Raw genomic sequence first — 115,343 nt, forward strand, 5'->3', positions numbered from 1 at the left:
AGTGATGTGGATTTCCTGTTGCCGGTCGTAGACTTTCAGTCGGCATTTCCGTATGCTTGAACGATCACGCCAAGGAGCGCGCCCTGATTTGAAAGCCCACGCCCCACCCCATCACCTTCTGGCCGCCGCGCGCCACTGGTTGCGCGCGGCCATCGTCACGCTGGCCGCCTGGCTGGCGGTCTGCGGCCCCGCCCTTGCGGGCAACGGGCGCTGGGACAATCTCGCCACGCCGCTGTTCGAACACCTCGGCGTGGAACAGGGCATGCCGCACGCCGCCGGCATGGCGCTGGCGCAGGATGGCGACGGCTATATCTGGGTCGGCACGCAGGGTGGCTTGGCGCGCTGGGACGGTTACCGGGTGCGCAAATATCACTACAACGCCGCCGATCCGGCCAGCGTGCCGGGCGACTTTATCCAGGTGCTGCATGTCGATGTCGCCGGCCGCCTGTGGATAGGCACCGCCGCCGGCGGCCTGGCCATGTACGACAAACATACCGAGCACTTTGTGCGCCCCGTCGATGAACTGACGCGCGGCCAGGTCAGCGCCATCGCCAGCGACGGCAAGGGCAATCTGTGGATCGGCACCGCCGACGGCCTGAAATTCTACGACCCCGTCAACCGCACCATCCGCCGCTACAGCCACGAAGACACGCCCGGTCTGGCCGACAACCAGATCCGAGCCTTGCTGATGGACCGTGGCGGCACGCTGTGGATCGGCACCGCCACCGGCCTGTCGCGCATGCGTCCGGGCGCCGCCATCGCCGCCGTTCCGGTGCTCGGCGGTGGCCCTGGCGGCTGGCGCGACAGCGTGCTGGCGCTGGGCGAAAACAGCCGCGGACAGATCGCCTTCGGCACGCTGAGGAGCGGCATCGGCATCGTCGATAGCGGCGCCGCCACCGGCCGTATCGCCGCGCTGCACGGCGTCACCGACGTCGAGGCCAACATGGTGCTAGCGGTAGTGGAAACCGCGCCCGGCGTCTGGTGGGCCACCACCTACGGCGGCGGCATCATCGAATACCGCGCCGAGCCCGGCCGGAGCGCCCGTATCCAGCACCAGCCGGCGGTATCGTTCAGCCTCAGTCACGACCGCGCCGCCGCACTGCTGCGCGACCGCAGCGGCATGATCTGGGTCACCACCGAGCGCGGCGTCGATATCTACGATCCGCACACCGAGGCGATCGACTCCGTGTTCGGCGCCGTCGGCGCGCTGGAAGCCGGCGTCTCCACGCTGATGACCGACAGCCGAGGCGACGTCTGGATCGGTCTTGCCGACCAGGGTATCGACATCGTTAAGCCGGACGGCGCGCGCCGCGCCGCGCTGCGTCCCGATCCGCACAAGCCGGACAACGCCCTGCCCAAGCGCGTGATCCTGACGCTGGCCGAAGCCAGCCCCGGAGAAGCCTGGATCGGCACCCAACTGGGACTGTATCGGACCAACCGCAACGGCCACGCCGTGCAGCGCGTGCCGCTGCCGCAGGGGAATCCATATCCACGGGTCGGCACCATCCTGGCACGCCAGGGCGAGCTATGGCTGGGCACTTTCGAGGGTCTGCTGCGCTACAACCCCGCCACCGGCACGGTGGTGCGCTACGTCCAGGGGCCGCAGGAAAGCGGCGGCCTGACGGACAGCCGCATCCACGCGGTGGTGGCGGACGGCGACGGCGCCTTGTGGGTTGCCACCCGCAACGGCTTGAACCGGCTCGATCCGGACAGCGGCAAGACGGAACAGATCAAGGCCAACCCCGCCAAGCCGGACGCGCTGTCGGAGGCGATGGTCAGCTCACTGGAGATCGACCGGCGCGGACGGCTGTGGGTCGGCACCAACGGCGGCGGCATCTGCGTGATGACCGGACGCGACACGCTGGGCGAGCCGGTATTTGAACGGATCGGCGTCGCCTCGGGCCTGGGCACGAACACCATCATGGCGCTGCAATCGGACGCCGCGGGGCGCATCTGGGCGGCCACCTCGGAGAGCATCTCGGTAATCGACTCGGTGACCTTGCGCGCCCGCGCGCTGAGCCGCGCCGACGGCCTGCCCTTCCGCACCTTCTTCATCGGCGCCAGCACGGTGAGCCCGGAAGGCGATCTGATTTTCGGCTCCACCTCCGGCATGGCGGTGGTGTATGCGGAGCGCGTGATCGACTGGACCTATCGTCCGCCACTGGTCATCAGCGAGGTCAGGCTGGACCAGCGACGCATCACGCCGGCCGAGCTTACCAGCAAGGACGGGCCGACGCTGGTGATACCACCGGAGAGCCTGAGCCTGGAAGTGGAACTGGCGGCGCTCGACTATTCGGCGCCGCAGCGCAACCGCTACGCCTATCTGCTGGAAGGCTTCGACCAGCGCTGGGTCGAAACCGACGCCACCCGCCGCATCGCCACCTACACCCACCTGCCGCCCGGACATTATGTGCTGCGCATGCGCGGCAGTAACCGCGACGGCCTGTGGAACGCCGACGAACTGACGTTGCGCGTGGTCGTGCTGCCGGCCTGGCACCAGACCTGGTGGGCGCGGCTGGGTTACGCGGTCATCTTCTGCGCGCTGACCTGGGCGCTGATCCGCTGGCGCGTGCAGCGCCTGCAACGCGAGCAGGAAGCCTTGCAGGCGCTGGTCTACTCGCGCACCCGGCACCTGGAAAAGCTCAACGCCATCGTCAAATCGATCAACGAACAGGTGGACTTCGACGCCCTGCTGCACACCATGCTGCAAGAGTCGACCGCGATCAAGGGGATCGACTCGGCGCTGGCGCTGGTGCGGGATTACGGCACCGACACCTTCACCCTGCGCGCGGCCTGGGGGCGCATCGACGCCAGCGCCGACGCCTACCATATCGAACTGCGCCAGGCGGAGCAGTGCTACGCGCCGGCCGACGGCATGATCGCGCCGGACATCTTCGAAGTGCACCATCCGCACTCGCTGCCGGGCGACGTCTGCGCGCTGCTGTCGGTGCGGGTGGTGATCGACGGCCAGGTCGAAGGCTACCTGATTTTCGAGAACTACCAGTACCAGACCGCCTTCGACCCAAGCGACCTGGATCTGCTCAAGGCCCTGAAGGAGCCGTTCACCTCCGCCTACCTGAAGGCGCGCGCCATCCGCATGATCGAAAAGGCGCGCGAGAACGCGGAGGCGGCCACGCTGGCGAAGAGCGAATTCCTGGCCAACATCAGCCACGAAATCCGCACCCCGATGAACGCCATCCTCGGCTTCGCCGGCCTGGGTACGCACCTTGACCTGCCGCCGCAGCCGCTGGACTACTTCCGCAAAATCAGCCGCGCCGGCCAAAGCCTGCTACAGATCATCAACGACGTGCTGGACTTCTCCAAGATCGAATCGGGCAAGCTGGAACTGGAAGCGCTGCCCTTCGACCTGCCGGATACGCTGGACCAGGTCGCCGACCTGTTCGCATGGCGCGCCGCCGAACGCGGACTGGAACTGGTGATCGGCGCGACGCCGGAGGTGCCATGCAACCTGCTGGGCGACCCGCTGCGGCTGGGGCAAATCCTGGTCAACCTGATGGGCAACGCGCTCAAATTCACCGCCCGCGGCCACATCGAACTGCGGGTGGAGGTGGACGCCTCCAGCCCGGCCATCACGCCGGGCGGACCGCTGGTGCTGCGCTTCACGGTGGAGGACACGGGCCTGGGCATCAGCGCAGAACAGCAGGCGCGCCTGTTCCAGGCGTTCGCCCAGGCCGACGCCAGCACCACGCGGCTGTACGGCGGCACGGGCCTCGGTCTCGCCATCTCGCAGCAACTGGTGCGCAAGATGGGCGGCGAGATCCAGGTCGACAGCGAACCGGGGGTCGGCAGCAGCTTCAGTTTCACGGTGCAGCTGCAGGCGGCGGCCGAGCAGTCGCCGCGCGTGCTACCGGTGCCGGCGACCGTGCAAGGCAAGCGTATCCTGGTGGTGGACGACAGCGACGCCACGCGCCATATGCTGAAAATCCAGCTCGGCATGCTGGGCTTGAAAGCGCGCGCCGTACCCTCGGGTGCGGCGGCGGTGGCGGCGATGCAGCTCGATCCCTACGACGTGCTGCTGATCGACGCCGACATGCCCGATGTCGACGGCATCGACACCCTGCGCCGCATCGCCACCGACGCCGAACTGGCGTCCGTGCCTGCGGTGCTGATGGTGACCGCCTACGCACGCGAGCATCATACTGAAGTCATCGAGCAGACCCGCGTCACCCCCTTCATCGACAAGCCGGCCAGTCCGCAGCAACTGCGTAACGTCGTCCTGACGGCGCTCGGGCTGGAGACGGCGCAGCAGAGCGCCACGCTGATCACGACACCATCGCTAGCGATCCAGCGCATCCGCGGCGCCCGGGTGCTGGTGGTCGACGACAACACGATCAACCAGCAAGTGGCCAGCGATATCCTGCAACGGGCCGGCGTGCACGCCGACGTCGCCAGCAGCGGCGAACAAGCCGCGCGCGCGGTCGACGCCAACCACTACGACGCGGTGCTGATGGACATCCAGATGCCGGACATGGACGGCTACCAGGCCACGGCGCTGATCCGCAACAACGAACGGCACGCCGCGCTGCCGATCATCGCCATGACCGCGCACGCGGTGGCCGGCTACCGCGAGCGCTGTCTCAACATGGGCATGAACGACTACGTGACCAAGCCGATCGACCCGGACACGCTGTACGCGGTGCTGGCGACGTGGGTGCTGGCGGACGCCGGCCGCGCGGCGACAGCCGACGCCATCGACGCCCAAACGGCCAGCGCCCGCGCCGCCGCCAACAGCGGCGCGCCGGTCAAGCCCCGCGCCGGCATCGACACCCAGGCCGCGATCGACCGGCTGGGCGGCCACGACGCGCTGCTGTCACAGCTACTCAACCTGTTCGCGCAGGACTTCGCAGCGACCCTGCCGCGGATTCAGGACGCCATCAACGCCGGCGATCTGCCGCAAGCGGCCGAGCTGGTGCACAAGATCCGCGGCGCGGCGGGCAACCTCTGCGCCAACGAGCTGCTGCGCGCCGCCACCGCGCTGGAAGAGCGCCTGCGGGCGGAGCCGCAGGCGCTGGCCGACCTGCTGCAAGCGTTCGCGCACGAATTCAACATCGTCATGACCAGCGCCCGCACAGAACCCCGGTGTCAGGTCTGACATTCGCACACGGGCTCAACTGCGTAGCAGTTGAGCCCGTGTGCGAATGTCAGACCTGACACCGTTTTTTACTTGACCCGCTGCTTCTCCAGCTTGCGCGCCAGCGTGCGGCGGTGCATGCCGAGGCGGCGCGCCGCTTCGGAAATGTTGAAGTCGGTCTCGGCCAGCACCGCGTGGATGTGCTCCCACTCCAGCGTCTTCACCGACGTCGCGCGCCCGGTCAGCTCCAGCTCGGCCGCGCCGGCCACGTGCTCGAACGCCGCTTCGATGTCGTCCGTATTGGACGGTTTGGCCAGGTATTGGCACGCGCCCAGCTTGATCGCTTCCACCGCCGTGTTGATGCTGGCGAATCCGGTCAGCACCACGATCAGCATCTCGGGATCGTGCTCGTGCAGCATCTGCACGCACGCCAGCCCGGATGAGTTGCCTTTGAGTTTCAGGTCCACCACCGCGTAGCCGGGTGCGTTGTCAACCAGCAGCGCGCTGGCGTCGTCGACGTTTTCCGCCAGCAGCACCTGGTAGCCCCTGCGCTCGAAAGAACGCCCCAGGGTGCGGGCAAAGGCGGCGTCGTCTTCGACCAGCAGCAGTACTCGCTCTTCTATTGTCATTGTGATTCCGATTTGATTTCGATGGCCGACAACGGCAGCGTCAGGCGCACCATCGCCCCGCCCTTTCCCAGGTTGGTCGGCGTGACTTCGCCACCCAGCGTGCGCGCCACGTTCACCACCAGGAACAAGCCGAGTCCACCACCGGCGCGGCCTTTGCTGGAGTTGTAGGGCTTGCCGAATTCCGCCAGTATACCGGGCGCGAAGCCAGGTCCGTTGTCCGTTACCTGTAGCACCAGCGTGCCGCCTTCGATGCTGGCCTCCATCCGCAACCATTGCGGCGACGCTTCCAGCGCGTTGTCGAGCACATTGCAGATCATTTGCTTGAGCGTGGAATCGGACACCACGGGCAAGTCCAGCGTGATGCGGTTGTCAAACTCAAACCGCACCACCGGCCGCCCGATGCGCCATTCCGCCACCACTTCGTCAAGGAAGGTGTTGATGGTGGTGGCGGCCGACGATTCGCCGCGCGCCTCGCCGGCCGACATCAAGATGCCGCTGACGATGCTCTTGCAGCGCTGTAGCTGCGTCTGCATTTCGGCGATTTCTTCCAGCAGCACCGGGTTGCCCTTGAATTCGGGCATGCGCTTCCAGTCGCCGAGGATCACCGCCAGCGTCGCCAGCGGCGTGCCCAGCTCATGCGCCGCGCCCGACGCCAGCAAGCCCATGCGCACGATGTGTTCCTCCTCGGCCGCCCGCTGCCGCAGATCCGACAGCGCCGCCGCGCTGCTGCGCATGTTCTGCATGATGCGCGTGATGAAAATCACCAGCAGCGCCGCGTCCAGGATGAAGCACACCAGCATCCCCTGCACATACAGGCTGAAGATCCCGAGCGCGTGGTCCTGCGGCAGCGGCAGCGGTTCGGAGAACAGCGCCAGGCCGGCGATACAGGCGCCGGTGACGATCACGATGGTCCACGTCGACCAGCGCTCCAGCAGCACCGCGCCCAGAATCACGTGCAGCAGGTATAAAAAGACAAACGGATTGGTGGCGCCGCCGGTCAGGTACAGCTGCGCCGTCAGGATGGCGATGTCCACCGTCAACGCCAGCAGCAGCTCGCTGTTGGAGACTTCCTGATTTTCCTGCCAGCGCAAAATGCTGGCGACGTTGAAGGCGATCAGGCAGGCCAGCATATTGAGCATGGCCGGCATCGGCAGTTGCACGCCCAGCAGGATGGACGCGGTGGCGATGGTGGTGATCTGCCCGATCACGGCGATCCAGCGCAGCTGGATCAGCTGCTGCATGTTCTTGTGGCCGACCGCGTGGGTGATGGTGCTGGCGGAAGCGTTCGCCGACGCCAGCGGTTCGACCACCGGCAGCCGCACGCGGCCGCCGTCGTCGGCATTAGGATGTTTGTTTGCGCGCATCTCGGATGACCCATACCGTCGCGGCGGCCACCATCAGGGCCAGCGCGTACCAGGTGATAGCATAAACCAAATGGTTGTTGACGAAGGAAATGACCGTCAATCCGCCCGTCGGCTGCTCACCCGCCACCGGTCCCGCGGCCCGCGCCGTGGGCGCGTCGGCGTCGACAAAGTATGGCGCCACCTTCGCTTGGCCGAGGCCACGCGCCTGCGCGATCGCCTGCACGTCGCGCGTGTACCAGTAGTTGCGCGCCGGTTCGTTCTGGCGCAAGCGGCCCGCAACCTCGGTCATGCGCAGCAGGCCGCTGACGCGGACCACCGGACCGGACGCGGTAGCGCCCGCACACGCGTCGGCCGTCATGGCGGCCGGCGCCGGCTGCGGTTTCCAGCCGCTGACACCGGCCGGAATGAAGCCGCGGTTGATCATGACGATGCCGCCGTCCGGCGTGCACAGCGGCGTCACCACCCAGTAGCCGATGCCGCGTTCCAGCGAGGCCAGCACCTGCGTGGTGGCGCCGTCCAGCAGCACGCCACGCAGTTCGACACGCCGATAATCGTCGTTCTCCGCGCTCAGTTGCGGCCATTGTGCCACCGGCGGCGCCGGCAGCGGCGCGCCGTGCACGCGCTGGTCGACCCGTTCGATCAGCGCCAGTTTCCATTGCAACCGCAAGACTTGCCACGTTCCTAAAGCAAAAAACCCCGCGAACATCACCCCGGCCGCGAGGGCCAGGATGACGCGCAGGGCGCGGGAACGGTGGCGCTTAAGTGCGCCGTCCGTCATTGCATGTCTTGCATGTTATGAACATCGTTGCCCATCGACGGCATCATGTTCTTGTTCATGTGGTACATGACCCAGATCGAACCGGCCAGCACGATGACCAGCAGCACGACGGTGAACACGGTCGACAGCATCGACCAGCCGCCTTCGACCTTGTTGTTCATGTGCAGGAAGTAGACCATGTGGACCACGACCTGTACCGCCGCGAAGGCCAGCACAACGATGGCGGTGGTGCTCGACTTGTCGAATACCTTGGCCATCACCAGCCAGAACGGGATCGCGGTCAGAATCACCGACAGGATGAAACCGATGGCGTAATCCTTCAGGCTGCCGTGGTTTTCATCGTCGTGGCCATGGCCGTGGTGATCATGCTCAGAGTGGTTGTGTGGTGCGCTCATGGCAGGACTCCCATCAGATAGACAAAGGTAAAGACGCCGATCCAGATCACGTCCAGGAAGTGCCAGAACATCGACAGGCACATCATGCGACGCTTGTTCTCAGGGGTCAGGCCGTGTTTCTTCAGCTGGAACACCAGGGTCACCAGCCAGATGGTACCGAAGGTCACGTGCAGACCGTGGGTGCCGACCAGCGCGAAGAACGAGCTCAGGAACGCGCTGCGCTGCGGACCGGCGCCTTCGTGGATCAGGTGCAGGAACTCGTACATCTCCAGATACAGGAACGCCAGGCCGAACACGCCGGTGACCAGCAGCCAGCCGATGGTCGCCTTCAGGTTCTTGCGCTGCGAGGCGATCATGGCGAAGCCATAGGTGATCGACGACAGCAGCAGGAAGCCGGTGTTGATGGCCACCAGGCTGAGGTCGAACAGTTCCGCGCCCGACGGGCCGCCCGCATAGCTGCGGCCCAGGACTGCGTAAGTAGCGAACAGGCCGGCGAACAGCAGGCAGTCGCTCATCAGGTAGATCCAGAAGCCCAGCAGCGTGCCGTTTTCCGGATGATGGTCACGCACGTAGTAACGCGCGCTTGGGTCGGCGCTCAGGGCGCCGTTTGCGTTAATTTCAGACATGGCTTTCCAGGAAACGAGTATGCGCGTCTTCGGTACGAGTCACTTCATCGGCTTTGATGTAGTAATCGCGCTTGTAGTTAAAGGTGTGAACGATGATCGCACCAATCATGACCGCGAAGGCCACGGCGGCCGGGATCCACATCTGCCAGACCATGGCGAAGCCGAACACGAACGACAGCGCCGAGATGACGAAGCCGGCACCGGTGTTTTTCGGCATGTGGATGTCGACGAAGCCTTTCAGCGGACGCTGGTACTGGTTGGCTTTCATGTCCGCCCAGCTGTCGCTGTCGTGCACCACCGGGGTGAACGCGAAGTTGTAGTCCGGCGGTGGCGACGAGGTGGCCCACTCCAGCGTGCGGCCTTCCCATGGGTCGCCGGTGACGTCGCGCAGTTTCTCGCGGTCTTTCCAGCTCAGGAACAGCTGCAGGATGAAGGCGCCGATACCGCCGGCGATAATCACCGCGCCGATGGCGGCGACCACGAAGTAGATCTGCAGCGATGGATCATCGAAGTGGTTCATGCGACGGGTCACGCCCATGAAGCCCATGATGTACAGCGGGGTGAACGCCACCCAGAAGCCCACCAGCCAGCACCAGAACGACACCTTACCCCAGAACTCGTTCAGCTTGTAGCCGAAGGCTTTCGGGAACCAGTAATTGATACCGGCGAACAGACCGAACACCACGCCACCGATAATCACGTTGTGGAAGTGGGCGATCAGGAACAGCGAGTTGTGCAGCACGAAGTCGGCTGGCGGCACGGCCAGCATCACGCCGGTCATACCGCCGATGACGAAGGTCAGCATGAAGCCCACGGTCCACATCATCGGCACGGTGAAGCGAATGCGGCCTTTGTACATGGTGAACAGCCAGTTGAAGATCTTGGCGCCGGTCGGGATCGAGATGATCATCGTGGTGATGCCGAAGAACGAGTTGACGCTGGCGCCGGAACCCATGGTGAAGAAGTGGTGCAGCCATACCAGGTAGGACAGCACGGTGATCACGACGGTCGCGTACACCATCGAGGTGTAGCCGAACAGACGCTTGCCCGAGAAGGTCGAAACGATTTCCGAGAACACGCCGAACACCGGCAGGATCAGGATGTAGACCTCTGGGTGGCCCCAGATCCAGATCAGGTTGACGTACAACATCGGGTTACCACCCAGTTCGGTGGTGAAGAAGTTGAAGCCGGCGATACGGTCCAGCGACAGCAGCGCCAGCGTGATGGTCAGGATCGGGAAGGTGGCGACGATCAGCGCGTTGGTGCACAGCGCGGTCCAGGTGAAGACCGGCATCTTCATCATCGACATGCCAGGCGCGCGCATCTTGACGATGGTGGCGATCAGGTTGACACCGGACAGCGTGGTGCCCACCCCGGCCACCTGCAGCGACCAGATGTAGTAGTCCACCCCGACATCCGGCGAGGCCGCGATACCCGACAGCGGCGGGAACGCCAGCCAGCCGGTCTTGCCGAATTCGCCGACGAACAGCGACACCATGGTCAGCATCGCGCCGAAGGTGGTCATCCAGAACGAGAAGTTGTTCAGGAACGGGAACGACACGTCGCGCGCGCCGATTTGCAGCGGCACCACGTAGTTCATCAGACCGGTCACCAGCGGCATGGCCACGAAGAAAATCATGATCGTGCCGTGGGCGGTGAACACCTGGTCGTAGTGGTGCGGCGGCAGGAAGCCAGGGTTGTCGCCGAAAGCGATGGCCTGCTGCGCGCGCATCATCAGCGCGTCGGCGAAGCCGCGCAGCAGCATGATGATACCGAGCACCATGTACATGATGCCGATTTTCTTGTGGTCGATGGAGGTGATCCAGTCGCGCCACAACGGGCCCCACAAGCGGAATTTAAACATGACGGCCAGCAGCGCGAGGCCGCCGATCGCCACCATGGCGAAGGTACCGATCAGGATAGGCTCGTGGTATGGAATTGCTTCCAGCGACAGCCGTCCGAAGATCAGATTGGTCAGGTTCAGATCAGACATGGTCATTCTTTACGGGTAGGTTGAGCGGTTGCGGCGACCTCGGTCGGCTCGCACACCTCGTCTTTAGGCAGCTTCTGCGTGGCCACCGCAGCCTTGATGCGGTTGGCATCCTGGTGCATCTGGACATTCATGCAGACTTTGCCGTCGGCGACGCAACGGTTCAGGATGCGGCTGTACAGGTCGGCATCGACGGTACCGAAGTGCATGATCGGGTGCTTGATGGTCGGCTTGTCCAGCGCCAGGAACTCAGTGCGGTCCAGCTTGGCGGTGGAGGCCTTGGTCTTGGCGACCCAGGCGTCGAAGTCGCCCTGCGACACGCCGTGGTACTTGAAGCGCATCTGCGAGAAACCAGCGCCGCTGTAGTTGGCCGAGAAGCCGTCGTACACGCCCACCTTGTTCATCACCGCGTTCAGCTGCGTTTCCATGCTAGGCATGGTGTAGACCATACCGGCCAGCGCCGGAATGTAGAACGCGTTCATCACGGTCGTCGAGGTCATGTGGAAGCGCACCGGCACATCGATCGGCGTCACCAGCTCATTGACGGTGGCGATGCCCTGCTCCGGATAAATGAACATCCATTTCCAGTCCATCGATACCACTTGCACTTCCAGCGGCTTGACGTGCGGCGCCAGCGGACGATTTTCATCGATGCGGCTCAGCGGACGGTAAGGATCGAGCAAGTGGGTGTAAATCCACGTGATCAGGCCCAGCACGATGATGATCAGCAGCGGCGCGCCCCAGATCAACAGTTCGAGCTTGGTCGAGTGGTCCCAGTCCGGCTTGTATTCGGCGGCGGTATTTGACTTTCTATAGCGCCAAGCGAACAGACAGATCAGGAACATGACGGGTACGATGATCAACAGCATCAACAACGTTGACACAACTACAAGATGTGCCTGTTGCGCTGCGATATCTCCGGACGGATTCAGCACGACCGTATCGCAGCCAGCGAGCCACAGTAACGGTGCGAGGAGCAATCCACGACGAACGATAGGAGGAATCATGCGGTAATTTAGATTACAGATTATTGGGAACATGCTACTGTACTCACGACGGACTGTTCTTGCCATTGGACACTTTGTCCTACCCGCCTGGACACCCCCGTGATAACAATCAATTAACACGAGACAAAGAGACTATGGCTAATACGACTTCTATCAATGATGTCCAGGCCGCTCAGGCTGGCGTCCACGCACATCAACATCAAACGAGCCCAGGCGCACGCAGCATCAATGCCAGGGATGGGCATATCTCCCCCGGAGAAATCGCGATCGGTGTGGTTATCGGTCGCGCCTCCGAGTACTTCGACTTCTTTGTCTACGCGATTGCATCAGCCTTGGTGTTCCCGTCGGTATTCTTTCCTTACGACAGCAGGCTTGACGGCACACTATACGCCTTTGCGATTTTCGCGCTTGCGTTTATTGCGCGACCGATCGGAACTGTCGCATTTATGGCAATTCAACATCGCTTCACGCGTGAAACCAAGCTGACGCTGGCGCTGATGATCATGGGGGTTTCCACCGCCGGCATCGCCTTCCTTCCGGACTATGCCAGTTTGGGGACCACGTCGATTGTGTTCCTGGCTCTATTGCGGGTCGGACAGGGTATCGCCCAAGGGGGCTCCTGGGACGGCCTGCCGTCGCTGCTGGCGCTGAACGCGCCCGAGCACAAGCGCGGCTGGTACGCCATGCTGGGCCAGTTGGGCGCGCCGATCGGCTTCGTCATCGCCGCCGGCCTGTTCTCCTACCTGATGGCCAACCTGAACTCGCTGGACTTCCTTGAGTGGGGCTGGCGCTTCCCGTTCTACGTGGCCTTCGCCATCAACGTGGTGGCGCTGTTCGCCCGCCTGCGCCTGGTGACCACGCATGAATACTCGCACCTGCTGGACGAACACCAGCTCGATCCGGTGCCGGTCGGTGAACTGCTCAGCTCGCAGACGCGCAACATCATCATCGGCGCGCTCGCCGCGCTGGCCAGCTACGCGCTGTTCCACCTGGTGACGGTGTTCCCGCTGTCATGGATCACGCTGACCTCGCAGCGCTCGATCGCCGGCTTCCTGCAGGTGCAGATGGTGGGCGTGACGCTGATGGCGATTGCCATCATCATCTCCGGCTACCTGGCGGACCGCGTCGGCCGCCGCCACACGCTGGGCACGCTGGCGACACTGATCGGCATCTTCAGCCTGTTCGTGCCGTTCCTGATTGGCAACGGCGAAACCAGCCAGGACGCCTTCATCCTGATCGGCTTCACGCTGCTGGGCCTGTCCTACGGCCAGGCCTCGGGCGCGGTGACGGCGCAGTTCCCGCAGCGTTTCCGCTACACCGGCGCGGCGCTGACCAGCGATGTGGCGTGGCTGATCGGCGCCGGGTTCGCGCCGCTGGTCGCCCTGGGCCTGTCGTCGCACTTCGGTCTGGCGTATGCCGGCGTGTATCTGCTGTCCGGCGCCGTCGCCTCGCTGGCCGCGCTGAGCATCAACCGCGCGTGGAATATTCGCGATAACTAAACCGCTCTACCGCCCCGGCCGCGCAACGCCGCCGGGGCGTTTTTAGCAAATGTGGCATGGCCACAACAGCCTCCCCCGACCTTGTCCGGGCCGACTCAAGGCCGATGGGCTTGTGTGCAGGTGCATCATGAATCGACCTCCCTCGCCCCAATTCAGAACGCTTGCCAGCCATCGGCGCCAACCGCTTTGGCGCTGGCGACACCGACCGCTAGCCGCTTGACGCCCGCACGCGAGGCTGACGGCTTCGATACTGGCGCCGGCCGCGTCGCCGCGCCATCCGCCAGCTTGAACACATCGACCGCCCGCGCCAGATGCAGCGCCTGCTGCTGCATGGACTCGGCCGCCGCCGCCGACTGCTCGACCAACGCCGCGTTCTGCTGCGTCACCTGATCCATCTGGGCGATCGCCTGGTTGATCTGCTCGATGCCGACGTTCTGCTCCTGGCTGGCCAGCGCGATCTCGGTCATGATATCGGTCACGCGCCTGACGCTATCGACGATCTCGCCCATGGTGGTCCCGGCCTGATCCACCAGCTTGGCGCCGGCGTCCACCTTAACCACCGAGTCGTCGATCAGCGCCTTGATTTCCTTGGCGGCCGCCGCCGAACGCTGCGCCAGCGTGCGCACCTCCGAAGCCACCACCGCGAAGCCGCGCCCCTGTTCGCCGGCGCGCGCCGCCTCGACCGCCGCGTTGAGCGCCAGAATATTGGTCTGGAACGCGATGCCGTCGATCACGCTGATGATGTCGACAATCCGGCGTGACGAGTCGTTAATCGAGCCCATCGTCTCCACCACCTGCGACACCACGTGGCCGCCGCGCAGCGCCACCTCGGACGCCGACTGCGCCAGCCCATTCGCCTGGCGCGCGTTGTCCGCGCTCTGCTTGACGGTCGAGGTCAGCTCTTCCATCGACGAGGCGGTCTCTTCCAGCGAACTGGCCTGTTCCTCGGTGCGCGACGACAAATCCTGGTTGCCGCTGGCGATCTCGCGCGAGGCGGTACCGATGGTGTCGGTGCCGGCCCGCACCTGGCCGACGATCGCCGCCAGACTGGTCGTCATCGTCTGCAACGCGGTCAGCAATTGACTGGCCTCGTCGCGCCCGTGCACCGCGACGTGACGCGTCAGGTCGCCCGCCGCCACCGCCTGCGCCACCATGACAGCGTTATCAATCGGCTGGGTGATCGAGCGGGTGATCAACACGGCCAGCGTGGCCGCCAGCGCGGCGGCGAGCAGCGTGGCGCCGATCAGGAAACGCACGGCGAACGCATAGTCGTCATGAATTTCGTTCACCATCTCGGCGTTCTGCTTTTCCTGCAGGGCAATCAGCTCATTCACCAATGCAAACGTGCCATCCTGCTGCTTTTGTACCGAACTGAGCAGGAAGGCGGGCGCGTCGGCAGCCTTGCCGTCATTGACCAGCACTTGCACCTGGCCGAGCAGGCGCAGCGTTTCCGGCGCCAGCGTCTGCAACTGTCCATACAGCTGCTTGCCTTGTTGGTCGCCGATCAGCGCGCCGAGGCGCTCCATGCTGGCGTTGAAATTCTTTTGCGCGCCATCGATGCGGCGCTGCATCTTGCCCCGCATCTCCGGGTCGGGATACAGAATGTAGTTGCGTACCGAACGGGCGACCAGATTCAGCTCCGACTGCAGTGTGTTGGACAGCTTGATCTTGGCATTGTTTTCATTGACCACCACATCCATGCGCAACCGGGCCTCGGCCAATGCCGACCAGCCGATATAAGCAATCACCAACAACAACGCCAACATCGCGCCGAACGCCAACCGCAGGCGGACGCCTATTTTTAAGTTATTCATTAGCCTGCACCCGAGCAAAGAGAGCAAGTTTAATTACATTAATAAACATTAACAAGCCTCAATTACTATTGCCGTTGCGCAAATGCAGCAAAATCCAGTCATCAGGCGGTCACAATTGATCGGTACAGTCGACTTCCATTTTTATAGCATCGCCGCGCCCTTTCTTTTGACCTCAGGAATCCCATGCAATTAAACCAACACGACCTGCTGGAGCGCGTACAGCGCGAGCTGACCGACAGCTACGACGAAGAACTGGAGATGGAGCTGGAAGACCGCGAAATCGACCCGCTGACCCAGCAAGTTGTCGAGCGCGAGCGCAGTGCCGAGGCCAAGGAGGAGCGCCGCCTGTACTTCCGCGAGCTGTTCCGCCTGCAGGCCGAGCTGGTCAAGCTGCAGGACTGGGTGGTGCACACCGGCCACAAAGTGGTCATCATCTTTGAAGGCCGCGACGCCGCCGGCAAGGGCGGCGTGATCAAGCGCATCGTCCAGCGGCTGAATCCGCGCGTGTGCCGCGTGGCCGCGCTGCCGGCGCCGAACAACCGCGAACGCACGCAGTGGTATTTCCAGCGCTATGTCTCGCACCTGCCGGCGGCCGGCGAAATCGTGCTGTTCGACCGCAGCTGGTACAACCGCGCCGGCGTCGAGCGTGTCATGGGCTTCTGCTCCGACGAGCAATACGAAGAGTTCTTCCAGACCGTGCCCGAGTTCGAGCGCATGCTGGCGCGTTCCGGCATTCAGGTCATCAAATACTGGTTCTCGATCTCCGACGAAGAACAGAACGCGCGCTTCCTCGGCCGCATCCACGATCCGCTGAAGCAGTGGAAACTGAGCCCGATGGACCTGGAATCGCGCCGCCGCTGGGAGGAATACACACGCGCCAAGGAAGTCATGCTGGAACGCACCCACATTCCGGAAGCGCCATGGTGGGTGGTACAAGGCGTGGACAAGAAAAAGGCCAGGCTCAACTGCATCCACCACCTGCTGGGACAGATGCCCTACGAGGAAATCCCGCACCCGGCCATCGAACTGCCGGAGCGCGAATATCACGACGACTATGTGCGTCGTCCGGTGCCACAGGAAATCATCGTGCCGGAAGTGTATTAATCGGCAATTTACTGCTAAGCTACCAACCTTGCCAACTTAAAAACAAGGTTAGTCTTGAATCTGCTTTGCCTCCGCGGCCTTGCGACGCTGCTCATCAATATTGCGTGGCTGGCGCCAAGCCATGCCGGCGTGCGCGAGACCGCCGACATCAACCGCATCCTCCGCTCAGTCAGCGACGGCCGCTGCGACGAAGCGATCCCGTACCTCGCCGAGCGGCTGCAATCGAAACAACCCGAGCTGCAACTGCTGGCTGGCAGCATGTATGACCAAGGCAGTTGCGTGGAACGCAACTGGGAAAAAGCCACGCAGCTTTACCAACAGGCTGCGCTGGGCGGGATGAGCGACGACGCGTTGCCACGCCTGGTGTCGATCGACGCCGTCGGCTATCGCGACCCGGCCGCCGCGCTGTGGTGGGCAGCACAGCGCCCAGCCATGCACCGTCCTCCCGACAGCAGGGAAATCGATATGAGCACCGCGCCGTCAGAGGACGAAGACCCGTTCCTGCGCTATCTGTGGGCTACCGGTGTGATAGTGTTGAAGGAATTTGGCGCGCCGCCGGCGCAGATCCCGTCATGGGATACAAAAAATACCATCCATATCGCGCGCGCCATCTATTCGCCGAATATGTTGGAATTCATCACCGTTTCCCCTTAAGTTTAGGCACCGATGAACATTGACGATAGCCAGAGCGGCACGAGAAAAGCCATCGGATTGGGCGCCATCACGCCCATCCTGCGCTGTTTCGACGAGGCCAAGACGCGCGAGTTCTTCCTCGACTTTCTGGGGTTCCAGGTGGACTGGGAACACCGCTTCGAGGACGGACTGCCGCTGTACATGCAGGTCTCCAGGGATGGCTGTGTGCTGCATCTGTCGGAGCACCACGGCGACTGCTCGCCCGGCGCCGCCCTCCGCATCACCACCAGCGACGTCGACGCCTATCAGCGGGAGCTGATCGCCAAGCAATATAAAAACGCCCGCCCCGGCGTTGAAGAAGTGCCGTGGGGCGGACGCGAGATGACCGTCAGAGATCCATCCGGCAACCGGCTGGTGTTCGTCAACCGCCAGCCGGAAATTCCCGACTGATCAAAACAGAGGAAAGCAGACTGCGTACAGTCATCTTGGTGGCTCCATGGGTAGCATCGGCAGAGGCTCCACCTTAGGCCATTTGCCGGCGCTCTTCTGTTGGGCAGGGCATATAGGACAACCATTAACCCATAAGGGGAGATTCTGTTGCGCCACAATTGGACTAGGATGGTGTCACCAATCACTCAACCGGAAAGGACTATCATGCTCATCGATCTGACAGGTAAAACCGCCATCGTCACCGGCTCCACGCGCGGCATCGGCTACGCCATCGCGGCCGGGCTGGCCGGCGCCGGCGCCACCGTGGTCATCACCGGCCGCCAGCAGGCGGACGTCGACCGCGCGCTGACCAGGCTGCGCGACAGCATCCCCGGCGCGCAAGTGCGCGGCGTGGCGGCGGATCTGGGCAATGCCGAAGGCTTCGCCGTCCTGACCAAGGCCGAACCGGTGGCGGACATTCTGATCAACAACGTCGGCATCTTCCAGCTGCAACCCTTTGCCGAGATTCCGGACGAGGAATGGACCCGCTTCTTCGAGGTCAACATCATGTCCGGCGTGCGCGCCAGCCGCGCCTACCTGCCCGGCATGCAGCACAAGAACTGGGGCCGCATCGTCTTCATCTCGTCCGAATCCGGGCTGAATATTCCGGCGGACATGATCCACTACGGCTTCACCAAGACCGGCTACCTGGCCATCTCGCGCGGCCTCGCCAAGAGCCTGGCCGGCACTGGCATCACGGTCAACGCGGTATTGCCCGGCCCCACCTTGTCGGAAGGCGTGCAGCATCTGGTGGCGCCGGATGGCGATCACGCGGCGGCCGAGCGCGAGGCCAATGCCTTCGTCAGGCAGCACCGCGCCACCTCCATCATCCAGCGCGTGGCAACGCCGGAGGAAGTGGCGAGCATGGTGGTCTACGTCTGTTCGCCGCAGGCGTCGGCCACCACCGGCGCCGCCCTGCGCGTCGATGGCGGCGTGGTCGACACCATCGCCTGAACGGTTCAGGACTCCCAGAAGCCGCGCTTGAGCGCAATTGTGACCGCGTGCGTGCGGTCGCGGGCACGCAGCTTGGCGAGTATGCTTTTCATGTAGGACTTGATGGTGTCCTCCTTCAGGCCCAGCTCGCCGGCGGCGCGCTGATTTGAGTGGCCGGTCGCCACCAGCTTCAGCACATCGACCTCGCGCCGGGTCAACGGCTCCATCGTCAACACCGTGGGCAGATTGCGCGACACGTCCGCCGGCAGGCGGCTGTCACCACGGTGCACGCTCAACACATAATCCAGCAGTTCCGTGCGCGCCATGTTTTTCAGCAGATACCCGCCGGCCCCGGCCTTCAGGCCACGGTAGATGTGCGCGTCGCCGCTGAAGGTGGTGAGGATGATGATGCGCGCCCGCGGGTTGATGCGGCGGATCGCGCTGATCGCCTCGATCCCGCCCAGGCCCGGCATTTGCAAATCCATCAGCGTGATGTCCGGCTGGTGCTGACGGAACAGCGCCACCGCCGTGTCGCCATCACCCGCTTCGGCCACGACGGCAATGCGCGGACTGTGCGACAGCACCGCCGCGATGCCGCTGCGCATCAAAGGATGATCGTCAGCGATCATTACCGTAATCAATCCCGTACTTTGGTCGGACATCTTGCCCCTCCTTAAGCCACGCGGCCAGTGTAGCACCGCCTGTCGCCGGCGCAGCCACCCTATCGGGTGTAGTGCGTCGCCCCACCCTCTCCTACGATGGCGGCACGAACCCTTCAAGGAGATGTGAGATGAAAATTTCGTTTATCAGAACCCTGTGCAGCGGCCTTCTGATCCTGCTGACACTGCACGCGCCGGCCCGTGCGCAGGCGCCGAAGAGCGACTTCGCCGACGTCAATGGCGTGCGCCTGCACTACCTGTCGGCCGGCAAGGGCGACCCGGTCATCCTGCTGCACGGCTACACCCAGTCCAGCCACATGTGGCTGCCGCTGATCGCTGCGCTGGCCAAGGACCATCTGGTGATCGCGCCGGATCTGCGCGGCTTTGGTCAGTCCGCCACGCCGGCCGGCCCGTACACCAAGTCGGTGATGGCGCAGGATGTGCACGCGCTGGCGACCGGCCTGGGCATCAAGTCGGCCAAGGTGGTCGGGCACGACATCGGCCTGATGGTGGCCTACGCCTACGCCGCCCAGTATCCACAAGAGGTGAACCGGATCGCGCTGCTGGACGCCTTCCTGCCCGGCGTTGGCAACTGGCGCGCTGTATGGCTGCTGCGCGACCTGTGGCACTTCCACTTCTACGGCGAAACGCCGCTGGCGCTGGTGGCGGGGCGCGAGCGCATCTACTTTGAACATTTCTGGAACGACTTCGCCGCCGACAAAACCAAGTCGCTCAGCGAGGCCGACCGCCAGTTCTACACAGCCGAATATGCCCGCCCCGGCCACATGCGCGCCGGCTTCGAAGTGTTCCGCGCATTCGAGAAGGACGCCGCCGAATTCGCTGTCTACGCGCAACGGCCGCTGGACATTCCGATGCTGGTGCTCACCGGCGAGAAGGCTTCGGGCACGGTGCTGATCGACCAGGCTAAGCTGGTCGACACCAAGGTCGAAGGCGTCGTCATCCAAGGCAAAGGCCACTGGCTGATGGAAGAAGCCACCGCCGACGTCGTGCCCAAGCTCGTGCAATTTCTACAATAAACCGCGCGACTGGCGATAGAATGTGTGGGTTCCCACCACACATTCTGAATCATGGCGGCAGGTCGTTTCCTTCTCAAATTGCTGCTGTTGATCGGCGTCGCGCCGGCCTACGCCGTGCCTGTGCCCGCACCCGCGCCGATCACGATGCACCACACCAGCTGGACGGCCCGCGAGGGCGCGCCCCAGATGGTGATCGCCATGGCGCAGACGCCCGATGGCTGGCTATGGCTGGGCAGTAACAATGGACTGTTCCGCTTCGATGGTGTGCGCTTCGAGCGTTACGCCGAGCCGGGCCGCCAACTGGCCGCCAGCGGCATCGCCACGCTGACCGCCTTCGCCGATGGCGCGCTCTGGATCGGCTACCGCTACGGCGGCGTCAGCGTGCTGACCGATCAAACCCTACGTCACTACGGCGACACCGAAGGCCTGCCGGCCAGCGGCGCCGTCTGGGGCCTGGAGCGCGACGGCGACAACCGGCTGTGGGCCGCCACCGCCAATGGCTTGTTCCATCTCGACGGCCAGCGCTGGCGCGAAGCGAGCCAGACGTTTTCGGTGCCGATGACCTCCTATAAAACGCTGATGCGCGACCGCACCGGCAACCTCTGGGCGCAAGGCAATCAAGGCGTGTTCCGGCTGGCGCCGGGGGCACATCACTTTCGCAAAATGAGCCGCGACAGCGGCAATGGCGTGGTGGCGCAAACGCCGGATGGCAGCGTCTGGAGTTGGGACGCGCCGCAGGGGCGGCTGCTACGCCTCACCACCCCGGCCAACGGCGCGGCGCCGCCCAGCTGGCGGGTCCAGGGCGATGCGGCCAGCCTGCTGTTCGACAGCCGGGGCGACATTTGGGTCGGCCGCATGGGTGGCGTCGAACACCATACACCACGGGGCGTGCAGCAAAGCGGCCCGGCGCAGGGACTCAGCGGGCGCTGGGTGGCCGCGATCTTCGAGGACCGCGAAGGCAGCATCTGGACTTCCACCGCCACCGGCATCGACCGATTCCGCCGCAAGCGTGTTGCCGCCGTGCCGCTGGCGGTGGAAACCGACGTCAATCCGCTGGCCGCCGACGACGCCGGCGTGTGGGTCGGCCGCTTCCACTACACCCGCTCGCGCGATGGCGGCTTCAGCGCGCAACCAGCATGGCACGCCACCGCGGCCGGCTGGAGCACCGATCCGATCGGCGTTTATCGCGATCCGGCCGGCCCGCTATGGTGGTCCGCTTACGGCGAACTATGGCGAAAACACGGCCCGCGGCTGCGCCGCTTCGCCCTGCCCTCCAAGAACGACATGATCGGCAGCATGGCCAGCGACAGCGCCGGCCATCTGTGGGCAAGCATGCTGGAGCGCGGACTGTACCGGCTGAACACCGACGGCGTCTGGGAATCCATGGACACGGTGGTCGGCATGCCGGCGGACACACCGCGCGTGTTGGCCAGTTCGCCGCAACAAGGCCTGTGGCTGGGCTATCCGCGTAACCGCGCGGTGCAGTGGCTGGATGGCCGCTGGCGCCACTACGGCCCGGCCGATGGGTTGAAGGTCGGCATGATCGAGGCCGTGCATCTGCACGGCGAGCATGTGTGGGTTGGCGGTGAAAACGGCGTCGCGCTGCGCCGCGACGGCAAGTTCGTCAGTGTCGGCGGCATCGACGGCGTGGCGTTCGAGGGGGTGTCCGGCATGGTGGAGCTGAGTAACGGCGACCTGTGGCTCAATGCCGCCAACGGCATGTTTCACATTCCGGCGACGGAAATCGCGCGGCTGGCCGACACGCCGGGCTATCGCGTGCGCTACGAGCGCCTCGACAGCCTGGACGGTCTGGTGGGCAATGCCCCGGTACGCATGCCGGTGCCCTCGATGATCCAGGCCGCCGACGGCGAGTTGTGGCTGGCCACCACCACCGGCGTGTTCCGGCTGGACCCGTCACGGCAGCACAAGTTCGGGCCGGCGCCGGCGGTGCAGATCCGCGCCGCCGGCCAGCCCGGCCAACTGATGCCGGCGGTGAACGGCTTGCGCTTGCCGGAAGGCAGCACCACCCTGCAGATCGATTACACCGCATTGGCGCTGGCCATGCCGGAACGCGTCGCCTTCCGCTACCGGCTCAATGGCGTCGACACGCAATGGCAGCACGTCGGCGCGCGACGCACCGCCTATTACAACAACCTCGGGCCGGGCGACTACCGCTTCAGCGTGCAGGCGACCAACTACAATGGCGAATGGAGCGCGCAGGCGAGCACGCTGACTTTCAGCATCGCGCCGTCCGTCGTGCAAAGCCGCTGGTTCAAGGCCTTGTGCGCGCTGGCGCCGCTGAGCGCTTGCTGGCTGCTGTATCGCTGGCGCTTGCGCAATTACGCGACGCAGGTCTCGGCGCGGCTACAGGAGCGCACCAGGGAGCGCGAGCGCATCGCGCGCGAGCTGCACGACACGGTGCTGCAGTCGGTGCAGGGCATGATCCTGCAGGTGCATGCGGCGGTGCTCGGCCTGTCGTCGCGCGAGCCGGCGCGGGTGCGGATCGAAGCGGCGCTGCAGCAGGCCGACGATGCGCTGCTGGAGGGCCGCGATCGCGTGCGCGACCTGCGCACCGGCGAGGCGGATGAACAAGACCTGGCTGCCGCGCTGCGCAGCGCGGGCGCCAAGTTGCGCGTGCCGGACGCCGCGCCCATCGACGTGCAACTCACCGGCCAGCCACGCCGACTGCATACACTGATTTACGACGAGCTGCTGGCGATTGCGACGGAGGCCATCGCCAACGCCTGCCGCCACGCGCAGGCGGACCACATCACCGCCCGGCTGCACTACGACGCGCGCGAGCTTCGGCTCAGCATACGCGATGACGGCGGCGGCATCCCGACCGACGTGCAGGCCGCCGGAGGACGCCACAATCACTGGGGCATCCGCGGCATGCACGAACGGGCGGAGCGGATCAAGGCACGCCTCAAGCTGCACAGCAACGCCGGCGCCGGCACCGAATGGCGCCTGACCTTGGCCTATCAATACGCGGTGTGCGAATAAGAATAGTATGGCCGCTAAGCCTCGCCGTTGACCAGGTACCCGGAAATCACCTCGGTCAGGTGCGCGGCCTTCTTCAAATTGGCCTTGTTGGACACCATCAGGGACACCACCAGCGCCTCGATCACCGCCACGGCGGCCACGCCGCTGCTCGACAAGACCATGTGGGCGCTGCTGGCGTACAGCACATGGTCCGCCATGCCCGCCATCGGCGCCGACGGCGTATCGGTGATCGCCACCACGCCGGTGCCGCGGTTGCGTGCCAACTGCGCCAGGCGCATCACGTCGGCCGCATAGCGCGGGAACGAGAACGTCACCAGCACATCGCCTCGCCCCATGTGCACCAGGTGGCCGGCGGCGACGCCGGTGCCGCCCGCCCCGGCCATCACCACCACATGCTGGCAAAACGGTTGCAGATGCATCGCCAGCATCGCCGCGTAGGTGGAGGACAGGCCCATTCCCAGCACGTAGACGGTGCGCGCGCGGGTGATCTTGCGCGCCACCGCGTCCAGCTCCTGCTGCGTCAGCGCGCCGCGGGTGGCCGCCAGGTTGACGCGCGCGGACTCCAAGCAGGCGTCGCCCGGCGCCACAGCGCCCTTTCGTTGGGTGATGGAGTTGCGCAGCTTCTCCACTGGCTGCATGGCGGTGTGCATGGTCTCGGCCAGCGCGCTGCGCATGCTGCCGTAGCTGGCGAAACCGATGTCGCGCGCGAAGCGGCTGATGGTGGCGGTGGAGACTTTGCAGCCTTCCGCCATCTCTTCGATCTTCAAGGCGGTGCCGCGCATCGGGTTGCGCATCAGGTATTCGGCGATGCTGCGATGCGAGGCCGAGCCGCCGGCGCGCACGCCGGCGAGCACCTGCCCCAGTGCGGATTCAACAAATGCGACGTCCGCCGCCAGCGCTTTTCCAGATGTCATGCCGCACTCGTTTTTTATTGATACCAGGGGCGCGTGATCTTCAGCGGGCGCACGTCCATGCGCAGATTGAGGATGGTGTAGGCGTCGGCGGTGGCCGATTCGTAGCCGACACTCTCGGCATCGCGGGTCAGCTTGAATTCAAAGCCCAGGTCTTCGCGCGGATCGCCCGGTGCCGCCGTGGCGATGCCAATCGCCGTGTCGCGCGCGTTGTTGATCAGCTTTTCCATCATCACCAGCACCGTGTTGTGGCCCAGCATATCGGCCGAATACACCTGTTCATTGAGGAACGGACTGGCCGGGTCGAGCTTGCCACCGGCCTTGTCGGCGGACGGCGTGTACTGGCGCGTCAACAGGTTGTAACGGTCGCCGTGATCGAGATAGCTGATGCGCGCGTTCGACAGGTTGAAGTCCTTCTCCTGGCTATTGGTACTGGCCAGCGACAGGTCCAGCAACAGCGCGCCCTGATAGCCGACCACTTCCACCTCACGCTTGCCGTTGACGATAATCGCCGTATTCTCATCGATGCCAAGCCCCTGCTTGTAACCCTTCTTCAGCATCGCCGGCAGCATGCGCGCGAAGCGGCCCCGCGCCAGCAGGTGCTGGTCGACGAACAAGTCCTTGCCAACGAAGCCCAGCCCCGGCGCCAGCTCCTGGCCATCGTTGACGCCGACACTCAGGGTGCCCAGCACCGTCTTGGCTTCGTAATACATGGTGCTGCTCATGATGGCCGCGCCGGCGCTGCTGCCGCCGATCACCCCACCCTTTTGATACACATCCCAGATCGCTTGCAGCACGGCGGTGCGGCTGCCGTCCGGGCGCACCAGCGCCTTGGTGATCAGGCCCTGGTCACCGCCCGAGAAATAGACGCCGCCCGCCTCGCGGATGGATTTGGCCAGCGTTTCATCTTCCGCGTCGCGCGTGTAATCGCGGCCCTTAAGGCGTACCGCCACCGGCACGGCGAAGGCTTGCGCGCCGTATTTGTTCAGGATCGCGACCAGGTTGGTGCCGGAGCGCTGCGGGTTGCCGGCGGCGCTGGGCATGACGGCGATGCGGGCGCCCTTGCCGCCGGCCAGTTCGACCAGCCGTCCCCACACGTCGGCGTTGTCGGCCCGCACCGCGCCGCCGGCGATCAGCAGATTACCCTTGGGGGGCGCCTCGGCCGCGTGTGAAACCAGCACCACGAACGACACCAACGATGCGCACAACACGCGCATGGCTTTTGCAAAACTCGTCATACGATATCCCTGTCTTTGATAAGGGCCGCCCTGATTCGCGGCGGCGCAACTGTTCCCCGCCATTATAAATCCTGAGGCCGCATGCCAGCGGCGCATCGCGCAGATTATAATTTATGCGATTCTGACAAGGAGGCCGCATGACCGACCGCCGCATCTTCCTCCACCGCGCCGCCGCCAGCCCGCGCGACCGGCGCCCGCTGATCATCGACGCCTTGGGCGGCATCGACAATATGAATCTGCCGTCAAGCCGGCGTGAGGATGTGGCCAACGACTTCGGCATCGACACCCGCTCGATGTCCGACGCCAAGGCCTCCGGCCTGACCGCCTTCAACATGCGTGCGCATTATCCAGTTGACCTACAACGCGCCGAACCAGTTGGGCGACGGCGCCATGGTGCCCACCAACCGGGGCCTGACGCCGTTCGGCCATGACGTGGTGGCGGAGCTGAACCGCCACCGTGTCGTGGTGGACTTGAGTCACAGCGGCGAGCAAATCTGCCTCGACGCCACGGCCGCCTCCAAGGCGCCGGTCATGATCACCCACACCGGATGCCGGGCCGTCACCGACCTGCCGCGCAACAAGAGCGACAAGGAACTGCGGCGCGTGGCGGACCAAGGCGGCTTTGTCGGCATCTACTTCATGCCCTTCCTCGCCACCGGGCGCCAGCCGACGGCGGAGGACCTGATCCGCCACATCGAACACGCCATCGACATCTGCGGTGAAGACCATGTGGGCATCGGCACCGATGGCAGCGTGACGCAGATCGACCACATGGCCGACTACCTGAAAGAGCTGGAAGACGAAGTGCGCCAGCGCCGCGCCGCCGGCATCAGCGCGCCGGGAGAGCGGCCGGATATCGTGCCCTTCCTGCCAGACCTGATGGGCGTGGACAAATTCCGGCGGCTGGCCGACCTGCTGGCCCGGCGTGGCCACAACAGCGGCCGGATCGAAAAAATCCTCGGCACGAACTTCCTGCGCGTGGCCGATTCAGTATGGGCATAAAAGAAGTTGAAGCCTGCCCACAAGTTTGTGCGAAAATTAATTTTTCCAATCTCACACAGGGAAGCAGATGAGTGAGCTTAAGCGCGGCCTGAAAAGCCGGCACATTCAGTTGATCGCGCTGGGCGGCGCCATCGGCACCGGCCTGTTCCTCGGCATCGCGCAGACGATCCAGATGGCCGGACCGTCGGTGTTGCTGGGCTACGGCGTGGCCGGCCTGATCGCCTTTTTCATCATGCGCCAGCTGGGCGAGATGGTGGTGGACGAGCCGGTGGCCGGCTCCTTCAGCCACTTCGCCGACAAATACTGCGGGCACTGGGCCGGCTTCATGGCGGGCTGGAATTACTGGGTGCTGTATGTGCTGGTCAGCATGGCCGAGCTGTCGGCGGTCGGCATCTACGTCCAGTACTGGTGGCCGGCGGTACCGACCTGGGTGTCGGCGCTGGTGTTCTTCGCCATCATCAACGCCATCAGCCTGTTCAACGTCAAGGCCTTCGGCGAGATGGAATTCTGGTTCGCCATCATTAAAGTGCTGGCCATTGTCGGCATGATCCTGTTCGGCGCCTACCTGCTGGTGTCCGGCGACGCCGGCCCGCAAGCCAGCGTCGCCAACCTGTGGCGGCACGGCGGTTTCTTCCCCAACGGCGTCGGCGGCCTGGTGATGGCGATGGCGGTGATCATGTTCTCCTTTGGCGGACTGGAACTGATCGGCATCACCGCCGCCGAGGCGGACAACCCGTCGCAGTCCATCCCCAAGGCCACCAACCAGGCCATCTACCGCATTCTGCTCTTCTACATCGGCGCGCTGGCCATCCTGCTGTCGCTGTACCCATGGCAGAAGGTGGTCACCAGCGGCAGCCCGTTCGTGCTGATCTTCCATGCGCTGAACAGCAATATGGTGGCGCACGCGCTCAACCTGGTGGTGCTGACGGCCGCGCTGTCGGTTTACAACAGCGGCGTGTACTCCAACACGCGCATGCTGTACGGCCTGGCCAAACAAGGCAACGCGCCGAAGGCGCTGCTGAAGGTCAACGCGCGCGGCGTGCCGTTGACGGCGCTCGGCGTGTCGGCGCTGGCCACCGGCGTCTGCGTGGCGGTCAACTACTTCATGCCGGCCAGAGCGTTCGGCTTTTTGATGGGGCTCGTGGTGTCGGCGCTGATCATCAACTGGGGCTTGATCAGCTGGATACACCTGCGCTTCCGCGCGCAGAAAAAGGCCAACGGCCAGGCCACGCAATTCCGCAGCCTGGGCTACCCGCTGACCAACTACCTGTGCCTGATCTTCCTGGCCGCCATTCTGGTGGTGATGTACCTGACGCCCGATCTGCAACTGTCGGTGTACCTGATCCCGGTCTGGCTGGCGGTGCTGGCCATCGGCTACAAGCTGGGCGTCAGGCGCTAGGCTGATTGCTGCGCGTGGCGGCGCGGATCAGTTCCAGCGACACCTTGGGCTGACGGTACGCCGTCAGCAGGCCGTTGGTTTCCTGGAAGGTGTCGGCGACCGCGATGCGGAAAGCCGTGCAGCGTCAGGATGCGGCCACCGGGGGACGGCGCTCATCGTCGAAGGCGAAGTCCCAGCCACCGTTCAGGGACTGCCATGCGTCGCGCACCAGCTGCGGACGCGGCTATTCACCTGGCTCATGCGTTACCTCACTTTGGGCGATTCCATGCCCGCGCATGGTAGCAAGTGCGGCGGCATGGCGCCGCTCAATTCCGAGCGGCATTGAACTGGAAAGCTGGCCGATCATGGGGGCACTATAATTCGGACCATGCCCACCCGACGTGGACTGGCGTACAGACGCGCCGCGCATCTGCCGTTATCATCATGCTGCCCCACGTTTCCGAGGACTTTGCCATGCCGACGCACGCAACCACAACACCCCGGCCCTTGCGGCTGCCCGCATTAGCTGGCTGGCTGGTGCTGACTTTTCTCTTTGCCGCCATCGGCGCGTTCGCCTCGTCGCAGGCCGCCGGGTTTTATCAACAGCTGAACCGTCCCGAATGGGCGCCGCCGCCCTGGCTGTTCGGGCCGGCGTGGACGGTGCTCTATCTGCTAATGGCGGTCGCCGCATGGCGCGTGCAGCGCGCCGCGCCGCCAACCGGCGCGCGCCCTGAGCTAACGCTGTATGTGGTGCAGCTGGTGGCCAACGCGCTGTGGACCTGGCTGTTCTTCGGCTGGCATCTGGGCGCGGTGGCGTTTGTCGAAATCCTGGTGCTGTGGCTATTGATCGCCGCCACCACCCGCGCCTTCTGGCGGCGTGATCGCTGGGCCGGACTAATCTTGGTGCCCTACATCGCCTGGGTCAGTTTCGCCACCTGTCTTTGCTACAGCATCTGGCAACGCAATCCCGGGCTGCTGTGAAGCCTCAAGCGATGCGGCGCACGGCGAAGTGCTCCACCTTCTGGCGTGACTGCGTGGTGCGGAACCCGAAGTAACCGCCGCCCAGCAGCGGGCCGGGAGCGTTGAAAAACTCCTTGTCGTCCACAAACAAGCGGGTGCCACGCGCATCGACCACAATGCGGACCCGATACGCGTGGCCGGCTTTCAGCAGGTACTCAGGCGCCGTGTAATCCTGCAGCAGATTCCGCGCACCGCTACCGTCGTAATAGCGGAAGCGCGAAGTGCTGTTGGTGTTGCCGCCGATGCCGGCGTAGAAAAGTTTGAGCTTGTCATACGCTTCCAGTTTGCCGGACTGCGTGAAACCCTGTGGCAGCTGCGCCTCCCAGAAGAAGTTCAGATCCGACAGGCGGCCGTCCGCCAGCACCGTGCGGGTGAAGCTGATTTCGTAGTGGCCGAGCAGTTGTTGGCGCAGCCACACCGTCAAACCACGATCCGCATGCAGCACCAGCGCGCCGCGCTCCACATACGCCGCCGTGGTGTTGCCGGCTTCCGCCTCCACCGCCCAAGTCTGCGGATCGAAGCGCTGAAAATCGTCCCGCGCCAGCACGGCGTTGCCAGCCTGCGCTTCCAGCGCCAGCATGCCCATCGCACCGAGTCCCCATTGGGCGACGGCGTTGGTGGATAGCGTCGGCGCCTCTTCGACCTCGTTCAGCACCAGCGGCGGTTTTACGCGGCGCGATGCCAGGTCCTTGTCTTTCAGCCCCGCGCGGCCTTCATGAAACTGCGCCCATGCACGTTTCAGCATGGCGTTGTCTTGCTGCTGCACGGCGGCGTAAGCCAGCAGGCGGGCGTGCCCCTGGCCCAGATTGAGCTTGCCCAGATCCTTGCCCAGTTCCGCTTTCTGTTCTTCGGCGCTCGCGCTGTACAGCCGGCAGTAGCGCAACCACGCCTCGCGGAAAGCCGCTTGCGGCACCGTGCGTATCAATTCGCTGGCGATTTCCGGCAGGCCGAAAACGGCGCTCAGATGCGAGACGCTGACCTTTTTATCCGGATCGGGCAGGAAGACGCCGGTACGCAAGTCCATCACGCCGCCACCGGCGAGGAAACCCAATGGTCGCGCGGCGATGCTGGCCATGCTGTTTAGCAGTTTGTCACGATACTTCGGCTGCCCGCCGCGCTCCCATTCGGTGAACCAGGCCGCCGCCACCGCGCCCCAGTCGGTGCCGAAGCCCACGCTGGCATGGTGTTCCGGGTCCTGCTCCGGCGCTTGCTGGCCGATCTTGCGGGCCGGGAGAATGGTGCGCAGTCGCTCGACCGCGTCCACCTGCTCGCGCAGCAGATCGCCGGTGCGCTCGTCGGCGCTCAAGTAGTAGAAGAAGCGGCGGTTGATGGCGGTGGAGACGCGCAACTGCTTGGCGCTGTCGCCCCAGTGCTGGACGCCGTGGCGCGTGCCGAGCGGACTGAATGGCCCGATATGATGTACATCGACCTCGCCGGTGTGACGGGTCATAGCCTCGGCGACGCGGAACGCATCGGCGCGTCCGCTGTGCAGGTAATAGTGCCACAGCCAGATCTCGGTGCTGAGTTCCGAGTTATCCCAGGCGAAGCCGCCAACATCGTAGCGCCAGACGTGACGCTGCTGGTCGTAGCTGTGCATCACATCGCCGTAATCCCAGAAGCCGTACCAGCGCCGGTCTTCGATCTGCTGGCGGTAGAAATCAAAGGCCCAGGCCAATTGTTGATCGAGCCTGGTCGGCTGAGAGGCGACTGGATGCCAGTATTCGCTGAACACTCCGGCGCTGTGCAATCGCTGCGGCGACGCGGTCAGCAGCGGCGGTGACTGCATGCGCTGGCTGATGGCCACCAGTTGTTCGTGCGTTGGCGTCGCGGGCAACAGCTGCAGTTCCAGTTCGCTGGTGCGGGCCACGCCGTATGGCGTGCCGAAGCCCGGCTCATAATCCTCGTAAGTGATATCGAGCGCGTCGCGCTGTTTGGCATGATCGGTTTCGCCCATGCCGTCGTGATAAAAGCGCAGATCCATGGCCTGAGCCTTCGGAGCCCAAAGCCAAAGCGTGACCGTGGCCTGGCTGGTTTCGGCGCCCTGAATGTCGATTTGTCCGGGATAGCTCTGCCAGAAATTACGGATACCGAACGCGATACCGCCCTCCGGCGCGCCGAGATAGCCGACACCGGCGGCGCGCTGGCCGCTGGCGGCATGAATCCAGCCGTGGCCTGGGCTGGTGCGCTTGTTGATGCTGTAGCCATCCGGATGCGATTGCAGCAGCGTGTAGCTGCCAAAGGCGGGAATGTAGCGCAGATTCTTGCTGACATTGGCCGGCATGCTGTCCGCCGTCACGGCGCGGCCTTGCAGTTGCGCTTCCGCCGCCGCACCGCCGTCACGGCGCAGACCGGTGAGGCCTTGCACCGCCTCCGCAAACACCCCGCCGTTGGCGCCGACGAAACGGATATAGCGATCATGCAGCGGCCCTGCCAACGGCACATTGAAACGCAGGCCGACGCCCCGGATGAAGGCTTGCCGCGGATCGGCGTCGTACACCAGCGTGTGCACCACGCGGATCGCGTCCGAGTTTTTGTAGAAGTACAGGCGCACGGTGAACGGCAGCAGCGTGCCGCCATCGGCATGCTTGTGCGTGCCGGTGACGCGCACCACGGCGCGCTGCGGTCCGTTCTGCTCCAGCGTGGCCGTGGCGATGGTGCTGTCGAACGCCTTTCGCCCGGCCGCGTTGTCCTCATCCTCCGCCGCACCCTCCACGAGCAGCACCAACCGCCCATCCTGCAACATCTGCTTGCCCGCCCGCTTCACGGCCGTCAACAAGATAGCGCCCTGCCGCACCACCGAGCATTGCAACGGCCCCGTATCGACAACAATCGCGCCGTCACGCTCCAGCGCCAGCATGCCGGCGGACGACGATGCGCCGTTGGGCACCGCGCGCCCGGTAGCGTCGAGCAGCGGATGCAGCGTGTAGCCATTCGCCGGCGCGACGCCACCGGCGTCAGGCGCCAGTGCGTGCGCCGACCACTTCAGCGAGCCATCCGGCCAATAGGCCAGCGGCCACGATTGCACCGCACGTCCATCCGGCCCCAGTTCGAACCTCGCGTCGCCGGGCACGCGCCCTTGCGGCCATGGCACACCCCAGGTCACCCCCTGAAAGCTGGCAGGCACGCCTTCCAGCCAGTGCAGCCCCGTCTCGCCTGGTCCCGCCGAAGACGCGGCCGAATCGCGCGTCGTCGCGGCGGCCGCCACGCCGGTGTCGCTCAGTCCCGCAGCGCCCCCCGTCAACAATGCCGCGAACTTGAAGAACTGCCGACGTTCAAGCGATGCACTCATGCTGCCAAGCTCCCTGGTAGTTGTACTGGACTGCCGACAGTACCATAGATGCAAAGCACCGCGTGCTCACAAAAATGAGCAATCAGCCGCCGTCACATCGATGCACTGACGGTCACGTGCCGCGCCAGGGTAGTGAACATCTGCTCCACGTCGATCGGCTTGGCGATGAAATCGTCCATGCCCGCCTCCGTGCACTGTTCGCGCTCGGAGGCCATCACGCCAGCCGTCATGGCAATCACCGGCAGCGCCAATCCCAGCTCGCCGCGAATGATGCGGGTGGCGCTGAAACCATCCATCACCGGCATCTGCACGTCCATCAGCACCACGTCGTAGCCGGCATCCGCGCGCAACAGGTTCACCGCCACCTGGCCATTGTCGGCCACCGTTACCGAGGCGCGCGCCTGTTCCAGTATGCCTTTGGCGACGTTCTGGTTGATCGGATTGTCTTCGACCAGCAGAATGCGCACGCCATCGAGCATCGGCGTTTGCGGCGCCTCGGGCACGCCGCCATCCTCACGGCCCGGCGCCAACGCGGTCTGCACCGCGTCGAACAGGCTGGAAGCGGTGACGGGTTTGGTGAGGAAGGCGGCGCCGGCTTCCGCCATGTTCTGTACCAGCTTGCCGCGACCGTAGGCGTTGACCATGCAGATCACCGGCACCGGCGCCAGTTGCTGGACCGCGCGCATGGTGGCCATGCCATCCATGCCCGGCATCCAACTATCGACCAGCACCACGTCGTACCGCGTGCCGGCGCGCAGCCGTTCAAGCGCTTCTTCGCCGGAGGCGGCGCAGTCGCTGGTCCAGTGCCAGGCGCGTATCGTCTTGCTGAGGAAGTTGCGGCTGGTGCGGTTATCGTCCACCACCAGCACGTGCAGCTTATTGCCGGAAGGTGTCTCGACCTCGCCGCCATCCTTGAACGCCAGCGTGAACTGGAACTCACTGCCCTTGCCTGGTTCGCTGGTCACCTGGATGGTCCCGCCCAGCATCTCGATCAGATTTTTGGAGATGGTCAGTCCCAGTCCGGTGCCGCCGAAGCGCCGGGTGAACGACAGGTCGCCCTGCATGAATGGCGAGAACAGGCGGGCCAGCTGCTTTTCATTCATGCCGATACCGGTGTCGCGGACGCAGAAGCGCAGCGTCAGCGGCTCGCCGCCAACGCGCTGCACCAGCACGGACACTTCGCCGCGCTCGGTGAACTTGATCGCATTGCCGGCCAGGTTGACCAGCACCTGCTGCAGCCGCAGCGCGTCGCCACACAGCACACGCGGCACATCGGGATCGACGCCGATGCACAGTTCCAGATCCTTCTCGCCGGCGCTGACGCTCATGATGCTCGCCAGCGAGTGCATCACATCATCGAGCTTGAAACGCACCGGATGCAGTTCCACTTTCCCCGCCTGCATCTTGGAAAAATCCAGAATGTCGTTCAGGATACCCAGCAGCGACTGGCCCGACGCGCGGATCATTTCCAGATAACGCTTCTGCTCCGGCGACAGCCTGGTGGTGCCCAGCAGGTGCGCCATGCCCAGCACCGCGTTCATCGGCGTGCGCAGCTCGTGGCTCATGTTGGCGACGAAGGCATCCTTGGCGGCATCCGCCAGTTCCACCGAACGGTTTAGCCGGCGCGCATACCCCCACGCCAGGCAGAAACCCGCCACCAGCAGTGTCGTCACGAACAGGCCGATCCACTTGACCGACGCCGCCATCTCGGACCAGACCACGCTGCGCGGCACGCCGATCACCACCGACCAGCCACTGGCTGGCGATCGGCTGTACATCGAATACACCGGCATCCCCTCCAGCGTCACCGCCTCCACTGCCGCCTCGTGGCGCGACGGCATCTGCGCCAACAGCGACGGTGCGGCTTTTTGGCCGACGTGCTTTTCAGGGTCCAGCGTGCGCGCCACGATCACGCCGCGCTGATCGAGGATGGCCGCGACACGGTCTGGCGGCAGCCGCTGCTCATTGAGCACATTGCCCATCTTTTCGGGCACGAAGCCGACCGAGATCACATACTTCACCTGATCGCCACGCAGCACCGGCGCGTGGATCGCCACCAGCGGACGTTTCAACGCGCCGCCGATGAACACATCGGAGACCACCGGTTTGCCGGTCTCAAAGACCTTGCGGATGCGATCCGCGCTACCGGGATCGGACAGCCGCTGGCCAAAGGGCCGAAGGGTATTCAGCAATTGGACCGAATGACGGTCGCTGAGCACAAAATTAATACCGGGGAATTCAGGTCGCAGGGACTTGTTGGCCTCCGCATAAAAGGCAGCGAAGTCGCCGCGGTCAAGACTGGGCGAATTGGCCAGCGCCAGCGCCACGGTGATGCCGGTGTTGAGATCGCGCTCCACCGCCTGGGCCGCGGCACGCGCCATGATCAGCGTATCGAGCTTGATCTGGTCACGCTCACGTTCAACGAAGTGCGCGGTCAGCAGCGCAAATCCCACCACGGCTGGCAAGGCGCAGACCCACACCAGACTATAGATTTGCACCTTGATCGACGGCCTGCCTCGCGCCATGAAAGTCATCCTCGTGCCTTTACATGGTAGATGACTTTATCACAACTTCAGCCGCGCGCCCAACTGTATTGTGGCGGCGATGTTGCGCGCCGCGCCACGCACGTTGACAGCGGCGGCGGCCAGCGCCTCCTCCACCGTGCAAGGACGGCTGACCGAGCCGAATACCGCATCGATGCCGTGTTCGTGCACCGCCGCCGCGTTGACGCCGAGCGCACCGCCGATGGCGATCACCGGCTTGCCGTGGCGCCGCGCCACACGCGCCACGCCGATCGGCGTTTTTCCGTTGACGGTCTGGCCGTCGATGCGGCCCTCGCCGGTGATCACCAGATCCGCGTCGGCCACGGCCGCATCCAGGCCGACAGCGTCGGCCACAATCTCGCTACCAGGACGCAAGCTGCCACCGAGGAAAACCAGCATGGCCGCGCCGATGCCGCCGCCGGCGCCGGCACCCGGCACGTCCGCCACCTGCTTGCCGAGGTCCCGCGCGATGACGTCGGCGTAGTGGCGCAGATTCTCATCCAGCCGCGCCACCATGTCCGGCGTGGCGCCTTTCTGCGGGCCGAAGATGGCGGAGGCGCCCTGCGGGCCGACCAGCGGGTTGTCGACATCACAGGCCACCTCGAACACGCAGTCGCCGATACGCGCGTCGAGGCCGGACAGCTCGATGCGGTCCAAATGATTCAGCGCACCGCCGCCGGGCGGCAGGTCGGCGCCGCCGGCGTCGAGCAAACGGCCACCCAGCGCGTGCAGCATGCCAGCGCCGCCGTCGTTGGTGGCGCTGCCGCCGATGCCCAGCACGAAGCGGCGCGCGCCGGCGTTCAGCGCGTTCATGATCAACTCACCCGTGCCGAAGCTGGTGGTGTGCAGCGGATTGCGCTGCGATGGCGGCACCAGTTCCAGGCCGCTGGCGGCGGCCATCTCGATCACCGCCGTCCGGCCATCGCCCATCAGCCCATAGAAAGCCGGCACCGGCGCGCCGAGCGGACCGGTGACACGCAGCGCCACCAGCTTGCCGCCGCTGGCGTCGATCATGGCCTGCACCGTACCCTCGCCGCCGTCCGCCACCGGCAGCTTGCGGTAGTCGGCATCGGGGAATATGTCGCGGAAACCGGCCTCGATCTGGTTGGCCACGGCCATCGCCGTCAGGCTCTCCTTGAACGAATCGGGTGCTATGACTATTTTCATCTGATGCTCTTAGCGGTTGACCAGTTTCGCGGGAATGCGCAATACCAGTATCGCACCAAGCAGCAGTACGCTGGACAAGATATACAAGGCGGCATCGGTGCTGTTGGTCGCGTCCTTGATCCAGCCGACCAGGAACGGGCTGACGAAGCCGGCGATCTGGCCCAGCGAATTAATCAGCGCCAGGCCGGCGGCAGCGGCGGCGCTGCCGAGGAAGGCCGCGGGCAGAGACCAGAACTGCGACAAGGCCGCCAGCGCGCCCATGGTCGCCATGCTCAGGCCCACCATGACGATCAAGGCGTTGCTGGAGAAATTGGCCGCCATCAGCAAGCCAATCAGGCCCATGACCATCGGCAGCGAGACGTGCAGGCGGCGCTCATGATGCTGGTCCGCCGAACGGCCGGCCCACACCATGAACACGGCGGCCAGCAGATAAGGCACGGCGCTCAGCCAGCCCACCGTGACGGCGCTTTCAAAGCCCAGCGACTTGATAATCGACGGCAGCCAGAAGTTGATCGCGTAGACACCCATCTGGATGCAGAAGTAGATCACGCCCAGCATCCACACGCTGCCGTTGCGCAACACGGCGCCGAAGGAATCGCCGGTGGTGCTGACGGCGGCGCGCTGCTGCTCATCGGCCAGCAGCGCGGCCTGCATCGCCGATTTCTCTTCAGCGCTCAGCCATTTTGCTTCGGCGATGCCATCGTTCAGGTAGAAGTACACGCCCACGCCCAGCAGCACGGTCGGCAGGCCTTGCAGCAGGAACAGCCACTGCCAACCCATCATGCCGCCCTGGCCGGCGGAAAAGTGCGACAGCATCCAGCCGGACAGCGGGCCGCCGATCAAGCCGGAAATCGGAATCGCCGACATGAACAGCGCCATCACGTTGCCGCGCTTTTGGGTCGGGAACCAGTGAGTGAAGTACAGCACCATGCCAGGGAAGAAACCGGCTTCCGCCACGCCGGTGAAAAAGCGCAGCACATAGAACGACGTCGGCGTGGTCACGAACAGCATGCAGGCGGACAGCCCGCCCCACGCGATCATCATCACCGAAATCCAGCGGCGCGCGCCGATTTTATGCAGAATCAGGTTACTCGGCACACCGCTCAGCACATAGCCGATGAAGAAGATGCCGGCGCCTAAGCCGTAAACGGTATTGCTCAATTTGAGCGCGTCGAGCATCTCCAGCTTGGCAAAGCCGACGTTCACGCGGTCGAGATAATTGAACAGGTAGCAAACGAAGATGAACGGGATCAGGTGCCAACTGGCCTTTTTATAGGCGCCGTCGAGTATGGACATGCTTGTCTCCAGAGTTTTGTAGTGAATATCCGGGATTATCTGGAATGGGTCACAAAAAAGCATCGGCCGGACGCCAGAATATGGGCGTCTCGCGCCCTACTTTCTTGTGCAAATGCCCTAAAATAACGGATATGGACATTTTAAGCACGGCACTGGCGCAGGATATCGTTACCCGCACCATGCGCATCATCCCCTACAACGTCAACGTCATGGACGCCAACGGCAGCATCATCGCCAGCGGCAATGCCGCCCGGCTGGGCGAGCTGCACGCCGGCGCCCTGCTGGCGCTGGCCAAGAAACTGACGGTGGAAATCGACGAAGCCAGCGCGCGCAACCTGCACGGTGCGCAGCCCGGCATCAATCTGCCGCTGACCGTGCACGGCCGGTTGTGCGGTGCGGTAGGCCTGAGCGGCGCGCCCGCCGAAGTGCGCCAATTCGGTGAACTGGTACGCCTCACCGCAGAAATGATCCTTGAACAAGCACAGTTGGCCGGCGAGCTGCAACGCGATTCGCGCTACCGCGAAGCCTTTGTCCTGAACCTGATCAACGCCGATCATGCCGCCGACCAGGCGGACCTGAACGCATGGGCGCACCGGCTCGGCGTCAGCTTCACGCAGCCGCATAACGTGTATGTGCTGGAACTGGACGATGGCGACACCGCGCCAGCGCATCTGCAAGGCCTGCAACCGCGCCTGCAAGCCCGCCTGCCCTCGGCGCTGACTGCCGCCGCCGGCCCGCGGGAACTGGTGATCCTGGACTTTGAGGATCACCAACAGCACGCCCTCGCTACGCTGCTGCGCGAGACCTGCCCGCAGCCACACACGCTCACCATGGGCATCGCGCTGCAAGGCATCGCCGGCGTGGCCACCTCCTACCAGAGCGCCAGGACCGCCGCCCGCGTGGCCCGCGCGCGCGACGGCAAGCGTAGTGGTCAGCGCCTGTACAGTTACTACGACCACGCGTTGCCTGTACTGCTCTCCGGCCTGAACACCGGCTGGCAAGGCGCGCAGCTGCGCGCGCCCATCGAAAAACTCGGCAAGAACAAGGATATGCTGCAGCGCACACTGGAAGTCTGGTTCGCCCAAGACGGCCATCCCGCCGCCACGGCGGAAGCCTTGCACATCCACCGCAACACGCTGGATTACCGCCTGCGCCGCATCGGCGACATCACCGGCCTGGATCTGGCGCGGCTGGAAGACCGCTTTATGCTCTACATTTCCGTGCTCTTGTCCAGCCCCTGATCGTAGGCGGCACACATAAAACAACAAGTTCGGCATTGCTGAAAACATGCTGTATTATTCCCGCTTGCCCAAAAAGCAGCCCACCAGGCCCGCCTTGGGTTACACGATAAAACACAAAAAAGCACTGGAGCTATTTTGAGCCTTTTTAGAACGAAGAATCTGGATGACATGATCGCCAATGCCCGCAAGCCGGGCGGCCTGGCGAAGGTACTTGGTCCTTTCGACCTGATCTTGATGGGCATCGGCGCCATCGTCGGCACAGGCATCTTCGTGCTGACCGGTACCGGCGCCGTCACCGCCGGTCCGGCGCTGACGCTGTCCTTTGTCGTGGCGGCGCTGGCCTGCTGCTTCGCCGCGCTGTGCTACGCTGAATTCGCCTCCACCGTTCCGGTGGCCGGCTCCATCTACACCTACTCCTACGCCACGCTGGGCGAACTGGCCGCGTGGATGATCGGCTGGGACCTGCTGCTGGAATACGGCCTGGCCACATCGGCCGTATCGGTCGGCTGGTCCGGTTACTTCCAGTCGCTGCTGTCCGGCTTCGACTGGCATCTGCCGGTCGCGCTGACCGCCGCCCCCGGCGCCATGCCCGGTGTGGACACGCTGATCAACCTGCCGGCGCTGTGCATCATGCTGCTGCTGACCGCGATGCTGAGCATCGGCGTGCGCGAGTCGGCTCGCCTCAACAACGTCATGGTGGTCATCAAGATCGGCGTGGTGCTGCTCTTTATCGCCGTCGGCGCCCGCCACGTCACGCCGGCCAACTGGACGCCCTTCATGCCCTACGGGATCAACGGCATGCTGAGCGCCTCGGCGCTGGTGTTCTTCGCCTTCATCGGTTTCGACGCCGTGACCTCGGCGGCGGAAGAAGTCAAACGTCCGGAGCGCGATCTGCCGATCGGCATCATCGGCTCGCTGGCCGGCTGCACGGTGCTGTATGTGATCGTCTCGGCGATCATGACCGGCATCGTGCCGTACAAGGAATTCCTCGGCGTCGACCACCCGGTCACGCTGGCGCTGCAACGCGCCGGTGAAAACTGGTTCGCCGGCTTCGTCGACCTGGGCGCGATCCTCGGCATGACCACCGTGATCCTGGTGATGGCCTATGGCCAGACCCGCATCATCTACGCCATGTCGCGCGACGGCCTGCTGCCGCAACGCCTGTCGAAAGTGCATCCGCGCTTCCAGACGCCGTTCCTCGCCACCTGGATCGTTGGTATCGTGTTCGGCCTGATGGCCGCCTTCGTGCCGCTGAACATTCTGAGTGAACTGGTCAACATCGGCACGCTGGCCGCATTCACGCTGGTGTCGGTCGCCGTGGTCATCCTGCGCAAAAAGCGCCCGGACCTGCCGCGTGCCTTCCGTTGCCCTGGCGTGCCGGTGATTCCGGCGCTGGCGGTCATCTTCTGCGTCACGCTGATGGCTTACCTGAGCTGGCACACCTGGGTCGCCTTCGGCATCTGGATGGCGATCGGCCTGGTGATCTACTTCACCTACGCGCGCAAACGCTCGTTGCTGAACTGAGCGTCCGGCCCGCGTCACGCGGGCTGGAATTTCTTGCGGTACGCCGCCGGCAACAGTCCGACCCGCTGCTGAAACAGGCGGCGGAAAGAGTTGCTGTCGGCATAGCCGACTTTGAAGGTAATGCTGTCAAGGCTCATGCGGGTGGACTCCAACAAGTGCTTGGCCTTTTCCAGGCGCAGCGTTATCAGCTCCATGGCCGCGCTGGCGCCGCCGCTGGTCATCAGGCGATTGTCCTCACACAGGTTCTGACGCTCGTCCATGCGCACGTCGGGATAGCGCTTGCGGAACAGCTCTGCAAACGCCCAATGCGTGGTGGCGCTGGCGGCCGCACACTGGTCGGCAAACAGTAAAGTGATGTGCATGGCGGATTTCGCATGAAAAAAGTCATTTCCGCACCTACCTTAACAGAATCCTATCGTCTATAGTGGTGGCGATACTCTACTCACCAACACACAATGAATCTCTGGTTCCGACTGATCTGGATGCTGTTGAAGCGTCCATGGCGCAAGCCTGTGGACCCGTTTTCCACCACCGTCGTGCACATGCGCGTATGGCCGCTGGACCTGGACCTGAACCGCCACATCACCAACGGCCGCTATTTCACGCTGGCCGACATCGGCCGCATGGACTACGTACTGAAGACAGGCGCCTTCCGCATCGCGCTGCGTCGCAAGGCGGTTCCCATCGTCGGTGACGCCTGGGGCAAGTTCCGCCGCGAATTAAAACTGTTCGAGACGTTTGAAATCCACACCCGCATGCTGGGCTGGGACGAAAAATGGAGCTTCCTCGAACACCGCTTCATCAAGGATGGCCGCGTGGCCGGCGTGGTGTTGATGCGCGGCGTGTTCCGCTCGTCCACCGGCACGGTGCCGCCGGTCGACATCGTGCGCGACCTCGGTGTGCCGGAACAGTCGCCACCACTGCCCGCATGGCTGACGGCGTGGTCGCAGAGCTGCGACGGCATGAGCGCGCAGCTACGCGAAGAGGAAGCCCCAATCCTACGCTAAATTACGCTCAATCCGAGTTCGCGCAGGAAGCCGGCCGCTTGCGCATGGGAGATGGTGGCGCCCTTGAACACGCCGGCCTCCGTCAGCTTCACGCCTTCGATATCGGCCAAGCGCAGATCGGCGCCCTGGAACTTGGCCAGTTTCAGCACCGCGTTGCGCAGGCTGCCGCCTTCAAACACGGCATCCCGAAAATCACAGCCGGACAGATAGGCGTCTGAAAAATCCAGCGCCTTCAGCTCTGCCTTGCGGAACGAAAAACCGCGCAGGTCCGCGCCGATCAGCAGGCATTCTTCAAAATGAATCCCCAGATGGGCCACCTCTTCAAAGCCCGCGCCGGTCAGCTTGCAACCATGGAAGGCCGCCGACGCCAGCTTGGCGCGGCGCCATTTGGTGTTATTCAGATCGCAGCCATCGAAGCGCGCGTCCACCGCGTCGACCGATTCCAGATCGGCGCCGCCGGCGCGGCAGCGCAACCACTGCGAACGCGCCAGCTTGCAGGCGAACAGCGTGGTGCCGGCGAAGGTGCAGCGTTCAAACACCACGCCTTGCAAATCAAGGCGGGACAAATCCTCGTCATCAAAAGCACAGCTGTCAAAACGGCGCACGCCTTGCGCCACATGCTCTTCCAGCTCGGCACGCGACAGCGCCACCGAGGAAACGGCGTTGGTATTCACATCACTCATCGTTTCAGATTATCGTCGTAGTGCCGGCGAGTATAACCGGTCCAGGGTGCCCTACCCAACAGACTTCACGGACAAACTCTCGTAATCTGTGGCGCATGATGAAAAAATACCGCCCGCCGGAACGAGCCATCCCATGAGCGCCAACCAATGGTTCCTGCTGATTGGTCTGCTGATGCTGGCACGCGGCCTGGCCGCGAGCACCATTGCACGTTCGCCGTTCACCTCCGCCATCGTCTACCTCGGCGCGGGCCTGCTGATGGGGCCGAGCTGCCTCAACCTGTTCCACTTCGATCCCTTCAAGGCATCCGGCCCGCTGGAGATGCTGGCCGAGATCGCGCTGCTGATATCGCTGTTCTCCGCCGGGATCAAGATGCCGGTGCCGTTCTCGCTGTCGCGCTGGAACGCGCCGCTGCGCCTGGCCTGGCTGTCGATGGCGCTGACGGTGGGACTGGTCGCCCTCTTCTGTTACTACGTCCTGCATCTGCCGGCCGGCGCCGCCGTGCTGCTGGGCGGCATACTGGCGCCCACCGATCCGGTGCTGGCCACCGACGTGCAGGTGCGCCATGCCGGCGACAAGGATGAACTGCGCTTCAATCTGACCTGCGAAGCGGGCATGAACGACGGCAGCGCCTTTCCCTTCGTGCTGCTGGGCCTCGGCATGCTGCACATGGGCGAAGCCGGCGACCATTACTGGCGCTGGTTGCTGGTGGATGTGATCTGGGCCAGCGCCGCCGCCGTGGCGGTGGGCGTGGCGGCCGGCGCCGGCCTGGCGCGACTGGGCTGGCGCCTGCGCATACTGGCGACGCGCCACGAAATCATGGACGACTTGGTGGGACTGGGCCTGATCGCCGTGGTCTTCGGCGTGAGCAGCCTGATCAAGGCGTCCGGCTTCCTCGCCGTGTTTTTCGCCGCCGTGGCGCTGCGGCAGACGGAATTGCAACTGGCAGGCGCCCCCAAGGACCGCCAAGGCCTGCGCGAGCCGGAACTGTCCAAGTCGCAAGCGGCGCAAGCCAGCGAGAACAAGGACGTGCCGCTGGTGGTCAGCGCGGAAGCGCTGGTATTCAAGGAACACCTGGAGCGCCTGTCCGAGCTGACGCTGGTGCTGCTGTTGGGCGGTATGATCTCGCTGCGCGAACTGCCCTACGAAACCATCGGCGTGGCGGCCTTCCTGTTCGTCGTGGCGCGCCCGCTGTCGGTCTACGTAGGACTGATCGGCAGCGGCACAGGCAAGCGTATGCGGGCCATGATCGGCTGGTTCGGCGTGCGCGGCATCGGCTCGATCTTCTATCTGGTCTATGCTATCCAGGCCGGCCTGCCGCCAAACATGAGCAAGCAGTTGACCGGCATCGCGCTCGGCGTGATCATGCTATCGATACTGGTGCACGGCTTCAGTGTGAAGCCGCTGATCGACTCGCGATAAGCGCGACGATCGCCGTGCCGGCATCGGTGGTGCTGGCGGTGCCGCCCATGTCCGGCGTGCGCGGGCCGTCCACCAGGCAGTGCTCAATCGCGGCCACGACCGCGTCGTGCGCGTCGGCGTGACCGAGGAAGTCCAGCATCATCGCGCCGCACCAGATCATGGCGATCGGGTTGGCGATATTGCGGCCATAGATGTCAGGCGCCGAGCCGTGCACCGGTTCGAACAGCGACGGGAAGGTGCGCTCCGGATTCAGGTTGGCCGACGGCGCAATTCATGACTGCTCCCTTCATGGAAAGCCACAGCATAAACTCTTAGCCGTCGTTTATCATTCATCAGAATCGGAACAAATGCTGGGCGTGCGGCTGTTTCACCGCACCACACGGCGCGTCATCGTCAGCGAGGACGGCGAAAAAGTCTACGCCCACGCTATGACCATCCTGGAGAATCCCGACCGCCTGCTGCACGAGGTGGCGGAACGACGCGCGGTGCCGCGTGGCCTGCTGCGCATCAGCAGCAGTTTCGGCTTTGGCCGCAATGTGGTCGCGCCGGTGGCGGCGCGGCTGGTCGCCGCGCATCCGACGCTGCAAGTCCGCTTTGAGGTGTTCGACCGCCTGGTCGACATTGTGGCGGAAGGCTTCGACCTCGACGTGCGTATCGGCGACGAGATCGCGCCGCACCTGATCGCCCGCAAGCTGATGGCCAACCACCGCATGCTGTGCGCCTCGCCGGACTATCTGAAACAGCACGGCACACCACGCAGCCTGCAGGAACTGGCGGGCCACAACTGCCTGGTGATCAAGGAGCGCGACTTGCCGTTCGGCGTCTGGTCGCTGCGCGCCGGCGGCGGCAAGGAAGAATCGGTGAAGGTGACCGGATCGTTATCGTCCAATCACGGCGAGATCGCATTGCAATGGGCGGTGGCAGGCGCCGGCATCGTGCTGCGCTCGCACTGGGACGCCAAACCGCACCTGGACAGTGGCGACCTTGTACCGGTACTATCCCAATACACCCAGAGCGCCAACGTCTGGGCGGTCTACCCGCAACGGCTTGCGGGTTCGGCCAAGGTGCGTGTGTGTGTTGAATTCATGGAGCGGCAACTGGCTCAGAAATAGCGCACCCAGGCCATGCTGGTGCGGCGCTTGAAGTCGCCGAAGGCCCGGCACGGCCAGTACAATAGCGGAACCAGCACGGCGCTCATGACCCAGAGCTGCCACACATGGTCGAATTCATAGTGCTGGCCATAGTTCGGCCCAAACCAGGCCAGGGCCGCCGTCTTCAGGCCAAGCAGCACATACAGATGCAGCAGGTAATAGAACATCGGCGCGCCGCCAAAGGTAGCGCTGGCGCGCAGGAACCAGTTATCGTGCCGCTCCAGCCACGCCAGCAGTAGCAAGCAAACGCCCAGTGTCAACAACAGGAAAGCCAGAGACGGCGGGTACTTGGTGACGTTCAGGAACGACATCACGGTATGCAGCGCGTCGGCGCCACGCTGCCAGGGCAGGGTTTCGCCGTAGATGTTAAAGCCGCGCAGCACCGCCAGCAGCGCCAGTGCGATGACGCCGGTGCGTAGCAACAGCTTGCGGCGCTGCTCCGGCGCGGTGGCCGATGCGTACCACGGACCGATCGCATAGCCCAGCGCAATCACGCCGAACCACGGCAGCAGCGGGTAACTGCTGCGGATCTTCAAGCCTTCCACATCCAGGAAGCCGCGGTCATGCAGGATGGTCCAGGCGTTGTAGCCGAATTCACCCGGTTGGAACGAGATCGGCGTCAGCAGGTTATGACCGAAGACCACCAGCAAACCAAACGCGATCAGCACACCGCGCGGCAGCCGGTGCAGCACCGACAACACGATCATCGACATGCCGATGGCCCAGATCACCTGCAGATAAGTGATGGCCGGCGGTATCTGCCCGGCCCATGCCACGCCAACCACGCAAATCTCCAGAACGATCAGGAACAGCCCGCGTTTGAACAGAAAACCGGCCGGCGAACGCGGTCCCGATGATGGATGCGCGTACAGCCAGGCCGACAGGCCGGTCAGGAACACAAACACCGGCGCGCAAAAATGCGCCAGCACCCGGCCGAAGAACAACCCCGGCTCGGTTTCCGCCAAGTTCATCGGATCGTTGACCGGGAAGCGCATGAAGAACGATTCGCGCACATGGTCCAGCATCATGATCATCATCACCAGGCCGCGCATCACATCAATCGAGGCCACGCGCGCGCCGCGTGCACTCACTACGCTCATAACTTGTACTCGACTTTCAAGGTCACGCGGCGGTCTTCGCCGGGCGCCACCCAGACTTGCTGGTAAGAGCTGGCGTAGTACACCTTGTTGAACAGATTATCGATATCCAGCGAAATGCGCAGCTTCTTCGACGGCGAGTACGACGACACCAGCTTGGCCGTGGTGTACGCCGGCAGTTTGAAGGTGCTGCTGATCGCCACATCGCCATTGCGTTCGCCGACGTAGTTGGCGCCGCCGCCGAACGAGGCGCGCGCGCCGCCGTCCAGGCCAAACTCCTGCACCAGCATCACGTTCGCCGCCTGCTTAGGCACATTGGCCAGCCGGCCGCCGACGGCCAGCACGTTATCGCGCAGCACCTTGGCGTCGGTGTAGGCATACGAGAGCGACAGTTGCAGCTTGCGCGCGATCTCGCCCGCCACGTCCAGCTCCACGCCCTTGCTGCCGACTTCACCGGCGGCCAGCGAAAAGTTGGTGTCGAGCGGATTCAGTGTCAGCACGTTTTTCTTCTTGATCGAATACACGGCCAGCGTGCTGCTGACCTTCCCGTCAGCGCTATCGAACTTCACGCCCGCCTCGTAGGCGCGGCTGGTCTCGGCCGGGAACGATTCGTTATTGATGCCGATGCCGCTGTTCGGACGGAACGACTTGCCAGCCGACGCGTACAGCGACACCTGCTTGTCCGGCTGATAGACAATGCCCGCGCGCGGGCTGGTGGCCTCCAGCGTCTGATGATTCTGCTGGCCGGCGCGATTGTAGTTGGTGATGGTCTGACGATAGCCGTCGCGACGCACGCCCAGCAGCGCCTTCCAGTGCTCACTCAGATCGATCTGGTCCTGCGCGTAGACGGCGGTCTGCCACTGCTGCTCGCGGGTGTTGATCGACGCACCGAGCACGGTCGGCTGCGGGCCGCCATAGACCGGCGCATAGATGTCGATCGCATACGGCGCGGCAGCGTTGGGGCTCTTGCGCAGTTGCAGGCGGTCGTCGATGAAGCGGTAGCCGTCCACGCCCACCAGCACATGGTGCGCGCCTATCTTGCCCAACAACTCCACGCGCCCCGACCAGTCCTGCGCCGAAAAATCGCGATACCGGCGCTGGCGCCACAGCGTGCGGCCATCCGCCTGCAGCGTCGACGCCTCGGTCGAGAAGCCCACCATCTGGCTGTCGCGGTATGACAGGCCGCTTTGCAACGACCAGCCATTGCTGAAGTCATGTTGCAGGAACAGTTGATGCCCGGTCGACTTGACCTTCACCGGGCCGTCCGCAGGCTCGCCGAGGAAGCGCGAATTCGGTATCAATCCCAGCACGCTCTTGACCGCCACCACGCCGCGGTCGAAATACGCCTGCTGCTCGAACGCTTCCAGCTCATATGACAGCGTGGTGTTCTCCGCCAGCCGCCAGATCACCGACGGCGACACCATATGCCGCTTGGTCGACAGCGTATCGCGATAGCTGTCGCCCTTTTCATAGGCGGCGTTCAGGCGGTAGGCCACGGTGTCGCTCAAAGGCCCGGTCAGATCGGCCGTCGTGCGCCACGTATCGTGCGAGGACAGCGACTGACTCAAGGTATAGGAAGGCTGGAACAGCGGCTTCTTGGTGGTGATATTGATAATCCCCCCCGGCTCGCCACGACCGTACAGCGCCGCCGCCGGACCTTTCAGAATCTCGACGCTGCCGACATTGACGCTGTCGCGCAGACCATTGTAGCCACGGCTGGAGCTGAAGCCGTTGATCAGCAAATCGGAACCGTAATTGGGATCGCCGGTGAAGCCGCGCACCGCGTAGGCATCCCACACGCCGCCGAAATTGCTCTGCCGCGAAATGCCGCTGCCCATGTCCAGCGCGTCGGCGATGCGGTTCACGCCGGCGTCCTGCAGCATGTCGGCGGTCAGCACGCGGGCGCTTTGCGGCAGGTCTTTCAAGTCGGTCTCGGTCTTGGTCGCGCCGGTGGCGGACAAGCTGCGGTAAGGCTGGCGTGCGCCGACAATCTCGACGACATCGTCCGCCAGGGCCACCAAGGGATAAGCGGCGGCGATGCACACCGCCAGGCGCGAAAAACGTACTACCGACATGAATACTCCAATACTCTGTTAATAAATGCAAGTCGGCTGCATTATACACAAATGCAAGTCTATTGCATTATTTTATGGTGACCATGGCAGTCTTGGCCACTATGTGCGGCAACACACGGCGCGGCGACGCCATGGTACCGCGCGTTGAACACGCTGGCAAAAATACCGTACTATGGGCACTCAGGACGTAGCCAGCCCTTCGCCGCCACGCATTTCTCCGTCGTGCAACCGGCCGAAGGCGGCCGCAAAGGAATTCTCTCCATGACTCCCCCCGTAATCACCGCGCCAGCGCAACCGTCCGACGACAACATCAACGGCCAGCGCAGCGTGGCGGTGCGCCAGCACGGCCCGTGGTGGCGACGCTTCCTCAGCTTTATCGGCCCCGGCTACCTGGTCGCGGTCGGCTACATGGACCCCGGCAACTGGGCCACCGACCTGGCCGGCGGCGCCGCCCACGGTTACGCGCTGCTATGGATCATCGCCCTGTCCAGCTGCATGGCGATGCTGCTGCAAGTGCTGACCGCCCGTCTCGGCATCGTCGCCCAGGCCGACCTGGCGCAACTGTGCCGCCGCCACGCCTCGAAACGCTCGGCCTTTTGCCAGTGGCTGTTGTGCGAAATCGCCATCTGCGCCTGCGACCTGGCCGAAGTGATCGGCACGGCCATCGCGCTCAAGCTGCTGTTCGGCATTCCGCTGAGCTACGGCGTGATTCTGACCGCGCTCGACGTGTTCGCCATCCTGTGGCTGCAACAGCGCGGCTTCCGCTACCTGGAGGCCTTTGTCATCGCCCTGCTGGGCGTGATCTTCGTCTGCTTCGGCATCAACCTGGCGCTGGCGCAGCCAGAATGGCGCGCCGTGGCCGCCGGCCTGCTGCCATCGACGCAGACGGTGACCGATCCCGGCATGCTGTACCTCGCCATCGGCATCATCGGCGCCACCGTCATGCCGCACAATCTGTACCTGCACTCGTCCACCGTGCAGACGCGCCGCTTCAACACCAGCGACGAGGGCAAGCGCGAAGCCATCGCCTTCGCCACCGCCGACGTCGTCGGCGCGCTGGCGCTGGCCTGCCTGGTCAACGGCGCCATCCTGATCACCTCGGCGGCGGTGTTCCACAGCACCGGCAACGCCCATGTGGCCGAGCTGGAGGAAGCCTACCAGTTGCTCGGCCCGCTGACCGGCGCCGGCGTGGCCAGCATCCTGTTCGGCGTGGCGCTGCTGGCGGCCGGCCTCAGCTCGTCGGTGACGGCCACGCTGGCCGGACAGATTGTCATGCAGGGCTTCGTCCAGATCAATATGCCGCCATGGGCGCGGCGCCTGATCACCCGCTCGGTGGCCATCGTGCCGGCGCTGGCCGTCACGCTGATTTATGGCGACCGTGGCGTCACCAGCCTGCTCTTGTTGAGTCAGGTTATCCTCAGCATGCAGCTGCCGTTCGCCATGTGGCCGCTGATCCGCTACGCCAGCGACCGCACCATCATGGGCGGCTTCGCCACGCCGCGCGCCATCACCTGGCTGGCGTGGAGCATGATGGCGGTCATCGTCGCGCTGAACACGATCATGATCAGCCGCGCGCTGGCGGCGTGACGCCTGGCGCTGTCAACTAGCCAGCGCAATAATTTATCCGGAGAAATTTGATCCAGATCATAAAAATAGTTGAAGAGCTTTGATAGCCTGACATTGGACATCACAAGGAGCTCATCATGACTTATAAAACGATACTGGTTCATGCCGACCTCTCGCCGCACGCCGCGTCGCGCTACGCGCTGGCCTGCCAGGTCGCCCTTGCCCACGAGGCGCACCTGGTCGGCGCCGCCTTCACCGGGCTGGCGCAGGACGCCGCGCGCAACGCCGCCTTCGCCTACGGCGCGGTGCTGGCGGCGGTCGACATCGAGTCGGTCACCGCCGCCAGCCGCCAGGCGCTGGAACACTTCACCACCAAGGCCGACGCCGCCGGCGTCGCCGGCGAGCGCCGCCTCAGCGACGACGATTCCGAAACCGGCATGGTGCTGCAAGCGCGCTACGCCGACCTGCTGGTGTTGAGCCAGAGCGATCCCGAGCTGACCGGCCCGGACATCCTGTACAAGCTGCCGGAACACCTGGCGCTGCACAGCGGCCGGCCGGTGCTGCTGGTGCCCTACGCCGGCCGCTACGCCCACATCGACCAGCACGCGCTGGTGGCCTGGGACGGCAGCCGCGCCGCCACCCGCGCCGTCACCGACGCGCTGCCGCTGCTGCGCCGCACGCAACGCGTTACGCTGGCGGTGTTCAACGCCCAGACCCAATACGGCACCCACGGCGAAAATCCGGGCGCCGACATCGCGCTGTACCTGGCGCGCCATGGCGTCAAGGTCGAAGTCACCCAGCAGCACACGCCGGTCGGCCTGGACCTCGGCAACGCGCTGCTGTCGCTGGCGGCCGACATCGGCGCCGACCTGCTGGTGATGGGCGCCTACGGCCATCAACGCTGGCGCGAGATCGTGCTGGGCGGCGTGACGCGCACCGTGCTGCAGTCGATGACGCTGCCGGTGCTGATGGCGCATTGAGCGGGGTGGCATGGGGATCGATTCTTACCGCAGCAACTGCGAGCGCTGCATCCACACGCACTTGTGCGAAGGCACCGCCGCCAACGAGCAGATCGCCGGCCACCGGCTGCGCGTGCGCCGTCACGACAGCCTGTACCGGGTCGGCGAGTCGCCCGGCAACCGGATCTACTGCATCCGCTCCGGCAGCTTCAAGCTGGTGATGCAGCGTCCCGGCGACGCGGAGCAGGTGATCGCCTTCGCCATGGCGCCGGATTTTTTGGGACTCAACACGCTGGGCGCGGCCGGTCACACGGCCAGCGCGGTGGCGCTGGAGGATAGCGAAGTGTGCGTCATCGATTGGGATCGCCAGGCCTTTCGCGGCCGCCGGCAGCCGATGCAGCGCAACGGCCTGCACGCGCTGCTGGCCGGCGAGATCCGCCGCGCCCAGCAGGCCACGCTGCTGTTGCACCACACCCATTCGCGCCAGCGGATGGCCGATCTGGTGCTCAACCTGTCGCAGGCGTATCACAGCAACGGCTATTCGGCGCGCCGCTTCCGGCTGCCGATGTCGCGCTGCGATATCGCCAGCTACATCGGCGTCAGCGCCGAATGCGTCAGCCGCCTGATCGACCAGTTCCGCCGCAAGGGCATGCTGCAACTGCACCGGCGCGACCTCACTTTGCTGGACCCGGACGCGCTGCAACGCACCGCCGCCGGTGTGGAGAATTAATATGGCTAACCGACTTCGCCTGGTCACCGGCAGCGTGGCCGACCACATCCGCCGCTGCCAGGCCTGCCCCCTCAACGCGCTGTGCCTGGACGAGGCGCCACCCGGATCGCTGCCGCCGCAGCAACCGTGCCTGGAGCAGCGCTGCGTGCAATTGCACGGCGGCGAGCACCTGTTCCGCGTGTCGGACACGGTGGACCAGCAACTGCACATCCTCCGCAAGGGCGACATCAAGCTGTACCAGCACGGCCGCGAAGGCGGCCAGCACATCATCGAGTTCCTCGGACCGGGCGCCTGGATCGGCCTGGAGTCGCTGAACGAGGAGCGGCGCCATGCCGGCGCCGTGGCGCTGACCGATTGCGAAATCGCCAGCGTGCCGTATGCGATGCTGACCGCGCTGCTGGACCGGCAGCCGCGCAGCGCCGAGGCCTTCGGCCACCTGCTGAGCTGCACCATCGCCCGCCACCAACAGCACGCGGCCATGCTGCGCAGCACCTCGGCGGCGCAGCGGGTGGCGCAATTTCTGCTGCAACGGCTGGAGCAGGCGCACGGCTACGCCAAGGCGACGTTGCCGATGTCGCGCCAGGATATCGCCGACTATCTGGGATTGACCTCGTCCACCGTCAGCCGCTGCCTCAGCGCGTTGCGCCGCCGTGGATGGCTGAGCATGGGCCAGCGCGCCTTCACACTGCCCGGCCGCGCCGATGTCGAACGGGTGGCGGCGGGCGCGCCGCTGGCACTGGACGACGCGGTGACTAGCTGAGGTGGGGAATCGGCCGGCGGCGCGGCGTCAGGCGCGCCGCCGGCACATCGTCCTGACCGGCCGGCGCGCCCTGCGGCCGGCCGGCCATCTGCAAGGCGATCGCCAGCGCGGTGTCGGCGGTGGCCAGGTGCACCTGGAACCACGGCGAAATCAGCGCCGCCACCTTGCGCCCGGCCGCGATGTCGCCCGGCGCCAGACCGTGCAGCGTGGCCAGCACCCGCGCGTGCTGCTCGCGGTGGCTGCGGATGGCCGGATAGTCGATCGCCTCCATCAACTGCTCCTCGACCCGGAAATCGTCCTCCAGGCAGGAAACCAGCAGTGCCAGATTGTCTTCAAACTCCGCGTCCGGGCCGGCCAGCAGCACGTTGATCTGCTCGGCCAGCGCCTGGTGCGCCTCATCAAACAAGGGTATGCCGAGCACCATGTCGGCGCTCAATGCGTGGGTATCCATGACTCTCTCCTGTGTGCCATTGTGTGTCATTGTGTGTCATTGACTGGCATTAGCCACCTCTACTATGCCCATGCCTGATTGGCAAATCCTTGATCCAGGTCAAGCAGAAACCATTTGCCGCAGCGCCGCAAAAACCGCCGCGATTGGCGTATAGTGTGGGCTGCGAATCATTGCCGAGAACGTATCATGGACCTGCATTACCTTAGCCCGCTGTTTGCGCCGAAATCCATCGTGGTGTTTGCCGGTCCGCCGGACCAGCCCGAGCGCCAGACGGCCTACGGTCGCAGCGTCTGCGGCCAGTTGCGCGACGGCGGCTACGAAGGCGCCCTGACCTTCCTCGACGTCAGCATGACCGGCACCCTGGCCGACCTGGTGCAGTCGCGCGCCGACCTGGCGCTGATCGCCCTGCCGCACGACGAGCTGGCGTTCGCGCTGGAGGTGGCCGGCCGCATTCAGTGCAAATCGGCGTTGATCGTCTCCTCCGGCGTGTCACCGACGCTGGCGGAGGAACTGCAGTCGATCGCCCGCAAGCATGGCCTGCACCTGCTCGGCCCCAACAGCCTGGGCTTCCAGCGTCCGCGCCTCAATCTCAACGCCGGCGTCGCCGGCAAGCTGGCGCAAAGCGGCAGCCTGGCGCTGATCTCGCAGTCCGGCGCGCTGACCTCGGCCATTCTGGACTGGGCCGGCAGCAACTCGGTCGGCCTGTCGGCGGTGGTGTCGCTCGGCCCCAACACGGCGGTGGACCTGGCGCAGACACTGGACTTCCTGGCCACCGATCCGGCCACCGAAAGCATCGTCATCTACATGGAAGGCATCACCGACGCGCGCCGCTTCCTGTCGGCGCTGCGCGGCACGGCCAACACCAAGCCGGTGGTCATCATCAAGTCCGGCAACGCGGCGGCCTCGTCGCGCGCGGCCGCCACCCACTCCGGCATGCTGATCGGCAGCGACGAGGTGTTCGACGCCGCGCTGCGGCGCACCGGCGCGGTCCGCGTGTCGACTTTCGTGCAGCTGTTCTCGGCCGCCAAGTGCCTGGCCTCGCGCTATCGCCCGGTGGGTCCGCGGCTGGCCGTCATCAGCAACGGCGGCGGTCCCGGCGTGCTGGCGGCCGACTGGCTGGGCAAACTGGGGCTGCAACTGGCGCGCCCCGGCGACGACACCGCCAAAACACTGGGCAGCGAACTGCCGCCGCACGCCACGCTGACCGACCTGGTCGATCTGTCCGAGGAAGCCGGCGCCGCGCACTACGCCGCCGCCATCCGCGCGTGCGCCGCCGATCCGCAGGTGGACGGCCTGCTGGCGATCTACTCGCCCAAGCTGGACGGCGACCCGCTGGCGGTCGCGCAGGGTGTGACCGACGCCGCCAAGGGCCTCGGCAAGCCGCTGCTGGCGTGCTGGATGGGCGACGAGCGCGTGGCGCCGGCGCGCCACCTGATCGCCCAATCAGGTCTCGCCAACTTCCGCACGCCGGAGGCGGCGGTGGACGGCTTCGGCAACATCGCCGCGTTTTATCAGAACCAGCAGCTGATGCAGCAAACGCCGCCGCCGCTGTCGCAACTGGCCAAGCCCGACCTGGACGGCGCCCGCCGCTTGGTCGAAAGCGTGCTGGCCGAGCGCCGCAGCGTGCTGACCGAGATGGAATCGAAAGCGCTGCTGGCGGCCTTCCACATCCCGATCACGCCAACCATGCCGGCCCGCAGCGCCGCCGAGGCGCAGCTGATCGCCGCCCAGCTGGGTTACCCGGTGGCGCTGAAAATCGATTCGCCGGACATCGCCCACAAATCCGACGTGCAGGGCGTGGTGCTCAACGTCGCCGACGCCGGCGCCCTGAGCGCCGCCTATGGCGACATGCTGGTCAATGTGCGCCGCTTGCAACCGGCGGCGACCATCAACGGTGTCACCGTGCAGCGCATGGCGGGCAAGCGCAATGGCCGCGAGCTGTATATCGGCGTCGCCAGCGATCCGTTGTTTGGCCCGGTGATCGGCTTCGGCGCAGGCGGCACCATGGTCGAACTGCTGAATGACCGCGCGGTCGAACTGCCGCCGCTGAATCCCTTCCTGGCGCAGCGCCTGATCGACCGCGCGCGGGTCGCCGCCACGCTGGGCGAATGGCGCGGCGCGCCGGCGGTCGACCACCAGGCGATCGAACACATTCTGCTGCGGGTCTCGGAGATGGTGTGCGAACTGCCGCAGCTGCGCGAGCTGGACATCAACCCGCTGATCGTCGACCAGTTCGGCGTGCTGGCGGTCGATGCGCGCGTGGTGGTGGGCGTGGCGCCGCCGTCGGCGCAGCGCTACGACCAGTTGGCCATCATGCCGTACCCGGCCAACTACGCCAGCGTGTGGCCGATGCGCGGCGGCGGCGAGTACACGCTGCGACCGGTGCAGCCGACCGACGCCGACATGCTGCAGGCGCTGGTGCGCGGCCTGTCCGACCAGTCGCGCTACAACCGCTTCGCCTCGTCGCTGCGCGAACTGTCGGCGCCAATGCTGGCGCGCTATTCGCTGATCGACTACGACCGCGAAATGGCGCTGGTGGCCGTGCTGACCACCCGCAGCGCCGACGATGACGGCAGCTTCAGCGAAACCGAACAAATCATCGGCGTCTCGCGCTACATCGCCAACCCGGACCGCAGCAGCTGCGAGTTCTCGCTGCTGGTGGATGACAAGTTCAGCGGCCAGGGGCTGGGCACACGCCTGATGCTGGAAATCATGGACGTCGCCCGTGATCGCGGCCTGAGTGAAACCGTCGGCCTGGTGCTGCGCAAGAACCGCCCAATGCTGAAACTGATGGCCAGCCTGGGCTTCCAGATCCGGCCCTACGAAGACGCCCCCGAGTTCCAGCTGTGCAGCAAAGCCCTATAAACTAAGGCAGCATGCGGGTCAGCACATCATCCTTGCGCACGCGATGATGAAACAGCGCCGCCGCGATATGCAGCACCACCACGCCCCAGGCGATCCATTTGCCGACGAAGTGGTGCACCACATCGATCGGCGCCTCAAACGCCTCCCAGGTCAGGCCATAGTGCGAGGAGATCCACTCGAAGGCCGCCGTGTCACGGAAACTCGGAATGGAGAACAGTCCGAAATCGGTCGGCGCTCCGGTACCAATGTAGCCGGTCAGCGGCATCAGAATCAGCAGACCATACAGCCCCCAGTGCGCCGCATGCGCCAACCTGTGCTCCAGCGCCGAACCTGGCGGATCATCCGGCTGCACATCCAGCAAGCGCCACACCAATCGCGGCAGCACCAGCGCCCCGACCAGCACACCCAGCACCCAATGGATATTCAGCACCGGCAGCGCATCCGGCGACTCGTCATCCATAAACCAGATCACGTAGTACACCACGATATAGGCGCCGATAAAAGCGGCGGCGCTGGTCCAGTGAAAGAACTTGGCCAGCGCGCCAAAGCGTTGCGCGGAATTTTTCAGTTGCATCGTCGTTTCCAGTCATTGATGTTGATTCAGCGCGCCAGCAGCCCATCCAGCAGCTTGTCGAGCGCGTCCAGCGACACCGCCAGCCGCTCCGGCGGATCGCTATCCGGTTCGGCGATCCAGAACGACGCCTCCGTGACCGCGCCGTACAGCATGCGCGCCGCCACACCGGCGTGCACCGGCGCCACCGTGCCGTCTTCCATCAGCGCCCGCAACGCCGCCTCCAGCGAGGCCACGCCGGTGTCCTGATTCCGCTGTGGCACATCGCCAAACACGGCGCGGGCGTCCTGCAGGATGATGCGGCGGTTTTCCGGCACCAGCGCCAGCTCCAGATAGGCGCGGCAACGGCGGCGAAAGCCTTCCCACGGCGTCGGCGCGGCGTCGGCAATTTCCTGCAGGCGCCGCGCCAGTTCGCCTTCCATCTGATCGATGACGGCGACCAGCAATTTTTCCTTGCTGCCGAAATGGTGATACAAGGCGCCACGGGTCAGGCCAACAGAGCCGGTGATGTCATCCATCCAGGCATGGGCGTAGCCATGTTCGGCAAATGCCACGCGCGCGGCGGCAATCAGCTTGGCGCGGGTTTCTTCCACCATTTGGCTGCGGCTGCGGCGGGTCATCATTAGTCCTTTTTTTCACATACGCGGCGTATGTTAGTTAACTATATGAGCTCTGTCAATTTTCCGCCCTCTCCATAAAACCTACACATTTCCGCCACAAAACCTGCAAATCTGAACCGTAAGCTGCGGTTTTCTATGCTCGCGGGAAAGACTATGCAACTCAAGAACTGGCCTGTACTGCTGGCCGCACTGGCGCTGGCAGCCTGCTCCAAAGGACCGCAACCGGCCGAGGAGGACACCCCGCCGCCGGCAGTGACGGTGATCGCGCTCAAACCGGCGCCGGTAACGCTCAACGATGACCTGCCGGGCCGCGTCGCGGCCTACCGCACCGCCGATATCCGTCCGCAGGTCGGTGGCATTGTGCTGCGTCGCCTGTTCGAGCAAGGCACCGAGGTGCGCGCCGGGCAACCACTGTTCCAGTTGAATCCCGCGCCGCTGAAAGCGGAATTCGACACCGCCGCCGCCGCCCTGCAGCACGCGCAAGCGACCCACGTTCGCGCCAGCCGCCAGGCCGAACGCCTGCGACCACTGATCGACGCCGACGCCATCAGCCACCAGGCCTATGACGATGCCGTCTCCGACCGCGACCTGGCCGCCGCCAATGTCGCCCAGGCCAAGGCCACGCTGGAGCGCAAGCGCCTCGACCTGGCGTTTGCCACCGTGCAGGCGACGATCAGTGGCCGCATCGGCCAGGAGCTGGTGTCGGAGGGCGCCTTGGTCGGCCAGTCGGACGCCAACCCGATGGCGCGCATCCTGCAAATCGACAAGGTGTACGTGGACGTGCGCCAGCCGGCCTCGATGCTCGCCTCGCTGCATGCGGTGCGCCAACCAGGCAAGCAGCGGGCCGAGATTTTGTCGGCCGACGGCCAGCCGTACAAGCTGGACGCCAAGGTGCTGTTCGCCGACCTGAACGTCGATGCCGGCACCGGCGACGCCACCATCCGCATCCTGGTTGAGAACCCGGAACGGGCGCTGTTGCCGGGCATGTTCGTGCGCGCCCGCCTGGCCCGCGCCGCGCCGGACGACGCGCTGCTGGTGCCGCAACAGGCGGTGCAGCGCCGCCCCGATGGCCAGGCCAGCGTGTGGACGCTGGATAAAACCGGCAAGGCCAGCCAGCGCTCCGTCACCGTCGGTGACGTCATCAATCATCAATACCTGGTGCGCAGCGGTCTGGCCGCCGGCGACACGCTGGTGGTGGAAGGCCAGGAACGCCTGAAGGAAGGCCTGCACGCCAAACCGATGCCGTGGAAGACGCCGAGCCGGATGTCGGCCGCCGCAGGCCACGCCGCAAAATGATAAGGACTGTCTAGATGTCTCAATTTTTCATACGCCGCCCCGTGTTCGCGTGGGTGGTGGCGATCTTCATCATCCTGTTTGGACTGATCGCCTTGCCCAACCTGCCCATCGCGCGCTTCCCGTCGGTGGCGCCGCCGAGCGTGTCGATTTACGCCAGCTATCCGGGCGCCTCGCCGCAGACGATGAACGAGGCGGTGGTCAGCCTGATCGAGCGCGAGCTGTCGGGCGTGAAGAACCTGCTGTACTTTGAATCGTCGACCGACACTTCGGGTTCGGCCTCGGTCAGCGTCACCTTCAAGCCGGGCACCGATCCGGAAATGGCGCAGGTGGATGTGCAAAACCGCCTGAAGGCGATCGAACCGCGCCTGCCGCAAACGGTGCGCCAGAGCGGCGTGACGGTGGAGTCGTCGTCGTCCAGCTTCCTGATGATTATCAGCGTGAACTCGACCAAGGGCCACAGCGAGGAGGAACTGGGCGATTACCTGGCCCGCAACGTGGTGGAGGAACTGCGCCGCGTGCCCGGTGTCGGCCGCGTGCAGTTGTTCGGCGCCGAGCGGGCGATGCGGGTCTGGATCGATCCGGCCAAGCTGGTGGCGCACAATATTTCGATGGGCGACGTCACCAACGCCATCGCCCAGCAGAACGTGCAGATCGCGCCGGGCCGGGTCGGCGATACACCATCCGTCGCCGGCCAGCGCGTGACCACGCCGCTGACGGTGCAGGGCCAGTTGCGCTCGCCGGAGGAATTCGCCGCCATCGTGCTGCGCGCCGGACGCGATGGTTCCAGCGTCACGCTGGGCGACGTCGCCCGCGTGGAACTGGGCGCGCGCGACTACACCTTCAAGGCGCGGGAAAACGGCAAGACCACCTCGGGCGCGTCAATCTCGATGTCGCCGGGCGCCAACGCGGTGAAGACCGCGAAGCTGATCCGCGAACGCATGGACGAACTGGCGAAGTCGATGCCGCGCGGGATGGAGTACACCATCCCCTTCGATACCGCGCCGTTCGTGAAGGTCTCGATTGAAAAAGTGGTCAGCACGCTGATCGAGGCGATGGTGCTGGTGTTCCTGGTGATGTATCTGTTCCTGCAAAAGGTACGCTACACCGTGATTCCCGCCATCCTGGCGCCGATCGCGCTGCTGGGCACTTTTGCGGTGATGGCGGTGGCGGGATATTCGATCAACGTGCTGACCATGTTCGGCATGGTGCTGGCGATCGGCATCATCGTTGACGATGCGATTGTGGTGGTGGAGGCGGTTGAACGGCTGATGGCCACCGAAGGACTGTCGCCGAAAGCGGCCACGCAGCGCGCCATGCGCGAGATCAGCGGCGCGGTGATCGGCATCACCGTGGTGCTGACGGCGGTATTCATTCCGATGGCGCTGGCCTCCGGCTCGGTGGGCGTGATCTATCGCCAGTTCACGGTGGCGATGGCGGTGTCCATCCTGTTCTCGGCCTTCCTGGCGCTGACCTTGACACCGGCGCTGTGCGCGACGTTGCTGAAGCCTGTCGGCCCGGAGGATCATGAGAAGAAAGGCTTCTTCCGCTGGTTCGACCGCCAGTTCGACGCGCTGACCGCGCGCTACACGGCAAGCACCACCGCCCTGCTGAAGCGCGGCGGCCGCATGCTGGCGCTGTACGCGGTGATCGTGGCCGCCGTCGGCTATGGCATGTCGGTCTGGCCATCGTCCTTCATGCCGGAGGAGGATCAGGGCTACATCATGACCTCGTTCCAGCTGCCATCCGATGCGACCATGGAGCGCACGCTGGAGGTGATCAAGCAGTATGAGCAGCATGTGGCCAGCCGTCCGGGCATAGAGGTGAACCAATCGCTGATCGGCTGGAGTTTCTCCGGCTCCGGCCCGAACGCGGCCATGGCCTTCACCATGCTCAAGGACTGGGACCAGCGCAACGGCGCCACCGCGCAGGAGGAAGTGACCAAGGCGACGGAAGCCATGGCCAGCACCAAGGAAGGCACGATCATGGTCGTGATGCCGCCGGCGATCGATGAACTGGGCAGTTCGTCCGGCTTCTCGCTGCGCCTGCAGGATCGCGCCGGGCTCGGCATCGCCGCGCTGCAGGCGGCGCAGGACCAGTTGCTGACGCTGGCCGCCAAGAGCAAGCTGCTGGAAGGCGTGTATCCGGACGCTCTGCCGCCGGGGAACACCATCCGTCTGGAGATTGACCGCCGCAAGGCCGAGGCCTTGGGCGTGTCGTTCACGGCGGTCAGCGACATGCTGGTCGGCGCCACCGGCTCCAGCTATGTCAACGACTTCCCGAACCACGGCCGCATGCAGCAGGTGATCGTGCAGGCCGAGGCGTCGGCACGCATGCAGCTTGACGATGTGCTGGCGCTGCGCATCCGCAACAGCGCCGGTGGCATGGTGGCCCTGAGCGAGATTGTGCAACCGGTATGGCAGCAAACGCCATTGCAGCTGGTGCGCTACAACGGCTATCTGTCGGCGCGCATCAGCGGCAACGCGGCGGCGGGCGTGTCCAGCGGCGCGGCGATGCAGGAGATGGAGCGGCTGGTGGCGCAACTGCCGGCCGGCTTCGGCTTGGCATGGACCGGCCAGTCGCTGCAGGAACGCGCCTCGGCGGCGCAAGCGCCGATGTTGATGGCCCTGTCGATGCTGGTGGTGTTCCTGGTGCTGGCGGCGCTGTATGAAAGCTGGTCGATCCCGGTGTCGGTGATGCTGGTGGTGCCGCTTGGCCTGCTCGGCGCGCTGCTGGCGGTGATGGTGCGCGGCCTGCCGAACGATGTGTTCTTCAAGGTGGGCATGATCACGATTATCGGTCTGTCGGCCAAGAACGCGATTCTGATCGTCGAATATGCGCGGCAGCTGCATGACGAGGGCAAGGGGCTGGTGGAAGCGGCGATTGAGGCGGCGCGCCTGCGCTTGCGGCCGATTCTGATGACCTCCCTCGCCTTCACGCTGGGCGTGGTGCCGCTGATGCTGGCGTCGGGCGCGAGCGCGGAAACGCAGCACGCGATCGGCACCGGCGTGTTCGGCGGTATGGTCGCGGCGACGGTGTTGGCGATTTTCTTTGTGCCGGTGTTCTTCGTGGTCGTTGTCGGCGGCGCGGAACGGCTGGGCAAGTTACGTAAAGGAGCAAAACAATGCGAGCAATAATTGCGATGTCGGCCCTGCTGCTGGCCGGCTGCTCGTTGAATCCGCCGCTGAGCAAACCGGCCTTGCCGGTGCCGGCGGCATACCACGACGCAACCGGTGACAACAGCGCATCGGCCGCCACGCTGCCGGACTGGCGCCAGATGCTGGCCGATCCGGCTTTGCAACGCCTGGTCGAACTGGCGCTGGAGAACAACCGCGACCTGCGCGAGGCGGCGTTGAACGTGGCCGCCGTTCAGGCGCAGTATCGTATCCAGGACGCAGCCCGCCTGCCCGCGCTGGACGCCACCGGCGGCGGCACGCGCCAGCGCGCCTCGTCGGCCGACGCGCCGAACGGCGCCGTCACCCAGCAGACCAGCGCCGGACTGGCCGTCAACGCCTTCGAGCTGGACTTCTTCGGCCGCCTGCGCTCGCAGTCGGAGGCGGCGTTTGCCCGCTATCTGGCCTCGGTGGAAGGCCAGCGCACCGCGCGCCTGGCGTTGATCGCCGCCGTCGCCGACGCCTACCTCGAACTGCGTCTGGCCGAAGAACAGGCGGCGCTGACCGAACGCACATTGGCCGACTGGCGCCTGGCGCTGTCGTTGACGGAACGGCTGCACGGCGCCCGACAGCGCAACGGCCTGGATGTGGCCCAGGCCGCCGGCCAGGTCGCCACCGCCGAAGCCGACCTACACGCCCGCGACCGCGCGCGGCGCCTGGCCCGCAACAACCTCGAACTGCTGCTCGGCTTGCCGGTCCCGCAAGCGCTGCCCGCCGGCCTGCCGCTGGCGCAGCAACCGGTGATGACCACCCTGCCCGCCGGCCTGCCGTCCGAGCTGCTGACGCGGCGTCCGGACATCATGCAGGCCGAACAGGCGCTGGTCGCCGCCAACGCCGAAATCGGCGCCGCCCGCGCCGCCTTCTTCCCGCGCGTGTCGCTGACCGCGCAACTGGGCTTGGGCAGCGCCGAGATGGGTAGCCTCTTCCAGAGCGGCAACCGCAGCTGGTCGTTCGCGCCGCAGATCACGCAGCCGATCTTCCAGGGCGGCCGGCTGCGCGCAGAACTCAAACTGACCGAAGTCCGCAATCACCTCGCCGTGGTGCAGTACGAACGCGCGATCCAGACCGCGTTCCGCGAAGTCAACGACGCGCTGGCCAGCAACCAGACCTACCAGCGCCAGATCGTCGCCCAGCAGCGCGTGGTGGACGCCGCCGCGCTGCGCGAACGCCTGTCGAACCTGCGCTACGGCGCCGGCCAGGACAGCCGTCTGGAACTGCTGGACGCGCAGCGCCAGGCCTACGCCGCGCAAAGCGCGCTGCTGGACCTGCGCCGCGACCACTTCAAATCGGCGATCGCGCTGTACAAGGCGCTGGGCGGAGGCGTGAGCTGATGCAGTATCATGTCAACATGAATACCGAACTGCCCGCCAACGAGCAGGCCTTGGTGCTGGTGGCCGAAGACGAATCGGAAATCGCCCAGATCCTGATGGCCTATCTGTCGCGCGCCGGCCTGCGCGTGGCGCACGCGCCGGACGGCCGCCGCGCGCTGGAAATGCACCTCATGCTCAAGCCGGACCTGGTGCTGCTGGATGTGCAAATGCCGCAGCTGGACGGCTGGGCCGCGCTGTCGCAAATCCGCCAGCGCGGTAACACCGCCGTCATCATGCTGACCGCGATGGACCAGGACATCGACAAGCTGACCGGTCTGCGCATCGGCGCCGACGACTACGTGGTCAAACCCTTCAACCCGGCCGAGGTGGTGGCGCGGGTGCAAGCCGTGCTGCGCCGAACCGCCGGCCAGCAAGGCGCGCAGACCAGCAAGCAGTTGCGCGCCGAAGGCCTGGAGGTCGATCTGGAACACTACGAGGCCGCCGTCTGCATCGACGGCCAGCCACGCCAACTGCTATCGCTGACGCTGACCGAATTCCGCCTGCTGGCCCACATGCTGCGCGCGCCCAAGCGCGTGTTCAGCCGCGCCGAATTGCTGGCCGCCTGCCTGCCGGAAGGCGAAACGCTGGAACGCACGGTCGACAGCCACCTGAGCAAACTGCGCAAGAAAGTCGAAGCGGCCGGCCTCGCCGGGCTGCTGGAGAGCGTGCGCGGCGTCGGCTACCGGCTCGGGAGCGCGACATGAAACTGAACGCCGGCATCAGCCGCCAGATCTCGCTGTCGATGTCGCTGGTGGCGCTGGGCATCATCCTGCTGGTGCAGATCAGTTCCTATGCGCTGTACTCCTACCTGATCCGCAATTCACCGGAATTCATGGCCGGCGATCCGACGGACCTGACACCGACGCGCGAGGAAGTGATCTGGCTGGTCGTCACCACCTTTATCTCGGTGGTGATCGCGGTGCTGGCGGCCAGCAAGCTGTCGCGCCGTATTCTGGCGCCGCTCAACTCCGTGGCCGAAAGCCTGCGCCAGGTGGCGCAAGGCGACCTGACCGCGCGCGCCACCAAATACGACCACGCCATGGGCGAAGCGGCGCAACTGGTGGCCGACTTCAACCACATGGCCGAACGGCTGCAAAATATGGAGCAGGAGCGTGTGTTCTGGAACGCCGCCATCGCGCACGAGCTGCGCACGCCGGTGACCATTCTGCGCGGCCGCTTGCAGGGCATTACCGACGGCGTGTTCGTGCCCGACCAGGCGCAATTCCGCAATCTGCTGACCCATGTCGAAGGACTCGGGCGGCTGATCGAAGACCTGCGCATGGTGGCGCTGGCTGAAAGCGGCCACCTCGGCCTGCAGAAAGTGCGCGCCAGCCTGGCCGGTGAAATCGAAACCGTGGTGCAGTTGGCGGCGCCGTGGCTGCAGGTGGCCGGCTTCTCGCTGGAACTCGACCTGACGTCGCAAGCGGTGATGAGCGACCCGATGCGCATCCGCCAAGCGTTGCTGGCCTTGCTTGAGAACGTGCGCAAGCATGCCACGCCCGGTCTGGTGCGTGTCAGCAGCGTCGTGGCCGGCGGCGCCTACCGTCTGCGCGTCGAAGACCAGGGGCCGGGTATCGATCCCGCGATGGCAGACCGGGTGTTCGACGCCTTCCAGCGCGGCGGCCAGTCGCCGCAGTCGGGCAGCAGCGGCAGCGGGCTGGGTCTGGCGGTGGTCAGAGCGATCGCCGTCGCCCATGGTGGCGAGGCGTTGTGCCGTCAGTCCAAGCTGGGCGGCACGCTGTTTGAATTAAAGTTGCCGCTGGGCTGACGTCGCGCCCCGGCGCGGCATGGACCAGTGTCGATCCGAAAACAAGGGGACGCTGTACGGCGACTAAGCGATACCCCGTCGTTCCGACGAAAGTCGGAATGACGGGGAATGGGCTAGCGCGCCACCGGGGGCAGCTTGTAGCGCTGCTCGCGATATAGGATCGACGGCAACACCACGTGCGACATGGCTTTATCGACCTGCTCAGTGCTCGGCGCGCCGCCCGTGGTCAACACGCCGGTCGCCGCTTCATAATGCCCCAGCAACGGCGTCTGGTTCGGGCGCAGGATCGTCGCCGACGAGCCTTCCAGCCACGCAAAGTAATTGTCGAACTGAATCAGCGCCCGGCCCGGCGTTTGGCTATCCCTGGCCAGATCGCGACCGATCATCGGATGCTCGCTGGCGATCCCCATCAGCGACAGCAGCGTCGGGCCCAGATCCACCTGGCTGGCGATGGTCGGTATGCTTTTCGGCTGGATATCCGCCCCCAGAATCAAGCCCGGAATATGGAACTTCTTGATCGGCACCAGACTGTCGCCATACACGCGGTTGTCATGGTCGGCCACGATCAGGAACACCGTATCCTTCCAGTAAGCCTGCTTCTTGGCCTCGGCGATGAAACGGCCCAGCGCATAGTCGGCGTATTTGACCGCGTTGTTAACGGTCTGCTTCTCGGCGTCATGCAGCTCGATGCGGCCGTCCGGGAACTGGAAAGGCTCGTGGTTGGACGACGAGAAAATCAGGCTGAAGAACGGCTTACCCGAGTCATGCAGCATCTTCAGCCGCTCCAGCGACTTGTCGAACAAGTCCTCATCCGACGCGCCCCAACTGCCGACGAACTTCGGATTCGGCATGTCCTGGCGGTCCACCACTTTCTGGAAGCCATTGCCGGTGAAGAAGCCGCGCATATTGTCGAAGTGCGCCTCGCCGCCATAGACGAACTCCGTGTGATAGCCCTGCCGGCCCAAGCCCGCCGCCAGCGTATAGAAGTTCTGCTGCGACAGCGACAGCTTGACCACACTACGCGCCGGCGTGGGCGGATAACCGGCCACCACCGCCTCGATGCCGCGCACCGACCGCGTGCCGGTGGCGTACAGCTGCTCGAACCACCAGCCTTCCGACTTCAGCTTTTCCAGCTCCGGCGTCACCGGCAAACCGCCCAGCGATTTGACGAAGGTGGCGCCCAGGCTCTCCTCCAGCACAATGACCAGATTCAGCGGACGCGCGCGTTGCACCGCCGGCGTCTGCTTGTGCAGCGTCGGCAACTCCGCCGAGGTGAACTGCTGATCACGCAGCCACGGCGCGCTCTTCACCACCTCAAACACTTTTTCGCGCGGATACTTGCCATAGATTTCGGACGAATTGGCCTCGTGGCTCATGGCCGCCCACGCGTCGAGCACCGACCACGGCGAGTTGATGATCAGCGAATTGACCATCGCGTCGCCCGTCAGCGCGAACAGCGCCGGATTGGCCGGACGGTGCGCCAGCGTCGAGCGGATCTGCAACGCCACCAGCAATACCAGTACCGGCCACAGCAGCAACAACTTGACCGAACCGATGGCGCGGATCTCCACCGAGGCCGCCTTCAGCAGCTTGTAGATGCCGGTCCCCAGCAGCACGGTCGCCGCCACGCCCAGCAGCAACGCAATGCGGAAGCCGTTCCACAGCGTCGACATCACCTCTTGCGGATACGACAGGTACTCGATGAACAGGCGATTCGGCCGCACGTCGTACTGCATGATGAACTGCGGCGTCGACACTTCCATGAACACGATGAAGATCAGCGCAAACGTGCCCCACACGACATTGAAGCCCTTCCACAGCCCCAGGGTTTTCCGGTGGGCCAGGAACGGCGCCAGCAGCATCGGCACGGCGATCAGATAACCGAGCATGATCAGGTCGGCGCGCACGCCCTGCACCATGATCCGCAACGGGATGCCGGTGGCCGCCACGCGCTCCCACTGCCACAGCACCAGACCGGCGCGCGACAGCGAGAAAATCAGCACCCCTAGCAACAGCAATTGCAACAGACCGGCGAACGGACCGGCCCACAGGGTCAGCCCGGCCAGCCGGCCAGCGATCTTGCTCAACCCGCTTTCAGGGCGGCGGAACATCATTCAGCCCCGAAGCCTGGGTGGCTGGCGATATAGGCGCCGGCACCGGCGCCGGCGCTGAGCATCCAGCCGATCAGCAGCAGGAACATCAGCATCATGCAGAACAGCGTCGAGATGCGACGGCCATCGGCGTTGTTCTGGAACACCGGCGGCTTGCCGTAGTTGACGCCGAAGAAGTAGGCGGCCACCACCGTCACCAGATAGTGCACGGCGCCGAACACCTCGCCCAGTTCGCCCTTGCGCGGATGGTCGACCAGCAGGTGCGACAGCGCCACCACGGCGATGTAGATCAGCGAGGCCGACAGCGGCGGCAGATACAGGCCGAATTTCTCGACAAAGTCGCGGATGGCCGGACGTTTCTTGGCCAGCAGCGGCAGGATCACGTTATGGGTGATGCCAACAACCGCGATAATCTTCAGCAGCACCGCTTTATGCAGACTGCTCTTGCCCAGCGCCAGATTGTGCAGATTGGTCTCGCCCTGGCGGTTATTTTGCAGGAAGAACTCCGGCGGAATGATGTGCAGCACGCGCTGGAACCAGCTCACCTCTTCCATCGCCGCCAACCCCACCAGCGCGCTCAGGCCGACAAAGGCCAGCAGTTGCAGGTTGATCTTCGGCTCACGCTGCCATTGCTCCACGGCCAGGAAGGCCAGCAGACCGGACAAGAAGACGAAGCACAGGAACTGCATCCATTCCACGATACCATCCTCCACCAGCAGGCGCCACAGCGCGGCCTGGTCGTGGGCAAAGGCAATCGCCAGCACCAGCACAAAAACGTTGATGAAGACGCCGACCGCAATCACCGGATGGATGTACCACTTCTTCTCTAGCATGAATCACTCCCTTGTTTATGTGCTAATTATTTATATCGTTAAGTCACTCGATACCGCCGGCTCGCGGGCGCAGCAGTTCTGGCGCCGCGTTCAGGTCGTCGAGCGGGCGCGCCACGCTGCCGGCCTTGCGGCGCAAATACTGACGACGCGCGGCCACGACAACCGAGCCTAGCGCCCAGGCCCACAGCAGCGGATCGAGCAGCGCATCCCACAGGTTGCCGGTCGGCAGGCGCAGCAACGAGAACAGCAGCACGGCGGTCAGCAGCGCGGCGCCGCCGGCGCCAAAGCGCAGCCAGATCGCCGCCACGCCGGCCAGCGCCGCCGCAATGGCCAGCACGGCGGCGGCATCGGCGTCGAAGCCGCGGTAATACAGTCCCAGCGCCAGCACGCCGAACGCATCCAGATACAGCACCACGCCGAGCAGGCTCAGCAGCAAGGCGAAGGCCGGGTGCAGCAGGAAATCGACCGGTTTGGCGGTCCAGCGGGCGCACAGCGCCACCAGGCTATAGCCGGCCAGCAAGCCGCTCGGATACTGGAACACCAGCGTCAGCCAGTGGGCCGGCGAGGCAGCGCCCGGCAACACCATCACCAGCGCCACCGTGCCGGCGACGATCAGCTTGGTGCGCTGGGCCAGCGCCGGAAACAGCTTGGGCAACAGCGACGGCAGCACCGACAGCAGCATCGACGCCGCGATCAGCGTCCACGCCAGACGCGCGTATATGATCTGCAGAGACAGCTCGGGCAAACTCATGGCAAGTCCTTGACCGGTTGAATTTTCAGGCGGTGGTGGGCGATTGCCCGCCGCTGATAGGTGTAGGTGATATGCAGCTCGTCGCCCAGCTGATACATGGCCGGATACGAGAACTCGTCACCCGGCTGGCCGCTGACGATGTCTGTCATGTCTTTCCAGCGATGGCCGTCGAGCGACTGCGACAGCGACAGCGTGCTGCGCGCCGTTTCGCTGTTGGTACCATTGTTACGCAGCATCAGCAGGCTGCCACTGTCCAGTCGCAGCACCGCCAGCGACGTGCCCAGATTGCTGATCGAGGTCGGGCCCATATCCTCCCAAGTCACGCCGGAATCATGGCTGACCGCCTGCTGCACCATCGAACGGCTCTTGTTGGCATCGCGCATCCAGGCGCGGATTTCCGTGTTGGACACCGGCACCAGCGTCGGCTGCAGCGAGCGGGTGCGCTCGCCAATGCGGGTCAGGCGCTGCGGATCGCCATTGGCGTCGAAGGTCACCAGCATTGGATACTTGTGGCCGATCTCGAAATACACCGGTAACCACCAACCGCCGCCATCCAGCCCGACCGGCGACGACCGCACCAGCACGCTGGTATTGAACACCGGCGACATCGGCAACACGCGGCGCACCTTGAACGTCGCGCCCTCGTCGGTTGATTGCAGCTGCACCACGCGCGACGCCGCCCAGCCGCCCAGGCCGGTGGCCACGACATACAGATGGATCGTGCCATCGTCGCCGGTCCAGGCGACCGGATTGCCGATGCGGCGCACGCCATGGCCGAGCGCGGCGCCCAGCGACTCGCGGCTGGCCACCACCCAGTTATCGCTCCAGCGGCCATTCGACCAGCGTGACGCGTAGACCTGCACGTCCGGCCCGCTCTCGCGGCTGCCGGCCCACCAGAAAGAAATCAGATCGCCATGCGGCAATTCCGCCAGCGCGCTGGCGTGCGCCGACGGCACGCCCTTGGGCATCGGAATAATGGCGCGGGAGAGTTCGGTCAGCGTCACCGGCACCGGGGCGGCGGTGCTGACCGGGTCCGGTTTGGCGTGGTGCCGCGCCGCGCGCGACCAGCGCACGCCTTCGGCGGTCGCCACGGTGGCGACAATGGCAATACATGCCAGCACGACCAGTTTGGATGGTCGCTGTAAAAGTGGGCGAAAAACTCCCATTCCGTCTCCAGAAATCGGGACATGGAAGCCTGCTCGGTGATTCCCTTGCCCAAAAATTAAGTCACTCCCCAGTCGGCACACAGCTTGTGGCTGCTGCTGAGCACGGACGAAGTCGGTATCCTACAGTAAAAGCCGGGCAAAATGTAGGCGAGTTAGCGGGTACAACTATTGCGCTTGGCGCAATGGCATGCCAAGATGACATCCCACTTGTTTTCGTAATGACAGGCAAAGAGCGCATGTATCAGCAACCACCGGACGCCCCCGATCCGCGCAAACCGCCGCCGTACTCGCCGGGGCATAAAAATCATCTGGCAGACGACCGGGCTGTTGAAGAGACTTTCCGCCAGCCGGCGCGCGGATCGGTGTTGCTGTTGGCGGCGCTATTCGGCTGCGTCGCACTGGGGTTATTTATAACGCACGGCGTGTCGACATCGACGGCGGTCGTGGTGGCGTCCTTCGCCGCGATGCTGGCCATACCGGGATATTTCGCCACCCGAGACCGTAGCCTTCCGCCCAGCCGTACCGAGACAACAGCCGCAACCTGCTGGTTATGGTTCAGACGCGCGCTGTGCTGGGGACTGGCACTGGCGCTGCTTGTTGGCGCCGGTGTACCCGCCCTTTTCGCGGGCCATATTGGCAGGACGCTCGCCGTGTTGGTGTTCAGCGCCTTTCTTGCCTATGTCGGGTGGTTCGGCCGCGCCCACACCAACATCAGCTTCCGCGACGATATCAACGCCCACCACCGCAACAAAGAACGCTACAAATGGCGTTTATGAAACTGCGCTCTGTGGTGCCATCCAGACCAGTTTCCACCGGTGACCGTTCAGATCTTCAAAACTCTGATCTTGGCAATCCGGGCATCAACCCCTTGCGGCTCTCGCAAGCAAGGCAAATGATTACCTCGTTGCCTCCTTCGCCCGGACCTTCGATAATAATCCCCATCGCTTCTTGATTTGCGACATTTTTTTGCACGCACGCACAAGCTAGACTGGTTGCCGCGCGCGGCGCGCCTCTTGCATGCCGCCCCACCATAGGAAGCCCCGCATGCTTGCAGACCCCAGGGAGTTGGACCGTACCGCCGGCACCATGATGCCGGCGGCGGCAGACATCGAGCAGCGCCTGCTGTTTCTGGAGGTCACGCCGGACGACATCCGGCTGCTGCGCGAGATCCATCCGCTGCTGCTACCGCGCCTGCCCGAAGTCATCGCCGGCTTTTACCGCCATCTGCTGGCCATGCCGGTGCTGCGCCTGCTGCTGCGCGATCCGGTGGTGCTGGACCGGCTGCATCATCTGCAAGGCAAATACTTCCAGACGCTGACGGCCGGCGACTACGGCACCGAGTATGTGCGCCATCGATTGCGGGTCGGTCTGGCGCATCAGCGCATCGGCCTGGCGCCGGAGTGGTACATCGGCGCCTACCGCAAATATCTGGGCGACCTCGGCCCGGTCCTGCAGGAACTGCTGACAGACCGCCCCGCCCTGTTCCTGCCGACCTACAACGCGCTGATGAAAATCGCCAGCTTCGACATGGGCCTGGCGCTCGACACCTACATCCAGGCCAGCCGCCAGCAACTGCGTGACAGCGAGGCCCGCTTCCGCGCCGCGTTCGGTCAGGCGGCGGTCGGCCTGGCGCAGTTGTCGGCGGAAGGCCGCTGGCTGCGCGTCAACCGCAAGCTGCAGGATATTGTCGGCTACAGCGAGGAGGAACTGCGCGCCATGCATCTGTCGGACTTGACGGCGCCGGAAGATGGGCACACCGACGCGCCGCTGCTGCGCGCGCTGGCCGACGGCGAACTGGAAACCTCGTCCCGCGAGCGCCGCTACCTGCGCAAGGATGGCAAGCAGGTCTGGGTCAAGACCACTTTCACCAATATGCAGCCGGACGGCAGCGCCGCCGCGCTGGTGGCGGTCATCGAGGATATTTCCCAGCGCAAGCGCTTCGAGGAGGAGCTGATGCACCTGGCCCGGCACGACGCGCTGACCGGCCTGGCCAACCGCACCTTGTTGCTCGACCGGGTGTCGCAAGCCATCGCCCAGGCCCGCCGCAGCGGCAACCAGGTGGCGATGTTGTTTCTCGACCTGGACCGGTTCAAGACCATCAACGACAGTCTCGGCCACGACGCCGGCGACAGCGTGGTGGTGGAGGTCGGCCGCCGCCTCAAACAGGCGGTGCGCGACGCCGACACGGTGGCCCGCTTCGGCGGCGATGAGTTCGTCGTGCTGCTGCCCGAGCTGCCGCATGAACATATCGCCGCCGCGCTGGCGCAGAAAATCCTTACCGCGCTGTTCCAGCCGATGCTGATTCAGGGCCACGAGCTGGCGCCGGCCTGCAGCGTGGGCATCAGCCTGTTCCCGCGCGACGGCACCGACGGCAAGACGCTGCTGAGAAACGCCGACGCTGCGCTGTATCAGGCCAAGGCGCTGGGGCGAGGCAATTATCAGTTTTATTCCGAGGAGATGAACGCCCGCACGCTGGACCGGCTGACGCTGGAAAGCGGCCTGCGTCACGCGGTCGAGCGCGGCGAGCTGCAACTGAAGTATCAGCCGCAGATCGAACTGGCCAGCGGCCACATCGTCGGCGCCGAGGCGCTGCTGCGCTGGTATCCGGCGGGGCAAGACCTGGTGATGCCGGACGCCTTCATCACCATCGCCGAGGAAACCGGGCTAATCGTCCCCATCGGCGAATGGGTGCTGCGCACCGCCTGCGCGCAGCAGGTGGCGTGGCGCCGCGCCGGCCTGCCGGCCTTGCGCATGGCGGTCAACCTGTCGGCGCGCCAGTTCCGCCAGCCCGGACTGGACGCGATGGTGGCGCGCGTGCTGGCGGACACCGGCTGCCACGCCGACGCGCTGGAACTGGAGATCACCGAGTCGGTGCTGATGGACCGCGCCGACGCCGCCGCCGTCACGCTGCAACGGCTGAGCGACATGGGTGTGCAGTTGGCCATCGACGACTTCGGCACCGGTTATTCCAGCCTGTCCTATCTGAAGCGTTTCCCGATCAACGCGCTGAAGATCGACCGCTCCTTCGTCAGCGATATCTCATCCGACGCCGACGATGGCGCCATCGCCGGCGCCGTCATCGCGCTGGCCCACAGCATGGGCCTGACCGTGGTGGCCGAGGGCGTGGAGACACGCCAGCAACACGACTTCCTGCGCCAGCTCAATTGCGACCTGGCCCAGGGTTTTTACTTCAGCCAGCCGCTGCCGGCGGCCGCGCTGGAACACATACTTATTGATGGAGAAGCAAAGAGATGATGCTGCACATTCCCGGCGTGCTGACGCCCGAACAAGTGAGCCTGATGCGGCAACGGCTGCGCGACGCCGACTGGATCGACGGCCGCGCCACCGTCGGCGGCCAGGGCGTCAAGGTCAAGAGCAACCAGCAGTTGGCCGAAAATTCACCGCTGGCCAACGAGCTGGGCCAAGTGGTGCTGGACGCGCTGGCGCGCAATCCGCTGTTCTTCTCGGCGGCGCTGCCGCTGCGTACCTGCCCGCCGATGTTCAACCGCTATGCCGGCGGCGGCACCTACGGCAACCATGTCGACGGCGCGATGCGCCGCATGGCGCTCGACGGCCAGTGGATGCGCACCGACGTCTCGTCCACCCTGTTCCTGACCGATCCGGACGAGTACGAGGGCGGCGAGTTGGTGGTGGAAGACACCTACGGCACGCACGAGGTCAAGCTGCCGGCGGGCGACCTGATCGTCTATCCATCGACCAGCATCCACCGGGTGGAGCCGGTCACGCGCGGCGCCCGCGTCTGCTCGTTCTTCTGGACCCAGAGCATGATCCGCGACGACCAGCGACGCGGCATGCTGCTCGACCTCGACCGCAACATCCAGTCGCTGCGCGCCCGTCTCGGCGATTGCGAGGAGCTGGTCAACCTCACCGGCCACTACCACAACCTGCTGCGCCAATGGAGCGAGGCCTGAGCCACCCAGCGTCCGCAGCCCGCCAAGGGATAGCGCCGATGAAGCGGTTTTAGTACAGCACCACTGAGCGGATCGATTCGCCGCTCTTCATCAGGTCGAAGCCCTGGTTGATGTCTTCCAGCTTCAGGCGGTGGGTGATCAGGTCGTCGATGTTGAGCTTGCCTTCCATGTACCAGTCGACGATCTTCGGCACGTCGGTGCGGCCACGGGCGCCGCCGAACGCCGACCCCTTCCATTCGCGGCCGGTGACCAGCTGGAACGGCCGGGTCGAGATTTCCTGCCCCGCCGCCGCCACGCCGATGATGAACGACTGGCCCCAGCCCTTGTGCGTGCATTCCAGCGCCTCGCGCATCAGCTTGGTGTTGCCGACGCACTCGAAGCTGTAGTCGGCGCCGCCGTCGGTCAGCTGGACGATGGCGTCCACCACATTGTCCACCTCGTTGGGATTGATGAAGTGGGTCATGCCGAACTTGCGGCCCATCGCTTCACGCGCCGGATTGATGTCGATGCCGATGATCTTGTCGGCACCGACCATCCTGGCCGCCTGAATCACGTTCAGGCCGATGCCGCCCAGGCCGAACACCACCACATTGGCGCCCGCCTCCACCTTGGCCGAGAACAGCACCGCGCCCACGCCGGTGGTCACGCCGCAGCCGATGTAGCACACCTTGTCGAACGGCGCGTCCGAACGGATCTTGGCCAGCGCGATCTCCGGCACAACGATGTAGTTGGAGAAGGTCGAGGTGCCCATGTAGTGAAACAGCGGCTTGCCGTCGAGCGAGAAACGGCTGGTCGCGTCCGGCATCAGGCCGCGCCCCTGGGTCGAGCGGATCGCCTGGCACAGATTGGTCTTGCGCGACAGGCAGAACTTGCACTGGCGGCATTCCGGCGTGTACAGCGGAATGACGTGATCGTCCTTTTTCAGCGTGGTTACGCCGGGACCGACGTCCACCACCACACCGGCGCCCTCGTGGCCCAGAATGGCAGGGAACAGGCCTTCCGGATCGGCGCCGGACAGCGTGTAGTAATCGGTGTGACAAATGCCGGTGGCTTTCAGCTCGACCAGCACCTCGCCTTGGCGCGGGCCGGCCAGGTCGACTTCCTCAATGGTCAGCGGCGCGCCGGCGCGCCATGCTACTGCTGCTTTGGTTTTCATGCGTGCTCCCGTAACAAGATGGCGGCATTGTGCCGGCCGCCGCCCGGCGCGTGGGCGCCCGCGCATCAGAATGGCAGGAATTGGTACAATAATGACCGGATTTTCCTGACTGCCCTATGAACTTATCTGCACCCCAGCCGCCGATCACGGTCGATATCGTGGTCTATCCGGGCTTCAAAGCGATGGAGGCCATCGGACCGATGTCGGTCTTCGAGTACGCCAACCTGCACTTGCAACGGCGCGGCAAGACGGCCGGCTACGATGTCCGCATCGCCTCCCACAAAACCGGCCTGGTCCGTTCCGACACCCTGATGGCGCTGGAGGCGACCAAGGCGCTCAATCCACTGGCGCTGCCGGACAACGCGATCATCGTCGGCGCCCGCCATATCCGCCAGGCGATGGAGGACAGCGCCGCCATCACGGCCTGGGTGGCCGCCGTGGCGCCGCGCATCCAGCGGCTGACGGCGCTGTGCTCGGGCGCGTTTTTCCTCGCCGCCGCCGGTGTCTTGGACGGCAAGCGCGCCACCACCCACTGGAGCGTGGCCGAACGCCTGCAGGCCGAGTATCCGGCGATCGAGGTCGATGCCAACGCTATCTTCATCCGTGCCGACAATGTGTGGACCTCGGCCGGCGTCACCGCCGGCATCGACCTGGCGCTGGCGCTGGTGGAGGAAGACTTCGGACGCGATCTGGCGCTGGAAGTGGCCACCGAAATGGTGGTCTACCTGAAGCGTCCCGGCGGGCAGTCGCAATTCAGCGCGCATTTGCGCAGCGAGCGCACCGCGCGGCCGAATATCCGCGAACTGCAAAACTGGATACTGGACCATCTGCACGAACGCCTGTCGGTGTCGCAACTGGCGCAGAAAGCGATGATGAGCGAACGCCACTTCGCCCGCGTGTTCCAGCAGGAAGTGGGCCTGAGCGTGCAGGAATTCATCGAGATGTGCCGCTTCGAGCGGGCCACGCAATTGCTGGCCGACCTAGCGCTGGCGCTGAAGACGGTCGCCGCGCGCGCTTGCTTCACCGACGAGGCGCACATGCGCCGCGTCTTCATGAAAAAACTGGGCATTACGCCCAAAGTCTATCGCGAGCGCTTCGCCACCACCGGCGCTTAGCGCAGGCCGGCGACGCTCATCTCACTGGCCGGCGGATCGACGTAGCGCTGCTGGATCGCCGGCACCTCTTCCAGATTGGCCAGCAACGCATCGACGCAGGCCGGGTCGAACTGGCCGCCCTTCTGCTCCTGCAGGTAGGCGACGGCGCGTGCCAGCTCCCAGCCCTGCTTGTAGGGTCGGGACGAGGTCAACGCGTCGAACACGTCCGCCACCGCGACGATCCGGCCATACAGTGGAATCGCCTCGCCGGCCAGGCCGTTCGGATAACCGCCGCCGTCGTAACGCTCGTGGTGGCTGATGGCGATCGTGGCGCCGGCCTGCAGCAACGGCGACTCGCTGCCTTCGAGGATGGCGGCACCGATCCGAGGGTGGTGCTGCATGACCGCGCGTTCGCTGTCGGTCAGCGGTCCCGGCTTGAGCAGGATGGCGTCCGGAATGCCGACCTTGCCGATATCGTGCATCGGCGCGGCGTCGGCGATCAGGTCGCACTCGGCGGCGTCCAGCCCGAGCGTGGCGGCGATCAGCCGCGAGTAGGCCGCCATGCGCTGCAGATGGCTGCCGGTGTCGCTGTCGCGGAACTCGGCCGCGCGCGACAGCCGGTAAATCGCCTCGTGCTCGCGGGCGACGATGGCGGCGGTGGCCTTGGCGACCGCCTCGGCCAGCGTGTCGGCGCGCGCCGCCAGTTGCAGCTGCGCCTGACGCAGCGCCAGCAGATTGCCGATGCGGACGTTGAACTCGATGCTGTTGACCGGCTTGGTGAGAAAATCGTTGGCGCTCAGGCGCAGCGCCTCGTGCCGCACGCTGGACTCGGTGTCGCCGGTGACCATCACCACCGGCACGTCACGCGCGCCGGGCAGCGCGCGGAAGCGGCGCAGGAACTCTAACCCGTCAATGCCGGGCATCATGTAGTCCACCACCACCAGGTCAGGCATGCTGGTCTCGCACAACGCCAGCGCCGCGCCGACATCGGCCATGGGCAACGGCGTCGCTGTGTCCAGCATGCTCAGCATATGGCAGAACAGGTCCAGGTTCATCTGGGTGTCATCTACGACCAGCACGTTCATCACACTTCTCCGAGGGTCACCAAACAGTCATAGTCAGATTATGCCGCAAAACGGCCGCCGCCAACGGTGAGTGTTTCCTTTCGCCAATCCGACCGCCCGGTGCTACAAGCCCTGGAACGCCACCGTCAGCATGTGCCGCACGATGTCGTCGTCGCTCATCTTGCTGAACTTGCTCAGAAACTCGACCGCCGGATCGCAGGTGCGCGCGTAGTAACTGAACAGAATCACATCGCTCGGCAGGCTGGCGTTGAGCAAGCCCTCCTTCTGCCCCTGCTTGACCAGCGCCTCCAGCATGCGATTCAGCTTGACCACGCGCAGCATGTACTTGACGTTGCGCATCAGCATGTCCCGCACATGCGGGCTGGTCGACGGCAAGAACGGCAGGCCGCCGCCCAGCCGCACCCGCAGCGCCCAGGTCAGCAGCGCCGACAATTTCTGCACCGGCCCCAGCGACGCGTCCATCGCCGTCACCTGGTCGATCGCGCCGTCCAGCAGGCGGATCATGGCCTCGCCTACCAGCTCCTCCTTGGACTTGAAATGCTTGTAAAGGCTGGGCTTGGAGATGCCAACCGCGCCGGCCACATCGTCCATGGTCATCAGGTCATAGCCCTTACTGCTCAACACGGTCGTGGTGGCGTCGAGAATGGCGCTCTCACGCAACTTGAACGCCTGATCCTTGAAACTGAATTTTGAAAGAATACTCATTGGTAAATTTTAGCTACTAATCAGTAGCATTTCTGATTTGTTGGTAGTAATATTAGCATATCGGTAGATCAACAGCACTATATCCATGCAAACACGCAAACGCATTGCCGTCATCGGCGCCGGCATTTCCGGCCTGGCCGCCGCCTATTTCCTGCAACGCCGCCACGACGTGGTGCTGTTCGAGGCCGGACCATATCTGGGCGGTCACGCCAACACGGTGGACATCGAAGTCGAGGGGCAGCGTTGCGCGGTCGATACCGGCTTTCTGGTCTACAACGAAAAAACCTATCCCAACCTGATCGCGCTGCTCGATGAGCTGGGCGTGGCAAACATCGCCAGCGACATGTCGTTCGGTGTCTCGATGGATGACGGCGCGCTCGAATGGGCCGGCACCAACCTCGACACCGTGTTCGCCCAGCGCCGCCGGCTCGCCTCGCCGTCCTTCCTGCGCATGCTGCGCGACATCCTGCATTTTAATCGCCGCGCCGAGGCGTTTCTGGCGCAAAGCCAGAGCGACGGCGCGACGCTGGGTGAACTGCTGGCGCGTCAAGGCTACGGCAAGCTGTTCCGCGACGCCTATCTGCTGCCGATGGCGGCCGCCATCTGGTCCAGTTCGCCGCGCGACATTCTCGGCTTTCCAGCCGCGACCTTCTTGCGCTTCTGCCTCAATCACGCGCTGCTGCAGGTCAACAACCGGCCGCGATGGCGTACCGTGCGTGGCGGTTCGCGTCACTATGTGCAGGCCATCGCCGCCACGCTGGCCGATTACCGCCTGAACACGCCGGTTGGCGGACTGCGCCGCGTGGATGGCAAGGTGCTGGTGGCGACCGCCACGCAAACCGAAGCGTTCGACGAAGTGGTGCTGGCCACCCACGCGCCCACCACGCTGGCGCTGATGGCAGACGCCAGCGCCGACGAGCGCGCCATTCTGGGCGCCGTGCGCTACCAGCCCAACACCGCCTGGCTGCACACCGATGCGCGCCTGATGCCGCAACGGCGCAAAGTCTGGTCGGCCTGGAATTATTTATCCTCCCACCAATCGGACGGCAGCCGTCCGGTATGCGTCAGCTATTGGCTGAACCAGCTGCAAAGCCTGCCGTTCAGCACGCCGGTGGTGGTGACGCTGAATCCGCCATCGCCCCCGGCGGCGGACAAGGTGCTGGCGCGGTTTGAGTACGACCATCCGATCATGGACCAGCCGGCCATCGACGCGCAGCAAGCACTAAGCGGTATCCAGGGCCAGGGCGGTCTGTGGTACGCCGGCGCCTGGACCGGCTACGGTTTCCACGAGGACGGCCTCAAATCCGCGCTGCGCATCGCCGCCGCCTTCGACACCTCCCCAGCCTGGGCTTCGCTGCCATGAAGCCGCAGGCGCCCGCGCAACTGATCCACGCGCGCGTGATGCATGCGCGGCTGAGGCCGGTACTGCACCGCTTCGTGTATCCGGTGTTTTATGTCCGCGTGAACCTGGCGCGGCTGGACGCGTGCCAGTCCGTCTGGTTCGGCATCGACCGCCGCCGGCCACTGTCGCTGCGCACGCGCGACTACGGCGCGCGCGACGGTTCCAGCCTGGAGCACTGGATGCGAGCGCTGCTGGCCACGTACGGCATTCCGGCCGAGGGCGAGATCTGGCTGCAAACGTTTCCACGGGTGTTCGGCTACGTGTTCAATCCTGTCAGCTTCTGGCATTGCCACGACCGTGACGGCCACCTGTGCGCCGTGCTGGCCGAGGTCAACAACACCTTTGGCGAAACCCACCGCTACCTGCTGCAACTGAGCGAAGACGGCCGCGGCGCCTGCCGCAAGCAGATGCATGTATCGCCGTTTTGCGAGACCAGCGGTGACTACCGCTTCCGTTTCCGCCCGAGCGACACGCGCCCGCACACCGCCATCGATTACCACGACCAGCAGGGCCTGCTGATCCGCACAGCGCTGACCGGCCATGTGCAGCCGCTGTCGCGCCGCGCCGCCGCTGGCGCGCTGCTGCGCTACCCGCTGCTCGGCCTCGGCGTCGTGTTCCGCATCCATAGTCAGGCGCTGCGCCTGTGGCTGAAGGGCGTGCCCTTCTTCCGCAAACCGCCGCGCACCCTTCCCCACACTACCGTTCACGAGGAGCCGCTTCAATGAGCCAAACGCTGTCGACCACTCTCCAGGCCGCCCCCGCCGCCGCGCGGGTGTTCCTGAATCTGCTTGGCCGCATCGGCACAGGTCACCTGGAACTGATCACGCCCGACCACACGCGCATGGTGTTCGGCAACGCCCGTGTCGGCCCCGGCGCCACGCTGGAGATCCGCGACTGGCGCGCATGCGGCCGCATTCTGCGCGCCGGCGACATCGGCCTGGCCGACGCCTGGGCCGCCGGCTGGATCACCAGTCCGGACCTGGTGGACCTGCTGCGGCTGGCGATCCGCAACGAGGCGGCGCTGGAGCCGGCGCTGTTCGGCGGCGTGCTGGCGCGCTGCTGGTATCGCCTGCGTCACTGGTTGCGGCCGAACACGCGCAGCGGCAGCCGGCGCAATATTCATCAGCACTACGATATCGGCAACGATTTTTACCGTTTGTGGCTGGACCCGAGCTGGACGTATTCGGCGGCCCTGTTCGACGGTGATTATCAGCAGCCTCTGCAACAGGCGCAGCAGCGCAAGTATCAGCGCATCATCGACACGCTGGGCCTGCGCGCCGGCGACCGGGTGCTGGAAATCGGTTGCGGCTGGGGCGGCTTTGCCGAGCAGGCCGCGCGCCAGGGCATCCAGGTCCATGGCCTGACGATTTCACCATCGCAGCTGGAGATCGCCCGCCAACGCATCGACGCCGCCGGCCTGGGCGCGCTGGCGCAACTGGAATTGCGCGATTACCGCGACATCGACGGCAGCTACGACGCGGTGGTGTCGATCGAGATGTTCGAGGCCGTCGGCAAGCGCTACTGGCCCGAGTATTTCAGCACGGTGGCATCGCGCCTGAAACCGGGCGGCCAGGCGCTGGTGCAATCGATCACCATCGATGCGCGTCACTTCGAGCGCTATCGCGCCACGGCGGACTTTATTCAGGAGTACATTTTCCCCGGCGGCATGCTGCCCAGCATCGAGCGCTTCGAGCGCGGCGCCGCGCGCGCCGGGTTGCGTCCGGTCGCACACCATGCTTTCGGCCCCGACTACGCCGAAACCCTGCGCCGCTGGCGCAGCGCCTATCACGCGGCCGACGCGCAGGTCAGCGCGCTCGGCCTGGACACCCACTTCATGCGCATCTGGGACCTGTATTTTGCCTACTGTGAAGCCGCATTTGACGAGGGCCGTACCGATGTCGTCCAATTCCATTTGCACAAGTCCTGAGCGCCGGCGCGTGCTGTGCGCCGCGCTGCTGCTGGCCTGCATCGGACCCCGCGCCCAAGCCGCCGCTGCGGACTGGCGTGCCATGGTGCCGCAGGCGCAAGCACTGGGTGGCGGCGACCTGACCTGGTTCGGGCTGCGCATCTACCGCGCCACCCTGTGGTCGGCCAGCAAGCCGTTCGACGCCACCCAGCCGTTTGCGCTGCAACTGCGTTATTACCGCGGCATCAGCCGTCAGCGGCTGGTCGATACCAGCATCGATGAAATCCGACGCCTCAGCGACGCGCCGATCGCCGACGCCACGCTGAAACGTTGGCAAGCGCTGCTGATGTCGGCCTTCGTCGATGTCGGCGAAGGCGATGAGCTGATCGGCGTTTATCTGCCGGGGCGCGGCATGCAATTGTACGACCGCGAGCGCCTGCTGGCCGAGCTGGATGACGAGGCGTTGGCGCGCGCCTTCTTCGACATCTGGCTCAATCCGCAGAGCCGCGACCAGAAGTTGCGTCAGCGCCTGATGGGAGCGCAGCCATGAGCAATGCCGCCTACGGCTTGCTGGGTGCGCCGCTGGCCATGGCGGCGCTGCCGCTGTTCGTGCAGTTGCCGGCTTACTACGCATCGCATCTGGGCATGGCGCTGGGCCCGCTGGGCATGGTGCTGTTCATCGCGCGCGGCATCGATATGCTGCAAGATCCGCTACTGGGCCACTTGCTGGATCGCAGGCCAGCACAGCATCGCCGCTGGATGACGCTCGGCGCCGTGGTGCTGGTGCTGGCGTTTGCCGCGTTGTGGTTGCCGCCGGTCGGCATCGGCGCCGGCGCGCTCAGTCTTTGGATCGCGCTGATGCTGGTGCTGGCTTACGGTGCGCACAGCCTGATCAACATCGCCTACCTGACATGGGGATCGCAACTACATGGCCCACTGGGCGCCGCCGCCTGGCGCGAAGCCTTGGGGTTGGCAGGCATGATGGCGGCCAGTCTCGCGCCAGCCGCCATCCTCGGCGGCGATACCGCACAGGTCCGGCCGCTGCTGGCGCTTTACAGCATGGCCTTCGGACTGCTGATGGTCTCGGCCATGTGGGCGCTGCTTCGCCACGCGCCACAGGTGGCTACCCCGACGAGCATACAAACACAGGGCTGGCGCGACACGCTGCGTGAACTGGCAGGCAATCGTCCGGTGCGGGCGCTGCTGCTGCCCTACTTTCTGAATGCGCTGTCGGTCGCCATCCCGGCCACGCTGGCACTGTTCTACATCGCCGACCAGTTGGGCGCGCCGCAGTTGTCAGGCGTGTTCCTGGCGTGCTATTTCGGCGCGGCCGCTTGCGGATTGCCGGTCTGGGCCAGGCTGGCCCATACCCACGGCGCGCTGCGCTGCTGGCGCGCCGGCATGTTGCTGGCGGTGGCCGGCTTCTGCGGGGCCGCCTTGCTCGGCAGCGGCGACCTCGTGCCCTACGCGGCGGTCTGCATCGCCGCCGGCGCGGCGCTGGGCGCCGACCTGGCCTTGCCACCGGTCCTGCTGGGACGGCTGCTGGGCCAACGTGCCGGTGCCGGTTTCGGCCTGTTCACGCTGCTGGGCAAACTGGCGCTGGCCATCGCCGGCCTGACGCTGCCGCTGCTGTCGTGGCTGGATTACCGTCCCGGTCAGGGCGGCGGCGTCAGCCTGGTGCTGGCCTACGCCGTCCTGCCCTGTCTGATCAAATTACTGGCGATGGCGGCATTGAGCCGCTGCACCGAAACCCTGGGGAGCAACACATGAAAATACTAGTCAACGTCATGCTGGCCGTGCTGCTGGCCGGCTGCGCCGGTCCGGACGTCCAGCAGTACAAGACGGTCTCACCAACGCTCGATCCGGCCGAGTACTTCACCGGCGTCACCGACGCCTGGGGCATGTTCCAGAAGCGCGACGGCGAAGTGACGAAACGCTTCCACGTCGTCATCACCGGCACCCAGCAGCAAGGCGTGCTGACACTGGACGAGCGCTTCCGCTACGACGACGGCACCACGCAACAGCGCGTCTGGCGTCTGGTCAACGATGGCCAGGGGCGTTGGCGCGGCACCGCCGCCGACGTCGAGGGCGAAGCGCAAGGCACCGCCGCCGGCAACGCGCTGCGCTGGCAATACACGCTGTTGCTGCCGGTTGACGGCACCACGTATGCGATGCAATTCGATGACTGGATGTTCCTGATCGACCGCTGCACCATGATCAACCGCGCCAGCATGCGCAAATTCGGCATCGAATTCGGCCAGGTCACGCTGACGTTCCGGAGGCGCGCATGCAACCCTTGAACACGCCCGTGCGCGACTGGACCGGATTGCGCGTATGGGTCATCGGCGCGTCGAGCGGCATCGGCGCCGCGCTGGCGCAGGAGGCGCTGCAGGCCGGCGCGCGCGTGGCGCTGTCGGCGCGGCGTGCCGAGCGTTTGCAATCGGTGGCCGACGCGCATCCGCAAGCGCTGGTGGCGGCCTTCGACATCCTCGACCAGCAGGCCTGGCAGCAGCGCCACGAGCAGATTTCTGCTGAATTTGGGGGTGTGGACCTGATCGTCTTCTGCGCCGCCGAATATCGTCCCGAGCGCAGCTGGGAGATCGACGCCGGCCGCGCCGCCCACACGCTGCAAACCAATCTGGGCAGCGTCTACACCGGCCTGACGACGGTGCTGCCCGCCATGCTGGAACGCGGCAACGGCCGCATCGCCATCGTCGCCAGCGTGGCCGGCTACTTCGGCCTGCCCAACGCCAGCGTCTACGGACCGAGCAAGGCGGCGCTGATCAACCTGGCCGAACTGCTGTACGTCGATCTGCGCCCGCGCGGCATCAGCGTCCACCTGATCAATCCCGGCTTCGTGCAGACACCGCTGACCGCCAAGAACGAATTCAGCATGCCGGCGCTGCAAACGCCACAGGCGGCGGCGCGCGCCATCCGCGACGGCATTTCGTCGGGACGGTTTGAAATCCACTTCCCGCGCCGCTTCACGCTGGCGCTCAAGCTGGTACGCTGGCTGCCCTACCGGCTGCGTTTTCCGCTGATAGCACGACTGGTACGCACATGACGACATCATTAGCCCCCCTGCTCGCCTGGTACGCGACGCTGACGCCGCAGAGCGTCGGCCACGCGCGCCAGTTTTACGCCGCCGACGCACAGTTCCGCGATCCGTTCAACGACGTGCGCGGCGTGTCGGCCATCGAGGCCGTGCTGCACCATATGTTCACGCACAGCGACCATCCGCACTTCATCATTGGCGAGCGCATCGTGCAGGGACAGCAGGCCTTCGTGACCTGGACCTTTGTCTGCACGTTGCGCGGCGTCACCTATGAGGTGGTGGGCGGCACCCACTTCCGCTTCAACGACCAGGGTCTGGTCACGCTGCACCGCGATTACTGGGACGCGGCCGAAGAACTGCTGCAAAAGCTGCCGCTGGTCGGCGCGCCGATCCGCTGGCTGCGCCGCCGCTTCGCCGTGCCGACGCCCTAATCCGCCTCGGCCACCAGCGCCGGCGACGCCGCGAGTGCTTCAAGCGCCGTCTGCTCGCCGTGTCATAAAGTTGCAACAATACTTCGATAATATTTGAATTGTCGTAGCTTTTTGCAATAGAATACTTCCATAATCATTGAATGATGGAATAGTCTGATGGATACCAAAGATGTTCTGGCCGCCTTGGCCGCGATCGCGCAGGAGAGCCGCCTGGCGGTATTTCGCCTGTTAGTGCAGGTTGGGCCAGCTGGCATGGCCGCCAGCAAGATCGCCGAGCATCTTGATGTCGCACCATCATCGCTGTCGTTTCACCTGAAGGAGCTCACGCACGCCAGGCTTATCACCTCGCGCGCTGAAGGCCGCTTCATCATCTACTCGGCCGATGTGGCGGTGATGAACGGTGTGATCGGCTACCTGACGGAAAACTGCTGCGGTGGTATTCCATGTGGCCCAGCAAGCTGCGGCACCACCCCTACCGCCCATTAATACGGAGAATTCCCATGCAAGACAAGGTCTACAACGTTCTGTTCCTGTGTACTGGTAACTCGGCGCGCAGCATCATGGCTGAAGCACTCGTCACGACGATGGGCCAAGGCCGCTTCAAAGGCTACTCGGCCGGCAGCCAGCCTAACGGCGCTGTCAACCCGTTGGCCATCGAGCAGGTGGCGGCCACCGGCTATCCGGTCGCTGGCCTGCGCAGCAAAAGCTGGGACGAATTCGGTGCGCCTGACGCGCCGCAAATGGACTTCATTTTCACCGTCTGCGACAACGCTGCCGGCGAGACTTGCCCCTACTGGCCTGGCCATCCAATGTCGGCGCACTGGGGCTTCGAAGATCCGGCGGCGGTCACGGGAACGGACGAAGAGAAGCGCGAGGCATTTCACCGCATCTTCCGCCAGATCATGGCCCGTATGAGCATCTTTGTCAGCCTGCCGCTGCACATGCTGGAGAAGAACGCGATCCAGCACGAAATCCACACCATCGGCGCCACGCCGGTTTAATCAGCGGCACGGCTCTGCATGCCGTGGCCAGCAAGGGCATCAAGATTTCGTCGGGCCTGGACTCACCATGGAGAAGACAACAATGGAAAAGATCACTGATCTGCCCAATATCAATCCTGCGCAGCTCGATATGCCGACGATGGAGCAACTCAACGCTGCCGCCGGCCTGCATCATCCGCCGCGCATCCTGATGCTTTACGGTTCACTCCGGGAGCGGTCCTTCAGCCGCTACCTTACCGAAGAGGCCGCACGCATACTGGAGCACTTCGGCGCCGAGGTGAGGATCTTCAATCCAATGGAGCTGCCCATGGTCGGTAGCGTCTCGGAAGACCATCCCAAGGTCATTGAGCTGCGAGCGCTATGCCTGTGGTCTGAGGGCCAGGTCTGGTGTAGCCCAGAACGCCACGGCACCGTCACCGCGGTCATGAAAAACCAGATTGACTGGATACCGCTCGAAATGGGCGCGATTCGGCCAAGCCAGGGACGCACCCTGGCGGTAATGCAGGTCTGCGGCGGCTCACAGTCTTTCAACGTGGTCAATACGCTGCGTCTGCTCGGCCGCTGGATGCGCATGTTTACCATCCCGAACCAGTCCTCTGTGCCGATGGCCTATAATGAATTCGACGAGGCCGGTCGCATGCGCCCATCCGGCTACTATGATCGCGTGGTCGACGTCATGGAGGAGTTGTTCAAGATGACGCTACTGCTGCGTGGCCGGGCTGATTACCTTACCGACCGTTACAGCGAGCGCAATGAGCGTTCGATGAAGGCGATTACCCAGACGATCCAGAAAATATGAGCGATCCAGCCAAAGCCGTTATGACTATTCGAGATGCAGCAGTAGGTGATGCCAAGGTGGTCGCTGACATTTACAACTATTACATCCTCAATACGACGATCACCTTCGAAGAACAGGCTGTCACTGACACGGACATGGCCCAGCGTATTGCAGATGTCCAGGGCGCCGGACTACCTTGGTTGGTGGTGGAGTCCGATGGTGAAGTGGCGGGTTATGCCTACGCCACAAAATGGCGGGTGCGCCATGCCTATCGTTTCTCGGTTGAGAGTACGGTCTATCTGGCGCCAGCGCTGTCCGGCAAAGGCTTGGGCAGAGCGTTATATAGTGAACTGCTATTACGCTTGGCCAAGAGTGGGTACCACCTGGTTATCGGTGGCATAGCGCTGCCTAACGCCGCCAGTATCGCATTGCACGAGAAGATGGGATTTGAGAAGGTCGCCCAATTCCGTGAGGTCGGCTTCAAATTTGATCGTTGGCTTGACGTGGGATATTGGGAAAAACACCTCGGCACAAATCAGCCGAAAAAGGCAAGGTAGAAGATCGCCAAGAATCTGCCGCGCGCCATTCGGATGCTTTACAATCGCTCGCACGACCAAGCAACGAGAGCAAAATGACCGAGCACCCTCACTACAGCGCTGAGGAAAAACGCAAACGCGTGTTTGCGATTATCAGCGCCTCCTCCGGCAATCTGGTGGAATGGTTCGACTTCTACGTCTACTCCTTCGCCTCGATTTACTTCGCCAGCCAGTTCTTCCCCAGCGGAAACCCCACCGCCGAATTCCTCAAGTCCGCCGCCGTGTTCGCGGTCGGCTTCCTGATGCGACCGGTTGGCGGCTGGCTGTTCGGGCGCATCGCCGACCGCGTCGGCCGCAAGAAATCGATGGTGATTTCGGTGCTGATGATGTGCGCAGGTTCGCTGGCGATCGCCGTGCTGCCGACCTACGCCAGCATCGGCGTGGCCGCCCCCATCCTGCTGCTGATCATCCGCATGTTCCAGGGTCTGTCGGTGGGCGGCGAGTACGGCACCACCGCCACCTACATGAGCGAGGTGGCGCTGCGCGGCAAGCGCGGTTTCTTCTCGTCGTTCCAGTACGTGACGCTGATCGGCGGCCAGTTGCTGGCGGTGCTCACCATCGTCATCCTGGAGCAGTTCCTCACCGAACCCGAGCTGAAGGCCTGGGGCTGGCGCATTCCCTTCGTCATCGGCGCGATCGCCGCCGTGGTGTCGCTGATGCTGCGCCGCTCGCTGCACGAGACCGGCAAGGCCGAGAACATGCAGAACAAGGATGCCGGCACGCTGGCCGGCATCTTCAAGCACCACCGCGCCGCCTTCATCACCGTGCTGGGCTACACGGCCGGCGGCTCGCTGATCTTCTACACCTTCACCACCTACATGCAGAAGTACCTGGTCAACACCGCCGGCATGCCGGTCAAGACCGCCAGCGTGGTGATGACCGGCGCGCTGTTCCTCTACATGTGCATGCAGCCGCTGTTCGGCATGCTGGCCGACCGCATCGGCCGCCGCCACTCGATGATGCTGTTCGGCGCCTTGGGCGCGCTGGCCACCTACCCGATTCTGGCCATTCTGCGCGGCAACAACAATCCGGTGTTCGCGTTCGCGCTGATCACGCTGGCCTTGGCCATTGTCAGCCTGTACACGTCGATCAGCGGGCTGGTGAAGGCCGAGATGTTCCCGGCAGAAGTGCGCGCGCTGGGCGTGGGTCTGTCGTATGCGATCGCCAACGCGATTTTTGGCGGCTCGGCCGAGTTCGTCGGCTTGGCCTTCAAAAACCTTGGCCATGAAAATTGGTTCTTCGTCTACGTCACCGTGATGATGCTGGTCGCCTTCCTGTTCAGTCTGCGCTTGCCGAAAACGCCTTCTTACCTGCATACCGACCATTGACCGGTGTAGGCGGAGGTTGCGCTAACATCGTGTTCATTGCACAATGTTGGAATGAGACACGATGCCCTCCTCCGCCATGCAGTGGTGCTCGCCTGCGCGCTGACCGCCGCCGGCACGGCCATTGCGGCCGGCACGGGTGGGCAACAATCGTTTGCGCCGGCCTACTTCAGCCAATTTCAGGCCAGCAGCGCCATGGACATGGCGAGCCGGCTGCCGGGGTTTGTCTTCGACGGCGGTAATCCGTCGCGCGGCGCCGCCGGCAATGTGCTCATCAACGGCAAGCGCCCCACTTCCAAAACCGATGCGCTCAGCGATGTGCTGGGCCGCATTCCGGCCGCCGCCGTCGAGCGCATCGATGTCATCAATGGTGGCGCGGGCGGCATCGATATGCAGGGCCACGCCACGGTGGCCAACTTCATCCTCAAGCCAATCGACCTGGTGTCCGCCTCGGTCACGGCCGCCAGCTATGCGACGACGGACGGCGCGTTGCAGCCGGGGCTGGATGGCAACTACAACCTGAAGCGCGGCGACCGCAGCATCAATATTGCGCTGGGCTGGCGCCGCGCGCCGGATACCGGCCAGGGACGCGGCCAGCGCACCACCCGCTATGCCGACCAGGCACAGCCGGCGCGGCTGTCACTGGACAGTGACGGCCTGACCGAGAGTCAAACCGTCAAGGTGAATTACGCGCAAGCGCTGCTGGGTGGCGACGTGAGCTGGAACGGCGGCTACAATCCTTGGACCTACCAGTCGCAATCGCGGCAGGCGGCGGAAACCCTGGCGCTGGCCAGCAACGACAACGTTGGCCGCACATTGGAGCAAGGCCTGGCCTACACGCGCGACCTGTGGCCGGGCGCCAGCATCGACCTGAAAGCGCTGTACCGCAGCTCCGACTTCACCGGCGATGCGGCCTACACGGCAGGCGGCGTCACCTCCCATTCGGTCACAACCAACACCGCCAGCGAACAGATTCTCACCGGGCAGCTTACCTGGCAGGCGCTCGATGGCGTCGTCTTTCGCGGCGGCGTGGAACGGGCGATCAACGCCAACGACAGCGTCAACACCTGGCAAGCCAACGCGCAAGCCGCCGTGCAACCGGGCGTGAGCGCATCGGCGCACGAATCGCGCCTCGAAGGCCAATTATCGTCGGCGTGGCAGGTGGACAGTGCGCTCAGCGCCGAAGCCGGCGTGAAACTCGCCCAGTCCAGCCTGAGCACCAGCGCCAACCAGGCGGACGGCAAGTCCTACGTCTATCCCAAGCCGCGTCTGCGCTTGTCGCTGTCGCCGGCCGCTGCGTTGCAACTGCGTCTGCGTGTCGAGCGCGAAGTGAGCCAGCTGAACTTCGGCGACGCCGCCGCTTATTTCGGCATGGCCGACAAGTCCTTGCGGGCGGACTATCCGGATCTGGTGCCGGCCAAGACCTGGCTGTGCGAAGGCGCGGTCGAATACCGCTTCTGGGATCGCGGCGCCGCCATCCTGAGCTATACCCAGGCGCACATCAGCGATGTCATCGATCGCATGCCGATCCGCGTCGCGTCCGCCACTTACGACGCGGCCGGCAATATCGGCGACGCCAGCGCCGACAGCGTCAGCGGCATGCTGAACTTGCCGACCGACAGCTGGTCGCTGCCGCAGGGGCTGCTCAAGCTGTCGACCACGTGGCGCGCATCCAGCGTCACCGATCCAACCACGCAGGCCGCGCGCCGGCTGTCGGGCGAGCAGCCGTTGTCGTGGCGGGTGGAATTCTCGCAGGACTTGCCGGAGCAGCGCACGGCCTGGGGCTTTTCGGTCGATAACGGCTGGAGCAACGACAGCTGGCAGGTTGGCGAGCGCGACACCAGCAGCGGCAGTGGCTGGGCGCGGGCCTACGTCAACTACCGGCCGGCCGCCAACATGCTGGTCACGCTGGAGCTGAACAACCTGGCCAGCCGCAACATCAGCTACGACCGCCAGCACTACGCCGGCGGCGACCGTTACGCCAGCAACGTCGACTTCTACGAGCACAACCTCACGCGCACCCAGCCGTTCGCCATGCTGCGACTGCGGCACGACTGGTAAATCACTCTTTGCGCTGGCCGATGATAAGCCTGACTGGCGTCCGGATGCCTATCAGCGCCAGGCGTTGGGAACGGTGATGGCATTTCACTTTGCCCATGCCAAGCTGCAGGACTATGCAGACCGGACGGATGAGTTGATGGCCTCGCACCACCCTTTTGCACTGGTCACGTTGGCGCATCTGCGCACGCAGCAGGCTGGCCATGACGTGGGTCGCCTGTACGGCGCCAAATGGCAACTGACAAAACTACTGTACCAACATCGTTGGAGCAAGGCGCGCATAATTGTGCTGTTGGCAGGAAAGAAGGTGCGCTGGAGATACTGGAACGCCAACTGACACACCGCTTCGGACCGCTGCCAAAAGCCGCCCGGAATAAACTGGCCAAAGCCACTCTGGATCGGCTGAGAGCATGGAGCGACAGACTGCCGGAGGCAGAGTCGCTGAAACAACTCCTCGAATAAGCCCAATTTGACAAGATCCGTATGACGTCTATCTCGTGCGGCAGGACGGCAACGCCACCGTCTACCCGCATTACGGTCCCAGGTAACAGTCAAAGATCGCCGTCGATGTTCAGACAGGCCTTGAGCGCGGCAACCACCAGCGCGTGATCATCCGGGCCCGGCAGGCCGGTCACGGTGGCGGTGCCAACGCGGCCGACGCCTTTGATGATCAGCGGGAACGAGCCGCCATGGGCGGCATAGTCGCGCATGTCCAGCCCAGGCAGATTGTCGTAGTTGCCGCCACTGTTCCTGACCTCGTTGTGGGTGTAGAACGAGCTGTGCCCGGTGCGATTGACCAGATTGCTCTTGCGGCGTATCCAGTTGGCATGGTCGGCGGTCATGCCGTCCATGCCAAAGTAAAACAGCATCAACCCGTCGCGCGTGATGTTGACCGCCACTTTCTTGTTGGCCGCGCGCGCCAGTTCGATGACCTTGGTGCCCAGCGCAAAGGCCGTGTCGTTATTGAAGCTGTCGAACTGCAGCACCTGCTCCTGTCGCGCCAGCGTGGCCAGGTCAACCGCCGTCTCGGCCTGCGCCACGCTCGAACTGCCGAGCATCATCAGCACGGCGATCCGCAGTGCGGCAAAGGGATGGATGGTCATACGGTCTCCGTGTTGTGTTATAGGCGAGATTCTACTTGCGCCAAGATAACGTGTCACGCCACGTGCTGGCCGGTGTCAAGCCAACGCCAAACTAAGCCAGCAGATGCGGACCGATCTCCCTGACCGACTTGACGCCGGTCAGCACCATATTGGTCCGCATATCTTTTTCCAGTATCGCCAGCAACTGCTCGACCGCCGCCTGGCCGCCGACCGCCAGCGCATACACGAACGCGCGACCCAGCAACACCCCATCGGCGCCCAGCGCCAGCAGACGGAACACGTCGGTGCCGGTGCGTGCGCCGCCGTCGGCGAAGATGGTCATCTTGTCCTTGACCGCCGCCGCGATGGCCGGCAGCGCCGTGGCGGTGGACAAGGCGCCGTCCAGCTGACGACCGCCATGGTTGGAGACCACGATGCCGTTGGCGCCGAACGCCAGGGCGTCGCGCGCGTCGTCCGCTTCGAGGATGCCCTTGATGATCATCGGGCCCTGCCACTCATCGCGTATCCACTGCAAATCCTTCCAGCCGATGGCCGGATCGAAATTGGCGCCCAGCCAGCCGATGTAATCCTCCAGCTCGGTCGGACTGCCGCGATAGGCCGAGATATTGCCGAGGTCATGCGGACGTCCCATCAAGCCCACGTCCCAAGCCCAGCGCGGGTGGGTCATCGCCTGCAGGATGCGGCGCTGCGCGCCGTAGGGGCCGCTCATGCCGCTGTGCGCGTCGCGGTAGCGCGCGCCCGGCACCGGCATATCGACCGTGAACACCAGCGTGCTGGCGCCGAGCGCCTTGGCGCGTTGCAGCACGTCGCGCATGAAGCCGCGGTCTTTCAGCACATACAGCTGGAACCATAGCGGCTGGTCGATCGCCTGCGCCACCTCGGCCAGCGGGCACACCGACACGGTGGACTGAATGAAGGGAATGCCTCGCTTGGTGGCGGCGCGCGCCGCCTGCACCTCGCCGCGCCGCGCATACATGCCGGTCAGGCCGACCGGCGCCAAGGCCATCGGCAGCGCCTGGCGCCGGCCAAACCACTCGGTGGACAGATCCAGTTGCTCGGAACCTTGCAGCACGCGCTGGCGCAGCTTGATTTGCTGCAGGTCGTCGACGTTGGCGCGCAGCGTCTGCTCGGCGCCGGCGCCGCCGTCAAGATAGTGAAACAGGAATGGCGGCAGCTTGCGCCGCGCCGCCTCGCGAAAATCGGTTGCGGAGGAAATGATCATTATCGAATGGCATCGAAAACAAATAGGCGACCAGTCTATCACCGCGCAGCCATGCAATCGGAAAGCGCATCGATACAATCACTTTCCTGAGCGGATGGGCCAACACGCCATGGCCGGGCGCACAAAAAAAAATTGGCTCCCGAAGGAGCCAATCACTTTAGACCTGCACCGAGTCCGCCACGGCGCGGAACTCTTCGATCTGGTCGAAGTTCATGTAGCGGTAAATATCGGCGGCGTTCTTGTCGATGACGCCGATCTGCGACATGTACTCTTCCTTGGTCGGGATGCGGCCCAGGACCGAGCACACCGCCGCCAGTTCCGCCGAACCCAGGTACACATTGGTTTCGATGCCCAGACGGTTCGGGAAGTTACGGGTCGAGGTCGACATGACGGTCGCCCCCTTGCGGATCTGTGCCTGGTTACCCATGCACAGCGAGCAGCCCGGCATTTCCATGCGCGCACCGGTGCGGCCCAGCGTGCCGTAGTGGCCTTCGGCGGTCAGCTGTTGCGCGTCCATCTTGGTCGGCGGCGCGATCCACAGGCGCACCGGGATATCCGACTTGCCTTCCAAGACTTTCGAGGCGGCGCGGAAGTGACCGATATTGGTCATGCACGAGCCAACGAACACGTCGTCGATCTGGGCGCCGGCCACGTCGGCCAGGGTTTTGACATCGTCCGGATCGTTCGGGCAGGCCACGATCGGCTCGTGGATGTCGGCCAGGTCGATTTCGATGACGGCGGCGTATTCGGCATCCGCATCCGGGGCCAGCAGTTCTGGATTGGCCAGCCAGGCTTCCATCGACTTGATGCGGCGCTCCAGCGTGCGCTTGTCCAGGTAGCCGTTGGCGATCATCCACTTCATCAGCGTGATGTTCGAGGTCATGTACTCGATGATCGGCGCTTTATCCAGGTGCACGGTGCAACCGGCGGCCGAACGTTCGGCCGACGCGTCGGACAGTTCGAATGCTTGCTCAACCTTCAGGTTCGGCAGGCCTTCGATTTCCAGGATACGGCCGGAGAAGATGTTCTTCTTGCCTTTCTTGTCGACCGTCAGCATGCCTTGGCGAATCGCGTACAGCGGAATCGCGTTGACCAGGTCGCGCAGCGTGACGCCGGGCTGCATTTCGCCTTTGAAGCGCACCAGTACCGATTCCGGCATGTCCAGCGGCATCACGCCGGTGGCGGCGGCAAACGCCACCAGGCCGGAACCCGCCGGGAACGAGATACCGATCGGGAAACGGGTGTGCGAGTCGCCGCCGGTGCCGACGGTGTCCGGCATCAGCAGGCGGTTCAGCCACGAGTGGATCACGCCGTCGCCCGGACGCAGCGCCACGCCGCCACGGTTTTCGATGAAGGTTGGCAGTTCGCGGTGCATCTTGACGTCCACCACTTTCGGATACGCGGCGGTGTGGCAGAACGATTGCATCACCAGGTCGGCCGAGAAGCCCAGGCAAGCCAGGTCTTTCAGCTCGTCGCGGGTCATCGGGCCGGTGGTGTCTTGCGAGCCGACGGTGGTCATCTTCGGTTCGCAGTAGGTGCCTGGGCGGATGCCCTTGCCGTCCGGCAGACCACAAGCGCGGCCAACCATTTTCTGCGCCAGCGAGTAGCCTTTGCCGGTGTCGGCCGGGTTTTGCGGCAGGCGGAACAGGTCCGACGCCGGCAGGCCCAGCGACTCACGCGCCTTGGCGGTCAGGCCGCGGCCGATGATCAGCGGAATACGGCCGCCGGCGCGCACTTCGTCGAACAGCACGTCGGATTTGACCTTGAATTCAGCGATCACATTGCCGTTTTTCAGCGCCTTGCCTTCGTAGGGACGCAGTTCGATGACGTCGCCCATGTCCATCTGCGTCACGTCCAGCTCGATCGGCAGCGCACCGGCGTCTTCCATCGTGTTGTAGAAGATCGGCGCGATCTTGGTGCCCAGGCACACGCCGCCGAAACGCTTGTTCGGGATGAACGGGATGTCTTCGCCGGTGAACCACAGCACCGAGTTGGTGGCGGATTTACGCGAGGAACCGGTACCGACCACGTCGCCGACGTAGGCCACCAGGTTGCCCTTGGCTTTCAGCGCCTCGATCTGTTTCAGCGGGCCGATTTTGCCCGGCTCTTCAGGATTGATGCCTGGACGCGGGTTTTTCAGCATCGCCAGCGCGTGCATCGGGATGTCGGGACGGGTGGTCGCGTCCGGGGCCGGCGACAGATCGTCGGTGTTGGTTTCGCCGGAGACCTTGAACACAGTCAGGGTCAGGCTTTGCGGCACTTCAGGACGCGAGGTGAACCACTCGGCGTCGGCCCACGATTGCAGCACGCCCTTGGCGCGGGCATTGCCTTGGTCGGCCAGTTCCTTGACGTCGTGGAAGTAGTCGAACATCAGCAGGGTTTTCTTCAGGCCTTCGGCGGCCACATCGCCCACCACGTCATCGGCCAGCAGATCGATCATCGGCTTGATGTTGAAACCACCCAGCATCGTGCCCAGCAGCTGGGTGGCCAGCTCGCGCGACACCAGCGGTGAGCTTTCCAAGCCCTTGGCAACGGCGGTCAGGAAGGCCGCCTTAACCTTGGCGGCATCGTCCACGCCGGCCGGCACGCGGTTGGTGATCAGGTCGACCAGGAAGTGTTCCTCGCCGGCTGGCGGATTCTTCAGGAGTTCGACCAGATCGGCGGTCTGGGCGGACGACAGCGGCAGCGGAGGGATACCAAGGGATGCACGTTCGGCAACGTGAGCGCGATAAGCAGCTAGCATGAGAGTTCTCGTCAGGTTGATTGCAGGGCAGGCAATGATCGACCGCCTGTACTGAGCGCTATTGTACACCAACAAGTCTTATATAAGACATATAACATGAGACACCGCAGATTTTTTGCCACACCGATACAAATATAGCCGATTACGACCTCGCTGCCCACAAGCAGTCAACTTGTTGAGCAATGCTGAGCGGCATGGGAATTCAGCGCTGCCATGGGTTCAAATAGTTACCTGATTCATAAAAATAATGCGTCCGGGCGGCGGAAATGCGCCGGCCAAGCATCTTATCAGGGAGACATTCGAGAGACGCCTATGGAATCTGAAACCATTGAATGGGTCACATCCAATTTTCTGCCCTTCGAGGCCGAGCTGCGGCGGCAGTTGCGCCGGGTCTGCGCCGGTCCGGCGGAAATCGACGATGTGATCCAGGAAGCCTATTACAAGGTGCTGACCATGACCGACCTGGCCCATGTGCGCCAGCCCAGGGCTTTTCTGCTGACCATGGCCCGCAACATCGTGCTGATGCGCATGCGCCGCGACGCCATCGTCCACATCGAGGCGGTGGCCAATCTGGAGGACCTGAATATCGAGGACAGCGCGCCGACACCGGAACGCCTGGTGCTGGCCCGCGCCGAATTGAAATGGGTGCTGGGCCTGATGGCCAACCTGCCCGGCCGCTGCCGCGACATCTTCCACGCGCGCCGCATCGACGGCCTGTCGCAGCAGGAAACCGCGAGCAGCCTCGGCATCAGCGAGAGCGTGGTGGAGAAGGAAACCGTCAAGGGCATCAAACTGATTCAGAAAATGATCGCCGAAGTTGGCATCGGCGAGCTGCGGGCGCCGCCCGCCCGGCAGCGCAAGCAAGCGGCGGCAAGGACCCATCATGGCCACGATTGACGACCAGGCCGCCAGCTGGATGGTGCGCCGCACCGGTCGCGGCCTGAACGCCCGCGAGCAGCGGCAATTCGACGCCTGGCTGGCGGCGGACATCCGCCACCAGGGCGCCTATCTGCGCGCGCTCGCCATCGACAACGCGCTGGGCCACGCCACGGTGCAGGAAAACCTGCGTCCGCGTCCGGACGGCCAGCATCAGCAGCAGCAGCGTCGGCAGCCGCCGCGTGCCTGGTCACGCCTGCCCCGCTTTGGCGCCCTGGCCGCCGGCCTGGCGCTGGTCTGCGGACTGCTGTTGCACGCCATCGGCAACAACGAGCTGGTCACCGCCAAGGGCGAAATGCGCCAGTTCCCGCTGGCCGACACCTCGGTGGCCAGCCTGAACAGCGCCAGCAAGGTGGCGGTCGAGCTGACCGACACGGCGCGCCGCGTCAACCTGAAACAGGGTGAGGCCTGGTTCAAGGTGGCCAAGGACCAGCGCAAGCCCTTCATCGTGTCGGCCGGCGCGGTGCGGATCAAGGCGGTCGGCACCGCGTTCGCCGTGCGCCGCTACCCGCAGGGCGCCGAGGTACTGGTCACCGAGGGCGTGGTCGAGGTATGGAGCAATAAGGGCGGCCCCAAGCGCCTGCTGCTGTCACAGGGCGAGCGCGCCTTCGTGCCGGAACTGGCCAGCGAGATGCACGCCAGCCGCCAACCGGCGGAGATCGCCCGCCGGTTGGCCTGGCGCTCCGGCAAACTGGTGTTCATCAACCAGACGCTGGCCGAGGCGGTGGCCGACTTCAACCGCTACAGCCCGCGCAAGCTGGTCATCGCCGACCCGTCGCTGTACGGCGTCGCCTTCATCGGCCAGTACGCGGCCGACGCGCCGGAGGTGTTCGCCAAGGATGTCTGCGCCTATCTGAATGTGCCGCTGCAGATCACCGCCGACGCCATCCTGATCGGCGCCGCCCGCCCCGGATTCCGTGGCAATAAATCAAGTTGATGATTATTCCCCGCTTCGCCGGCGCCCGCCGGCGGATCGCCACCTCGCCAAGCATCGTATCCATGACAGGGCAACATAGCCCTGCGGGTAAATCGGAGGAGACGCGTGAACGCACACGGATGCCACATTGCCGCGGCAGTGGTGCTGGCCGGATTGACCTGGTCCCAGCCCGCCGCCGCCGGCGAGAGCCGCAAGCCATTCCATATTCCGCGCGGGCCGGCCACCACGGCCATCGCGGAATTCGTCCGGCAGGCCGATGTCAACCTGCTGGCCTCGACGCGCCAGCTGGACGGCATCACCACCAACGAGGTGAATGGCACATTCGTCATCAGCGACGCGCTGGACAGGCTGCTGGCCAACACCGGCATCATCAGCCGCATCAGCGATAACGGCAGCGTGTTCATCATGGCGCCAGCATCCCCTCCGGGTAATCAATCAACCAGTGAGACCACTTTGATGGATGAGGCGATGAAGCTAGAGAACAATCCGCTGCAACGAACCAGCCTGTGTTGCGCCGTGTCGGCGGCCATGCTGCTGGTCGGCGCCCAGGCGCTGCCGGCGCAGGCGCAATCGGCGCCACAGGACCAGGCCGGCCAACCGCAAGACCAGGCCGTGACCTCGGTGCGCGTGGTCGGCGCCCGCCAATCGGAACAGGACGCCATCCGCAAGAAGAAGGACGCCGACACCGCGCAGGATTCGATCATCGCCGAGGATGTCGGCGCCTTCCCCGACCGCAACGTGGCCGACGCCATCTCGCGCGTCGCCGGCGTGGCGGTCGACCGCGGCAACTTCGGCGAGGGCATTTCGATCTCGATCCGTGGCAACGGCCCCGAGCTGACGCGGGTGGAACTGGACGGCCAGGGCGTGCAGCAGGCCGGCGGTACCGACATGCTGGGTGGCATCGGCGCCGGGGTCGACTCGGCCGGCGGCCGTGGCGTCGAAATGCGCCAGCTGTCGTCGGACCTGATCAAGAGCGTCGATGTGATCAAGGGCTCGACCGCCGACATGACCGAGGGCTCGCTCGGCGGCGGCGTGCGCATCCAGACCCGCAACGGCCTCGATTTCAAAAAGGATTATCTGTCGGTGCGCGCGGCCGGCCAGCAAAATTCGCTGAACAAGAAAGTCAATCCCAACCTCAACCTGGTGGGCGTCAAGAAGCTGATGGATGACCGTCTGGGCGTACTGGTCAACCTGTCGCGCAGCCGCGTCGAGCAGGAGGCGCACGCCATCAACCAGGGCGGCGCCAATGCCGCGGTCGGGCAGTTCCGGCCGCTCGATTTCGACAACTCGCCGCAGAAAACCTTCAGCTTCCAGCCCCAGACCGTCAAGCTCGACGATGATCGCTCGACCACCCCGCTGCTGGTGTCCAATCTGGCGGCCGGCGGCACCCTCAACGCCGCCACGCCGCAGGAAATCGTCACCAAATCGGCGGCCGCGCAAAGCAAGGCCGAGTGCTATGCCGCGTTTCCGATGTTCACGCCGGCGCAGGAAGCGGCCCTTGCCGGCGGCAACAACCGCACCAACGCCATCAACCAGCGGCAGCTGGAATTGCTGACCTGCCTGGGCCAGTGGAACGACTGGGTCAACAGCCCGACCCGCCACAATGTGCAGCGCTGGAACGACGACCGCAGCAGCGGCGACATCCGCTTCGACTTCAAGGTCGACAACCATCTCAGCGTCTACTTCAAGCACAGCCGCAGCAGCGGCAAAGTGGTCAACATCAACTCCGACATGGGCTATGGCGGCATCGCGCTGAACCCGGCGGTGAACGCCAGCGTCAACGGTCCCAACGGCTATTTCGGCCCGGCGGCCACCGAGACCGCGCTGAACACGCGCGCACCCAACGGCGCCTCGGCGGTACGCAATGTGATCCCGGCGTCCGGCTACTTCCTGTACCCGGACGCCGGCTGGCGAGGCGGCGGCCTGATCAACGGCACGGTGGCCAACGTCGATCCGAATTCGGTCAGGGTGGACGCCAACCACCACGTCACCGGCTACACCATCGCCGATGGCGCCTACAACGTCGAAACCACCCGCCTCGACATGGAAACCAGTTCGCGCTACAGCCAGGCCGGCGCCAACTACAAGAACCGCTGGCTGCGCGCGGAGCTGCTGCTGGGCGACGCCAGCTCCCGCTTCAGCCGCTACGAAAAGCGCGCCGGCATTGGCGGCTACACCGGGCCGGTGCAGGTGTCGGTGCTGCCCAACGGCATCTGGAACTACGCGCTGACCAACGCCTTCGACGTCAACAACCCGGACAACTACTTCCGCCTGCGCCCGCAGGCAGCGGCGGCGGCCTTCGCCGGCAACGCCTTCAGTCCGGCCACGCCGGCCTACACCAGCGCGCAGCTGCCGTTGGTCGATCCGGCGCGCACGCTGTCGCTGCAAAACGCGCGCATCAATGAATCGTTCGAGAAAACGGCCAAGCTGGACCTGAGTCTCAACACCGGCGACTTTACCAACGGCCACCTGCCGCAGATCAAGGTCGGCTACAACCGCCGCAAGAGCGGCTACAGCGCCTGGGGCACCGGCGGCTACACCCCGCAGGAGGCGAGCGGCGACTGGGGCAAGGCCAACTACGTTCCCGGCATCTACGTGCCGAACAAGAACCTGCGCACCACCTACCAGGTGTGCGAAAACACGCCTGGCTCGCTGGGGCCGGGCGGCAAGCCCTGCGCCTACGGCTATACGCCCAGCCCCGATCCGCGCGCCGCGCTGGGCGGCACGATCGTCATCAATCCCGACCAGTTCCGCGAACTGGTCAAGCAAGCCTACACCGTGCAGCCGAGCGCGCAGTTCTATGGCGGCGACCCCAACCGCCCGGCCGGCCTGGTGGAGGGCTGGACCGAGATCGACATCAACAAACTGTATTCGATCCTGGGCGTGCCGAACTACAACCTTGACTGCATCAAGCGCTGCGTCGGCAGCGACGGCAAGCTGTACCAGCAGCCCTTGAACCAGATCACCGAAACCGTGGATGCCGGCTACGTCCGCGCCGACTTCGACCTCGACCACGTGCCGTTCAGCACCCGTCCGCTGCCGTTCGGCGCCCAGTTCGACGGCAACGTCGGCGTGCGCGCGGTCAAGACGCGGGTGGTGGGCACCGGTCAGCTGACCTTCCAGTCCAAGGTCAAGAACAGCAATTACCGGCCGGACGATCCCAACAACGAGGCCGGCGTCACCACATCCACCTACCGCCGCGACACCTCGATCAGCGCCGTCAGCACCGACTATCTGCCATCGGCCAACGTCAACCTGTGGCTGCTGGAGCGCAAGCTGGTGACGCGCTACAGCTGGGGCAAGACGGTGGCGCGGCCGGCCGCCGGCCGCCTGATCCCCGGCGGGACCTGTGTGTTCGACGAGCGCTTCCTCGACCAGACCGACGGCGACGGCACGCCGCGCGACCAGGTGTGCAGCGGCGTGATGGGCAATCCGGAACTCAAGCCGCTGACCAACCACAACACCAACATCTCGCTGGAGTGGTATCCGGGCCGCAACAACGTGCTGGCGGCCGCCGTCTACAAGCAAACCGGCGTGATCGGCGCGCCAACGCTGGTGGAAACGGTCAACGGCGCCAACCTGTTCGCCGGCTCCGGCGAGGTCGACAGCCAGACCGGCAAGCCGCTGTCGGACATGGCCTTCAACTATCGCCGCTACACCAACCAGTTGCCGAGCATCCGCCGCGGCTTCGAACTGTCCGGCAAGACCGCGCTGACCTTCCTGCCGTGGTACTTCCGCAACCTGGGCATCGACGCCAACTACACGCGCAACAAGTCGGAACTGACCGGCACCGTGGTGCGCGACCCGATCAGCGGCTCGATCATGCCGGTGGCCGGCGAGCCGCACCACTCGTGGAACGCCTCGCTGTGGTATGACGACGGCAAGCTGAACGCGCGGGTGGCGGTGCAATTCGTGGCCGAGAAATTCCAGTGCATCTCCGGCTGCAACTCGACCGCCGTCAACAACTACCCGATCGAAGGACTGACCACCGTGCGGCCACCGGCCTACGCCCCGGCGGCGCCGATGTTCCGCATCGGCACCCGCTATGTGGACGCCAAGATCGGCTACCGCCTCACCAAGTACATGGAACTGTTCATCGAGGGGCGCAACCTGGGCCGCATTCATACCGGCACCACCACCGGCGGCTACTCGCAATTCGCCGACGGCACGCCGAACGTCTACACCGATGGCTACGCCGGCGCCAGCTACATGGCCGGCGTGAATTTCAAGTTCGAGTAGGACGCTCTCCCCACCGGTGTTAGCCATGCCGGTGTTTGCCGGAGGCCGCGTGCCTCCGGTCTTTTTTGGACCGATCACACGCTTGATTAAATGCGGCCAACCGTTGACACCGCCACCCCGGATTATCGATACTCGTCGGCAGCCCATCCACTATGACCTACGCACCGCACATGGCCCTCCCACACGCGCTCGCCCTCTCTCTCTCCCTGCTGCTGGTGTCCGCCAGCGTTGCCGCCGCCCCACCCCGCCAGATTGAAAAACTGGACCGGGGCGTGGTGGCGATCCACACCGACCACGGCAACTTCATCAGCTGGCGCGCGCTGGGCGACGAGCCGGCCACGCTGGCGTTCAATCTGTACCGCGACGGCGTCAAACTGAACGCGCAGCCGCTGACGCTCACCAACTACAGCGACGCGGCCGGCGCCGCCAGCGCCCGCTACACGGTGCGCGCCGTGCGCGACAACACCGAGGTGGCTGGCGACGACGCCCGGCCAGTATCCACCTGGGCCCGGCCCTACCTGCGCGTGCCGCTGAAAAAACCGGCCGATGGCGTCACGCCGGACGGCCAGGCGTATCACTATGTGGTCAACGACGGCTCGGCCGCCGACCTCGATGGCGACGGTCAATACGAGCTGCTGGTCAAATGGCAGCCGAGCAACGCGCATGACAATGCGCATCGCGGCTACACCGGCCCGACGCTGCTGGACGCCTACAAGCTCGACGGCACTCTGCTGTGGCGCATCGACCTCGGACGCAACATCCGCGCCGGCGCCCACTACACCACCTATCTGGCCTACGACTTCGACGGCGACGGTCGCGCCGAGGTGATGATGAAAACCGCCGACGGCACGCGCGACGGCGCCGGCACCGTCATCGGCGACGCCGCCGCCGACTACCGCAACCAGGACGGCTACGTACTGGCCGGCCCGGAATTCCTCACCGTCTTCGACGGCAGGACCGGCGCCGCGCTGGCCACCACCGGCTACACGCCGCCGCGCGGCGCGGTCGAGGCCTGGGGCGACAAATACGGCAACCGGGTCGACCGCTTCCTCGGGGGCGTCGCCTATCTGGACAGCGCCCGCCCCAGCGCGGTGTTCACGCGCGGCTACTACACGCGCGCCGTGCTGAGCGCCTGGGACTGGCGCGACGGCAAACTGACCCAGCGCTGGCTGTTCGACAGCGACACGCCCGGCAACGGCGGCGCCGCCGGCCAGGGCGCGCACTGGATGGCGGTGGCCGACGTCAACGGCGACGGCCGCGACGACCTGGTCTACGGCGCCGCCACCATCGGCAGCGATGGCAAGCTACTGTACAGCACCGGCCTGTGCCACGGCGACGCGCTGCACGTCGGCAAGCATCAACCCGGCCAGCCGGGCCTGCAAGTCTTCATGGTCCACGAAAGCCCGTCCTGCTATCGCGGCCACGGCGTGGAAATGCACGACGCCGCCACCGGCCGCATCCTGTGGAGCGCGGACGGCGGCGGCACCGACGTCGGTCGCGGCGTCTGCATGGACATCGATCCGGCCTATCCGGGCAACGAATGCTGGGCCAGCACCGGCGGCCTGATGGCATCGGACGGCCGGCAGATTTCGCCGCTGCGGCCACGCGCGGTCAACTTCGGCCTGTGGTGGGACGGCGACCTGCTGCGTGAAACGCTGGACGGCACGCGCATCGCCAAATGGCAGCCGCGGACGCAGCAACTCACGTTGCTGCTGGATGGTGCCAACTTTGGCGCCGCGTCCAACAACGGCACCAAGGCCACGCCGGTGCTGTCGGCCGACCTGTTCGGCGACTGGCGCGAGGAAGTGGTGTGGCGCAGCGCCACCGACGACGCGCTGCTGGTGTTCAGCACCACCGCGCCGACCACTCACCGTCTGCCGACGCTGATGCACGACACCCAGTACCGGGTGCAGGTGGCGGCGCAAAACGCCGGCTACAACCAGCCGCCGCACCCGAGCTTCTTCCTCGGCGAAGGCATGACACTGCCCACCGTTCAGGAAGCGCGGCCCAAATAAGCGCGCCAGCCGCCGAACGCCGTGATGTCCTCGGCGTCGGCCAGCGCGGCCGGCTCGCAGATGAAGCCTTTCACCCAAGTGCCGTCCGCCAGTTCCAGCGAACCGATGCCCAGCGGCTGCGGAATCTCCGCCACAAACTCGCCGAAGCGGCGCAGCGGCAATTCCCACACCTCGATCTCGATCGCGGCCCCCTGCTCCAGCACCCGCGCCAGCCCCGGCTTGGGCGGCGTGGTGTTGCGCAGCGCGTACAAGCGGTAATGCGGCGTCGTCCGCGTGGCGGCCACCTGGCGCGCGCCGCGTTCGACCAGTTGCCAGTTCAGCGGCTGGCCTTGCAGATGCGCGCCGACCACGGCCAGCCGCACCGTCGGCTCATTGAACGGCAATGGCTCAAACGCCACCTGCTGCGCCTCGCCACCTTCCAACAACGCCTGCGCGGCGGCAGCCAAGGCCTGGTCCGCGCCGCCGGCGCCGATCAGCGTCACGCCGGCCGGCAAGCCGTCCGCGCGCCCCTTGCCCGGCACGGCCAGCGCCGCCATGTCGAAGAAGTTGACAAAGTTGGTGTAATAGCCGAGGCGCGAATTCTGCACCACCGGCTGTTCCAGCACGGCGTCGATACGCGGCATGGTCGGCGTGGTCGGCACCAGCAGAAAATCATAGTCCGCCAGCGCCTCCTCGGCCGCGCGGCGCAGTTCCGCCAGCCGGTACTGTCCCTTGAACGCGTCCAGCGCGCTGTAGTCGTGGCCCTGACCGACGATGCCCGCCACCACCGGATGCACCGCCTCCGGCTGTTCGGCCAACAGCGGGCCGCTGGCCTCCAGCCGCTCGGCCACCCACGGCCCTTGGTACAGCAAGGCCGCCGCGTCGCGGAACGGCGCATAGTCGATCGTGCCGACGGTGCACTCCGGGCGGGCGCGCAACGCGTCCAGCGTCGCCGCAAACGCCTGCTCGGCTGCGGCGTCGCCAAAGAACTCCAGCTGCGCCGGCACCGCGATGCGGAAACCGCGCCGCCGCACACCGCGCATCTCGATTTGGCGCGAATAGGCATCCTCACGATCATAGCCGCCGGCCACGCTCAGCACCTGCCAGCTGTCCGCCACCGTCAGCGCGAACACCGACACGCAATCGAGCGTGCGGCACGCCGGCACCACGCCGCGCGTGCTGATCAGGCCCGGCGTCGGCTTCAGTCCGACGATGTTGTTCAAGCCGGCCGGCACGCGTCCGGAGCCGGCGGTGTCCGTGCCCAGCGCAAAGCTGACCAGTCCCAGCGCCACCGCCACGGCGGAACCGGAACTGGAGCCGCCGGAGACATAGTCCTCGTCGATGGCATTGCGCACCACGCCATACGGCGAGCGCGTGCCGACCAGCCCAGTCGCAAACTGATCCAGATTGGTCTTGCCGATCAGGATGGCGCCGGCCGCCTGCAAGCGCTCCACCACCGTCGCCGAGCGCCGCGGCGTGTAGGCGAAGGCGGGACAGGCCGCCGTGGTCGGCATGCCGGCGACGTCGATATTGTCCTTGACGGCGAACGGCACGCCAAACAGCGGCAACCGCGCCAGCACGTCGGCGCCTTCGCTGGCCAGCAACGCATCCAGCTGGCTCGCGGTCTGGCGCAACGCCCCCGCATCGACGCGGCTGATCCAGACTTCATCGCGCCCGCTGGCGGCGATCCGCGCCAGCACCTGCTCGACGCACTGCGCCGGCGTCAGCGAACGCGCACGGTAAGCGGCGTGCAAAGCATTGATTTCCATCGTGCGCTCCTTAGAATCCATAACTGAGGGTGCCGCTGACGCGGCTGTCCTGCGACACGCCAAAGCGGTTGTCGCCGCCGATCAAGCCCTGCAAGCCCCAGGTAAAGCCGCTGTTGCCGATCGGCTGGGTGAAGCCGATCACCAGATGGCGGAAGCCGGACGACTTCGGCGTGCCGCCGGCGAAGCAGCCGTTGACGAGGAAGCTGGTACCGGCGCCGCAGGCCAGGCCGGCGAAGGTGTCGGTGGACCCCAGGTAGCGGCCCTCCTTCTTGTACGTGTAGTAGCCCAGCGACGCGGTGAACGTGATGTCGGCCGGCAGCGGCTGGGTGTAGTTCAGCGTCCAGTAGGTATCGCCCTTGTTGCCCCAGATGACATCTTTCAGCAGGGTTTGCGCGGCGGCGCTGAACGGACCATAGCTGATGCCCAGCTTGGTCTCGAACGCGTTCGAGTTTGTGCCGTTGAGGTAATAGTAGCCGGTCAGGCCCAGCGTGTAACCGACTTCGCCCAGCTTGCCGTTGTAGCCGCCATAAAAGTCGTTTTCGACCGACTTGTCATGCTGGAAGTCGGTGATGCTGCGGTCGGCATACGACTTGCCCAACTGGCGGTACGAATAGTTGATCTGCGAGGCCCAGTAGCCGGCGTAGAAACCATCCGGATGCGTCCAGTCCGCGCCCCACTGCAACACCGGGTGTTCCGATTCCGGCGCGTCGGCGTTGGCATTGCCGGTGCCCGGCTTGCTCGGGCCATAGGTGCTGCTGATGCCGCGCAGGATATATTTGCTGGTCAGGTCGACGTGGCCGGTCAGCGTCGCGTCGTCCGCCAGGGCCGCGCCCGCGAGCAAACTCAGAATGGCTGCCGAGGTAATTGCCTTCATCTTCATGCTGTTCTCCGTTTCAAGGTTGTTGAATGTTAAATACCGCGACATGCTGCCCTGCCGCCACCGCCCTGCCCTCGCCCACCAGCCACTCGGCCACGGTGCCGTCGCAGGTGGCCTTGAGGGCGATTTCCATCTTCATCGACTCCAGGATCGCCAGCGTGTCGCCCTCGCGCACCTGGGTGCCGGCCGGCGCCACGATCTGCCACACACTGCCTGGCACCACCGCCGACAGGTAGCGGCTGCCCGCTGGCAGCTCGGCCTCGCCGGCTTCCACGCCACCGGCCTCCTCGGCGCTCCAGTCGGCCTGGCCGCTGACGCGCCAACGCTCGCGCTCCGCCTCGAACGCGGTCTGCTGCCGCTGCTTGAAGCGGGCAATCGAATCGGCCTCGCGCCGCAGGAAGGCGTTGTAATCGGCCAGCGAGAAGGTGGTGTCCTCGATGCGGACGTCGAAACGCCCCAGCGGGAAGTCGCGCCGATGCTCCAGCAACTGCTCCTCGCTGACTTCGTAGAAGCGGATCTGGTCGAAGAAGCGCAGCAGCCACGGCTTGTTGTCACGGAAGCTGGCGGTCTGGCGATAGCGGTTCCACATCTGCACCGTGCGGCCGACGAACTGGTAGCCGCCCGGTCCTTCCATGCCATACACGCACAGGTAGGCGCCGCCGATGCCGACCGCGTTTTCCGGCGTCCAGGTGCGCGCCGGGTTGTACTTGGTGGTCACCAGGCGGTGACGCGGATCGACCGGCGTGGCCACCGGCGCGCCCAGATAAACGTCGCCGAGGCCGAGCACCATGTAGCTGGCGTTAAACACCACGTCGTAAACATCCTGAACGCTATCCAGGCCATTGACGCGCTGAATGAATTCGATATTGCTCGGGCACCATGGCGCGCCGGGGCGGACCGTGGTTTCATACTTCTGGATCGCCAGCCGGGTTTGCGTGTCGTTCCACGCCAGCGGCAGATGGACGATGCGCGATGGCACCACCATGTCCTCCACCGGCCCCTGCGCCACCACCAAAGCGCCGAGACGCGCCATCAGCGCGGCGGCCGGCAGCCGGCGGTGGTCGAAGTGGACCTGCAACGAGCGTATGCCCGGCGTCAGGTCGATCACGCCGGTCAAGCGCGCCTCCTCCAGCGCCAGCATCAGCGCGTGGATGCGGAAGCGCAAGTTGATATCCAGTACCTGCTCGCCGAATTCCACCAGCAGATAGTCGTCGCCGGCGCGGCGGAACACCACCGGCGTGCCGTCCGCCAGCCGCGCACTGCCGGCGACGGCGGGCTGCGACTGGCCGGCCGCCGTCGCCGGCGGCGTCCACCGCGGCTGCGCGGTCGCGGTCTGCTCGAACACCTGCTCCAGCGCGTCGCGCAGCGCCGCCGCTTCCTCCTGCGAAACGCGCACGAAACGCACCGTGTCGCCCGGCTTGAGCTGCCCCATCTTCCACAAATCGGCCGAGACGATCACCGCCGGGCAGACAAAGCCGCCCAGGCTTGGGCCGTCCGGCCCAAGGATCACCGGCATGTCACCGGTGAAATCGATCGAGCCGATCGCATAGGCGTTGTCGTGGATATTGGACGGATGCAGCCCGGCCTCGCCGCCATCGGTGCGCGCCCATTGCGGCTTCGGCCCGACCAGGCGCACGCCGGTGCGGCTGGAGTTGAAGTGCACCTGCCAGTCGGTGCCGAAGAACATCGCCACATCGTCGTCCGAGAAAAAGTCCGGCGCGCCGTGCGGGCCGTAGTGGACCGCGATGTCCCAGTGATGCGCATAGGCCGGCAGCGCGGCCGCCGGCAAGGCGCACGGCAACGCCGTCGCCGGTTTGAGCTTGAGCATGTCGCCGGCGCGCAGCGCCCGCCCGCCATGGCCGCCGAACTGCCCCAGCGTGAAGGTGGCGCGGCTGCCCAGATATTGCGGCACATCCAGTCCGCCGGCGAAGGCCACGTAAGCCCGCACGCCGGCGCCGCGTGCGCCGTCAAAGCGCAGGATCTCGCCGGCGCCGATATGATGCAGCGACCAATTGGCCAGCTCGCGCCGCTCGCTCGGCGTGCTGACGAAGGCACCCAGGTCGGCGCCCGCCAACGCCACCGTGCAGGCGGTGTTGAAGCGCAGCGTGGCGCCCTGCAATGTCATTTCCAGCGTCGCCGCGCCAGCGTCATTGCCCAGCAAATGGTTGGCGACGCGGTGCGCGTACGAATCCATCGGCCCCGATGGCGGGATGCCAACCGCCCACAGGCCCATGCGGCCCGGATAATCCTGCACCGTGGTCTGGATGCCGCCGTCCAGCACCTCCACGGTGTCGGGCCGGAAGTCCATCGCGGCCAGCATCTGCGTGATCTGACGGCCGGCGGCGAACTCGCCATAACCCAGAATCCGTGCCAGATACGACAGATTAGTCTCGATGCCGTCGATGCGGGTGTGCTTCAGCGCGGCCGACAGCCGGGCCACCGAATCCGCGCGGCTATCGGTCTTGACGATGAGCTTGACCAGCAGCGGATCGTAATACGGGCTGACGGTGATGCCGCGCTCCACCCAGGTGTCCACCCGCAGGCCGGGCGCGAACTCGACCGCCGTCAACACGCCGGACGATGGCTGGAAATCGCGCGCCGGGTCTTCCGCGTAGACCCGCAGTTGCATCGCGTGGCCGTGCGCGATCAGTTGGTCCTGCGCCGGCAGCGCGAAACCGCCGGCCGCCGCGCGGATCATCCATTCCACCAGATCGACGCCGAACACCTCCTCGGTCACGCCATGCTCGACCTGCAGCCGGGTGTTCACCTCCAGGAAATAGAAGGCGCCGGTATCGGCGTCCAGCACGTACTCCACCGTGCCAGCGGACAGGTAGCCGAGCGACTTGCCCAGCCGCACGGCGGTGGCGGCCAATGCCTGGCGCGTGCCATCCGTCAAGCCAGGCGCCGGCGTTTCCTCGATCACCTTCTGGTTGCGGCGCTGCACCGAGCAATCGCGCTCGCCCAGCGACACCACCTGGCCGGCGCCGTCGCCGAAAATCTGCACTTCGACGTGGCGCGCGCGCTGCACGAACTTTTCCAGATAGATGCCGCTGTTCTTGAAGTTGTTCTCGGACAGATGGCGCACCGACGCGTAGGCCGATGTCAGGTCGTTGGCGTCATGGCACAGGCGCATGCCGATGCCGCCGCCGCCGGCGGTACTCTTCAGCATCACCGGGAAGCCGATACGCTGCGCGGCGGCCTGCGCTTGCGCCACGCTGTCCAGCAGGCCGGTGCCCGGCAGCAGCGGCACGTCGGCCCGTTGCGCCAGTTCGCGCGCCGTGTGTTTCAGCCCGAAGGCGCGCATCTGTGCCGGCGTCGGGCCGATGAAGACGATGCCGTGCGCGGCGCAGGCTTCGGCGAACGCCGCGTTCTCGCTCATGAAGCCGTAGCCCGGATGAATCGCCTGCGCGCCGGTGCGGCGGGCCGCCTCCAGCACCTTGTCGGCCTGCAGATAGCTCTCCGCCGCCGGCGCCGGGCCAACGCATACCGCCTCGTCCGCCAAACGCACGTGCAGCGACTCCAAATCGGCTTCCGAGTAAATCGCCACGGTGCGGATGCCAAGGCGGCGCGCGGTACGGATCACGCGGCAGGCGATCTCGCCACGGTTGGCAATCAGGATTTTTTCAAACATGGTGTTCCTCTTTAGCGTCCCAGATCACAAAGCGCACCGGAGTCGGGTTGTAGGCATTGCATGGGTTGTTGAGTTGCGGGCAGTTGGAGACCAGTACCCAGACATCCATTTCGGCGCGCAGTTCGACGTACTTGCCGGGCGCCGACAGACCGTCCTCGAAGGTCAGCTTGCCGTCCTCGGTCACCGGAACGTTCATGAAGAAATTGACATTCGGCACCAAGTCGCGCTTGCCCAGGCCGATGTCGGCGTGGGCCAGTGCCAGCAGGTAGTTATCACGGCAGCTGTGCATGAACTTCTTCTGATGCGCATACCGCACCGTGTTGCTCTCGGCCGCGCAGGCGCCACCCAGCGTGTCATGGCGGCCGCAAGTGTCGGCGACGATGGTCAGCATCGGACGGCCACGGTTGGAATACAGCACCGAGCCGGTCGACAGGTAGATGCCGCCCTGGCGCAGCAGCGTGTCGGTGACGCTGTAGCTTTCCTCGTTATCGTCGGCGTTGTAGAAGATGGTGTCGACCGCCTGGTTGCCCTCCAGGTCGACGATGCGCATGGTCTGGCCGTGTTTCAGCTGGTGCAGCCATGGCTCGCCGGCCGGCAGATAGGTGTCGGACAACGCGTGCGCCGCGTCCAGCGTGCTTTCGCTCAGCGTGTGCATGATGTCTCCTTAGCGATAAATGATGTCGGTGTTCTGGAAGCCGCGGCCATTCTCCGGGCAGGACAGGCGGCAGGCGTCGTCCATGCCGGCCGGACCGGAATCCCACGCCACCAGCGCCACCTTGCCGGGCGCGTAGTCGGCGCGCGGATCGAGCGGATGCGGCGCGGTCGAGATCAGCACCAGCGTGTCCATTTCGCAGCGCAGTTCGACGAAGTCGCCGGCCTTCGTGTGTTGCGGCACGAAGCGCAGCGCGCCGTCGCCGTCCACCACCACCTTGGAGAACAGGTTCACGCCGGGCACGAAGTCGCGCAGGCCCAGGCCCCATTTGCCCATTTCAACCAGCAGGCTGTCCTTGCCGTTGCGGTACATGGCGTTGCGGTGCTCCTGATAGCGCTGCACGCCATGGCGGCGCAGCACCATGTCGGCGTCCGACACGCCGCACAGCGGGTCGTGCCAGCCGACCGTGTCGCGGCTGATCGAGGCCAGGATGCGGCCCATGTCCGAATACAGCACATGGCCGGCGGTCAGATGGGCGGTGTGTTGCGCCTTCAGTGTATCGGGGATATTCAGGCGTTCGAGGCGCTCGTCGGCGCGGTACAGCAGCACCGAGGCGTTGGCGCCGCCGTCGACGTCGATCAAGCGCAGCGTGGTGCCGCGCCGCGCGCGGTAGGACCAGTGCGCGCCACCGGGGAAACGTTCGGTCCACAGCACGCGGGCGGGATCGAGATCGGGCGCCAGCGCGGCGGCGTGGGCGGTGGCTTCGTGGTCGAATGCGTTCATCGGGCATTCCTTTCTTCTGATGCGGTACGGGTCAGTTTTTCGAGTTGTTCAAGGTCGGTGCGCACGCCGGAGGTCGCGCGGATGCGCTGCAGGATGTGGCGCTTCAGTTGCAGGAACTCGGGCGCCAGCTTCAGGTCCTGGTCGCGCCGCGCGCCGAACGGCACCTCGACGATGGCGTCGATGCGGCCGGGATGCGGCGCCATCACCACCACGCGCTGGCCGAGGTAGATCGCCTCCTCCACATCGTGGGTGACGAACACCACCGTGGTCTTTTCCAGCTGGTAGACGTGGCGGATCAGGTCGTGCATCACTTCCCGGGTTTGCGCGTCGAGTGCGCCGAACGGCTCGTCCATCAGCAGCACATCGGGCCGCGACATCAGCGCGCGGGCGATCGCCACGCGCTGCTGCATGCCGCCCGACAGCTGCGCCGGATACGCGTCGACCACATGGCGCAGTCCCATCAGGTCGATCAGCGCGTCGGCACGGCCGCTGGCCACTTCGATCTCGCTGCTGCTGCTGGCGCGCTGGTGCGCCAGGCGGCGGCAAAAGCGGATATTCGCGCTGACGCTCAGCCACGGATACAGGCTGTAGCTCTGGAACACCATGGCGCGGTCCGGCCCCGGACCGTCGACATCCTTGCCGTTGCAATGGATGGTGCCATCCGCGTATTCCTCCAGGCCGGCGATGGTGCGCAGCAGCGTCGACTTGCCGCAGCCTGAGGCGCCGACCAGCGTGACGAACTCGCCGGGGGCGATGTCCAGGTCCACCTGCTGCAACGCCAGGGTGCGCGCCTTCCCGCGGCCGTAGTATTTATCCAGGCCGCATACGGCAATCTTGGGTGTCATGCTTATCCTCTCAGGTGATACCAGGGGAAACAACGCCGGTGCAGCCAGCGGAAGCCCTGATCGGTCAGCAGCCCGATCAGGGCAATCAGCAGGATGCCGGTGAAGATGCGGTCGGTCTGCAGGAAGCGCTGCGCCTTCAGGATGGCAAAGCCCAGCCCCGAATTGGCGGCCACCAGTTCGGCCACCACCAGATAGGTCCACGCCAGGCACATGGCCGAGCGCAGCGTAGTCAACATGGCCGGCTTGGCCGCCGGAATCAGCACATGCCGGATGATCTCCTCGTTGCTGGCGCCCATGGTGCGCGCCGCCTCGACCGGCGCGGCCGGCACCCGCACCACGTCCTCGGCGATCATCAGCACCATCTGGAAGAACACGCCGACCCAGATGACGGCGATCTTGGCGCTCTCGTCAATGCCGACCCACAGCATGATCAGCGGAATGAAGGCCACCGCTGGCAGATAGCGCGAGAACTCGGTCAGCGGCTCCAGCAGCGCGCGCACCGGCGCGCAGGTGGCGATCAGCACGCCGAGCGGCACAGCGATCACCGCCGACAGCAGAAAGCCGCCCAGCACGCGGCTGATGCTGACCAGGATGTCGCCCACCAGTTCGCCCTCGCCATACCAGTCGGCGACCTGCGCGGCCACCTGCCATGGTGGCGGCAAGAACACCGGATCGGCCCAGCCTTCCACCGAGATCAGCAGCCATGCCAGCAGCGGCACGGCGAAGCCGACACAGGCCAGCAGCAGGCGCAGGCGTCCACTCAGCTCGCCGTGCACCGCCCACGGCGAGCGCCGGTTGCGCACGCGCTTGGGCTGGGCCGACAGTTCGTTGCGCATCGGCTTCATTTTTTCAGCGCGTCTTGCAGCAGCGAGGCGTCGATGCCGGTGCTGTAGTCCACCGGCCCGTTAATCAGCTTGTTCTCGCTGAGGAAGCGGTAGATAACCGGCGCGGAAGACAACAGCGATTCCGGCGCCGACGGCGTGAAGGCGGCGGTGTTTTCCTTGGCGCCGAAGAAGCGGGTGCCCGGCAGGAACACCTTGTATTCAGCCGGCTTCAGGCCCACCACTTTCGCCATGACCTTCACCGCCTCGTCCGGATGCGAGCGGATATAGGCCTCGGCATCGAACCATGCGCGAATCATGCCGACCAGTTCCTGACGCTTGCGCTGGTCGCGCAGCGCCTTGCCGTTGGCGACCAGCAGGTCGGGAATCAGTCCCGGCATGTCGCGCGAGGTGAACAGCGCCCGCCCCTTGCCGCTGCCTTCGATTTTGCTGACCCACGGATTCCACACCACCGCCGCATCCACGCGGCCGGCCATGAAGGCCGCCGCCGCATCGCCGGCCGACAGGTTGATAACGTTGACATCCTTGATCGACATACCGTTCTTGGACAGCGCGGTGGCCAGCACGAAGTGCGAAATGCTGTACTGCTCCAGCGCGATACGCTTGCCCTTGAGCTCGGCGAATGAGCGGATCTTCGGCGTGACCATCAGCGCGTCGTTGCCGGCGGAGTTGTCGTTCACCAGCACCGCCTTGATATCGACCTTCTTCGCCAGCGGCGCCATGGTGTCGGACCAGGTTTGCGAGTTGGCGTCCAGGCGGCCGGCCGACAGCGCGGCGACCGAATCGGTGTAATTGCCGAACCAGACCAGCTTGACATCGGCGCCGTGCTGCTTGAAGTAGCCTTGCTGCTCCGCGACATACCAGGCCACCCAGCCCGGCCAGTCGGACAGGCCGACCTTGATTTCCGCGCGCGCCGGAGCGGCGCAAGCGATACTGAAAGCTGCCAACGTGAGCAGCGAGCGACGAAGAATGCTGTGGTAGAGGGAGATGCGCATGTAGGAGCTCCATTCGGTTGGACAAAAACGGGAGGTGAGCGATCACATGGCGTAATCGTTCTCCCGGGCTTTTATCCCTCCGTGTAGCTCCCGCCGCGTAGCGGCTGGAACCGGCGGCTCTCGGACCAGCGCTGTGCGTACACAGCCGGAACCCTAGCCACCATCTCAAGATGTGCGCGACCGACGTCGGCTCACCTCTCGTTGGTATCTAGTGCAGCAAAAGCTGTGCCAGCCTTTTTCAGGCATTTTCGCGGCGCTTTGGCAGGTGGCGGCACTTCAGTGGTGCGGCAAGGCACCAGATGCGTGCAAACTGATCGTCATGCTGATTACATGCGCAAGGGGAATTGACACGCCATGACGGAATTCAGATACTCAAAATTCGCCATGTGGAGACACCCCATTGAACCAGATGAAACCGATGCTGCTGGCCTTGATGCTGGCGGGCGCAGTATTGCCGGCGCACGCCGCCGACTCCTGGCATTTCAGCTTCGACGCGGCGCGGCCATCCGCCGGCGGCACCGTGGTGGCGCCGGACATGCAATACAACCGCGCGCGCGGTTTCGGCTTCGAGTCCGGCGCGACGGTGCGCGCGGAAGCCGACGGCAAGCGCGGCGCCTACCTGACCAGCGACCAACCGTTCTTCTTCTCCGCCGATCTGCCGGAAGGCAACTACAACGTCACGGTCACGCTGGGTGGCGCGCAGGCCGCCACCACCACCGTCAAGGCCGAGCTGCGCCGGCTGATGCTGGAACAGGTGGCCACCGCGCCCGGCGCCAGCGTCATCCGTAGCTTCACCGTCAATCTCCGCACGCCACGCATTCCCGCCGTGGCCGGCGTGGCGGCGGGCAAGGTAGATCTCAAGGAACCGCGCGAGACCGTGCAGGAAGCCTGGGCCTGGGATCGGCGCCTGACGCTGGAATTCAATGGCGATCATCCGGCCATCCGCGCCATCGACATCACACCGGCGCAGGTGCCGACGCTGTTCCTGCTGGGCGACTCCACCGTCTGCGACCAGCCCGGCGAGCCGTACAACAGCTGGGGGCAGATGCTGCCGCGCTTCCTCAAGCCAGGGATCGCCGTCGCCAACCATGGCGAATCCGGCGAAACCTATCGCGACGCGCTGGCGCGCCGCCGGCTCGACAAGATCCTCAGCGCCATGCGCCACGGCGACACGGTGCTGATGCAGTTCGGCCACAATGACCAGAAGCAGATCAAGGACGGCAAAGGCGGCCCGTTCACCACCTACAAGGAAGAGATCCGCACCCACGTGGCCGCCATTCGCGCGCATGGCGGCGTGCCGGTCATCATTTCGCCGATGGAACGCCGCCGGTTCGACGGCCACGGCAAGGTCGTGCCATCGCTGATCGATTATGCCGACGCCGCGCGCCAGGTGGCGGATGAATTGAAGGTCGCCTTCATCGACCTGAACGCGATGAGCAAGCCGTTTTACGAAGCACTGGGGCCGGCATTATCGCAGCGCGCCTTCGCCGAGCCCGAACCAGGCCGTATCGACAATACCCACCACAGCAACTACGGCAGTTATGAGTTGGCGCAGGCCGTGCTGACGGGAATGCGCCAGGCCGGCGTGCCGGCCGCCGCTTTCATCGCCGACGGCTACGGCCACTTCGACCCGAGCCGCCCCGACCCGGTGACCGCGTTCGCCGTGCCGCCCAGCCCGCGTTTCAGTAATGAGACGCCGCTGGGCGACGATAACGTCGGCACTGCGGGCCGCCGATGAATGGCGCCAAATAAGGCCGGCTAGCGCCAGCCGCGAATCACGTCGAACACCTGCTGCGGCGTGATCGCCAGCATGCAGCCGCACTGGGCCGGATCGGCGCAGTTGCCGCAGCCTTGCGGCCGCACCAGATTGGTGGCGCGCTCGCCCAGCGCGGCCCAGCGCGCCGGATCGATCGGCTTGAGCGGCGGGAACAGGCCAACCACCGGACGGCCCAGCGCGGCGGCCAAATGCAGCGGGCCGGTGCCGCTGGCGACCAGGCCGTCGCAACCGCCGATCAGCGCGGTGAAGGCCGCCAGATCGAGCTTGCCGCACAGGTTTTCCACGTTCGGCAAGGCCAGCAGTTCTGGCGCCTGCTCGGCCAGCAACTGCCCTTCCGACGGACTGCCGGTGACCAGCACGCGCACGCCCGGATCGTCGGCCAGCATGCGTGCCAGTTCGGTGTAGTGGGCCAGCGGCCATTCGCGGCCATTGCCGTTGGACTTGGGATGCAGGATCAGTTTGAATTGCGGGCCGGCCAGCACGGCGTCGGCGGCCGGATGGCGTGGCGTGTTCAGGCCATACAGCTTCCAGATCTCGCCCAGCGGCGGCTCGTAGTCCACGCCCAGCGGCAGCAGCAGCTTGAAGCTCAGTTGCGCCTCGTGCAGACGCTTCAACGGACTGCTGAAATTGACCAGGCGATTACAGGTGAGCCAGTGGTACAGGCGGCGCGCGCTGCCGACCCGGCGGCCGATGCCGGCGCGGCGCGCGGCGTAAGCCAGTTCGCGCCGCGGGAAGGCGAACAACACGGTGTCGCAACCGGTCTGACGCAGGCTGGCCGCCACGTCCTTGCCCAGCTCCTCGACCGTCAGCACCCGGTCCACATGGCGGCACTGCGCCACCACGGCCGCCGCGTACAGCCGGCACAGGAACACAATTTCCGCCTGCGGATACAGTTGCTTCAGATAGCCGGCCAGCGGCAGCGTCAGCACCACGTCACCGATGTTGTCGGTGCGGGTGATGAGGATGCGGCGTGGCGTCGGCGCGCGGTGGCGCACCGCCAGGCACAGGCCGATCAGGCTGCACACCATCATCACGTAAAACACCTTCGGCATCATCAGCCAGAACATCGCCTCGGTCAGGCCAAAGCCGATGAAGGCGGTCACCAGCACCAGCCCGGCCAGCGCCAGGCTGTGCTGGCCCTGATCCGGGCGCCGCAGTTCGCTGGTGAAGTAGCGCAGCGGCGCCAGATACATCATCAGCAGCAGCGAGGCGTCCAGCAGGCCGCCGGTGGCCAGGCAATGCAGCAGGTCATTTTGGGCGCTGCTGAAGGTCAGCGCCGGCGACGGTTGCAGGCGGCCGGCGGCGGCCAGCGCGTGCAGCGCGGCGTCAAAATTGTCACGCCCGACACCCAGCCATGGATGCTCGACGAACATCATCCACGCGGCGCGCCACA

The 115,343-nt window shown here is 65.1% G+C and carries 91 protein-coding genes, 2 pseudogenes and 1 riboswitch (1 of these 94 only partly in view); of the genes and pseudogenes, 51 read left to right on the top strand and 42 right to left on the bottom strand.

What is annotated here, in order from left to right; all coding sequences use genetic code 11:
* The first annotated feature begins 88 nt into the window (after positions 1-88).
* Positions 89-5,113 (top strand): hybrid sensor histidine kinase/response regulator, encoded by a 5,025-nt coding sequence (locus GTP44_RS03175; RefSeq protein ID WP_229256753.1) that lies wholly within the window; start codon positions 89-91, stop codon positions 5,111-5,113.
* Positions 5,114-5,181: 68 nt separating this feature from the next.
* On the opposite strand, the gene GTP44_RS03180 is transcribed toward GTP44_RS03175, so the two are convergent.
* The 7 genes from GTP44_RS03180 to cyoA are packed head-to-tail and all read right to left on the bottom strand — an operon-like array spanning position 5,182 to position 11,881.
* Positions 5,182-5,721, bottom strand: coding sequence for a response regulator transcription factor (locus GTP44_RS03180; protein ID WP_161018293.1), 540 nt, complete (start codon positions 5,719-5,721; stop codon positions 5,182-5,184).
* Entirely contained in the window at positions 5,718-7,085 is a 1,368-nt protein-coding gene (locus GTP44_RS03185) for an ATP-binding protein (protein WP_161018294.1), read from the bottom strand. Before GTP44_RS03185 ends, GTP44_RS03180 begins: the two co-directional genes overlap by 4 nt.
* Complete coding sequence (locus GTP44_RS03190; protein ID WP_161018295.1) at positions 7,063-7,863, bottom strand: SURF1 family protein; 801 nt, start codon at positions 7,861-7,863, stop codon at positions 7,063-7,065. Before GTP44_RS03190 ends, GTP44_RS03185 begins: the two co-directional genes overlap by 23 nt.
* Entirely contained in the window at positions 7,860-8,258 is a 399-nt protein-coding gene (gene cyoD, locus GTP44_RS03195) for a cytochrome o ubiquinol oxidase subunit IV (RefSeq protein ID WP_160991228.1), read from the bottom strand. Before cyoD ends, GTP44_RS03190 begins: the two co-directional genes overlap by 4 nt.
* Entirely contained in the window at positions 8,255-8,884 is a 630-nt protein-coding gene (gene cyoC, locus GTP44_RS03200) for a cytochrome o ubiquinol oxidase subunit III (RefSeq protein ID WP_161018296.1), read from the bottom strand. The genes cyoD and cyoC overlap by 4 nt, the downstream gene beginning before the upstream one ends.
* Positions 8,877-10,883 carry a cytochrome o ubiquinol oxidase subunit I gene (gene cyoB, locus GTP44_RS03205; protein WP_371867133.1) on the bottom strand — a complete coding sequence of 669 codons (2,007 nt, stop codon included), beginning with the start codon at positions 10,881-10,883 and terminating at the stop codon, positions 8,877-8,879. The genes cyoC and cyoB overlap by 8 nt, the downstream gene beginning before the upstream one ends.
* Positions 10,880-11,881 (bottom strand): ubiquinol oxidase subunit II, encoded by a 1,002-nt coding sequence (cyoA, locus tag GTP44_RS03210; protein WP_161018298.1) that lies wholly within the window; start codon positions 11,879-11,881, stop codon positions 10,880-10,882. The genes cyoB and cyoA overlap by 4 nt, the downstream gene beginning before the upstream one ends.
* A 134-nt stretch (positions 11,882-12,015) precedes the next feature.
* On the opposite strand from cyoA, the gene GTP44_RS03215 reads away from it, so the two are divergent.
* The gene (locus tag GTP44_RS03215) at positions 12,016-13,380 is read left to right on the top strand and encodes an MFS transporter (protein WP_160991225.1); all 1,365 of its coding nucleotides are present in this window, start codon (positions 12,016-12,018) and stop codon (positions 13,378-13,380) included.
* A 152-nt stretch (positions 13,381-13,532) separates the two neighbouring features.
* Here GTP44_RS03215 and GTP44_RS03220 read toward each other — a convergent pair whose 3' ends face one another.
* Entirely contained in the window at positions 13,533-15,194 is a 1,662-nt protein-coding gene (locus GTP44_RS03220; protein ID WP_161018299.1) for a methyl-accepting chemotaxis protein, read from the bottom strand.
* Positions 15,195-15,377: 183 nt separating this feature from the next.
* On the opposite strand from GTP44_RS03220, the gene ppk2 reads away from it, so the two are divergent.
* The 4 genes from ppk2 (at position 15,378) to GTP44_RS03240 (ending at position 18,374) form a co-directional block, all read left to right on the top strand.
* Positions 15,378-16,298, top strand: a complete 921-nt coding sequence (ppk2, locus tag GTP44_RS03225) for a polyphosphate kinase 2 (protein ID WP_161018300.1) — start codon at positions 15,378-15,380, stop codon at positions 16,296-16,298.
* A 54-nt stretch (positions 16,299-16,352) separates the two neighbouring features.
* Positions 16,353-16,952 (top strand): SEL1-like repeat protein, encoded by a 600-nt coding sequence (locus GTP44_RS03230; protein ID WP_161018301.1) that lies wholly within the window; start codon positions 16,353-16,355, stop codon positions 16,950-16,952.
* A gap of 12 nt (positions 16,953-16,964) precedes the next feature.
* Positions 16,965-17,381, top strand: a complete 417-nt coding sequence (locus tag GTP44_RS03235) for a glyoxalase superfamily protein (RefSeq protein ID WP_202423957.1) — start codon at positions 16,965-16,967, stop codon at positions 17,379-17,381.
* A 204-nt stretch (positions 17,382-17,585) separates the two neighbouring features.
* Positions 17,586-18,374: an SDR family NAD(P)-dependent oxidoreductase gene (locus GTP44_RS03240; RefSeq protein WP_161018302.1), complete on the top strand. Its 789-nt coding sequence runs from the start codon at positions 17,586-17,588 to the stop codon at positions 18,372-18,374.
* Between the two features lie 5 nt (positions 18,375-18,379).
* Here the strand turns inward: GTP44_RS03240 and GTP44_RS03245 are convergent, their stop codons facing one another.
* The gene (locus tag GTP44_RS03245) at positions 18,380-18,982 is read right to left on the bottom strand and encodes a response regulator transcription factor (RefSeq protein WP_161018303.1); all 603 of its coding nucleotides are present in this window, start codon (positions 18,980-18,982) and stop codon (positions 18,380-18,382) included.
* A gap of 161 nt (positions 18,983-19,143) precedes the next feature.
* On the opposite strand from GTP44_RS03245, the gene GTP44_RS03250 reads away from it, so the two are divergent.
* Positions 19,144-20,049 carry an alpha/beta fold hydrolase gene (locus tag GTP44_RS03250; protein WP_161018304.1) on the top strand — a complete coding sequence of 302 codons (906 nt, stop codon included), beginning with the start codon at positions 19,144-19,146 and terminating at the stop codon, positions 20,047-20,049.
* A 51-nt stretch (positions 20,050-20,100) separates the two neighbouring features.
* Positions 20,101-23,052, top strand: coding sequence for a sensor histidine kinase (locus GTP44_RS03255; protein ID WP_161018305.1), 2,952 nt, complete (start codon positions 20,101-20,103; stop codon positions 23,050-23,052).
* A 14-nt stretch (positions 23,053-23,066) separates the two neighbouring features.
* Here the strand turns inward: GTP44_RS03255 and GTP44_RS03260 are convergent, their stop codons facing one another.
* Positions 23,067-23,966 carry a MurR/RpiR family transcriptional regulator gene (locus GTP44_RS03260; protein WP_161018306.1) on the bottom strand — a complete coding sequence of 300 codons (900 nt, stop codon included), beginning with the start codon at positions 23,964-23,966 and terminating at the stop codon, positions 23,067-23,069.
* 14 nt (positions 23,967-23,980) lie between these two features.
* Positions 23,981-25,201, bottom strand: a complete 1,221-nt coding sequence (locus tag GTP44_RS03265; protein WP_229256755.1) for a cyanophycinase — start codon at positions 25,199-25,201, stop codon at positions 23,981-23,983.
* Positions 25,202-25,338: 137 nt separating this feature from the next.
* Between GTP44_RS03265 and GTP44_RS27115 the strand changes: the two genes are divergently transcribed.
* From GTP44_RS27115 to GTP44_RS03280, 4 genes are all read left to right on the top strand, one after another.
* Complete coding sequence (locus GTP44_RS27115) at positions 25,339-25,632, top strand: hypothetical protein (RefSeq protein ID WP_202423958.1); 294 nt, start codon at positions 25,339-25,341, stop codon at positions 25,630-25,632.
* Complete coding sequence (locus tag GTP44_RS03270) at positions 25,592-26,203, top strand: dipeptidase (RefSeq protein WP_229256756.1); 612 nt, start codon at positions 25,592-25,594, stop codon at positions 26,201-26,203. The genes GTP44_RS27115 and GTP44_RS03270 overlap by 41 nt, the downstream gene beginning before the upstream one ends.
* 67 nt (positions 26,204-26,270) lie before the next feature.
* Positions 26,271-27,602 (top strand): amino acid permease, encoded by a 1,332-nt coding sequence (locus tag GTP44_RS03275; protein WP_161018307.1) that lies wholly within the window; start codon positions 26,271-26,273, stop codon positions 27,600-27,602.
* Between the two features lie 453 nt (positions 27,603-28,055).
* Positions 28,056-28,562 carry a TspO/MBR family protein gene (locus tag GTP44_RS03280; RefSeq protein ID WP_161018308.1) on the top strand — a complete coding sequence of 169 codons (507 nt, stop codon included), beginning with the start codon at positions 28,056-28,058 and terminating at the stop codon, positions 28,560-28,562.
* A 4-nt stretch (positions 28,563-28,566) separates the two neighbouring features.
* Here GTP44_RS03280 and GTP44_RS03285 read toward each other — a convergent pair whose 3' ends face one another.
* The 4 genes from GTP44_RS03285 to GTP44_RS03300 form a co-directional block, all read right to left on the bottom strand.
* Positions 28,567-31,890 (bottom strand): exo-rhamnogalacturonan lyase family protein, encoded by a 3,324-nt coding sequence (locus GTP44_RS03285; protein ID WP_202423960.1) that lies wholly within the window; start codon positions 31,888-31,890, stop codon positions 28,567-28,569.
* Between the two features lie 92 nt (positions 31,891-31,982).
* Positions 31,983-34,415, bottom strand: coding sequence for a hybrid sensor histidine kinase/response regulator (locus tag GTP44_RS03290; protein WP_229256757.1), 2,433 nt, complete (start codon positions 34,413-34,415; stop codon positions 31,983-31,985).
* A gap of 39 nt (positions 34,416-34,454) precedes the next feature.
* A complete protein-coding gene (locus GTP44_RS03295; RefSeq protein WP_161018310.1) occupies positions 34,455-35,600 on the bottom strand; it encodes a glycerate kinase in 1,146 nt (381 codons plus the stop codon).
* Between the two features lie 9 nt (positions 35,601-35,609).
* On the bottom strand, positions 35,610-36,896 hold the full coding sequence (locus GTP44_RS03300; protein WP_161018311.1) for an MFS transporter: 1,287 nt from the start codon (positions 36,894-36,896) through the stop codon (positions 35,610-35,612).
* A 131-nt stretch (positions 36,897-37,027) separates the two neighbouring features.
* Between GTP44_RS03300 and GTP44_RS03305 the strand changes: the two genes are divergently transcribed.
* Both GTP44_RS03305 and bcaP read left to right on the top strand, forming a co-directional pair.
* Entirely contained in the window at positions 37,028-38,137 is a 1,110-nt protein-coding gene (locus tag GTP44_RS03305) for a sugar diacid recognition domain-containing protein (RefSeq protein ID WP_161018312.1), read from the top strand.
* A 135-nt stretch (positions 38,138-38,272) separates the two neighbouring features.
* Positions 38,273-39,661 (top strand): branched-chain amino acid transporter BcaP, encoded by a 1,389-nt coding sequence (gene bcaP / locus GTP44_RS03310; protein WP_308494306.1) that lies wholly within the window; start codon positions 38,273-38,275, stop codon positions 39,659-39,661.
* 14 nt (positions 39,662-39,675) lie between these two features.
* Here bcaP and GTP44_RS03315 read toward each other — a convergent pair whose 3' ends face one another.
* Positions 39,676-40,023: a helix-turn-helix domain-containing protein gene (locus tag GTP44_RS03315; protein ID WP_202423961.1), complete on the bottom strand. Its 348-nt coding sequence runs from the start codon at positions 40,021-40,023 to the stop codon at positions 39,676-39,678.
* Positions 40,024-40,116: 93 nt separating this feature from the next.
* Here GTP44_RS03315 and GTP44_RS03320 point away from each other — a divergent pair, with 93 nt between their 5' ends.
* Positions 40,117-40,668: a thioesterase family protein gene (locus GTP44_RS03320; protein WP_161018313.1), complete on the top strand. Its 552-nt coding sequence runs from the start codon at positions 40,117-40,119 to the stop codon at positions 40,666-40,668.
* Here the strand turns inward: GTP44_RS03320 and GTP44_RS03325 are convergent.
* Complete coding sequence (locus GTP44_RS03325; RefSeq protein WP_161018314.1) at positions 40,665-41,351, bottom strand: pentapeptide repeat-containing protein; 687 nt, start codon at positions 41,349-41,351, stop codon at positions 40,665-40,667. The two genes, GTP44_RS03320 and GTP44_RS03325, sit on opposite strands and share 4 nt — an antisense overlap.
* 133 nt (positions 41,352-41,484) lie before the next feature.
* On the opposite strand from GTP44_RS03325, the gene GTP44_RS03330 reads away from it, so the two are divergent.
* A complete protein-coding gene (locus GTP44_RS03330) occupies positions 41,485-42,771 on the top strand; it encodes a cation:proton antiporter (protein ID WP_161018315.1) in 1,287 nt (428 codons plus the stop codon).
* On the opposite strand, the pseudogene GTP44_RS03335 reads toward GTP44_RS03330, so the two are convergent.
* Positions 42,740-43,042 (bottom strand): annotated as a pseudogene (locus GTP44_RS03335) (isocitrate/isopropylmalate family dehydrogenase); the annotation flags it as partial. The gene GTP44_RS03330 and the pseudogene GTP44_RS03335 sit on opposite strands and share 32 nt — an antisense overlap.
* Before the next feature lie 70 nt (positions 43,043-43,112).
* Between GTP44_RS03335 and GTP44_RS03340 the strand changes: the two are divergent.
* Positions 43,113-43,883: pseudogene (locus GTP44_RS03340) on the top strand (LysR family transcriptional regulator); the annotation flags it as partial.
* On the opposite strand, the gene GTP44_RS03345 reads toward GTP44_RS03340, so the two are convergent.
* Both GTP44_RS03345 and GTP44_RS03350 read right to left on the bottom strand, forming a co-directional pair.
* Entirely contained in the window at positions 43,874-45,022 is a 1,149-nt protein-coding gene (locus GTP44_RS03345; RefSeq protein WP_161018317.1) for an acetyltransferase domain-containing protein, read from the bottom strand. The pseudogene GTP44_RS03340 and the gene GTP44_RS03345 overlap by 10 nt on opposite strands.
* Positions 45,019-47,094 carry a TonB-dependent siderophore receptor gene (locus GTP44_RS03350; protein ID WP_161018318.1) on the bottom strand — a complete coding sequence of 692 codons (2,076 nt, stop codon included), beginning with the start codon at positions 47,092-47,094 and terminating at the stop codon, positions 45,019-45,021. The genes GTP44_RS03345 and GTP44_RS03350 overlap by 4 nt, the downstream gene beginning before the upstream one ends.
* A 261-nt stretch (positions 47,095-47,355) precedes the next feature.
* On the opposite strand from GTP44_RS03350, the gene GTP44_RS03355 reads away from it, so the two are divergent.
* From GTP44_RS03355 to GTP44_RS03370, 4 genes are all read left to right on the top strand, one after another.
* The gene (locus tag GTP44_RS03355; RefSeq protein ID WP_161018319.1) at positions 47,356-48,681 is read left to right on the top strand and encodes an Nramp family divalent metal transporter; all 1,326 of its coding nucleotides are present in this window, start codon (positions 47,356-47,358) and stop codon (positions 48,679-48,681) included.
* Between the two features lie 116 nt (positions 48,682-48,797).
* Complete coding sequence (locus GTP44_RS03360; protein WP_161018320.1) at positions 48,798-49,640, top strand: universal stress protein; 843 nt, start codon at positions 48,798-48,800, stop codon at positions 49,638-49,640.
* A 10-nt stretch (positions 49,641-49,650) separates the two neighbouring features.
* Positions 49,651-50,349 (top strand): Crp/Fnr family transcriptional regulator, encoded by a 699-nt coding sequence (locus GTP44_RS03365; protein ID WP_160991201.1) that lies wholly within the window; start codon positions 49,651-49,653, stop codon positions 50,347-50,349.
* A gap of 1 nt (position 50,350) precedes the next feature.
* Complete coding sequence (locus tag GTP44_RS03370) at positions 50,351-51,109, top strand: Crp/Fnr family transcriptional regulator (protein ID WP_161018321.1); 759 nt, start codon at positions 50,351-50,353, stop codon at positions 51,107-51,109.
* Here GTP44_RS03370 and GTP44_RS03375 read toward each other — a convergent pair.
* Positions 51,102-51,560, bottom strand: coding sequence for a bacteriohemerythrin (locus GTP44_RS03375; RefSeq protein ID WP_160991199.1), 459 nt, complete (start codon positions 51,558-51,560; stop codon positions 51,102-51,104). The two genes, GTP44_RS03370 and GTP44_RS03375, sit on opposite strands and share 8 nt — an antisense overlap.
* Before the next feature lie 186 nt (positions 51,561-51,746).
* On the opposite strand from GTP44_RS03375, the gene GTP44_RS03380 reads away from it, so the two are divergent.
* Positions 51,747-54,425, top strand: a complete 2,679-nt coding sequence (locus GTP44_RS03380; RefSeq protein WP_161018322.1) for a bifunctional acetate--CoA ligase family protein/GNAT family N-acetyltransferase — start codon at positions 51,747-51,749, stop codon at positions 54,423-54,425.
* 1 nt (position 54,426) lies between these two features.
* Here the strand turns inward: GTP44_RS03380 and GTP44_RS03385 are convergent, their stop codons facing one another.
* Both GTP44_RS03385 and GTP44_RS03390 read right to left on the bottom strand, forming a co-directional pair.
* Positions 54,427-54,999, bottom strand: coding sequence for a cytochrome b (locus GTP44_RS03385; RefSeq protein WP_160991197.1), 573 nt, complete (start codon positions 54,997-54,999; stop codon positions 54,427-54,429).
* Positions 55,000-55,025: 26 nt separating this feature from the next.
* On the bottom strand, positions 55,026-55,616 hold the full coding sequence (locus GTP44_RS03390; protein WP_202423962.1) for a TetR/AcrR family transcriptional regulator: 591 nt from the start codon (positions 55,614-55,616) through the stop codon (positions 55,026-55,028).
* A 153-nt stretch (positions 55,617-55,769) separates the two neighbouring features.
* Between GTP44_RS03390 and GTP44_RS03395 the strand changes: the two genes are divergently transcribed.
* The 5 genes from GTP44_RS03395 to GTP44_RS03415 are packed head-to-tail and all read left to right on the top strand — an operon-like array spanning position 55,770 to position 63,220.
* Complete coding sequence (locus GTP44_RS03395; protein ID WP_202423963.1) at positions 55,770-56,912, top strand: efflux RND transporter periplasmic adaptor subunit; 1,143 nt, start codon at positions 55,770-55,772, stop codon at positions 56,910-56,912.
* Positions 56,913-56,926: 14 nt separating this feature from the next.
* Positions 56,927-60,046, top strand: a complete 3,120-nt coding sequence (locus GTP44_RS03400; RefSeq protein WP_161018325.1) for a multidrug efflux RND transporter permease subunit — start codon at positions 56,927-56,929, stop codon at positions 60,044-60,046.
* Positions 60,034-61,413, top strand: coding sequence for an efflux transporter outer membrane subunit (locus GTP44_RS03405; protein ID WP_161018326.1), 1,380 nt, complete (start codon positions 60,034-60,036; stop codon positions 61,411-61,413). Before GTP44_RS03400 ends, GTP44_RS03405 begins: the two co-directional genes overlap by 13 nt.
* Positions 61,413-62,156, top strand: coding sequence for a response regulator (locus GTP44_RS03410; RefSeq protein ID WP_229256758.1), 744 nt, complete (start codon positions 61,413-61,415; stop codon positions 62,154-62,156). Before GTP44_RS03405 ends, GTP44_RS03410 begins: the two co-directional genes overlap by 1 nt.
* Positions 62,153-63,220, top strand: coding sequence for an ATP-binding protein (locus GTP44_RS03415; RefSeq protein WP_161018327.1), 1,068 nt, complete (start codon positions 62,153-62,155; stop codon positions 63,218-63,220). Before GTP44_RS03410 ends, GTP44_RS03415 begins: the two co-directional genes overlap by 4 nt.
* Positions 63,221-63,333: 113 nt before the next feature.
* Here GTP44_RS03415 and GTP44_RS03420 read toward each other — a convergent pair whose 3' ends face one another.
* Genes GTP44_RS03420 through GTP44_RS03435 form a run of 4 tightly spaced genes read right to left on the bottom strand, consistent with a single transcriptional unit; the run spans position 63,334 to position 68,036 of the window.
* A complete protein-coding gene (locus GTP44_RS03420; RefSeq protein ID WP_229256759.1) occupies positions 63,334-65,307 on the bottom strand; it encodes an LTA synthase family protein in 1,974 nt (657 codons plus the stop codon).
* 23 nt (positions 65,308-65,330) lie between these two features.
* Entirely contained in the window at positions 65,331-66,164 is an 834-nt protein-coding gene (locus GTP44_RS03425) for a hypothetical protein (protein WP_160991190.1), read from the bottom strand.
* A gap of 43 nt (positions 66,165-66,207) precedes the next feature.
* Positions 66,208-66,915 carry a hypothetical protein gene (locus GTP44_RS03430; RefSeq protein WP_160991189.1) on the bottom strand — a complete coding sequence of 236 codons (708 nt, stop codon included), beginning with the start codon at positions 66,913-66,915 and terminating at the stop codon, positions 66,208-66,210.
* Positions 66,912-68,036 (bottom strand): exo-alpha-sialidase, encoded by a 1,125-nt coding sequence (locus tag GTP44_RS03435; protein WP_371867134.1) that lies wholly within the window; start codon positions 68,034-68,036, stop codon positions 66,912-66,914. The genes GTP44_RS03430 and GTP44_RS03435 overlap by 4 nt, the downstream gene beginning before the upstream one ends.
* A gap of 281 nt (positions 68,037-68,317) precedes the next feature.
* Here GTP44_RS03435 and GTP44_RS03440 point away from each other — a divergent pair, with 281 nt between their 5' ends.
* The 3 genes from GTP44_RS03440 to GTP44_RS03450 all read left to right on the top strand — a co-directional run bounded on the left by GTP44_RS03440 (position 68,318) and on the right by GTP44_RS03450 (position 72,013).
* On the top strand, positions 68,318-68,857 hold the full coding sequence (locus tag GTP44_RS03440) for an ABC transporter ATP-binding protein (protein ID WP_161018328.1): 540 nt from the start codon (positions 68,318-68,320) through the stop codon (positions 68,855-68,857).
* Between the two features lie 268 nt (positions 68,858-69,125).
* Complete coding sequence (locus GTP44_RS03445; protein WP_161018329.1) at positions 69,126-71,336, top strand: putative bifunctional diguanylate cyclase/phosphodiesterase; 2,211 nt, start codon at positions 69,126-69,128, stop codon at positions 71,334-71,336.
* Positions 71,333-72,013, top strand: a complete 681-nt coding sequence (locus GTP44_RS03450; protein WP_160991184.1) for a Fe2+-dependent dioxygenase — start codon at positions 71,333-71,335, stop codon at positions 72,011-72,013. Before GTP44_RS03445 ends, GTP44_RS03450 begins: the two co-directional genes overlap by 4 nt.
* 49 nt (positions 72,014-72,062) lie before the next feature.
* Here the strand turns inward: GTP44_RS03450 and GTP44_RS03455 are convergent, their stop codons facing one another.
* Positions 72,063-73,169 (bottom strand): S-(hydroxymethyl)glutathione dehydrogenase/class III alcohol dehydrogenase, encoded by a 1,107-nt coding sequence (locus tag GTP44_RS03455; protein ID WP_160991183.1) that lies wholly within the window; start codon positions 73,167-73,169, stop codon positions 72,063-72,065.
* Between the two features lie 116 nt (positions 73,170-73,285).
* Here GTP44_RS03455 and GTP44_RS03460 point away from each other — a divergent pair, with 116 nt between their 5' ends.
* Positions 73,286-74,284, top strand: coding sequence for a GlxA family transcriptional regulator (locus GTP44_RS03460; protein ID WP_161018330.1), 999 nt, complete (start codon positions 73,286-73,288; stop codon positions 74,282-74,284).
* Here GTP44_RS03460 and GTP44_RS03465 read toward each other — a convergent pair.
* Positions 74,281-75,348, bottom strand: coding sequence for an HD domain-containing phosphohydrolase (locus tag GTP44_RS03465; RefSeq protein ID WP_161018331.1), 1,068 nt, complete (start codon positions 75,346-75,348; stop codon positions 74,281-74,283). The genes GTP44_RS03460 and GTP44_RS03465 overlap by 4 nt on opposite strands.
* Positions 75,349-75,450: 102 nt before the next feature.
* Positions 75,451-76,053 (bottom strand): TetR/AcrR family transcriptional regulator, encoded by a 603-nt coding sequence (locus tag GTP44_RS03470; protein WP_160991180.1) that lies wholly within the window; start codon positions 76,051-76,053, stop codon positions 75,451-75,453.
* A gap of 85 nt (positions 76,054-76,138) precedes the next feature.
* On the opposite strand from GTP44_RS03470, the gene GTP44_RS03475 reads away from it, so the two are divergent.
* The 15 genes from GTP44_RS03475 (at position 76,139) to GTP44_RS03545 (ending at position 88,942) form a co-directional block, all read left to right on the top strand.
* Complete coding sequence (locus GTP44_RS03475; RefSeq protein WP_161018332.1) at positions 76,139-77,416, top strand: NAD(P)/FAD-dependent oxidoreductase; 1,278 nt, start codon at positions 76,139-76,141, stop codon at positions 77,414-77,416.
* Positions 77,413-78,180 carry a DUF1365 domain-containing protein gene (locus tag GTP44_RS03480; RefSeq protein ID WP_161018333.1) on the top strand — a complete coding sequence of 256 codons (768 nt, stop codon included), beginning with the start codon at positions 77,413-77,415 and terminating at the stop codon, positions 78,178-78,180. Before GTP44_RS03475 ends, GTP44_RS03480 begins: the two co-directional genes overlap by 4 nt.
* The gene (locus tag GTP44_RS03485) at positions 78,177-79,382 is read left to right on the top strand and encodes an SAM-dependent methyltransferase (protein WP_161018334.1); all 1,206 of its coding nucleotides are present in this window, start codon (positions 78,177-78,179) and stop codon (positions 79,380-79,382) included. The genes GTP44_RS03480 and GTP44_RS03485 overlap by 4 nt, the downstream gene beginning before the upstream one ends.
* Positions 79,351-79,911, top strand: a complete 561-nt coding sequence (locus GTP44_RS03490; protein WP_161018335.1) for a chalcone isomerase family protein — start codon at positions 79,351-79,353, stop codon at positions 79,909-79,911. The genes GTP44_RS03485 and GTP44_RS03490 overlap by 32 nt, the downstream gene beginning before the upstream one ends.
* On the top strand, positions 79,908-81,131 hold the full coding sequence (locus GTP44_RS03495; protein ID WP_161018336.1) for an MFS transporter: 1,224 nt from the start codon (positions 79,908-79,910) through the stop codon (positions 81,129-81,131). The genes GTP44_RS03490 and GTP44_RS03495 overlap by 4 nt, the downstream gene beginning before the upstream one ends.
* Positions 81,128-81,661, top strand: coding sequence for a DUF3833 domain-containing protein (locus GTP44_RS03500; protein WP_161018337.1), 534 nt, complete (start codon positions 81,128-81,130; stop codon positions 81,659-81,661). The genes GTP44_RS03495 and GTP44_RS03500 overlap by 4 nt, the downstream gene beginning before the upstream one ends.
* A complete protein-coding gene (locus GTP44_RS03505) occupies positions 81,649-82,425 on the top strand; it encodes an SDR family NAD(P)-dependent oxidoreductase (protein ID WP_161018338.1) in 777 nt (258 codons plus the stop codon). Before GTP44_RS03500 ends, GTP44_RS03505 begins: the two co-directional genes overlap by 13 nt.
* Positions 82,422-82,847: a nuclear transport factor 2 family protein gene (locus GTP44_RS03510; protein ID WP_161018339.1), complete on the top strand. Its 426-nt coding sequence runs from the start codon at positions 82,422-82,424 to the stop codon at positions 82,845-82,847. Before GTP44_RS03505 ends, GTP44_RS03510 begins: the two co-directional genes overlap by 4 nt.
* Positions 82,848-83,003: 156 nt before the next feature.
* Entirely contained in the window at positions 83,004-83,333 is a 330-nt protein-coding gene (locus GTP44_RS03515; protein ID WP_161018340.1) for an ArsR/SmtB family transcription factor, read from the top strand.
* Positions 83,334-83,347: 14 nt separating this feature from the next.
* Entirely contained in the window at positions 83,348-83,848 is a 501-nt protein-coding gene (locus GTP44_RS03520) for an arsenate reductase ArsC (protein WP_161018341.1), read from the top strand.
* Between the two features lie 82 nt (positions 83,849-83,930).
* Entirely contained in the window at positions 83,931-84,647 is a 717-nt protein-coding gene (arsH, locus tag GTP44_RS03525) for an arsenical resistance protein ArsH (protein ID WP_161018342.1), read from the top strand.
* A complete protein-coding gene (locus tag GTP44_RS03530) occupies positions 84,644-85,183 on the top strand; it encodes an arsinothricin resistance N-acetyltransferase ArsN1 family B (RefSeq protein WP_229256760.1) in 540 nt (179 codons plus the stop codon). Before arsH ends, GTP44_RS03530 begins: the two co-directional genes overlap by 4 nt.
* 74 nt (positions 85,184-85,257) lie before the next feature.
* Positions 85,258-86,550 carry an MFS family transporter gene (locus GTP44_RS03535; protein ID WP_160991169.1) on the top strand — a complete coding sequence of 431 codons (1,293 nt, stop codon included), beginning with the start codon at positions 85,258-85,260 and terminating at the stop codon, positions 86,548-86,550.
* Positions 86,551-86,601: 51 nt separating this feature from the next.
* On the top strand, positions 86,602-88,608 hold the full coding sequence (locus GTP44_RS03540) for a TonB-dependent receptor plug domain-containing protein (protein WP_161018343.1): 2,007 nt from the start codon (positions 86,602-86,604) through the stop codon (positions 88,606-88,608).
* A gap of 76 nt (positions 88,609-88,684) precedes the next feature.
* Positions 88,685-88,942, top strand: coding sequence for a hypothetical protein (locus tag GTP44_RS03545; RefSeq protein ID WP_161018344.1), 258 nt, complete (start codon positions 88,685-88,687; stop codon positions 88,940-88,942).
* Positions 88,943-89,156: 214 nt separating this feature from the next.
* Here GTP44_RS03545 and GTP44_RS03550 read toward each other — a convergent pair whose 3' ends face one another.
* The 3 genes from GTP44_RS03550 to GTP44_RS03560 form a co-directional block, all read right to left on the bottom strand.
* Complete coding sequence (locus GTP44_RS03550) at positions 89,157-89,708, bottom strand: heme-degrading domain-containing protein (protein WP_229256761.1); 552 nt, start codon at positions 89,706-89,708, stop codon at positions 89,157-89,159.
* A 91-nt stretch (positions 89,709-89,799) separates the two neighbouring features.
* On the bottom strand, positions 89,800-90,930 hold the full coding sequence (gene lldD / locus GTP44_RS03555; RefSeq protein WP_160991166.1) for an FMN-dependent L-lactate dehydrogenase LldD: 1,131 nt from the start codon (positions 90,928-90,930) through the stop codon (positions 89,800-89,802).
* 157 nt (positions 90,931-91,087) lie between these two features.
* Entirely contained in the window at positions 91,088-93,673 is a 2,586-nt protein-coding gene (locus GTP44_RS03560; protein WP_161018345.1) for a bifunctional aconitate hydratase 2/2-methylisocitrate dehydratase, read from the bottom strand.
* A 312-nt stretch (positions 93,674-93,985) separates the two neighbouring features.
* Between GTP44_RS03560 and GTP44_RS03565 the strand changes: the two genes are divergently transcribed.
* From GTP44_RS03565 to GTP44_RS03580, 4 genes are all read left to right on the top strand, one after another.
* Entirely contained in the window at positions 93,986-94,570 is a 585-nt protein-coding gene (locus GTP44_RS03565) for an RNA polymerase sigma factor (protein ID WP_160991164.1), read from the top strand.
* Complete coding sequence (locus GTP44_RS03570) at positions 94,557-95,546, top strand: FecR family protein (RefSeq protein ID WP_161018346.1); 990 nt, start codon at positions 94,557-94,559, stop codon at positions 95,544-95,546. Before GTP44_RS03565 ends, GTP44_RS03570 begins: the two co-directional genes overlap by 14 nt.
* 105 nt (positions 95,547-95,651) lie before the next feature.
* Positions 95,652-99,785 carry a TonB-dependent receptor gene (locus GTP44_RS03575; protein ID WP_161018347.1) on the top strand — a complete coding sequence of 1,378 codons (4,134 nt, stop codon included), beginning with the start codon at positions 95,652-95,654 and terminating at the stop codon, positions 99,783-99,785.
* A gap of 170 nt (positions 99,786-99,955) precedes the next feature.
* Positions 99,956-101,800, top strand: a complete 1,845-nt coding sequence (locus tag GTP44_RS03580) for a rhamnogalacturonan lyase (protein WP_161018348.1) — start codon at positions 99,956-99,958, stop codon at positions 101,798-101,800.
* Here the strand turns inward: GTP44_RS03580 and atzF are convergent.
* Genes atzF through GTP44_RS03620 form a run of 8 tightly spaced genes read right to left on the bottom strand, consistent with a single transcriptional unit; the run spans position 101,779 to position 112,173 of the window.
* Positions 101,779-103,548 (bottom strand): allophanate hydrolase, encoded by a 1,770-nt coding sequence (gene atzF, locus GTP44_RS03585; protein WP_202423964.1) that lies wholly within the window; start codon positions 103,546-103,548, stop codon positions 101,779-101,781. The two genes, GTP44_RS03580 and atzF, sit on opposite strands and share 22 nt — an antisense overlap.
* A gap of 10 nt (positions 103,549-103,558) precedes the next feature.
* Entirely contained in the window at positions 103,559-104,428 is an 870-nt protein-coding gene (locus GTP44_RS03590) for a TorF family putative porin (protein ID WP_161018350.1), read from the bottom strand.
* A gap of 13 nt (positions 104,429-104,441) precedes the next feature.
* The gene (gene uca, locus GTP44_RS03595) at positions 104,442-108,056 is read right to left on the bottom strand and encodes an urea carboxylase (RefSeq protein ID WP_161018351.1); all 3,615 of its coding nucleotides are present in this window, start codon (positions 108,054-108,056) and stop codon (positions 104,442-104,444) included.
* Positions 108,049-108,711: an urea amidolyase associated protein UAAP2 gene (locus GTP44_RS03600; RefSeq protein WP_161018352.1), complete on the bottom strand. Its 663-nt coding sequence runs from the start codon at positions 108,709-108,711 to the stop codon at positions 108,049-108,051. Before GTP44_RS03600 ends, uca begins: the two co-directional genes overlap by 8 nt.
* Positions 108,712-108,720: 9 nt before the next feature.
* Entirely contained in the window at positions 108,721-109,491 is a 771-nt protein-coding gene (locus tag GTP44_RS03605; protein WP_161018353.1) for an urea amidolyase associated protein UAAP1, read from the bottom strand.
* Positions 109,488-110,336: an ABC transporter ATP-binding protein gene (locus GTP44_RS03610; RefSeq protein ID WP_161018354.1), complete on the bottom strand. Its 849-nt coding sequence runs from the start codon at positions 110,334-110,336 to the stop codon at positions 109,488-109,490. Before GTP44_RS03610 ends, GTP44_RS03605 begins: the two co-directional genes overlap by 4 nt.
* Before the next feature lie 2 nt (positions 110,337-110,338).
* On the bottom strand, positions 110,339-111,181 hold the full coding sequence (locus GTP44_RS03615; protein WP_229256762.1) for an ABC transporter permease: 843 nt from the start codon (positions 111,179-111,181) through the stop codon (positions 110,339-110,341).
* Positions 111,178-112,173 carry an ABC transporter substrate-binding protein gene (locus tag GTP44_RS03620; protein WP_160991154.1) on the bottom strand — a complete coding sequence of 332 codons (996 nt, stop codon included), beginning with the start codon at positions 112,171-112,173 and terminating at the stop codon, positions 111,178-111,180. The genes GTP44_RS03615 and GTP44_RS03620 overlap by 4 nt, the downstream gene beginning before the upstream one ends.
* A gap of 58 nt (positions 112,174-112,231) precedes the next feature.
* A riboswitch (guanidine-I (ykkC/yxkD leader) is annotated at positions 112,232-112,341 on the bottom strand.
* A gap of 241 nt (positions 112,342-112,582) precedes the next feature.
* On the opposite strand from GTP44_RS03620, the gene GTP44_RS03625 reads away from it, so the two are divergent.
* On the top strand, positions 112,583-113,911 hold the full coding sequence (locus tag GTP44_RS03625; RefSeq protein ID WP_161018504.1) for a rhamnogalacturonan acetylesterase: 1,329 nt from the start codon (positions 112,583-112,585) through the stop codon (positions 113,909-113,911).
* A gap of 20 nt (positions 113,912-113,931) precedes the next feature.
* Here the strand turns inward: GTP44_RS03625 and GTP44_RS03630 are convergent, their stop codons facing one another.
* On the bottom strand, positions 113,932-115,343 hold the 3' portion of the coding sequence (locus GTP44_RS03630) for a glycosyltransferase family 9 protein (protein WP_161018355.1). The gene runs 844 nt beyond the window's last position; 1,412 of the gene's 2,256 nt are visible here — the last part of the coding sequence; the start codon falls outside the window, past its right edge — the gene reads right to left on this strand; it ends in the stop codon at positions 113,932-113,934.

This window comes from Duganella lactea, assembly GCF_009857505.1.
GTDB classification, from domain to species: domain Bacteria; phylum Pseudomonadota; class Gammaproteobacteria; order Burkholderiales; family Burkholderiaceae_D; genus Rugamonas; species Rugamonas lactea.

Coding starts and splice junctions, on each gene's coding strand:
- GTP44_RS03180 (WP_161018293.1), bottom strand. CDS start 5,721: ATGACAATAGAAGAGCGAGTACTGCTGCTGGTCGAAGACGACGCCGCC.
- GTP44_RS03185 (WP_161018294.1), bottom strand. CDS start 7,085: ATGCGCGCAAACAAACATCCTAATGCCGACGACGGCGGCCGCGTGCGG.
- GTP44_RS03190 (WP_161018295.1), bottom strand. CDS start 7,863: ATGACGGACGGCGCACTTAAGCGCCACCGTTCCCGCGCCCTGCGCGTC.
- cyoD (WP_160991228.1), bottom strand. CDS start 8,258: ATGAGCGCACCACACAACCACTCTGAGCATGATCACCACGGCCATGGC.
- cyoC (WP_161018296.1), bottom strand. CDS start 8,884: ATGTCTGAAATTAACGCAAACGGCGCCCTGAGCGCCGACCCAAGCGCG.
- cyoB (WP_371867133.1), bottom strand. CDS start 10,883: ATGACCATGTCTGATCTGAACCTGACCAATCTGATCTTCGGACGGCTG.
- cyoA (WP_161018298.1), bottom strand. CDS start 11,881: ATGATTCCTCCTATCGTTCGTCGTGGATTGCTCCTCGCACCGTTACTG.
- GTP44_RS03215 (WP_160991225.1), top strand. CDS start 12,016: ATGGCTAATACGACTTCTATCAATGATGTCCAGGCCGCTCAGGCTGGC.
- GTP44_RS03220 (WP_161018299.1), bottom strand. CDS start 15,194: ATGAATAACTTAAAAATAGGCGTCCGCCTGCGGTTGGCGTTCGGCGCG.
- ppk2 (WP_161018300.1), top strand. CDS start 15,378: ATGCAATTAAACCAACACGACCTGCTGGAGCGCGTACAGCGCGAGCTG.
- GTP44_RS03235 (WP_202423957.1), top strand. CDS start 16,965: ATGAACATTGACGATAGCCAGAGCGGCACGAGAAAAGCCATCGGATTG.
- GTP44_RS03240 (WP_161018302.1), top strand. CDS start 17,586: ATGCTCATCGATCTGACAGGTAAAACCGCCATCGTCACCGGCTCCACG.
- GTP44_RS03245 (WP_161018303.1), bottom strand. CDS start 18,982: ATGATCGCTGACGATCATCCTTTGATGCGCAGCGGCATCGCGGCGGTG.
- GTP44_RS03250 (WP_161018304.1), top strand. CDS start 19,144: ATGAAAATTTCGTTTATCAGAACCCTGTGCAGCGGCCTTCTGATCCTG.
- GTP44_RS03255 (WP_161018305.1), top strand. CDS start 20,101: ATGGCGGCAGGTCGTTTCCTTCTCAAATTGCTGCTGTTGATCGGCGTC.
- GTP44_RS03260 (WP_161018306.1), bottom strand. CDS start 23,966: ATGACATCTGGAAAAGCGCTGGCGGCGGACGTCGCATTTGTTGAATCC.
- GTP44_RS03265 (WP_229256755.1), bottom strand. CDS start 25,201: ATGACGAGTTTTGCAAAAGCCATGCGCGTGTTGTGCGCATCGTTGGTG.
- GTP44_RS27115 (WP_202423958.1), top strand. CDS start 25,339: ATGACCGACCGCCGCATCTTCCTCCACCGCGCCGCCGCCAGCCCGCGC.
- GTP44_RS03270 (WP_229256756.1), top strand. CDS start 25,592: ATGGTGCCCACCAACCGGGGCCTGACGCCGTTCGGCCATGACGTGGTG.
- GTP44_RS03275 (WP_161018307.1), top strand. CDS start 26,271: ATGAGTGAGCTTAAGCGCGGCCTGAAAAGCCGGCACATTCAGTTGATC.
- GTP44_RS03280 (WP_161018308.1), top strand. CDS start 28,056: ATGCCGACGCACGCAACCACAACACCCCGGCCCTTGCGGCTGCCCGCA.
- GTP44_RS03285 (WP_202423960.1), bottom strand. CDS start 31,890: ATGAGTGCATCGCTTGAACGTCGGCAGTTCTTCAAGTTCGCGGCATTG.
- GTP44_RS03290 (WP_229256757.1), bottom strand. CDS start 34,415: ATGGCGCGAGGCAGGCCGTCGATCAAGGTGCAAATCTATAGTCTGGTG.
- GTP44_RS03295 (WP_161018310.1), bottom strand. CDS start 35,600: ATGAAAATAGTCATAGCACCCGATTCGTTCAAGGAGAGCCTGACGGCG.
- GTP44_RS03300 (WP_161018311.1), bottom strand. CDS start 36,896: ATGTCCATACTCGACGGCGCCTATAAAAAGGCCAGTTGGCACCTGATC.
- GTP44_RS03305 (WP_161018312.1), top strand. CDS start 37,028: ATGGACATTTTAAGCACGGCACTGGCGCAGGATATCGTTACCCGCACC.
- GTP44_RS03315 (WP_202423961.1), bottom strand. CDS start 40,023: ATGCACATCACTTTACTGTTTGCCGACCAGTGTGCGGCCGCCAGCGCC.
- GTP44_RS03320 (WP_161018313.1), top strand. CDS start 40,117: ATGAATCTCTGGTTCCGACTGATCTGGATGCTGTTGAAGCGTCCATGG.
- GTP44_RS03325 (WP_161018314.1), bottom strand. CDS start 41,351: ATGAGTGATGTGAATACCAACGCCGTTTCCTCGGTGGCGCTGTCGCGT.
- GTP44_RS03330 (WP_161018315.1), top strand. CDS start 41,485: ATGAGCGCCAACCAATGGTTCCTGCTGATTGGTCTGCTGATGCTGGCA.
- GTP44_RS03345 (WP_161018317.1), bottom strand. CDS start 45,022: ATGAGCGTAGTGAGTGCACGCGGCGCGCGCGTGGCCTCGATTGATGTG.
- GTP44_RS03350 (WP_161018318.1), bottom strand. CDS start 47,094: ATGTCGGTAGTACGTTTTTCGCGCCTGGCGGTGTGCATCGCCGCCGCT.
- GTP44_RS03355 (WP_161018319.1), top strand. CDS start 47,356: ATGACTCCCCCCGTAATCACCGCGCCAGCGCAACCGTCCGACGACAAC.
- GTP44_RS03360 (WP_161018320.1), top strand. CDS start 48,798: ATGACTTATAAAACGATACTGGTTCATGCCGACCTCTCGCCGCACGCC.
- GTP44_RS03365 (WP_160991201.1), top strand. CDS start 49,651: ATGGGGATCGATTCTTACCGCAGCAACTGCGAGCGCTGCATCCACACG.
- GTP44_RS03370 (WP_161018321.1), top strand. CDS start 50,351: ATGGCTAACCGACTTCGCCTGGTCACCGGCAGCGTGGCCGACCACATC.
- GTP44_RS03375 (WP_160991199.1), bottom strand. CDS start 51,560: ATGGATACCCACGCATTGAGCGCCGACATGGTGCTCGGCATACCCTTG.
- GTP44_RS03380 (WP_161018322.1), top strand. CDS start 51,747: ATGGACCTGCATTACCTTAGCCCGCTGTTTGCGCCGAAATCCATCGTG.
- GTP44_RS03385 (WP_160991197.1), bottom strand. CDS start 54,999: ATGCAACTGAAAAATTCCGCGCAACGCTTTGGCGCGCTGGCCAAGTTC.
- GTP44_RS03390 (WP_202423962.1), bottom strand. CDS start 55,616: ATGACCCGCCGCAGCCGCAGCCAAATGGTGGAAGAAACCCGCGCCAAG.
- GTP44_RS03395 (WP_202423963.1), top strand. CDS start 55,770: ATGCAACTCAAGAACTGGCCTGTACTGCTGGCCGCACTGGCGCTGGCA.
- GTP44_RS03400 (WP_161018325.1), top strand. CDS start 56,927: ATGTCTCAATTTTTCATACGCCGCCCCGTGTTCGCGTGGGTGGTGGCG.
- GTP44_RS03405 (WP_161018326.1), top strand. CDS start 60,034: ATGCGAGCAATAATTGCGATGTCGGCCCTGCTGCTGGCCGGCTGCTCG.
- GTP44_RS03410 (WP_229256758.1), top strand. CDS start 61,413: ATGCAGTATCATGTCAACATGAATACCGAACTGCCCGCCAACGAGCAG.
- GTP44_RS03415 (WP_161018327.1), top strand. CDS start 62,153: ATGAAACTGAACGCCGGCATCAGCCGCCAGATCTCGCTGTCGATGTCG.
- GTP44_RS03425 (WP_160991190.1), bottom strand. CDS start 66,164: ATGCTAGAGAAGAAGTGGTACATCCATCCGGTGATTGCGGTCGGCGTC.
- GTP44_RS03430 (WP_160991189.1), bottom strand. CDS start 66,915: ATGAGTTTGCCCGAGCTGTCTCTGCAGATCATATACGCGCGTCTGGCG.
- GTP44_RS03440 (WP_161018328.1), top strand. CDS start 68,318: ATGTATCAGCAACCACCGGACGCCCCCGATCCGCGCAAACCGCCGCCG.
- GTP44_RS03445 (WP_161018329.1), top strand. CDS start 69,126: ATGCTTGCAGACCCCAGGGAGTTGGACCGTACCGCCGGCACCATGATG.
- GTP44_RS03450 (WP_160991184.1), top strand. CDS start 71,333: ATGATGCTGCACATTCCCGGCGTGCTGACGCCCGAACAAGTGAGCCTG.
- GTP44_RS03455 (WP_160991183.1), bottom strand. CDS start 73,169: ATGAAAACCAAAGCAGCAGTAGCATGGCGCGCCGGCGCGCCGCTGACC.
- GTP44_RS03460 (WP_161018330.1), top strand. CDS start 73,286: ATGAACTTATCTGCACCCCAGCCGCCGATCACGGTCGATATCGTGGTC.
- GTP44_RS03465 (WP_161018331.1), bottom strand. CDS start 75,348: ATGAACGTGCTGGTCGTAGATGACACCCAGATGAACCTGGACCTGTTC.
- GTP44_RS03470 (WP_160991180.1), bottom strand. CDS start 76,053: ATGAGTATTCTTTCAAAATTCAGTTTCAAGGATCAGGCGTTCAAGTTG.
- GTP44_RS03475 (WP_161018332.1), top strand. CDS start 76,139: ATGCAAACACGCAAACGCATTGCCGTCATCGGCGCCGGCATTTCCGGC.
- GTP44_RS03480 (WP_161018333.1), top strand. CDS start 77,413: ATGAAGCCGCAGGCGCCCGCGCAACTGATCCACGCGCGCGTGATGCAT.
- GTP44_RS03485 (WP_161018334.1), top strand. CDS start 78,177: ATGAGCCAAACGCTGTCGACCACTCTCCAGGCCGCCCCCGCCGCCGCG.
- GTP44_RS03490 (WP_161018335.1), top strand. CDS start 79,351: ATGTCGTCCAATTCCATTTGCACAAGTCCTGAGCGCCGGCGCGTGCTG.
- GTP44_RS03495 (WP_161018336.1), top strand. CDS start 79,908: ATGAGCAATGCCGCCTACGGCTTGCTGGGTGCGCCGCTGGCCATGGCG.
- GTP44_RS03500 (WP_161018337.1), top strand. CDS start 81,128: ATGAAAATACTAGTCAACGTCATGCTGGCCGTGCTGCTGGCCGGCTGC.
- GTP44_RS03505 (WP_161018338.1), top strand. CDS start 81,649: ATGCAACCCTTGAACACGCCCGTGCGCGACTGGACCGGATTGCGCGTA.
- GTP44_RS03510 (WP_161018339.1), top strand. CDS start 82,422: ATGACGACATCATTAGCCCCCCTGCTCGCCTGGTACGCGACGCTGACG.
- GTP44_RS03515 (WP_161018340.1), top strand. CDS start 83,004: ATGGATACCAAAGATGTTCTGGCCGCCTTGGCCGCGATCGCGCAGGAG.
- GTP44_RS03520 (WP_161018341.1), top strand. CDS start 83,348: ATGCAAGACAAGGTCTACAACGTTCTGTTCCTGTGTACTGGTAACTCG.
- arsH (WP_161018342.1), top strand. CDS start 83,931: ATGGAAAAGATCACTGATCTGCCCAATATCAATCCTGCGCAGCTCGAT.
- GTP44_RS03530 (WP_229256760.1), top strand. CDS start 84,644: ATGAGCGATCCAGCCAAAGCCGTTATGACTATTCGAGATGCAGCAGTA.
- GTP44_RS03535 (WP_160991169.1), top strand. CDS start 85,258: ATGACCGAGCACCCTCACTACAGCGCTGAGGAAAAACGCAAACGCGTG.
- GTP44_RS03540 (WP_161018343.1), top strand. CDS start 86,602: ATGAGACACGATGCCCTCCTCCGCCATGCAGTGGTGCTCGCCTGCGCG.
- GTP44_RS03545 (WP_161018344.1), top strand. CDS start 88,685: ATGGCATTTCACTTTGCCCATGCCAAGCTGCAGGACTATGCAGACCGG.
- GTP44_RS03550 (WP_229256761.1), bottom strand. CDS start 89,708: ATGACCATCCATCCCTTTGCCGCACTGCGGATCGCCGTGCTGATGATG.
- lldD (WP_160991166.1), bottom strand. CDS start 90,930: ATGATCATTTCCTCCGCAACCGATTTTCGCGAGGCGGCGCGGCGCAAG.
- GTP44_RS03560 (WP_161018345.1), bottom strand. CDS start 93,673: ATGCTAGCTGCTTATCGCGCTCACGTTGCCGAACGTGCATCCCTTGGT.
- GTP44_RS03565 (WP_160991164.1), top strand. CDS start 93,986: ATGGAATCTGAAACCATTGAATGGGTCACATCCAATTTTCTGCCCTTC.
- GTP44_RS03570 (WP_161018346.1), top strand. CDS start 94,557: ATGGCCACGATTGACGACCAGGCCGCCAGCTGGATGGTGCGCCGCACC.
- GTP44_RS03580 (WP_161018348.1), top strand. CDS start 99,956: ATGGCCCTCCCACACGCGCTCGCCCTCTCTCTCTCCCTGCTGCTGGTG.
- atzF (WP_202423964.1), bottom strand. CDS start 103,548: ATGGAAATCAATGCTTTGCACGCCGCTTACCGTGCGCGTTCGCTGACG.
- GTP44_RS03590 (WP_161018350.1), bottom strand. CDS start 104,428: ATGAAGATGAAGGCAATTACCTCGGCAGCCATTCTGAGTTTGCTCGCG.
- uca (WP_161018351.1), bottom strand. CDS start 108,056: ATGTTTGAAAAAATCCTGATTGCCAACCGTGGCGAGATCGCCTGCCGC.
- GTP44_RS03600 (WP_161018352.1), bottom strand. CDS start 108,711: ATGCACACGCTGAGCGAAAGCACGCTGGACGCGGCGCACGCGTTGTCC.
- GTP44_RS03605 (WP_161018353.1), bottom strand. CDS start 109,491: ATGAACGCATTCGACCACGAAGCCACCGCCCACGCCGCCGCGCTGGCG.
- GTP44_RS03610 (WP_161018354.1), bottom strand. CDS start 110,336: ATGACACCCAAGATTGCCGTATGCGGCCTGGATAAATACTACGGCCGC.
- GTP44_RS03615 (WP_229256762.1), bottom strand. CDS start 111,181: ATGAAGCCGATGCGCAACGAACTGTCGGCCCAGCCCAAGCGCGTGCGC.
- GTP44_RS03620 (WP_160991154.1), bottom strand. CDS start 112,173: ATGCGCATCTCCCTCTACCACAGCATTCTTCGTCGCTCGCTGCTCACG.
- GTP44_RS03625 (WP_161018504.1), top strand. CDS start 112,583: ATGAAACCGATGCTGCTGGCCTTGATGCTGGCGGGCGCAGTATTGCCG.